108 protein-coding genes, 2 tRNA genes and 3 pseudogenes (2 of these 113 running past the window's edge) are annotated in these 114,070 nt (G+C 64.6%); 42 read left to right on the top strand and 71 right to left on the bottom strand.

Annotated features, from left to right (window positions below; translation table 11 throughout):
* The 4 genes from ACTXG5_RS10945 to ACTXG5_RS10960 all read right to left on the bottom strand — a co-directional run.
* Positions 1–322, bottom strand: partial view of an IS481 family transposase gene (locus ACTXG5_RS10945; RefSeq protein ID WP_445159466.1) — the beginning only. Its footprint begins 863 nt before the window's first position; only the first 322 of its 1,185 coding nucleotides appear in the window; it begins with the start codon at positions 320–322; its stop codon lies off the left edge, out of view.
* Positions 323–435: 113 nt separating this feature from the next.
* A tRNA-Arg gene (locus tag ACTXG5_RS10950) sits at positions 436–508 on the bottom strand.
* A 56-nt stretch (positions 509–564) separates the two neighbouring features.
* The gene (locus ACTXG5_RS10955; protein WP_445163673.1) at positions 565–1,389 is read right to left on the bottom strand and encodes an LLM class F420-dependent oxidoreductase; all 825 of its coding nucleotides are present in this window, start codon (positions 1,387–1,389) and stop codon (positions 565–567) included.
* Between the two features lie 25 nt (positions 1,390–1,414).
* Positions 1,415–2,479, bottom strand: a complete 1,065-nt coding sequence (locus tag ACTXG5_RS10960; protein WP_445163674.1) for a poly-gamma-glutamate hydrolase family protein — start codon at positions 2,477–2,479, stop codon at positions 1,415–1,417.
* A 184-nt stretch (positions 2,480–2,663) separates the two neighbouring features.
* On the opposite strand from ACTXG5_RS10960, the gene ACTXG5_RS10965 reads away from it, so the two are divergent.
* The gene (locus tag ACTXG5_RS10965) at positions 2,664–3,044 is read left to right on the top strand and encodes a hypothetical protein (RefSeq protein WP_445163675.1); all 381 of its coding nucleotides are present in this window, start codon (positions 2,664–2,666) and stop codon (positions 3,042–3,044) included.
* A gap of 15 nt (positions 3,045–3,059) precedes the next feature.
* Here ACTXG5_RS10965 and ACTXG5_RS10970 read toward each other — a convergent pair whose 3' ends face one another.
* A complete protein-coding gene (locus ACTXG5_RS10970) occupies positions 3,060–3,380 on the bottom strand; it encodes a DUF732 domain-containing protein (protein ID WP_445163676.1) in 321 nt (106 codons plus the stop codon).
* Between the two features lie 324 nt (positions 3,381–3,704).
* Here ACTXG5_RS10970 and ACTXG5_RS10975 point away from each other — a divergent pair, with 324 nt between their 5' ends.
* Together ACTXG5_RS10975 and arr are read left to right on the top strand one after the other, a co-directional pair.
* On the top strand, positions 3,705–3,941 hold the full coding sequence (locus ACTXG5_RS10975; RefSeq protein ID WP_445163677.1) for a hypothetical protein: 237 nt from the start codon (positions 3,705–3,707) through the stop codon (positions 3,939–3,941).
* 81 nt (positions 3,942–4,022) lie between these two features.
* Positions 4,023–4,451 (top strand): NAD(+)--rifampin ADP-ribosyltransferase, encoded by a 429-nt coding sequence (gene arr / locus ACTXG5_RS10980; RefSeq protein ID WP_445163678.1) that lies wholly within the window; start codon positions 4,023–4,025, stop codon positions 4,449–4,451.
* Between the two features lie 60 nt (positions 4,452–4,511).
* On the opposite strand, the gene ACTXG5_RS10985 is transcribed toward arr, so the two are convergent.
* The 3 genes from ACTXG5_RS10985 to ACTXG5_RS10995 are packed head-to-tail and all read right to left on the bottom strand — an operon-like array spanning position 4,512 to position 7,158.
* Positions 4,512–5,516, bottom strand: coding sequence for an NAD-dependent epimerase/dehydratase family protein (locus ACTXG5_RS10985; protein WP_445163679.1), 1,005 nt, complete (start codon positions 5,514–5,516; stop codon positions 4,512–4,514).
* A complete protein-coding gene (locus ACTXG5_RS10990; RefSeq protein WP_445163680.1) occupies positions 5,516–6,628 on the bottom strand; it encodes an NAD-dependent epimerase/dehydratase family protein in 1,113 nt (370 codons plus the stop codon). Before ACTXG5_RS10990 ends, ACTXG5_RS10985 begins: the two co-directional genes overlap by 1 nt.
* On the bottom strand, positions 6,625–7,158 hold the full coding sequence (locus tag ACTXG5_RS10995; protein WP_445164361.1) for a nuclear transport factor 2 family protein: 534 nt from the start codon (positions 7,156–7,158) through the stop codon (positions 6,625–6,627). Before ACTXG5_RS10995 ends, ACTXG5_RS10990 begins: the two co-directional genes overlap by 4 nt.
* Before the next feature lie 182 nt (positions 7,159–7,340).
* Between ACTXG5_RS10995 and ACTXG5_RS11000 the strand changes: the two genes are divergently transcribed.
* Positions 7,341–8,210, top strand: a complete 870-nt coding sequence (locus ACTXG5_RS11000) for a helix-turn-helix domain-containing protein (RefSeq protein WP_445163681.1) — start codon at positions 7,341–7,343, stop codon at positions 8,208–8,210.
* 19 nt (positions 8,211–8,229) lie between these two features.
* On the opposite strand, the gene ACTXG5_RS11005 is transcribed toward ACTXG5_RS11000, so the two are convergent.
* The 15 genes from ACTXG5_RS11005 to ACTXG5_RS11075 form a co-directional block, all read right to left on the bottom strand.
* Complete coding sequence (locus tag ACTXG5_RS11005) at positions 8,230–8,682, bottom strand: hypothetical protein (RefSeq protein WP_445163682.1); 453 nt, start codon at positions 8,680–8,682, stop codon at positions 8,230–8,232.
* An 89-nt stretch (positions 8,683–8,771) separates the two neighbouring features.
* Positions 8,772–9,413 (bottom strand): twin-arginine translocation pathway signal, encoded by a 642-nt coding sequence (locus tag ACTXG5_RS11010; protein WP_445163683.1) that lies wholly within the window; start codon positions 9,411–9,413, stop codon positions 8,772–8,774.
* Complete coding sequence (locus ACTXG5_RS11015) at positions 9,410–10,153, bottom strand: hypothetical protein (RefSeq protein WP_445163684.1); 744 nt, start codon at positions 10,151–10,153, stop codon at positions 9,410–9,412. The genes ACTXG5_RS11010 and ACTXG5_RS11015 overlap by 4 nt, the downstream gene beginning before the upstream one ends.
* Positions 10,154–10,165: 12 nt before the next feature.
* A complete protein-coding gene (locus ACTXG5_RS11020) occupies positions 10,166–11,899 on the bottom strand; it encodes an MCE family protein (RefSeq protein WP_445163685.1) in 1,734 nt (577 codons plus the stop codon).
* On the bottom strand, positions 11,899–13,092 hold the full coding sequence (locus tag ACTXG5_RS11025) for an MCE family protein (RefSeq protein WP_445163686.1): 1,194 nt from the start codon (positions 13,090–13,092) through the stop codon (positions 11,899–11,901). Before ACTXG5_RS11025 ends, ACTXG5_RS11020 begins: the two co-directional genes overlap by 1 nt.
* Complete coding sequence (locus tag ACTXG5_RS11030; protein WP_445163687.1) at positions 13,089–14,456, bottom strand: MCE family protein; 1,368 nt, start codon at positions 14,454–14,456, stop codon at positions 13,089–13,091. Before ACTXG5_RS11030 ends, ACTXG5_RS11025 begins: the two co-directional genes overlap by 4 nt.
* On the bottom strand, positions 14,453–15,544 hold the full coding sequence (locus ACTXG5_RS11035) for an MCE family protein (RefSeq protein ID WP_445163688.1): 1,092 nt from the start codon (positions 15,542–15,544) through the stop codon (positions 14,453–14,455). Before ACTXG5_RS11035 ends, ACTXG5_RS11030 begins: the two co-directional genes overlap by 4 nt.
* Positions 15,537–16,571, bottom strand: coding sequence for an MCE family protein (locus tag ACTXG5_RS11040; RefSeq protein ID WP_445163689.1), 1,035 nt, complete (start codon positions 16,569–16,571; stop codon positions 15,537–15,539). Before ACTXG5_RS11040 ends, ACTXG5_RS11035 begins: the two co-directional genes overlap by 8 nt.
* On the bottom strand, positions 16,568–17,791 hold the full coding sequence (locus ACTXG5_RS11045) for an MCE family protein (protein ID WP_445163690.1): 1,224 nt from the start codon (positions 17,789–17,791) through the stop codon (positions 16,568–16,570). The genes ACTXG5_RS11040 and ACTXG5_RS11045 overlap by 4 nt, the downstream gene beginning before the upstream one ends.
* 371 nt (positions 17,792–18,162) lie before the next feature.
* Complete coding sequence (locus ACTXG5_RS11050; RefSeq protein WP_445163691.1) at positions 18,163–19,125, bottom strand: alpha/beta fold hydrolase; 963 nt, start codon at positions 19,123–19,125, stop codon at positions 18,163–18,165.
* A 382-nt stretch (positions 19,126–19,507) separates the two neighbouring features.
* Positions 19,508–19,714, bottom strand: a complete 207-nt coding sequence (locus ACTXG5_RS11055; protein ID WP_445163692.1) for a hypothetical protein — start codon at positions 19,712–19,714, stop codon at positions 19,508–19,510.
* A gap of 2 nt (positions 19,715–19,716) precedes the next feature.
* Complete coding sequence (locus tag ACTXG5_RS11060; RefSeq protein WP_445163693.1) at positions 19,717–20,019, bottom strand: hypothetical protein; 303 nt, start codon at positions 20,017–20,019, stop codon at positions 19,717–19,719.
* Between the two features lie 206 nt (positions 20,020–20,225).
* Positions 20,226–21,113 carry a haloalkane dehalogenase gene (locus tag ACTXG5_RS11065; protein ID WP_445163694.1) on the bottom strand — a complete coding sequence of 296 codons (888 nt, stop codon included), beginning with the start codon at positions 21,111–21,113 and terminating at the stop codon, positions 20,226–20,228.
* Positions 21,114–21,277: 164 nt separating this feature from the next.
* Positions 21,278–22,102, bottom strand: coding sequence for a MerR family transcriptional regulator (locus ACTXG5_RS11070; RefSeq protein ID WP_445163695.1), 825 nt, complete (start codon positions 22,100–22,102; stop codon positions 21,278–21,280).
* Between the two features lie 48 nt (positions 22,103–22,150).
* The gene (locus ACTXG5_RS11075) at positions 22,151–22,516 is read right to left on the bottom strand and encodes a nuclear transport factor 2 family protein (protein WP_445163696.1); all 366 of its coding nucleotides are present in this window, start codon (positions 22,514–22,516) and stop codon (positions 22,151–22,153) included.
* A gap of 664 nt (positions 22,517–23,180) precedes the next feature.
* Here ACTXG5_RS11075 and ACTXG5_RS11080 point away from each other — a divergent pair.
* The 3 genes from ACTXG5_RS11080 (at position 23,181) to ACTXG5_RS11090 (ending at position 25,055) form a co-directional block, all read left to right on the top strand.
* Complete coding sequence (locus ACTXG5_RS11080; protein ID WP_445163697.1) at positions 23,181–23,327, top strand: hypothetical protein; 147 nt, start codon at positions 23,181–23,183, stop codon at positions 23,325–23,327.
* A gap of 236 nt (positions 23,328–23,563) precedes the next feature.
* Positions 23,564–24,688 (top strand): N-acetylmuramoyl-L-alanine amidase, encoded by a 1,125-nt coding sequence (locus ACTXG5_RS11085; protein ID WP_445163698.1) that lies wholly within the window; start codon positions 23,564–23,566, stop codon positions 24,686–24,688.
* A gap of 172 nt (positions 24,689–24,860) precedes the next feature.
* A complete protein-coding gene (locus ACTXG5_RS11090) occupies positions 24,861–25,055 on the top strand; it encodes a hypothetical protein (RefSeq protein ID WP_445163699.1) in 195 nt (64 codons plus the stop codon).
* A gap of 94 nt (positions 25,056–25,149) precedes the next feature.
* On the opposite strand, the gene ACTXG5_RS11095 is transcribed toward ACTXG5_RS11090, so the two are convergent.
* Positions 25,150–25,326 (bottom strand): hypothetical protein, encoded by a 177-nt coding sequence (locus ACTXG5_RS11095; RefSeq protein ID WP_445163700.1) that lies wholly within the window; start codon positions 25,324–25,326, stop codon positions 25,150–25,152.
* Between the two features lie 181 nt (positions 25,327–25,507).
* On the opposite strand from ACTXG5_RS11095, the gene ACTXG5_RS11100 reads away from it, so the two are divergent.
* On the top strand, positions 25,508–26,566 hold the full coding sequence (locus tag ACTXG5_RS11100; RefSeq protein ID WP_445163701.1) for a hypothetical protein: 1,059 nt from the start codon (positions 25,508–25,510) through the stop codon (positions 26,564–26,566).
* Between the two features lie 10 nt (positions 26,567–26,576).
* On the opposite strand, the gene ACTXG5_RS11105 is transcribed toward ACTXG5_RS11100, so the two are convergent.
* The 3 genes from ACTXG5_RS11105 to ACTXG5_RS11115 all read right to left on the bottom strand — a co-directional run bounded on the left by ACTXG5_RS11105 (position 26,577) and on the right by ACTXG5_RS11115 (position 28,859).
* A complete protein-coding gene (locus ACTXG5_RS11105) occupies positions 26,577–27,605 on the bottom strand; it encodes a hypothetical protein (RefSeq protein ID WP_445163702.1) in 1,029 nt (342 codons plus the stop codon).
* A 21-nt stretch (positions 27,606–27,626) separates the two neighbouring features.
* Positions 27,627–28,148 carry an ImmA/IrrE family metallo-endopeptidase gene (locus tag ACTXG5_RS11110; protein WP_445163703.1) on the bottom strand — a complete coding sequence of 174 codons (522 nt, stop codon included), beginning with the start codon at positions 28,146–28,148 and terminating at the stop codon, positions 27,627–27,629.
* A gap of 123 nt (positions 28,149–28,271) precedes the next feature.
* On the bottom strand, positions 28,272–28,859 hold the full coding sequence (locus ACTXG5_RS11115) for a recombinase family protein (RefSeq protein ID WP_445163704.1): 588 nt from the start codon (positions 28,857–28,859) through the stop codon (positions 28,272–28,274).
* A gap of 689 nt (positions 28,860–29,548) precedes the next feature.
* Between ACTXG5_RS11115 and ACTXG5_RS11120 the strand changes: the two genes are divergently transcribed.
* The gene (locus ACTXG5_RS11120) at positions 29,549–29,821 is read left to right on the top strand and encodes a hypothetical protein (RefSeq protein WP_445163705.1); all 273 of its coding nucleotides are present in this window, start codon (positions 29,549–29,551) and stop codon (positions 29,819–29,821) included.
* Positions 29,822–29,937: 116 nt separating this feature from the next.
* On the opposite strand, the gene ACTXG5_RS11125 is transcribed toward ACTXG5_RS11120, so the two are convergent.
* The 7 genes and pseudogenes from ACTXG5_RS11125 to ACTXG5_RS11155 all read right to left on the bottom strand — a co-directional run bounded on the left by ACTXG5_RS11125 (position 29,938) and on the right by ACTXG5_RS11155 (position 37,522).
* Entirely contained in the window at positions 29,938–31,008 is a 1,071-nt protein-coding gene (locus tag ACTXG5_RS11125; protein WP_445163706.1) for a hypothetical protein, read from the bottom strand.
* Between the two features lie 1,543 nt (positions 31,009–32,551).
* The gene (locus ACTXG5_RS11130; protein WP_445163707.1) at positions 32,552–32,806 is read right to left on the bottom strand and encodes a tyrosine-type recombinase/integrase; all 255 of its coding nucleotides are present in this window, start codon (positions 32,804–32,806) and stop codon (positions 32,552–32,554) included.
* A 98-nt stretch (positions 32,807–32,904) separates the two neighbouring features.
* Positions 32,905–33,453: pseudogene (locus tag ACTXG5_RS11135) on the bottom strand (tyrosine-type recombinase/integrase); the annotation flags it as partial.
* 68 nt (positions 33,454–33,521) lie between these two features.
* Positions 33,522–34,751, bottom strand: coding sequence for an Nramp family divalent metal transporter (locus ACTXG5_RS11140; protein WP_445163708.1), 1,230 nt, complete (start codon positions 34,749–34,751; stop codon positions 33,522–33,524).
* 86 nt (positions 34,752–34,837) lie between these two features.
* Positions 34,838–35,551 carry an SDR family oxidoreductase gene (locus ACTXG5_RS11145; protein WP_445163709.1) on the bottom strand — a complete coding sequence of 238 codons (714 nt, stop codon included), beginning with the start codon at positions 35,549–35,551 and terminating at the stop codon, positions 34,838–34,840.
* A 78-nt stretch (positions 35,552–35,629) separates the two neighbouring features.
* Positions 35,630–36,706 (bottom strand): NAD(P)H-dependent amine dehydrogenase family protein, encoded by a 1,077-nt coding sequence (locus ACTXG5_RS11150; RefSeq protein WP_445163710.1) that lies wholly within the window; start codon positions 36,704–36,706, stop codon positions 35,630–35,632.
* Positions 36,707–36,730: 24 nt separating this feature from the next.
* Positions 36,731–37,522, bottom strand: a complete 792-nt coding sequence (locus ACTXG5_RS11155) for an SDR family oxidoreductase (RefSeq protein ID WP_445163711.1) — start codon at positions 37,520–37,522, stop codon at positions 36,731–36,733.
* A gap of 541 nt (positions 37,523–38,063) precedes the next feature.
* Here ACTXG5_RS11155 and pstS point away from each other — a divergent pair.
* The 3 genes from pstS to pstA are packed head-to-tail and all read left to right on the top strand — an operon-like array spanning position 38,064 to position 41,080.
* The gene (gene pstS / locus ACTXG5_RS11160) at positions 38,064–39,179 is read left to right on the top strand and encodes a phosphate ABC transporter substrate-binding protein PstS (RefSeq protein ID WP_445163712.1); all 1,116 of its coding nucleotides are present in this window, start codon (positions 38,064–38,066) and stop codon (positions 39,177–39,179) included.
* Positions 39,180–39,191: 12 nt separating this feature from the next.
* Positions 39,192–40,181: a phosphate ABC transporter permease subunit PstC gene (pstC, locus tag ACTXG5_RS11165; RefSeq protein ID WP_445164362.1), complete on the top strand. Its 990-nt coding sequence runs from the start codon at positions 39,192–39,194 to the stop codon at positions 40,179–40,181.
* On the top strand, positions 40,178–41,080 hold the full coding sequence (pstA, locus tag ACTXG5_RS11170; protein ID WP_445163713.1) for a phosphate ABC transporter permease PstA: 903 nt from the start codon (positions 40,178–40,180) through the stop codon (positions 41,078–41,080). The genes pstC and pstA overlap by 4 nt, the downstream gene beginning before the upstream one ends.
* A gap of 19 nt (positions 41,081–41,099) precedes the next feature.
* On the opposite strand, the gene ku is transcribed toward pstA, so the two are convergent.
* The 6 genes from ku to ACTXG5_RS11200 form a co-directional block, all read right to left on the bottom strand.
* Positions 41,100–42,011 carry a non-homologous end joining protein Ku gene (ku, locus tag ACTXG5_RS11175; protein WP_445164363.1) on the bottom strand — a complete coding sequence of 304 codons (912 nt, stop codon included), beginning with the start codon at positions 42,009–42,011 and terminating at the stop codon, positions 41,100–41,102.
* A 95-nt stretch (positions 42,012–42,106) separates the two neighbouring features.
* Entirely contained in the window at positions 42,107–43,177 is a 1,071-nt protein-coding gene (locus ACTXG5_RS11180) for a GGDEF domain-containing protein (protein ID WP_445163714.1), read from the bottom strand.
* 127 nt (positions 43,178–43,304) lie between these two features.
* Positions 43,305–44,231: a carbohydrate kinase family protein gene (locus ACTXG5_RS11185; protein WP_445163715.1), complete on the bottom strand. Its 927-nt coding sequence runs from the start codon at positions 44,229–44,231 to the stop codon at positions 43,305–43,307.
* The gene (locus tag ACTXG5_RS11190) at positions 44,228–45,640 is read right to left on the bottom strand and encodes a mannitol dehydrogenase family protein (RefSeq protein ID WP_445163716.1); all 1,413 of its coding nucleotides are present in this window, start codon (positions 45,638–45,640) and stop codon (positions 44,228–44,230) included. Before ACTXG5_RS11190 ends, ACTXG5_RS11185 begins: the two co-directional genes overlap by 4 nt.
* A gap of 121 nt (positions 45,641–45,761) precedes the next feature.
* The gene (locus tag ACTXG5_RS11195; protein ID WP_445163717.1) at positions 45,762–46,619 is read right to left on the bottom strand and encodes an HAD family hydrolase; all 858 of its coding nucleotides are present in this window, start codon (positions 46,617–46,619) and stop codon (positions 45,762–45,764) included.
* Positions 46,616–48,139: a mannitol dehydrogenase family protein gene (locus ACTXG5_RS11200; protein ID WP_445163718.1), complete on the bottom strand. Its 1,524-nt coding sequence runs from the start codon at positions 48,137–48,139 to the stop codon at positions 46,616–46,618. Before ACTXG5_RS11200 ends, ACTXG5_RS11195 begins: the two co-directional genes overlap by 4 nt.
* A 129-nt stretch (positions 48,140–48,268) precedes the next feature.
* Between ACTXG5_RS11200 and ACTXG5_RS11205 the strand changes: the two genes are divergently transcribed.
* Together ACTXG5_RS11205 and ACTXG5_RS11210 are read left to right on the top strand one after the other, a co-directional pair.
* On the top strand, positions 48,269–50,521 hold the full coding sequence (locus ACTXG5_RS11205; RefSeq protein ID WP_445163719.1) for an ATP-dependent DNA ligase: 2,253 nt from the start codon (positions 48,269–48,271) through the stop codon (positions 50,519–50,521).
* Positions 50,518–52,467 carry a fumarylacetoacetate hydrolase family protein gene (locus tag ACTXG5_RS11210; RefSeq protein WP_445163720.1) on the top strand — a complete coding sequence of 650 codons (1,950 nt, stop codon included), beginning with the start codon at positions 50,518–50,520 and terminating at the stop codon, positions 52,465–52,467. The genes ACTXG5_RS11205 and ACTXG5_RS11210 overlap by 4 nt, the downstream gene beginning before the upstream one ends.
* 74 nt (positions 52,468–52,541) lie before the next feature.
* Here the strand turns inward: ACTXG5_RS11210 and ACTXG5_RS11215 are convergent, their stop codons facing one another.
* The gene (locus ACTXG5_RS11215) at positions 52,542–53,456 is read right to left on the bottom strand and encodes an SAM-dependent methyltransferase (protein WP_445163721.1); all 915 of its coding nucleotides are present in this window, start codon (positions 53,454–53,456) and stop codon (positions 52,542–52,544) included.
* Positions 53,457–53,539: 83 nt separating this feature from the next.
* On the opposite strand from ACTXG5_RS11215, the gene ACTXG5_RS11220 reads away from it, so the two are divergent.
* Positions 53,540–54,340 carry an enoyl-CoA hydratase/isomerase family protein gene (locus ACTXG5_RS11220; protein WP_445164364.1) on the top strand — a complete coding sequence of 267 codons (801 nt, stop codon included), beginning with the start codon at positions 53,540–53,542 and terminating at the stop codon, positions 54,338–54,340.
* A gap of 26 nt (positions 54,341–54,366) precedes the next feature.
* On the opposite strand, the gene ACTXG5_RS11225 is transcribed toward ACTXG5_RS11220, so the two are convergent.
* The 4 genes from ACTXG5_RS11225 to ACTXG5_RS11240 form a co-directional block, all read right to left on the bottom strand.
* Positions 54,367–55,233 carry an LLM class flavin-dependent oxidoreductase gene (locus ACTXG5_RS11225; RefSeq protein ID WP_445163722.1) on the bottom strand — a complete coding sequence of 289 codons (867 nt, stop codon included), beginning with the start codon at positions 55,231–55,233 and terminating at the stop codon, positions 54,367–54,369.
* Positions 55,234–55,340: 107 nt separating this feature from the next.
* Complete coding sequence (locus ACTXG5_RS11230) at positions 55,341–56,105, bottom strand: STAS domain-containing protein (protein ID WP_445163723.1); 765 nt, start codon at positions 56,103–56,105, stop codon at positions 55,341–55,343.
* Positions 56,106–56,373: 268 nt separating this feature from the next.
* Complete coding sequence (locus ACTXG5_RS11235) at positions 56,374–57,351, bottom strand: DUF4873 domain-containing protein (RefSeq protein WP_445164365.1); 978 nt, start codon at positions 57,349–57,351, stop codon at positions 56,374–56,376.
* A 230-nt stretch (positions 57,352–57,581) separates the two neighbouring features.
* Entirely contained in the window at positions 57,582–58,487 is a 906-nt protein-coding gene (locus ACTXG5_RS11240) for an AurF N-oxygenase family protein (RefSeq protein ID WP_445163724.1), read from the bottom strand.
* Positions 58,488–58,612: 125 nt separating this feature from the next.
* Between ACTXG5_RS11240 and cobF the strand changes: the two genes are divergently transcribed.
* From cobF to ACTXG5_RS11260, 4 genes and pseudogenes are all read left to right on the top strand, one after another.
* Positions 58,613–59,365, top strand: a complete 753-nt coding sequence (cobF, locus tag ACTXG5_RS11245) for a precorrin-6A synthase (deacetylating) (protein ID WP_445163725.1) — start codon at positions 58,613–58,615, stop codon at positions 59,363–59,365.
* A gap of 43 nt (positions 59,366–59,408) precedes the next feature.
* Positions 59,409–59,651 (top strand): annotated as a pseudogene (locus ACTXG5_RS11250) (DNA-formamidopyrimidine glycosylase family protein); the annotation flags it as partial.
* Between the two features lie 153 nt (positions 59,652–59,804).
* Positions 59,805–60,272 (top strand): zinc finger domain-containing protein, encoded by a 468-nt coding sequence (locus tag ACTXG5_RS11255; RefSeq protein WP_445164366.1) that lies wholly within the window; start codon positions 59,805–59,807, stop codon positions 60,270–60,272.
* 41 nt (positions 60,273–60,313) lie between these two features.
* On the top strand, positions 60,314–61,063 hold the full coding sequence (locus ACTXG5_RS11260; protein ID WP_445163726.1) for an SDR family oxidoreductase: 750 nt from the start codon (positions 60,314–60,316) through the stop codon (positions 61,061–61,063).
* Positions 61,064–61,070: 7 nt separating this feature from the next.
* Here the strand turns inward: ACTXG5_RS11260 and ACTXG5_RS11265 are convergent, their stop codons facing one another.
* Positions 61,071–62,390 (bottom strand): oxygenase MpaB family protein, encoded by a 1,320-nt coding sequence (locus tag ACTXG5_RS11265; protein WP_445163727.1) that lies wholly within the window; start codon positions 62,388–62,390, stop codon positions 61,071–61,073.
* 92 nt (positions 62,391–62,482) lie between these two features.
* On the opposite strand from ACTXG5_RS11265, the gene ACTXG5_RS11270 reads away from it, so the two are divergent.
* Complete coding sequence (locus ACTXG5_RS11270; RefSeq protein ID WP_445164367.1) at positions 62,483–63,058, top strand: TetR/AcrR family transcriptional regulator; 576 nt, start codon at positions 62,483–62,485, stop codon at positions 63,056–63,058.
* 7 nt (positions 63,059–63,065) lie between these two features.
* On the opposite strand, the gene pgi is transcribed toward ACTXG5_RS11270, so the two are convergent.
* A complete protein-coding gene (pgi, locus tag ACTXG5_RS11275) occupies positions 63,066–64,730 on the bottom strand; it encodes a glucose-6-phosphate isomerase (RefSeq protein ID WP_445163728.1) in 1,665 nt (554 codons plus the stop codon).
* Between the two features lie 110 nt (positions 64,731–64,840).
* Positions 64,841–65,164, bottom strand: a complete 324-nt coding sequence (locus ACTXG5_RS11280; protein WP_445164368.1) for a chorismate mutase — start codon at positions 65,162–65,164, stop codon at positions 64,841–64,843.
* A 296-nt stretch (positions 65,165–65,460) separates the two neighbouring features.
* Between ACTXG5_RS11280 and pcrA the strand changes: the two genes are divergently transcribed.
* Positions 65,461–67,794, top strand: coding sequence for a DNA helicase PcrA (pcrA, locus tag ACTXG5_RS11285; RefSeq protein ID WP_445163729.1), 2,334 nt, complete (start codon positions 65,461–65,463; stop codon positions 67,792–67,794).
* Between the two features lie 8 nt (positions 67,795–67,802).
* Here pcrA and ACTXG5_RS11290 read toward each other — a convergent pair whose 3' ends face one another.
* Positions 67,803–68,366 carry a hypothetical protein gene (locus ACTXG5_RS11290; RefSeq protein ID WP_445163730.1) on the bottom strand — a complete coding sequence of 188 codons (564 nt, stop codon included), beginning with the start codon at positions 68,364–68,366 and terminating at the stop codon, positions 67,803–67,805.
* A gap of 1 nt (position 68,367) precedes the next feature.
* Positions 68,368–69,459, bottom strand: a complete 1,092-nt coding sequence (locus ACTXG5_RS11295) for a M23 family metallopeptidase (protein ID WP_445163731.1) — start codon at positions 69,457–69,459, stop codon at positions 68,368–68,370.
* Positions 69,460–69,722: 263 nt separating this feature from the next.
* Here ACTXG5_RS11295 and sucC point away from each other — a divergent pair, with 263 nt between their 5' ends.
* Genes sucC through ACTXG5_RS11310 form a run of 3 tightly spaced genes read left to right on the top strand, consistent with a single transcriptional unit; the run spans position 69,723 to position 73,340 of the window.
* Positions 69,723–70,886, top strand: a complete 1,164-nt coding sequence (gene sucC / locus ACTXG5_RS11300; protein ID WP_445163732.1) for an ADP-forming succinate--CoA ligase subunit beta — start codon at positions 69,723–69,725, stop codon at positions 70,884–70,886.
* A 12-nt stretch (positions 70,887–70,898) separates the two neighbouring features.
* Entirely contained in the window at positions 70,899–71,801 is a 903-nt protein-coding gene (gene sucD, locus ACTXG5_RS11305) for a succinate--CoA ligase subunit alpha (RefSeq protein ID WP_445163733.1), read from the top strand.
* Between the two features lie 12 nt (positions 71,802–71,813).
* Entirely contained in the window at positions 71,814–73,340 is a 1,527-nt protein-coding gene (locus ACTXG5_RS11310) for an acetyl-CoA acetyltransferase (RefSeq protein WP_445163734.1), read from the top strand.
* Positions 73,341–73,447: 107 nt separating this feature from the next.
* On the opposite strand, the gene ACTXG5_RS11315 is transcribed toward ACTXG5_RS11310, so the two are convergent.
* Positions 73,448–74,296, bottom strand: coding sequence for an LLM class F420-dependent oxidoreductase (locus tag ACTXG5_RS11315; RefSeq protein WP_445163735.1), 849 nt, complete (start codon positions 74,294–74,296; stop codon positions 73,448–73,450).
* Between the two features lie 283 nt (positions 74,297–74,579).
* On the opposite strand from ACTXG5_RS11315, the gene ACTXG5_RS11320 reads away from it, so the two are divergent.
* The 6 genes from ACTXG5_RS11320 (at position 74,580) to ACTXG5_RS11345 (ending at position 82,649) form a co-directional block, all read left to right on the top strand.
* Positions 74,580–75,461, top strand: coding sequence for a DUF5336 domain-containing protein (locus ACTXG5_RS11320; RefSeq protein WP_445163736.1), 882 nt, complete (start codon positions 74,580–74,582; stop codon positions 75,459–75,461).
* Positions 75,462–75,500: 39 nt separating this feature from the next.
* Positions 75,501–76,934 carry a cell division protein PerM gene (locus ACTXG5_RS11325; protein ID WP_445163737.1) on the top strand — a complete coding sequence of 478 codons (1,434 nt, stop codon included), beginning with the start codon at positions 75,501–75,503 and terminating at the stop codon, positions 76,932–76,934.
* 89 nt (positions 76,935–77,023) lie between these two features.
* Positions 77,024–77,653 (top strand): phosphoribosylglycinamide formyltransferase, encoded by a 630-nt coding sequence (gene purN, locus ACTXG5_RS11330; RefSeq protein WP_445163738.1) that lies wholly within the window; start codon positions 77,024–77,026, stop codon positions 77,651–77,653.
* 7 nt (positions 77,654–77,660) lie between these two features.
* Positions 77,661–79,232, top strand: a complete 1,572-nt coding sequence (gene purH, locus ACTXG5_RS11335; RefSeq protein WP_445163739.1) for a bifunctional phosphoribosylaminoimidazolecarboxamide formyltransferase/IMP cyclohydrolase — start codon at positions 77,661–77,663, stop codon at positions 79,230–79,232.
* A gap of 44 nt (positions 79,233–79,276) precedes the next feature.
* The gene (locus ACTXG5_RS11340) at positions 79,277–80,662 is read left to right on the top strand and encodes a sigma 54-interacting transcriptional regulator (RefSeq protein WP_445163740.1); all 1,386 of its coding nucleotides are present in this window, start codon (positions 79,277–79,279) and stop codon (positions 80,660–80,662) included.
* On the top strand, positions 80,655–82,649 hold the full coding sequence (locus ACTXG5_RS11345; RefSeq protein WP_445163741.1) for a vWA domain-containing protein: 1,995 nt from the start codon (positions 80,655–80,657) through the stop codon (positions 82,647–82,649). Before ACTXG5_RS11340 ends, ACTXG5_RS11345 begins: the two co-directional genes overlap by 8 nt.
* A 182-nt stretch (positions 82,650–82,831) precedes the next feature.
* On the opposite strand, the gene ACTXG5_RS11350 is transcribed toward ACTXG5_RS11345, so the two are convergent.
* The 7 genes from ACTXG5_RS11350 to ACTXG5_RS11380 all read right to left on the bottom strand — a co-directional run bounded on the left by ACTXG5_RS11350 (position 82,832) and on the right by ACTXG5_RS11380 (position 92,035).
* Complete coding sequence (locus tag ACTXG5_RS11350) at positions 82,832–83,434, bottom strand: DUF1707 SHOCT-like domain-containing protein (protein WP_445163742.1); 603 nt, start codon at positions 83,432–83,434, stop codon at positions 82,832–82,834.
* A 75-nt stretch (positions 83,435–83,509) separates the two neighbouring features.
* Positions 83,510–84,307, bottom strand: coding sequence for an enoyl-CoA hydratase family protein (locus ACTXG5_RS11355; protein WP_445163743.1), 798 nt, complete (start codon positions 84,305–84,307; stop codon positions 83,510–83,512).
* Positions 84,307–85,473 (bottom strand): acyl-CoA dehydrogenase family protein, encoded by a 1,167-nt coding sequence (locus ACTXG5_RS11360; RefSeq protein ID WP_445163744.1) that lies wholly within the window; start codon positions 85,471–85,473, stop codon positions 84,307–84,309. The genes ACTXG5_RS11355 and ACTXG5_RS11360 overlap by 1 nt, the downstream gene beginning before the upstream one ends.
* Positions 85,470–87,485, bottom strand: a complete 2,016-nt coding sequence (locus ACTXG5_RS11365) for an acetyl/propionyl/methylcrotonyl-CoA carboxylase subunit alpha (RefSeq protein ID WP_445163745.1) — start codon at positions 87,483–87,485, stop codon at positions 85,470–85,472. Before ACTXG5_RS11365 ends, ACTXG5_RS11360 begins: the two co-directional genes overlap by 4 nt.
* Before the next feature lie 5 nt (positions 87,486–87,490).
* On the bottom strand, positions 87,491–89,080 hold the full coding sequence (locus ACTXG5_RS11370) for an acyl-CoA carboxylase subunit beta (protein ID WP_445164369.1): 1,590 nt from the start codon (positions 89,078–89,080) through the stop codon (positions 87,491–87,493).
* Positions 89,081–89,168: 88 nt separating this feature from the next.
* A complete protein-coding gene (locus ACTXG5_RS11375) occupies positions 89,169–90,317 on the bottom strand; it encodes an acyl-CoA dehydrogenase family protein (RefSeq protein ID WP_445163746.1) in 1,149 nt (382 codons plus the stop codon).
* A complete protein-coding gene (locus ACTXG5_RS11380; protein ID WP_445163747.1) occupies positions 90,314–92,035 on the bottom strand; it encodes an acyclic terpene utilization AtuA family protein in 1,722 nt (573 codons plus the stop codon). The genes ACTXG5_RS11375 and ACTXG5_RS11380 overlap by 4 nt, the downstream gene beginning before the upstream one ends.
* 247 nt (positions 92,036–92,282) lie before the next feature.
* On the opposite strand from ACTXG5_RS11380, the gene rpmF reads away from it, so the two are divergent.
* The 5 genes from rpmF (at position 92,283) to ACTXG5_RS11405 (ending at position 96,947) form a co-directional block, all read left to right on the top strand.
* Positions 92,283–92,456: a 50S ribosomal protein L32 gene (gene rpmF / locus ACTXG5_RS11385; protein ID WP_313865396.1), complete on the top strand. Its 174-nt coding sequence runs from the start codon at positions 92,283–92,285 to the stop codon at positions 92,454–92,456.
* Between the two features lie 63 nt (positions 92,457–92,519).
* Positions 92,520–93,203, top strand: a complete 684-nt coding sequence (gene mprA / locus ACTXG5_RS11390) for a two-component system response regulator MprA (protein WP_445163748.1) — start codon at positions 92,520–92,522, stop codon at positions 93,201–93,203.
* Complete coding sequence (locus ACTXG5_RS11395) at positions 93,203–94,753, top strand: ATP-binding protein (protein WP_445163749.1); 1,551 nt, start codon at positions 93,203–93,205, stop codon at positions 94,751–94,753. The genes mprA and ACTXG5_RS11395 overlap by 1 nt, the downstream gene beginning before the upstream one ends.
* Positions 94,754–94,827: 74 nt before the next feature.
* Positions 94,828–96,399 carry a S1C family serine protease gene (locus ACTXG5_RS11400; RefSeq protein ID WP_445163750.1) on the top strand — a complete coding sequence of 524 codons (1,572 nt, stop codon included), beginning with the start codon at positions 94,828–94,830 and terminating at the stop codon, positions 96,397–96,399.
* Positions 96,399–96,947, top strand: coding sequence for a MogA/MoaB family molybdenum cofactor biosynthesis protein (locus ACTXG5_RS11405; protein ID WP_445163751.1), 549 nt, complete (start codon positions 96,399–96,401; stop codon positions 96,945–96,947). Before ACTXG5_RS11400 ends, ACTXG5_RS11405 begins: the two co-directional genes overlap by 1 nt.
* Positions 96,948–96,989: 42 nt before the next feature.
* On the opposite strand, the gene mscL is transcribed toward ACTXG5_RS11405, so the two are convergent.
* From mscL to ACTXG5_RS11425, 4 genes are all read right to left on the bottom strand, one after another.
* Positions 96,990–97,451 (bottom strand): large-conductance mechanosensitive channel protein MscL, encoded by a 462-nt coding sequence (mscL, locus tag ACTXG5_RS11410; RefSeq protein ID WP_445163752.1) that lies wholly within the window; start codon positions 97,449–97,451, stop codon positions 96,990–96,992.
* A gap of 65 nt (positions 97,452–97,516) precedes the next feature.
* Positions 97,517–98,197, bottom strand: coding sequence for an SAF domain-containing protein (locus ACTXG5_RS11415; RefSeq protein ID WP_445163753.1), 681 nt, complete (start codon positions 98,195–98,197; stop codon positions 97,517–97,519).
* A 66-nt stretch (positions 98,198–98,263) separates the two neighbouring features.
* The gene (locus tag ACTXG5_RS11420; RefSeq protein WP_445163754.1) at positions 98,264–98,620 is read right to left on the bottom strand and encodes an FmdB family zinc ribbon protein; all 357 of its coding nucleotides are present in this window, start codon (positions 98,618–98,620) and stop codon (positions 98,264–98,266) included.
* 73 nt (positions 98,621–98,693) lie between these two features.
* Positions 98,694–99,299 (bottom strand): 5-formyltetrahydrofolate cyclo-ligase, encoded by a 606-nt coding sequence (locus ACTXG5_RS11425; protein WP_445163755.1) that lies wholly within the window; start codon positions 99,297–99,299, stop codon positions 98,694–98,696.
* 76 nt (positions 99,300–99,375) lie between these two features.
* Here ACTXG5_RS11425 and ACTXG5_RS11430 point away from each other — a divergent pair, with 76 nt between their 5' ends.
* The 6 genes from ACTXG5_RS11430 (at position 99,376) to ACTXG5_RS11455 (ending at position 104,802) form a co-directional block, all read left to right on the top strand.
* Positions 99,376–100,290, top strand: a complete 915-nt coding sequence (locus ACTXG5_RS11430) for a UTP--glucose-1-phosphate uridylyltransferase (RefSeq protein WP_445163756.1) — start codon at positions 99,376–99,378, stop codon at positions 100,288–100,290.
* A gap of 91 nt (positions 100,291–100,381) precedes the next feature.
* The gene (gene glp, locus ACTXG5_RS11435; protein ID WP_445163757.1) at positions 100,382–101,677 is read left to right on the top strand and encodes a molybdotransferase-like divisome protein Glp; all 1,296 of its coding nucleotides are present in this window, start codon (positions 100,382–100,384) and stop codon (positions 101,675–101,677) included.
* A gap of 21 nt (positions 101,678–101,698) precedes the next feature.
* Positions 101,699–102,352, top strand: coding sequence for a GNAT family N-acetyltransferase (locus ACTXG5_RS11440; protein ID WP_445163758.1), 654 nt, complete (start codon positions 101,699–101,701; stop codon positions 102,350–102,352).
* Between the two features lie 263 nt (positions 102,353–102,615).
* On the top strand, positions 102,616–103,668 hold the full coding sequence (gene sepX / locus ACTXG5_RS11445) for a divisome protein SepX/GlpR (RefSeq protein ID WP_445163759.1): 1,053 nt from the start codon (positions 102,616–102,618) through the stop codon (positions 103,666–103,668).
* Positions 103,669–103,719: 51 nt separating this feature from the next.
* A tRNA-Ala gene (locus ACTXG5_RS11450) sits at positions 103,720–103,792 on the top strand.
* Between the two features lie 311 nt (positions 103,793–104,103).
* Complete coding sequence (locus tag ACTXG5_RS11455) at positions 104,104–104,802, top strand: GAF and ANTAR domain-containing protein (RefSeq protein WP_445163760.1); 699 nt, start codon at positions 104,104–104,106, stop codon at positions 104,800–104,802.
* A gap of 48 nt (positions 104,803–104,850) precedes the next feature.
* Here ACTXG5_RS11455 and ACTXG5_RS11460 read toward each other — a convergent pair whose 3' ends face one another.
* The gene (locus ACTXG5_RS11460; RefSeq protein WP_445163761.1) at positions 104,851–105,297 is read right to left on the bottom strand and encodes a DUF4345 domain-containing protein; all 447 of its coding nucleotides are present in this window, start codon (positions 105,295–105,297) and stop codon (positions 104,851–104,853) included.
* Positions 105,298–105,395: 98 nt separating this feature from the next.
* Here ACTXG5_RS11460 and ACTXG5_RS11465 point away from each other — a divergent pair, with 98 nt between their 5' ends.
* The gene (locus tag ACTXG5_RS11465) at positions 105,396–105,596 is read left to right on the top strand and encodes a hypothetical protein (protein WP_445163762.1); all 201 of its coding nucleotides are present in this window, start codon (positions 105,396–105,398) and stop codon (positions 105,594–105,596) included.
* 4 nt (positions 105,597–105,600) lie between these two features.
* Here the strand turns inward: ACTXG5_RS11465 and ACTXG5_RS11470 are convergent, their stop codons facing one another.
* From ACTXG5_RS11470 to ACTXG5_RS11505, 8 genes and pseudogenes are all read right to left on the bottom strand, one after another.
* The gene (locus ACTXG5_RS11470) at positions 105,601–107,148 is read right to left on the bottom strand and encodes a molybdopterin-dependent oxidoreductase (protein WP_445163763.1); all 1,548 of its coding nucleotides are present in this window, start codon (positions 107,146–107,148) and stop codon (positions 105,601–105,603) included.
* 10 nt (positions 107,149–107,158) lie between these two features.
* On the bottom strand, positions 107,159–108,397 hold the full coding sequence (locus ACTXG5_RS11475; protein ID WP_445163764.1) for a vWA domain-containing protein: 1,239 nt from the start codon (positions 108,395–108,397) through the stop codon (positions 107,159–107,161).
* The gene (locus ACTXG5_RS11480; protein ID WP_445163765.1) at positions 108,394–109,074 is read right to left on the bottom strand and encodes an SRPBCC family protein; all 681 of its coding nucleotides are present in this window, start codon (positions 109,072–109,074) and stop codon (positions 108,394–108,396) included. The genes ACTXG5_RS11475 and ACTXG5_RS11480 overlap by 4 nt, the downstream gene beginning before the upstream one ends.
* A gap of 13 nt (positions 109,075–109,087) precedes the next feature.
* A complete protein-coding gene (locus ACTXG5_RS11485) occupies positions 109,088–109,978 on the bottom strand; it encodes an AAA family ATPase (RefSeq protein WP_445163766.1) in 891 nt (296 codons plus the stop codon).
* The gene (locus ACTXG5_RS11490) at positions 109,975–110,568 is read right to left on the bottom strand and encodes a nucleotidyltransferase family protein (protein ID WP_445163767.1); all 594 of its coding nucleotides are present in this window, start codon (positions 110,566–110,568) and stop codon (positions 109,975–109,977) included. Before ACTXG5_RS11490 ends, ACTXG5_RS11485 begins: the two co-directional genes overlap by 4 nt.
* A 128-nt stretch (positions 110,569–110,696) precedes the next feature.
* A pseudogene (locus ACTXG5_RS11495) lies at positions 110,697–111,434 on the bottom strand (XdhC family protein); the annotation flags it as partial.
* 23 nt (positions 111,435–111,457) lie between these two features.
* Entirely contained in the window at positions 111,458–113,866 is a 2,409-nt protein-coding gene (locus tag ACTXG5_RS11500; RefSeq protein ID WP_445164370.1) for an aerobic carbon-monoxide dehydrogenase large subunit, read from the bottom strand.
* Positions 113,863–114,070, bottom strand: the final stretch of a protein-coding gene (locus ACTXG5_RS11505) for a (2Fe-2S)-binding protein (protein ID WP_445163768.1). Its footprint extends 272 nt past the window's final position; only the last 208 of its 480 coding nucleotides appear in the window; its start codon lies off the right edge, out of view; it ends in the stop codon at positions 113,863–113,865. The genes ACTXG5_RS11500 and ACTXG5_RS11505 overlap by 4 nt, the downstream gene beginning before the upstream one ends.

A 114,070-nucleotide genomic window follows, 5' to 3' on the forward strand; every position in this document is an offset into this window, starting at 1 on the left:
CCGCCGACTCCGAGGGCACCGGCCCAACACCGCGCCTGGCCAACTCGAACACCAGCCGCCGCGGCCCCCAATACGGGCGCGAGCGCCGCAGCTCCAGCAGCACCGCCTCCACCTCGGCGACCATCTGATGCGGACACGACACCGGCCGATGCGACCGATCCACCAACCCCTCTAGGCCCTCAGCCTCATAGCGGGCTAACCACGAGTGCAGCGTTTGGCGCGACACTCCCACCTTCTCGGCGACCTGCGAAATCGACAGGCCATCACCAATCACCGCCATCACGGCCGCATACCGCTGCTCGGCCACGCTCAACTCCCTCATCTAGGGAGTGTCAAGGATCAACCGAAGTAACTGTCAACCATCAGCCGAAACACTGTCGCGCATCAACCGAAGACGAAACGTCAAGCATCAGCCGACGTCATACATTAGCTGTGTGCCCCCGGCAGGATTCGAACCTGCGACACCGGCTTTAGGAGAGCCGTGCTCTATCCCCTGAGCTACGAGGGCGGCCGCGCTGAGCTTACCGGGAAACGGCCCGTCCTCTGGTCAGAGGCGGCAACCGGTCAGCGCAGCTCGGCGATCACCTTCGAGAAGTTGGCGATGTTGTTGTCCTGCACGGTGAAGGACGACACGCCGTACTTTTCGCGGTATGCGGACAACGTGTCGGCAATCTCAGCGGGTGATCCAGTAAGCACCGAGGGCATCGACAGGATCTCCTCGTCGGATAGCTCCGGCGAGTAGCTGCGGGTCAGCTTCAAGTCGGGCTCGGTCTCGCCGTCCCGCGGCATCGCCGTGATCGCCAGATTCAGCTCGAGTGAGTCGAACCGGTCCCCGGCGGCGTTGCGGACGAAGTCGGCGCGTTCGGCGAACGGGTCCTCGACGTCGCGCACCTTGGATCCGGTCAACCCGATGATGTCGGCGTTGTGGGCCGCGATGGTCAGCACCCGGTCACCGTTGCCGGCGATGATGAGTGGCGTCGACGGGTGGTGTTCCTTCAGATACTTCGTCATGTGTTCGAGGTAGTCGACCCGGGCGCTGGCGCTGGGATACGGAATCTCCGCAGCCTCGAACTCCTCCCGGACGTAGCCGGTGCCTAGCCCGATCTCGAGGCGGCCGTCGCTGAGCAGGTCCAGCGCTTGCATGTCTCGGCTGAGCAGCGCCGGCTTGTAGAACGACGAATTGAGCACATACATACTCAGCCGTAGCGTCGTGGTGACCATCGCCACCGCGGTCAGGGTCGGAAAGGGCGCAGCGGCACCCAAATGGTCGGGCACACACAGAATGTCGAAGCCGGCGTCTTCAGCGCGCTTGGCCTTTTCGAGCAGTTTCTCGCGCGACTTGTAGAAGCGCATGCTCATTCCAAATCGAAAATCCTTGGCCACCAACAACCTCCGTTTAACGAGCTAGGAACAATTACCAGGAGCGAGCCGCGGCCGCCAAGCCGTGCACCAGGGCGGACGTGACCGACGACAAGCCATCAGCGCCGGGCAGCGGGCTGCGCGGACTGATACCCCTGACGCGAACAGACAATTCGAGCTGCGTCCCGCCGTCGCGTACCCGGTTGACCGGATTGTCAGGATGTAACCCCCGCAGTTCGTGCGGAATGTCGTCGAGGTCGGTGACGACCTGATAGCCATTCAACTGAATGTGCCGGGCGAGGTGATCGGCCAGCGCGCGGTTGCGGCCACCGGCCAGCAGTTGCGTGCTGCGCCCGATGCGGCCATATCCGTGCAGCGACACCGCGACATCGACATGGTCGAGGAACGCGGCGAGCCGCGGCGACTGGGCGGGGTCGAACCGCGCCGACGGCACGTGATGCGGGTAGCGATCGGGATGGCGCACGAGGTACACGGACGCTCCGGCGGCCTCGGCCGCGCGTTCGGCGATCACGTCTGTCATCTCTTCCAAGCCGCCGCCGTGGATGGCCATAAAGCCGAAACGGGACCGCAGTTGACTGACCTCGTTCACCCCCGGCTGGCTCAGCAGCTCCGAAAGTGACTGTGGCCCAGGACCGGACGCCGATCTCGCGGACGCCGGGCGAGGCCAGTGCGTGGGATCCCATCGCCGCAAGTAGTCGATCCAGCGTTGCGGAAGCCCGTGCTGGACAGCGCCATCGATGATCTTTGCCAGGTAGCCGGGGCGGGGCGGACCTGGGGTCACCCGGTGGTCGATGTAGACCCAGGCCGGTGACGGCCCGTTGTCGGTGTCCACGGTCAACCGGTCGCGCCGGTAGCGCACCGGAACGCCCTCGGCGCTGTCCAGGGTGGCCAGGTCGTGGTCGGAGAGTTGCCAAACCACCCCGTGCACCTGATTGCCGGCGAATGGCTCGACGGTCGCCACGCCGCGCTGGTTGATCAGCCAATCGTGATCGGACAATACCGCCGGCCGTGGATCAATCGCATCGGGACAGCGCTGCGCCATCTGCCTTACGCACAGGTTCGATCCATATGCGAAGTAGGAATGCCGGCGCGCCTGCATTCAGCGGCTCACCGTCAGGCAAATTGGCACTAGGTGAGACTATGTGCTTCGTATAGCTATGTAAAACGCCGTCCACTCCCTGGCGTTGCGCGTGTCGCGTCGTCATGCCCGGCGTCGCGAAGAATGGTCCGAAATGACCGACCCTGCGCCTAGTCCGACATTGCCTGCCGGGAAGATACTTTTCATGCGGGGAAAGCTCACTGCGATCGCCGGGGTCGTGGTCGTCCTCGCGGGTTGCGGAGGGGCGGACCACACGGCCACCACTGTCACGTCCACCGTGCCGCCGGTAACCCAAACGGTGACGGTGACCGTCACCCCGCCACCGCCGCCCGGGCCGAAAACGACCATGACCACCAACGGCACATTTATGGTCAACAGCGACATCGCGGCGGGCACCTATCGCACCGATGGCGGTGCGGATTGCTATTGGGCCCGACTGAAGAGTCTCAACACCGGTGACGTCATCGACAACAACATCAGTGACGGTCAACAGGTGGTCCGGATCTTGCCGACCGATACCGCGTTCATGACAAGAGGTTGCGGAACCTGGACCAAGATCGGCTGACCGCGCACCCGGCTGCTATGGGCAGTAGGTAGCGACGGCGAGGTTCACCATGGAGGTGGTGTCGCCGAAATTGATGCCGCGCGGGCCCAAGGTGTTGTGGATGTCGTCTGCAATCTGCTGCGACGACCAGCCATTCCACCGATCGGCGCAAATGTGGTGCGCCATCAGGAGGATGTCGCCGTCCTCGTTCGCCGGCCACGTGAATCCAAGGGCGTGCATCTGCGCCAGGAACGCGGGATCGGAGGCGTCGGCCGCCGCGACCGAAGCGGTGGACACCAGGGCGACGCCAACCATCATGGGGGCGGCAAGTCCGGCCAGCCAGTGAGCTGAAGGCATTTGATGCGTTTCCGTTCTTCTGGGCGATGAGCGTCCGGTCAGTGTGCGGGTCCAAAGCGCCGCAAATATGAAGGATAGGGAAAGGCAAGGAAAAAGGTATGAAATGCCGAATTGGCGGTTTGGGGGCGCTAGCACTCGCCAAGAGGGCGACGGCTGATCGAATCGCCCAGAAGTGGGTAGACCACGCAGTAGCGCGGCGTCAGGTTTGGACTCAGGTCACTAGTCGGGAGGGCATCAGATGGTTCGTCATGAGGGGGCCGGTGGGACGTCAGTATCAAGGACAACGCGGTTTACCTTGAACGCATCTCCGAGAGCGACGAGCGGGTGTTCGACGATTCGGTAACCGCCGAGGAGGCCCGTGAGCTGTCTGGGCTCTTGACGAAGTACGCGGACAAGCTCGACGAATCGGGGGACTCCGATGGCTCCGAGGATTCCGACGAGTCCGATGACTCCGACGGTTCCGAGGACTCTGACGAATCCAAGGATTCCGACGAATCCGATGACTCTGACGAATCCAAGGATTCCGAGGATTCCGAGGACTCCGACAAGAAGTCGGATTAGACAGTTCCGCAGTGCTCGAGGTTTGTTTTCTCGGTGACCCTTCAAGGTCAGATAGATCAGCACTAGACGGGGGTTGTTGTTGTGAGGAGCACGCCGAAACCTTTTGAGGTGCACGAGTCGGGTGCGCTTCTTCACGGCACCAAGGCCGACCTTTCGGTGGGTGATCTGCTGGTGCCCGGGCGCCGGTCGAACTACGGCGGAGGGCGCCTGGCGAACCACGTTTATGTGACGCGGACATTAGATGCCGCAGTGTGGGGAGCCGAGCTTGCCAGCGGCGAGGGCCGGTGCCGCATCTACATCGTGGAACCGCAAGGCGCACTCGAGGACGACCCGAACGTGACGGACAAAAAGTTTCCCGGGAATCCGACCCGCTCCTACCGCACCCGGGAGTCCGTGAGAATAGTTGGCGAGATCACGGACTGGGTGGGGCATTCACCCGAACAGCTTCAAGCCATGCGGAACGGCTTGGCTGACCTCGAGCGCCGCGGACTTGCCGTCATCTACGACTAGAATGAATATCGCTGCGGTGGAACATGACTCGCCTACTCGGTGACGCAGCTCGTTTCGGAGCTAATGGCGTTGTGCCTCGAAGAACTTCGCGGCATCGCGGACTGAGTTTTCGACTGGTTGAGGTTCCCAGCCAAGTTCGCGTTGTGCCTTGCTGTGGTCTAGGGGCGACATGAGTTCGGCCATGCGCAAGCCGACGACGGCGAATGGGAGGTCACGTCGAAGCAGTCGGGCGGCGAGGTCGTTGAGGCGCGCAGCCGCATAGAGCAGGCGCATCGGTATTCCGATGCGTGGTGGTCTTCGTCCAACAGCCTTCGCGGCGATGGCATGTATCTCATGGGTGCTCACGTAGCGATCAGAGATGATGTAGCGTTCCCCGACCCCGCCTCGCTCGGCGGCGAGCAGCATGGCGCGTGCGGCGTCCTGGATGCCGACGACTTCTGAGGAGAAGTCGAGGTAGAAGGGGAACCGGCCAGTGGCAACCTGCGCGATCAATGAACCGTGCGGCGTTGGTTGCCAGTCACCGGGACCGTAAGTGGTTGAAATACACAGCGCGACAGCCGGTAGGCCGTTGTCATGGCAATACCGCATCACCAGGTTCTCCGCCTCTATCCGAGAAGCGATGTAGGCGCCACCCTCAGTCCAGTTGTGCGGGTCGTCTTCGACGACTGGCGCGCCGTCGCTGATGGCCAGCGTGCCGGTGGTGCTGGTGAAGACAAATTTGCGCAATCGGGCGTTGACTGCGGCGTCGAGAACGTGTCGCAAACCCTCGACATTGGTGCGAAACAGCGGTGCCGGATCGCGTACCCACATCCGCGCGTCCACCACGCAGTAGTAGACGACGTCGCAGCCAGTCATCGCAGTGGCCAGGGCGGCGTCGTCGAAAACGTCGCCGTAGCAACGTTCAACGTCCAGATCGTCGATGCCTTTGGTGCTGCTGGTGCGTCGAATCATGACGCGGACATCGTCGCCACGCTCAACCAGTTGGCGGGTGACGTGAGAACCCAGGAACCCACTAGCGCCGATAACCAGATTCTTCTGAGCTGGTCCACCGCGGATGTCGTTCATTACCAGGGTGTTTCGTCGCTCGTCGCCAGGATCTCGGGTCCGTACTTGCTGGCGATGAAGGTCCACGGGTCGGCATAGGGTCCACGTCGCTCGACCCGACGCTGGGCAGCCAGAGCGATGCGCATGACCGGCCGAAGCACCGGACCCACCACGTGCAGCAGCATCCGAATGGGTCGGCTTTGGGACTCGGCGACCCACGCGACCGTTTGTGGCCAGTCATGACGGTGGTAATCGAGCAGAGCCTGGGATTCGGTGGTGTCGAACCATCCGGTGAAGCCCCACCCGCGATCGTCCTCGGGGTCACCCGGCAGGCTGGCTCCGGGGCCGAGGCGCCCGATGCCGACCGCTTCGAATATGTCGTCTTCCACGTCGCGGTGCGCGTGCAGGTGTGTCTCGTCGCCGCCGATCAGCAGCGCTTTGCCGTCGATAGCGTCACCGCGGTCGACGGCGTTGGCGAAAGCCAACGCCACATCACGCGCGTCGACGGTGTGCAGCCGGGTATCGCCGGGAGTAGCTCGCATCAACAGCAGGTAGTTGCTGTCGAGGTTGGCCGCGCCGTCCGGGGAGATGATCCCGCCCAACCGAAGCAGCGCATACGGCAGACCGCTGCCCTTAATCACGGCTTCGGCGAGCACCTTGTCTTCACCGTACTGATCGATGGGGTTGACGGGCGTTTGTGCCGTGATGCGTTCGGGATAGCGGTAGGGATTACGTGACCCATACACCGCGGCGCTGGAGGCAAACACCAGTAGCGGCGGCACGGCCAGGGACTTGGCGGCCCGCACCAAATTGGTGGTGCCTTCGACGTTGACGCGCCGGGCCAGTCGCGGATTACGGTACGACGGTGGGGAATACATTCCCGCCAAATGGATGATGGCGGCGGGTTTGTGCTCGGCGATGAGGTTGCCGATGAGTTCCGCATCGAGGAGGTCGGCATATGCGGCCCTCAGCGTGCCTGGGTGCTTACCGCGAGCCAGCCCCTCGACGGTGGCTGCGGCCGTGTCAGTCCGTAGATCCGTGGCGACTACGGTGCGTCCGCGCGACAGCAGTATCTCGGTGCAGCGTTTGCCCACCTGGCCGAACGCGCCAGTGATGAGGACGGGGTTACTCACTTCGCGCGTTTCCGCACCAGGGCCCCGGCGGCATCGCGCAGCCGTTTAGGAACCCGAAATGTAAACACCGGATTGAAGATATCTTCCCGAAGCCGCGTCAGCTTCGAACTCTTGATGTACCAACGCCCGTCGATCTTCTCGTAGGTCTCGTGATAGTGGCCGTAGCCTTGCAGATTCAGCCCCGGCGCCAGGACCACGACGTCATTGAGCGCCCAGACACCGGTCGCCGTAGTGGCTGAGGTCAGCTCGATCTCAGGAGCATGCACCTGGTGCACCGTGGGTTGAGAGGCCTTCCCGATATGCCCGCGCGTGTAGGCAACGAACGAATCAGCTCCGGTGACCACGTCACCGCCGGACTCAGAGGTGTCGCTGTGGAAATCGTCAGCGAAAATGCTGCGCCAAGCATCCCAATCCTTGGTATCCAGGTGTCGGCAATAACGGGCCTTCAACTGCTTGATCGCCTCGACCTCATGGAGGCCCTCGACACCGCGGAAGTTCGACGCGGGCGCGTCACCGGCATTGGAGTTCATGTCTGCCCTTCGGATGCAAAGCGACATCGCTTCCACAAATGTCGACTATTCAATCTCGCTAATTAGATATACGAAACATAGAGAAGAACGCTTTCGGAGTCAACGACGCTGCCGGTGGCAGGGGCTCAGTTGAGCGATAGTAGTCTTCGTATAGTCGACATCCCTCGCCGCAGGAGTTACTCGTGACCGCTTCATCTCCGCCGACTCGGCGGGTGGTCGACATCATCGAGCTGCTCGCCGAACGCCGCGGCAGCACAACACGACTCAGCGATATCGTGCACGCCTTGGGCCTCAACCAGGCGACGGCCTACGTGATCCTCAAAGAACTCGACGAGATGGGCTGGGTCACCCGCAACCCTGCCGATAAGACATTCTCCGTCGGTGCCGCGCTGGTCAGGCTGGCCGGGCGCATAGATCAGGCCCCGTCGATCGCACACGCCGCCCGTGCGGCCGCATCGGCTGCCGCCACAGACACCGGCTACGCAGCGTCGGTGTCCGAGCGCGTCGGCGATTCGCTCGTCATCACCGCCTTCATCGCAGGACGCGATGACCCATGGAGCCTCTCGGCGGGCGACAGAGTGCCGTTTGCCGCACCGTTCGGGCCGGCGTTCGCGGCATGGGACCCGGCTGATGAGCGTCGTGTTTGGATCGAACGCAGCGGAGTCAATAATCCCGCTTTCGAGGAGCGGCTCGAGGAACACCTGGAGGAGACCCGTCGCCAGGGGTTCAGCGTGGAGCGTATGAGCCCGGATATGGTATCGGCAATCCCCGTGATGACCAGACTGCAGATGGATGCGCAGTCCGACTCCGTGCGCGACCACCTCAACGAGGTGCTCCTCGAAATTACTGGTGCCCCAAGGGCTTCAGGAAAGCTTGGCAGCCGCCAAAGGCAGTATGTTGGCGCGATCACGGCACCGATCTTCAACCAACTCGGTCGCGTCACGCACAACATCTGCGTGCACCCCTTCACGGCCCTCTCATTGCGGAACGTCGACCAAATAGGTCGTCACCTCCGCAAGGCCGCCGGTGCGATAGGTACGCAGGCTGGCTGAAGTCGCGAATTGGTTATGCTCAACCGGTTTTGACTAGTTTGAACGGCATTTCGACCACGAGCCATTTGTTGGCGCCGCAGGCGCCGCTCGGACCGACGGTGTAGTCCCAGCCAGACAGCTTCTCGTCCGCGGAGAACTTGAATGTCTGATGCCCGGGGGCCGTCGTACCGTCCTCGCACCGCTCCCAGCCTTCGACATTGCGGGCAACGAACCACATGTTGCCCCCAACCAATCGAACGTTCGCGCTCCATCCTTGGTCGCTGGTAACCCGGCCCGCGCAGTCCATGGGATCGTCGCAAGTGGAGGTGATAGTCCAAATACTCGTGACGGTCGCTTCGTTGCGATACGAGTAATTTGTTTGTGCCAGTGCACCATCAGAGATGGCGCTATATGTCCCATTGAGCGCGATCGAATCCGACGATGCGCGCGCTGAGGAACCGGCACCCCAGCCCGGGATGGCTGCAACTGCCACCAGTGATGCGCTTGCTATCGCGCCAACTGATCGCGTTGGTCGCTCCGGCCTCGTCCCGCCGCGCCGGTTCTCGAGGTTAGATAGCGATATCATTCAGGCTCGAATCTTGATATCAGCCAGGACCCTTCGACCTTTGTCAGCGTCACCCGCACGCTGCTGGCGGTCAAGACCGGTTCCGGTTTGTCTTTGGTGGTTGTGGTCTGATGGATAAACACAAGCACTACAGCCGAATTCGGGTGTAGCTCCGACACTGCGGCGCGCTGTACGCCGGCGGATGCCTTCACGCCCTCTCGCCTGACCGCTGGTGCCACGAAGTAGCGACTGAAATCGTTGAAATACCCTAAAAGCTGTCCGGTCAGATCTGCTTTGGCGACCGCCAAATCGTGGTCGACGGTCTCCGGGGAGTAGGAAAGAAGCGCCACCGTACCTTCGGATGCGGCCTTGACCGCTGCGCGTGCCGCCGCGTCGCCGGTCTGCTGATTCGGCCGGTATTGAAAGAAGAACAATGCGCTGGTAAGTCCCACGGCCGCAACGACCGCCACCGTCAGCGAGATGAGGCGCCATCTCGCCAGCACAGCGCGTATCCAGCGGCGGCTGACATCTGTTAGGTGTTTGAGGGTTGTGACACCCCTGCGCACGGGCCGTTCGTCCCCCGGGGTGGCAGCCCCGTCGTCCTCGTCGACATTCACGTCGTCGGCGTCGTCGAGTTGGGGGTCGTGATCGACTGTCATTGGACGAACTCGACGTCAGACATCTTGGGCTGCCCACCATTATCCCGTTGAAGGGTTAGCACGATCCGCCACGTTTGTGATTGCCGGGGGGCATCGGGCGCCGCCTCCGCTGTCTTGGCCTCCGTGGTCGCCGCGACAAGCACGACCGCCGACTTCTCGGTCATCGACTCGACAGCGACGTCGTTCACCGTGACCGTGGTGACGATCTTTGACCGCTCCAGGCCGTTGGTCAGTTGCTTTTCGAACAACGGGAAGTGTTGCTTGAAATTTCCCGTGGAGTTCTCGGCGATGTGCTGCATGTCCTCGTGGCTTTTGCTGAAATCCAATGACATTAACGCCACGACATCCTGGCGGGCCGCCGCAGCGAACTCCGCGGTGCGTTGCCGTTTCTGCGCGGCGATGCGATCCTGCCAGACGAAATAACCACTTGCCGCGAGCGAGGCGCAGAGCAGCATGATCGCGGCGCCGATAGCGACGGCTTTGGTTCCGGGGCGGCGCACCCACTGGCGCCGTATCGAATCGGCCGTATCGGTGTTCTCGGAGCGGTCGGGGGGCGGCGCTTCGGACTGCCTGCGTAGTCGGATGGCTCGGGCACGCGCCGCCGCCGCGCGTGCTTCGACCGCTTCGGCCTCTGCCTCGGCCGCCTCCGCTAATGCGAGGTCGGTGTCCTCCGGCGGATCGTGCCGGTGGTGAAGGTCGTTGGTATCGAGTGCCGGTTCGGGATGCTCGCGGAGTGTCATGTGAGACCTCCCTTAGGTATCCGTGAGGATCAAGTCTTTCCACGTCTTGGCGTGGTGGTCCGACGATCTGACCAGGTCTGACTGCCGGTAGAGCTTTCCGTCCGGTCCGACATAGACACCGGTGTCAGCGTTGTACTTAGCAATCGCGATAGGAGGACCTTTCCCAGAACCATTGGTGGCGAACGAACTTGGGGCCACTGACGGTGTGCCAGCAGGTGGTGGCGCGGTGTCAGTGGGCGCCGGGGGAGCTACCGGCGCGGGCACGACAGAATCAGGGGTGTCCATCGGCGCCAAAGACCCCAGCGGCGGCGGGCTCACGGCGTTGGTCGGCGATCCCAATCGTGGTGGGCCCGCGAGGTTATCGAGCGGCGGGAGCGCAAAGCCGCTCTGCGGTTGTAACGGCCCCAGCGACGGGGCCGGCGCTAGTTGCGGGGGTGGGAGTCGCGGCGTTCCCTCGACTGGACCAAAGGTTCGCTCGTCGACTTTGATGCGCTGATCGGGCGGCACACGCTGCGACAGTAGATTCGGGTCGAGCGGGTAGGGCCCGGCAAAATGCTGTCGCATCGCCAGCGGTTCAAATGGCTTGTCGCTGTTGCAGATCTCGACGGTCGGTGCGCGCTTGCCGGGATGCCCCATACAGGGGTAGTTGCGTGCGCCGCGAACCGCGATCGGCGAATCCTGAGGCAGTTTGCAGTACAGCCCGTCCGGGGTGTCGACCGTGGTGGTGTCGGCCGGTGATCGCCATTGGTCGGGTGGCAGGAAGCCGACCGTGCACGCCGGCGGATCGCCGATCGTGATGTGGGAACCGCCCATCGGCAGGCCCGTGTAGTTGTTAGTCGGCTGGGCCGACTGAAGGCCCGCGATAGCCGGCGGCAAGAGCACCAGCAGTTGTTCCAGTCCGGGATGATAGGTCACGCCGATTTGGCCGAGAGTGGTCAGATTGGCGAGCAGCACCGGCACTGTGAGTTTGATCTGATCGAGCAGGCGCGCGGCCTCGTCGGCGGCGCCCGGCCCGGTCTGCAACAACGTCCGCACCTGGGTGTCGTCGTTGGCAACCTGCTCGGTCACTCCAGCGAGGCTGCGCGCCCACAGCCTGATCGAATCAACAGTCTGCGCTTGTGAATCCAGCAGCGGCGCGGTGTCCTCGGTCAACGTTCGGGTGCGCTCGGCGACGCCGTTGAAGTCGGCAGCCACCCTGGCGGACGAGTCGAACAGCGACCCCAGGTCGTAGCCGGATCCGTTGAGACCCGTGAACGATTCGTCGACCAACGCGCCGAGCTTGTCCTTGGGAATGCTGTTGATCAGGGCGCTGGCCTGATCCAGCATCGGCCCAACCGCTTGAGGGATCGTGGTCTGCCCGATTGGTATCACCGAGCCGTCACGCAGGTAGGGCGCCGAGTCCGTACGTGGCCGCAAATCGACGTACTGTTCGCCCACCGCGGAGATGCTGCGTACCTCCGCGAGCAGGTTGGCCGGAATCTGCGGCGAGGTGCCAAGGGACAGCGTCGCTTTCGCGCCGTTGCGGGTCGGCTCCACTGCGGTGATCTTGCCAACTTGTACACCGCGGTAGGTGACGTTGGAAAAGCGGTACAGGCCGCCAGAGGCGGGCAGCTCGAGTGTGACGGTGATCCGGCCGATGCCCAACAAGGTGGGCACCTGCAGGTAGGAGTCGATCATCACAAACACACCGATGATCGTGGCGACCGTAAAAATGGTCAGCTGGATTCGGACGAACCGCGTGAGCATTAGCGGCCCCCACCAGGTGCCGGCGAACCGCCGATATTCGGGCCACAGCGGTCCGGGGGCGCTGGGGTGCGGGGTAACCCGGTGACACCCTCACCGTTTGGATTCTTGGCGTAGTACGCGTCATATCCTGGATCCCCCGGCGCTGGCACCATCGACAGGTCCTCTTGCTGCCAGTGGGTGCCCAGGAACGTGTGATTCTTCAGTCGGGCACGGGTCATATCGATAATGACGAAGACGTTAAAGTAGTCGCCCCGGATACCTCGGTCGATGAGATTTTGCCCGTAGGGGAACGCTGATGCCGCAAAAGCCAGATTCTTGTCAAGGTCGGGGCCGACCTGGGCGAGCGAACATATCGTCGGCACAAGGTTTTCCAGGTTTTTCACCAGGTCGGCTTGCGTGTCGTTGACCAGACCCGTCGCGGTGTCGCTGAACACTCGCAGTTTGTCGAGCACGGTGGTGATCCGTGGCCGTTCCCTCAGCAGTACATCGAGCGCGGGCGGAATCTGGCGCAGCGCCGCGGTAATGACATCCCGTTGTCCGCCCAACGTAGCGGCAAAGCGGTCCAACGCCTGGATGGAGGCGATGATGTTGTCACGCTGATCGTCAAAGGTGCCCACGAATGTGTCTAGCCGGGTCAGCAGATCGCGGGCCTCGCGCTCATGCCCGGACAACGCGGCGTTCACATTGTGGATGAAGTCGCCGATCTGCCCTAACCCTCCCGTATTGATAACGACCGACAGGGATGACAGGGTCTGCTCGGTCGACGGATAGGTCGACGACTTGCTCAGCGGGATGGTGGCGCCAGATTTGAGTCGTCCAGTCGGCGGCTGGTCCACGGGGTGATTGAGCTCCAAATGCATCGAGCCCAGCAGGCTGGTCTGTCCGACACTGGCCACCACGTTGGCGGGCACGACGACGTCGGGCCGCACCGCGACTTCGACGTCGGCGTGCCAATCCCGCATCGTCATATTGCTGACGCTGCCAACCACGACGTCATCGATCATGACGGGCGAATTCGCCTCCATCGTCGCCACATCGGCGATCTGGACGTGGAAGATCTGAGCACCCGGTCCGCGCCCCACCGCCCCGGGAAGCGGCAACGAGTTCAGGCCCTTAAATCCGCATCCCGCCGCGGTGAGCAACACACACGACCCGATAACGAGCAGGCGGCGGGCACTGCCACGGACGGTCACGACGACGGCCCTTGCACCCCGGGTGCAGGTAGCAGCGCACCGGGTCCAGGCTGCCCCGGAGGCGGCCCGAGTACCCACGGCGCGTTCGGGGCGGGGTCACCGGGCAGACCGGTATACGCCGACACCGCGGGCGGAGTCTCGGGCGGCGTTGGCGTCGTGCCGTTCAATCCGCCGCTACAGGCGTCCATATGTGGATGGCACGGGATCAGGGCTGGATCGGTATAGATGACGTTTTCCGGATCCGCCGCCTTCCCGAGTATCGGGTCGCTCGGGATGGGGAGGTAGTTGAAATTCAGCAGCCGGAGTCCCGGACCGAGATATTCACTGCACAGCTTTCCGGATTCGATTGCGGTGACGTTTTCAATAGCGCCGAGGGCGGTACAGACCGGAAACGTCGGATTCGAAAACTGATTGACCACGAAGGCCCCGTTGCTCATGCCGTTATCGGGGTTGTAGATGTTGTAGAAGTTGGCGAACGCGTTGGGCGCGACGTGAAGGATGTTCTCGACGTCCATGCGGTGCTCGACAAGGTTTTGGGTGACATCGGCCAACCGGGTTATCTGCTCGGCGGTCTTGTCGCGGGTTTCTGCGACGAAATGCTGCACCTCGCCCACCGCGACCGATAGGTTGCGCAGCGCCGCATCCAGGTCGGACCTGTTTTCGTTGAGCACGCTGGTAAGCGTCGCGAACCGGTCCTGGAACTGCACGATCTGGGTGTTGCTGTCGCGCAGGGCCGTGACAAAAGTCTGCAGGTTCTTGATGATGTCGACGATATTGCCGCTGCCGCTGGCAAGAATCCGTCCCAACCCCGACAGTTGAGCCAGCGTCTGCCGTAGCTTGTCGCCGTTGCCCTCGAGCGCGTTAGCGGCGCTGTCGATAAACCGCGCCACCGACGGTGTAGACACCGAACTGGTTGGCCCCAAATCCGTTGCCAATCGCATCAGTTGGGTTTTCACCTCATCCCACTCGACGGGGATGGCGGTCCGTTCGACCGGTATCACGGCGCCGTCGGGCATCCTCGGACCACTTGACCGAAAGGCCGGTGCGAGTTCGACATACCTTGCGGCGACTAGATTCTGGGCGACGATGACGGCCTTGGCATCAGCTGGAACGGGTACGTCGCGGTCGACGTGCAGGGTCATTTTGGTTTGAGTGCCCACCGGTTGAATGCCGGCGATGGTGCCCACTTTGACACCGGCAACCCGTACATCATCGCCGGGGTAGATCGCGGTGGCGGTGGTGAAGAAGGCGGTAATCGTCTTCGGTCGCAAGAACATATCGTCAACGAGCACCGCAACGCCGGCCAACAAGATCCCCACCAGGACGACGCCGAGTCCGGCCGTAAACCGGCTCCGGGACCTCATCGTGAACCTCCCGGAATGCCGTTGTACGGCCACGGGATCAACGCCCGTGGCATCGGCGAAGGAAAGCCTGGACCGCGCCCGGGCGCGGTATCAAAGGTGCGGAACCCCCAGAGGTAGTCGATGAACGGCTGAAGAAGCTGCAATAGCAGCAGGTTTGGCACGAACGCTTGGTAGTAGAAGCCACTCGAGACGCTCTCGCTCAAGGTGATTTGGTATTTGGCCAAGCGGGGCAGCGCTTTGGCGATGTTGTCGCGGTTCTTCTCCAGGACCGCTGTCACCGAATTCAGCCGGGCCAAGGTCGGCGCCAGCTTCTGCTGGTTGTCGTGCACCAATCCGGTCAGCTGCTTGGCCACCTCGGAGGTATTGGCCAGCAAGTCGACGATTGCGTCGCGTCGGTGCACCAGGACGGCGAGCAGGTCATTGGCGTTGAGGATGAGCGCGTTGACCTGTTGGCTGCGTTCGGACAAAGTCCCCGTGACGCGACTGGCGTTCTTAAGGAGATCGCTCAGAGTCTCGTTGCGGCTGTTGAGGGTTCGTGACAATCGGGTCAGCCCGTCAAACGTCGGTCCCAATTGCGGTGCGATCTGGTCGATTGTTTTCGACAGGGTCTCCAGTGACTCGTTAAGCGATGCGGTGTCGGTTTCCGCGACATTGGTCGTGAGGTCGCCGACCACTTCGGTCAGGGAGTACGGCGAGGATGTGCGAATCGCCGGGATGACATCCAATGGACGGAGCCTGCCGCTGCCTGCCGACTCCATGTCCAGCACGCGTTGACCGAGCAGGCTGCCGGTCTCGATGTGTGCGGTGGTGGCCGAGCCGAGCAGCACGTTTGCGTCGACGCTGAAGGTCACCAAGGCGTCGCCGCCCTGCAGCGACACACCCGACACCGTGCCGACCTTGATCCCCGATACCGTGACGTCGGCACCCGCGTCCAGACCGCCCGCTTGGGAAAACAGTGCCTGGTAGCGGACGGCGGTCGCCAACGACAGCAGCCGCTGCGGCTGTAGACCCACGGCGATGACGAGCGCCATCAGGACAATGCCGATGAAACCCGGTCGTATCAGGTGAGAGCCGCGGTATTTAAGCATCGGGTTCGGCGCACCTCCCGCCTTCTTGTTTGAACCACGGTGCCACCACGGTGCGGTTCTGGAAGTCCGTAACTCGCCAGCTCAGTTCGCAGATGTACCAGTTGAGGACGCCGCCGTAGGCGCCGGTGCGGATCAATTTCCGGTAGTTTTCCGGCGCCTTCTGCAATCCGGCGTCCACGCGCCCCTTGTCCTGATCGAGCAAGGGGGCCAACCGGTTTAGCTGATCCACGGTGCCGCTCAACGGCGGCCGCGCCTGGGTCAGCAGATCCGCAAGTGACGCGGTTCCCTTGTCCAGGGAGTCAATCGCGGCACCGATCGGATCGCGGTCTGCCGCAAGTTCGGTCGCAAGTCGTTGCAGTCGGTCGATCGTCCCGGAGAACTTGCCACCCTCGTTGTCGATGGTGGACAGCACGGCGTTCAGATTGTCGATCAGGTGTTGGACCACTTCCTTGTTGTCCGCCAACGAGCCCGTGAACGACGCCGTCTTCGCCAACAGCGACTCGAGGGTCCCGCCTTGTCCTTGAAAGACCTGAATAAGCGATGACGTGAGGGCATTGACGTCCTGCGCGTTGAGGCCCTGAATGACAGGTTTCAGCCCGCCAAGCAGCAGATCGAGGTCAAGCGCCGGTGAAGTGCGCTCGAGGGGAATCTGAGCGCCGGCCGGCAAAAACTTGACCGATCCCGGAGCGTCGATGAGCGCCAGATATCGATCGCCCACCAGGTTGAGATACCGAATGGCCGCCTTGGTGCCCTCGGTCAGTGCCACGCCGCGGTCGGCGTCAAATCTGACCAGAACTTTCTTGTCCGGCAACAGCGCAACGCTGTTGACGGTGCCGACCCGAATCCCCGCCGCCCGCACGCTGTCTCCGGATTTCAACCGCGACCCGTTGATGAAAACCGCGGAATATCCCGTGGTTGGACCGGTTTGGTACTGCCCGAAAATGAGGAACAAAAAGCCGGTCAGTACCGCCATCACGACCGCGAACGCCGCGAACTTGATGGACGCCGCAACCGGTACGCGCCTCATCCGCCTTGGCCGATCTGTGCGGTGTTGCGTGGCGGCCCGTCGACCGGCCCGAATAGCCACTGTTTGATGAAATCGGAATTCCACAACAGGGACTGGTTTCCGTACTTGAAAGGGTTGGCGCCGACGTCGGCTACGACGAACGGGGCATGCCCCTGGAAAGGCATGTTCGGAAGGTCGGTGCACTGCGGGCCGCCCTTGGCGGCCACCCGCGGTAAATCACCCGGGTACCGATACCGCTCAGCACCGAAATCCAGACCAATCGAGAGGGTGATGCCCGGATCTTTGGCCGCGCCCTGCTTGTCCCAAAATGACAGGCCGCTGATCCCGCACGTCAGAGCCTGGTGGTACTGGCTGAGCAGATCAGTCGTCGGCAATAGCAGTTGCACGACGTCCGTCAGCCGTTTCCTGTTGTCGCCCAACACCTCAGTGCCGATATCGGCCAAACCGATCGTGCTGATCAGCAAAGCGTCAAGGTTGTGTTGCTCGTCGACGATCGTCTGGCTCACCCTAGTCGCACTGGCGGCGGCCTTCACCAGGTCGGGTGCCGCATCGGCATAGGCGTTGAGCACCGTCGGTGCGACCGCAAGGTCATGCTGTAGAGCGGGACGGCTCGCATCAAGCTTGGTGAGAAAAGCATCGAGATCGCTTAGCATCTGGCCGATTTCGTGACCGCGGCCGTTAAACGCCGACGCCATTGCGCCGAGTGTCTCATTGAGTTTGACGGGCTCGATCTTCGACAAGAGCGACGTCAGTTGCTGAAATACCGTGTTGGTCTCGACGGTGACGTGCTTGCCGTCCAGCGTCTGTCCGGCTTGCAGCGCGCGCGCCGACGGGTCGGCCGGCGACACCATTTCGACGAACTTGGCGCCAAACACCGTTGAAGACGTAATGTCGACGAGGACGTTGGCTGGGATGAGATGCAGCCGCGAGGGATCCATCTCCAGGTGCAAAGCGGCTTGCCCGTCGGGCAGAGATTCGATCGAAGCGACCTTGCCTACCACAACACCGTGCAGCTTGACCTTGGCGTCCGTGTTCATCACCAAACCGGCACGAGGCGACAAGACGGTCACCGGCACGGATGTAGTGAAGTCACCCTCGAACAGACCCACCGTCAAAGCCACGATCGCGCCGATCGAAACGACAGTGGCCAACCCCGCAAGCGGGCGGGCGTAGCCGGCAACGCTGCGGTGCCGACCGCCGGCCGCTCTGCTAGCAGGCAAGGTAATCGCCGCCACCTACTCCTTTGACTATTCAATCCCATTCATTTGGATATACGAAACATAGAGAAGATCGTTTTCGGAGTCAACGGCGCTGCCGCGGTGCTGCGTCAGTTGAGCGACAGAAGTCTTCGTATAGTCGACAACCCTTGTCGCCAGAGTTGCTGACCACTTCGTCTCCGCCGATCACCATCTCTCAGTTGACGATTGAGCCGTCAGCCAACGTGCTCGGATACGGTGTCGCGGTGATCAACGGCTCCTACCGGATCAGCGTTGCCAGATATATCAGCACTAGGCCTGCCGATGCCCTGTGCCAGTCACTATCTTGAAGACGGCAAACGCGCCGGCGGTGTCGCGAAAAGTCGCGGTAAGTACTAGTGCCCTCGGCCCGCTTCTGTAGGTGAGTCAGCAAGCACGGCTAAATCATTGGGACTCAGAGAGTTTGGCCCTTGGGGTTGATTGATGAAATCGAGGCCGGCGTTGATGGCGGGGCGATGCCGCAAGATGCGGTAGTGGGCGAGGCGTCCAAGTCCGCGGGTGGTGGCCAAGGTCGCGCCCGGCCACACTTCGGGGATTCGCTCACTCGTCTCATAGGGACTGTCGGGGTCGTCGGGGTCGTGGACCACGAGAAGCGGCGCCGGATCGTTGAGACGGCTGGCCACCCGGCAAATGTCGGTGTCGACGAGCGGGATGCCGAGGCGGCGGTCGAGGCGGTGTTGCAGACCTGCGCGGATTCGAGGTCCGAAGCCGTGCCGATCCGCGAAGACATCTAAGTACCACCCGAAGTCGCCCATCGGCGCTAGGAACACCATGCGTTCGATCGGTGCACCCCGCGCCGCCGCCAGCGCCGCGGCCTTAGCGCCGAGTGAGTGTGCCACGACCGCCCGTGCAGGCCCATGCGCCTGCACGACTGCCCGGACCGCCTCGGCGCACTCGACGATCGTGGTTCGTCCCGCCGCCAATGCGCCCGCATCCGACTCGTTATGGCTCGGGAGATCGAACGCGATGACTCGATGTCCGGTATCGACGAGCGGTTTGACGAAGACTGCCAGGTGCGCGCGGCAGCCGCCCCAGCCGTGCACGAGATACACCGTCGGCCCGTCGCCCCACGCCTCGCCCGCAATCCGATGCCCATCCCAGAACGCCTCCACGGGTTCGCCCGCGGAGACACCGGGCGGCATCCGCAAACTCATCTCAACGGCGGGCGGCGTGCACCAGAGCTCGACGGCCAATCTCGACCCGACAGCGGGCGCAAAGCGTTCCAACAGCCCGAACACCCTGCGCAGCCGCGGCGAGACCGGCGGCTCGACCCCAGAGCTCGTCTCCTCCCCAGGCAACTCCGCCTCCCCTTCTCAGTACGCCGCGGGCCATCACACCGCGCTCACACCGGCCATGAAAGTCGCCAGCTTACTCGCGAGTAATATACCTTCCCCGGCAACGTGCCCACCGGCACCAGGGCGTGGGAGACAGCGCACCCAGGCAACCAGGGGAGCCGCGGCGCCGCCTTGGGACTCGGCGCAAGCTTCTCGACGCCGCAGTCGAGCACTTCTCAGGCCGACGCTTCGATCACGTCGCAACCACCGACATCACAGAGACCGCAGGGTTGCACGGCGCAGCCCGTCTCGATCCCGGTATTGACGTCAGCAACGCCATCGCGAATCGGGTTCAGCCCTGCGGTCGTACCGTTAGATAGATCAGCGCTAGGTCTTTGAAGTCCCCTTATCGCTTTAGATGCTGGGCGAGGCGACGATGCAACTCCTCCGCAGACTCGATGCTCGCGAGCTCAGACGGAACATCGACTTCGTGCAGCGCGTGATCGGGTCCGGCGCCAATGTGAAATACCGGATCATCTTTTCCGGGCTGCTCCGGAGGCTGGTACGTGGCGACCACATTGCCGGACTTGTCGGTGAGGACTTCCATCTTCATGATCACATCTGCCAATCGCTCTGGAACTCAGGAAAGTAGACGGCCATGAGCCTGGCCTTCACCGGCTGCGAACAACTGTTAGAAACGTATCCGTGGTAGTACACGGGTCCCTCGACGCTTCGGGCGTTGGCATACTTGGTGATCCATAATTTGACGTCTTCGGCGCGCTCGGGCTGGTTAGGCGACCACATGCAGAAGACCGGACCCTTGTTCGGGTGGGACCCAGGCGGCCACGAGAACCAGAATTCCAGGGACGGATCTCCCGGCGGAACCGTCCAACCTCCGGAAACAAAATCTGCTGGCATTTCAACCTCCTCAAAATGAATTTTTGAGCACTTAATGCTAGCCCCGGTTGGTCTAATTACGACAGGACGCGTTTAACGGCTGCCGAACAGCGCGCATGTCGCACAACGATGACGTCGTACATGAACTGCGTTATTTCCTTGGCAGTTTGGCCTTGTCGCGGTGTTCGTTCTCGACGGAGCAACGGCCCGTGCCGTGCAGGAAGGCGTCAGTCGATCGTCGCAATCCAGTCGGCGATCGCGTGCCCGATTTCGTCCGGTGAATCTTCCTGGACGAAATGGATTCCCGACACGGTGTTCTCTGTCAATGCCGGCCACCCGCGTACCAGGTTGACCAGCCTGTCGCCTGCCAGAATGGCTCCCGGCTCGGCCTTGAGGAACAGCTTGGGCACATTGCTGCTACCCAGCCAGTCGGCGTAGTCAGCAGCGATCGCACTGACGTCGGCGGGCTCGCCCTCGATCGGAATTTCCCGGGGGAAGGTCAACGTCGGCCTTCGGCTCTCGCCAGGCTCGGTGAAGGGCTTGCGGTACTCAGTCATCTCCTCGTCGGAGAGCTTGCGCAAGATGGCATTCGGCAGAATCTCTTCGATGAAGTAGTTGTCCTTCAGAACCATGTCGTCGCCGGCTTCCGAGCGGATCGCCTCCAACGCTTCACGCATTCCCATTGTGTCCCAGTGGTCTTGACCCTGCGGGGCAACGATTGCCTCCATGAAAGCGATACCTTTAACGGCCTCGCGATGGCGGTTAGCCCAGTCGAAGCCCAAGGCCGATCCCCAGTCGTGGATTACTAACGTGACGCGCTCGCGCACATCGAGGTCCTCGAGCAGAGCATCGAGGTAGCGGCGGTGCTCAACGAATCGGTAGGAGCCGGGGCCGCTGTCGGGCAACTTGTCGGAATCGCCCATGCCAATTAAATCCGGGGCGATGCAGCGGCCAAACGGCTGCAAGTGCGGCCAGACATTGCGCCAGAGATAGGACGAGGTGGGATTGCCGTGCAGAAACACGATCGGATCGCCTTCGCCAACCTCCACGTACGCCATCTCACTGCCGAGGATGTGACGCCGTTGCTTCTGGTCGGAAAACGCCGCAGAACTCATTGGAATCACTTTCAGTTCGCAGCCCTGGCCTCAACCTGGACTGAGGAGCTTGCCGGACTAATTGGGATGTTTGACCCAAAAGATAGCGGAAATCTCCCCGGCGCGCGTTGAAGACGGCAAAACCGCAGAATGCGCCGGGTTGGCCAAGCGGCGTGTTTGACGAGTTACGCCTTGGGAGGGAGGACGTCGATGATGGGCCAGGCCACTTCGGTTCTCCATTGGGTGTGGTCTGCCGTGTGTGAGTGATCGTGCCGGTAGTACTCGCGGATGCGGGGTCCGACGGCGAGTTGGTAGCGAGCTATGTAGGAGCCAAGCTCGGCGTATGCCAGGTCGATATCGGCCATCGAGCCGTGGTGGGTCGCCACGACGACCTCCGCGGCGGGCACATGGATCGGCTCGATGTTTCCCAGTTGCCGTGGTGTGGTGACGGGGATGAAGACTGTGGCGTGGCCCGGTTCTTGCTGAAACAGGCATTCGTCATACAACCCGCCCGCATGCCCGGTTTGGTCGAGCCCACCAATCCGCACCGCCTCGCGGACAGCGTGTAGGGCGTCGCGCCACCAGCTTTCGATGTTGGTTGGATCGACGACCGCGGTGATGGCGACCGCAGGAGTGGTCGACTCGGCGCGACGGTGCACGCGCTGCGGACTGTCCGCGTTGTTCAGAAGGGCGCGAAGCGAATTGACTGCGGCCTTTGTTTGGGCCAGTTCGGCTTCGAGGTGGTCGATGTGGGCTGTGATCAAGGATTCGCGGTCACGGGGGCTCTGGGCGACAAGAACATCTCGGACGTCGGCGACGGGCATGCGCAGGTCGCGTAGTCGTCGGATTAGTTGAGCGGTCGGCAGTTGGTCGAGTGAGTAGTAGCGGTATCCCGTCTCGGAATCGACGTGTACCGGTTCGAGTAACCCGACGTGGTGGTAGTGGTGCAGCGTCTTCACGCTGAGGTGGGTCATCGTGGCGAACCGCCCGACGGAAACGGTGATGCTCATGGTGGCTCCGGGTCAGGACGCCGCTCACCGAGCGCGAGCGGCGTCTGGTCAATACTGCGGTTCGGTGTTTTTGATGACGAACAGGGTGACAATCTTGCCGTCACAGAGGCGGAAGTAGTTAGTCATGATCAGCGGGTCGGGCAGTCCGGTCTTGTCATAGTCACCTTCGTAACGGCACCGAACGCACCACATACCGGCGTTGTCGACGATCGCGACGGGTTCCACGGTGACGTGGTCGCCGACAAACTCCTTGGCCATGAATGCGCGGATGTGGTCACGGCCCAGAAACTCTCGCGAGAAATCATTCACTAGCGCATCGTCTGCGAAGGTGTCCATGATCGCGTCCACGTCGAAGCTGTTGATCGCGGTGATGTGCGCGGTGATCACGGGGTCCAGTGTGAGCTGTGCAGTCATTAGTTCCTCTTTTCGTCGTGACGTCGGGTGACCGTCAGACACCAGCCTCGGCCCTCCTGTTAGGGGAGAGTCAAGTTCGGACAGGTTCAGCTAGAACGGGACTTTCTAGTGCCCCTTCAAGGTCAGATAGATCAGCACTAGGTCGGTCCACGCGCTGTGCATAGCCAGCCAAAACGTGGTCGGGACGGTGCGTTGTGCCCGTCACTATCTTGAAGATGGCAAACCCGCTGTGGAGACCGCCGCGTTGGGAACACTGGCGCGCCCGATCGCAGGGGGAGGAACAAAGTTCAGAAAGTGGGCAACTTGTGCCAGGACCTCGCCAGGCAGCTGAAGGCTCGACAGCTTGGCTTTTCAGGAGGGAGACCCGCTGGGCCGCTCAGGATGTGCAAGCTCGCGCGGCCTCATCGGCGGTGGCGCCGTTCAAGCATGAGTCGGGGCCAGTTAAGGCGGGGCTGAACTTCAGCAAACGCCATTTCCAGCCGACAGGTCAGCGTGACGACAACCAAGTTGTGGCAAGCACATTGGGGCTCGCCGTGCCTGGCTAACGCGGCGCGCGGCGCTTGAGGGACTTGGGGCCAGTGGCGGCCCGCTTGCGTTCGGCTATCTCCTACGAGGCGCCATCAGATCGGCCGCATCGGTGGTGCGACTTATCGACCACAACGTTATGGGCGTCGACGCCAACGACATGAGTCGCTACAGCGAGATGTTCAACCGACACAACGAAATAACTCGCACCGTCGAGGATCTTCGGCGCCGAGTCACCGAAGTGGATCCGCAGACCGATCACCCGACCGATTCGGTGAAGGCGTGAGCTACCGGTTTGGGTCGCGGTTGCGGTCTCCACGGGATGCGCCGGCAGGCTCGTAATCGAAATGGGCACGGGAATAAATCATTTCGGCAACGGCGCGGCGAATCTTTGTTCGACCGGACGCCGGTTACCGTGGCGCGGTGCCACATCGCTGCACCTGCAGGCCGCCGACGCCGCTGGCTTCCCGGCGCGCTGTGCTGAAATACGCTGCGGCCGCACCGGTTGTCCTTGGTTTAGGAATGGCCGCCGAGGTTCTCGTTGGCCCGGCGCGCGCACCCGCGGACCCCAACGTATCGGCAGTGGCGATGGCGCCGGGCCACCCGGTCAACATCATCAGCCGCGCGGGGTGGGGCGCCGATGAGTCAATTCGGCGTGGAATACCGCGCTGTGGTAACGGGATTAGGGCCGGGGTCGTGCACCACTCTGCGACCGGCAACGGCTACGCGCCGACAGATTCGGCGGCCATCGTGCGCTCGATCTACGAGTGCCACACGTTGACACACGGCTGGGGCGACATCGGCTACAACGCGCTGGTTGACAAGTACGGCCAGATGTTCGAGGGCAGGTTCGGCGGCATCACCAAATCGGTCGTGGGCATCCACACCGGCGGATTCAACACCGACACCTGGGCAGTGTGCATGATCGGCGATTTGAGCCAGGCGCCCCCGACACCCGAGCAGTTGCGGGCGGTCGGTCAGCTGCTGGGATGGCGGCTTGCGATGGATGCGGTCAACCCCAACGGCACCGTCGTGCTGACTTCCGCCGGCGGCCCCGACACACGCTTCCCGCAAGGTGCCACCCCAACGTTGCCGAGCATCTTCGCCCATCGTGACGTCGGCGACACCGCGTGTCCGGGCAACGCCGGGTACGCCTTTATGGAGCGGATCCGCGACATCGCCGCCCGGTTCAAGCAAGTGCCCAACGCACAGGATTTGGCGGAGTCGATGCAGGCCGGTGCGATCTACGCCCGCTGGCAGGCGATGGGCGGCATGACAGGCACGCTCGGTGCACCGACATCACCCGAAGCGCCCAGTGGTGATTCGATCCGCTACGTCATCTTCGCCAATGGCGCGATCTATTGGTCACCGGCCACCGGCGCCCAGCCGCTCACCGGCAGGATCTACGACGCCTGGGCCACGCTGGGCTACGAGCGCGGCCCGCTGGGCCTGCCGACCAGCGCCGAGATTCAGGAGCCGGAGTGGATCGTGCAGAACTTCCAGCACGGCACGCTGAACTTCGAACGGCAAAGCTCAACCGTCGTGACTGTGATGGACGGCATAGCCAGTGTGGTGCCACCGCCGCCCGCGGGCGGACCGCCCGTGCAGCTTGAACGGTTCTCGGCAGCACGCAATCCCGTCGTCTAGTGAGACCCCATTCGTGTTCTGGTACAGAGGGTTTGAGGCGGAATGGGCAACGATTCGGGGTGTAGGGCGCCGAGATAGAGCCGCGCGGACATTAGCAGCCAGCTAGAACGGGACTTTCTAGTGCGGTCGCACAGTCAGATAGATCAGCACTAGACATGCGCATGCGCTGTGCTTGACCAGCGAAAGCAAGGTCAGGTACGTGCGCTGTGCCGGTCACTATCTTGAAGGTGGCAAACCCGTTGGCGGCCCGTCGTTGCGCAGCGACATGGTGATGGTGACCGGGCTCGCTGGCGTCGTCGTCACACTCGTTGATTCCAGGACCGCCGCGATTATCGCGGCGCTGGGCGCATTCTCACTGCGGATGTGATGGCGGCGTCACTCGCGCTGAGGTCGGCTACACGCGCGCCACGGTGAGCCGTTTTAGCGGGCCGATGCGACCAAACACCGCCGACGCGCACTAGCTATCGGTATCCGTGAGCGGCGGCCAGAGCCATGAGAGCGGTCAGCGCCGTCGCCCACTTGCCCGGCTGTGTGGTCGGCTTCAGTGTCTGCAGCAGGAGCATGTACCGCAGTGTGAATAGCCAGCCGCGCTCAGCGACCCGTTCCAGCTCGCTTTTCTTGGCGCGTTGCTTGGTCATGAGCGAGATCATCCACGATTGGCGGCGTGCCTGTCGTAGGACTCCAGGGTATTTGGTAGCGGTATATTGGGTGCCCGCTAGCGGGTCGTAACATTTACACCTACGATATATGTCATATATGCCGCTAGCGGAAGCCCCGCTACGCGTTGCCCAACCGACCACGAAGGCGGCGATTCTGACGATGAAAACCGGGTTCGACGCGATGGCCGAAGAACTGGCACAGATGCGCGAACGGCAGCAACATGCCGAGAAAGCCGTTGCCCGTGCTCGCGCCATCCGGGCCGCGCGTCTGAAAGACCTGCACGGACGCGCCTATGCAGTCAGAACTGCTACAGATCTCTATAAGGCTCTAGATGTCGGTGAGCATCCTGAGGTCCGCATCAGGAAAGACTTCATCCGACTGGGCAAATCCCGTCCACTCCGTGCGGCCGGCACCTCGCTGGCGTCCCGAAACGGCGATGCGATGACCAGGCCGCCGCTCACCAAGCTCATCTATCGGCCGAGCAATGCACTGCAGGTATATTCCACCGGGCTATACGTGGCCCACCAGGAGTTCGAGCCGGGAAAGCCGGTGGAGAACCGCCGCCAGAACAACTTCGGGGATGGATGGGTACAGCTGTGTGGCCTTCGGGATTCTGGGGTCTCCACCCGCGAGCTCAACCTCCGGTTGACCCGTGCCTTAAAGAAGCTCGAGAGGCACGGCCTGGTTGCCGTCTCTGTTGCGGGCAACGCCAATCGATTCGACGGTTTTCGGCTCAACCGTGAGGACGCGTCGGGTCACTGGTACAGCGTGCCCAGTGCGGCGTCGATCACGAAGTCGATTTCGCTTCCGTCAGGGTTCTTTCGTGCCGGTTGGCACCTAATTCTCACAAGTGAGGAGCTAGCAACGTTGCTCATCATCGTAGAGCTGACGCATCGCTTGCGGCTTGTGCCTAGGAAAGGCAGTGACGAGGTTGGCGTAGCACTCCCGGACTCGTGGAAGTGGGGTTTCTATGGTTTGGCCCACGAGGCGTACGCATCCCTGCATGAACTGCGCGAGTTCGGATTGATCGACGTGCATGACCCAAATGACCGTAATCGCGGGAAGATCCCCGACAGTAGGCGACGAAGCGAAGACATGCGCGCATTGCGCCTGATTTATCCGCCACCCTCAGAGCCAAACTATGCGATGGATGCAATCGACACAGTTGCGAAATGCTTGACTGACGCACCGATACCTCCGCGTCTGCAGGAGGATTAGTGCATCGCGACTAGTCCCGTGGTTCCGGCACCTTCAGGCTGTCTCTTGAATCCTCCGTAGATGATTCGACAGTGCCAGCGTCGTCGGTGGTGAATTCCGCCAAGGTCTCGCCGGAGTTGTCAGCCATGCCGTCAAGTGTTGCTTGCTGTTCGGCGAGATGATCGCCCAGTTCGGTGAATGCTTCATAGGAAGATTCCTCGAAGTAAACCCGCGATGGCCAACCGCCCGCCTCCAGACATGCCAACGCGAGATGGTCGACTTCCAGTAGAGGGACTTCAGGCTTGTTGTGAACAGCACGCAGACTCGCCACTATTTTGTCTTCGATTTGCCGGTCGAGCGCAAAAACAGGGTATTCGCGTCCATTCCAGACCCCCTTCATCTGCGTCTCTGCAAGCAGTAGGAGTCCCGGCATTGTGTTCTCCCGATCATGGTGGAGACGGTGGTAGGACATTGCCCACGCCACCTCCAGCGACAAGGTGAAATACCGCTGAGTGCAGGTCGCTGTCACTCGAAATCCTGTGTCAATACTTGGACCCAAGTAGTCGATAAGTTGAGGCCCATCTTCACTCCGATCATCGCGCTTCATTGCTTCGTTGCGCACCACGACGTCTCGTTCTGAATCAAGCTCCATCGGAAAGGTGGGGACAACTACGACATAATCTGGATGAGGGAAGGTGGCAATGAACGCACCACCTTTCATCTTCATCTTATTTTTGGCTGAGTTTTCCTCGCTATTCTTCGCTATCAACTCAGCCTCATACTGCGCCATGGCCGCGACCCAGGCAGTGACCACATAAAAGACTTCGGATTCGTGCTTAATGTCGATGGTGAACAATAATTCGTCGCCAATGGCCTTCCAAAAGGCCAGTCGAGCAGCGATCTCGGGCCGGTCAAGATTTTCCCGCACGCGAGCCGGGAAATCATAATAGAAGCGCAAAAAATCCGGTATCCAGATGTCGGTTTTGCCAGCTGACTGCTTATGGCTCGTCGAGCCCACTAAATCACACGAAAGAAACAGTCTTGAGCCGATGTTGCTCACGCAGTTATCCGTGCTTTGTTGTTAAGGGGTTCCCAGGCCCAACACCGAGCAACGGACCTGTGCTGCGGCCGGAGACACATCAAATCGACGAGCTAAGCCCCACAGGTCGCCTCCGAGATCACCATGCGCTTTGACAAAATAGTCTCGAGGCATAATCAACTCTGCAGCAAAATGGTTTGCCTGCGTTTCGGCAACGTTAGAACCTGCCCTAGTGAATAGTCGCCGATTCGTGTCACCATTTAAATGGTGAAGAAGGTAATGACCGATCTCATGTGCGATGGTAAAACGATCTCGCCTTGGAGATGTCCTGCTCGGAACATAGACTGTGAACGTCCCATCTTCATCGATCATGAGCGATTCGATCCCGTCGCGGACTTGGACGTCACCGCCCAGCTTAGATAGAAGGACGTCAAGGTCGGCTCGCCCCTCGTGGTTGTAGATATCGAACGTTGAGCCGACTCGAGCAGCGTAGTCATTGATCTGGGCGGTTGATACTTGCATAGGCTCGACGACAACTGCGCCGCCGTCCACGTCAACAGTCAAGACGTGACCTTCCTTCCAATCCGCAGACCACCATGCTACTGCTTGACTTATTCCATCCGAGCGAAGTATGACCCATCGCACCGACAACGCGCACCGCTTCGCGACTTAGAAAATGACCCGCTGTCAACCGCCGGTTAGCACGCGATACACAGTTGCCCGACTGACACCCAGGGCCGATGCGATAGTCGAGGCGGGCTCGCCCTTGTCGTGCATGCGACGAGCCAACGCCGACTTCGATTCATCAAGAGCCTTCGGACGACCAATCGACTGGCCGCGTGCCCGCCGTGCCTCGCGGGCAGCCGAACGACGCTCACGACCTAACTCAAGCTCAAGCTCGGCAAGGCTCGCCAGCACGCCGGCCACCATTCGACCTGTGGCGTTCGACGTGTCGATACCCTCGCGCAGGGAACGCAGAACGATCCCACGCTCACCAAGTTCGCGGATTGTTGCCATGACCTCAGCAGCGTTGCGGCCCAGGCGGTCGATGCCGACGACCACAATGGCGTCGCCATCGCGTGCGTAGTCCAGCAGTGAGGCAAGGCCAGGACGCAGTTCGCGGGTAGATATGCCGGATAGCTTGTCGGAATAGACGCGCGTGGAATCAACCCCCGCCGCCGTCAGCGCGTCGACCTGTTGGTCGAGCGACTGATGCCCAGTGCTCACGCGCGCGTATCCGAGTTGACTACCTGCGGTGGTCGTTGGAGGGGCCATGCATCTAGTTTGTCTTAAAAGTCTCATAAATGCTAGTATTGAGACGTTACTTTTGAATCGACTTCTGAGACACTCCGAACTGGCACTCTTGCGAGCCAATCCATCTGAACTCCGCTGTCTCAATACTTTAGTTCTGAGAACGCGCGGGGCGGCGGATCGGTTCGCCGGATTTCTAAGACAACACTTGGGGATGGTTTAGCGGACGGCTGTGGTTCCGGGTGCCGTCACGCAGTGAACGCAGCTTTGTATACCTCGGCCGCAGAGGGCTTTAACGTGCCCGTCACTCTTAGCAGCAGATTGCCTCTCACAGTTGTCCACTCCGACATCGTCGGCAAACTCTTTCCGATTGCCTGGATGTAATCAGCCCGCCTCTGAGCAGCTTCCGCGCTAGGCCACTGCTCGATCGTGGCACCGCAGTCAACTCCCGGTCCATCAGACGGGCATTGCGCTCTGGAGTCCATGAGCACCATCGCCGCCGCATACCCATTGGGCCGACCGAGAAGCTTGTTAGCGTCATTATCCTCTGTGAGCGCGACCGTCCCGGTCACCTCCGGGATGGCTGCGCGGATCGACTCTGCGGCACTCTGCGCCGTGGGTGTTAGCGGGTCGGCCCGTGCCGGTTGAGGCGAGTTAGCCGCTGTTCCTGCTCCGGGTGAACTAACCACTGGTGCCGCGTTGGGTGCGGAGGCATGCTGTGGCGATCCACGGAACCCGCGCTGCCCAAGGGCGAAGGCCACCAACGTCACCGCCGCCACCGCGACACAACCGAGAAGGATGCGCAGAGCCAGCGGCAGCGGTTGGCGCTCGGCTGCGTTGGTGACATCAGGCGCGTTATCCGCCATCGACCACGCGAGCTCAGCGGCTTGGGTCGCGCTGCTGTCTGGAACGACGGCGGTGTGGTCAGCGCCGTCACCTATCCCGGCATCAACTTCGGTGTCATCGGCTTCGGACATGGCCACTGAGGTTACGCTCGGCAACCGGGAATAGTTGTGGAGATTCGATCACTCATATCCACTCCCACCGCAAGGAGGGCGTGGCCCCCGATTCTTTCGCTGCGACTTTCGAGAAACCCACACCGTTAGTTCTGAGACTGACCCGGTCCCTGCTCGTCTGGCTGCGAGAACGAAGTGTCGATAGGAACCAGTACGATCCTGCCGTCTGCGATGACACTCGGAAAACGCGGGGTTAGTGCGGCTCGTCCGACGGCGCGCTGCAGCCCGCCGCCCCCAAACTCCCGAAGGTGTTCACGCTCGGGGTCGCTTTCGATCTTGTTGTACAACCACCGACCCGTATCGACAGAGCGCTGTGCGCTGCTTCGATCATCGAATGTCAGTCGTAACGCGCGGTGGACTATTGCATTTCGTATCTTCCGCGTGCGCTCAAATTCATCGAAGCGGACTTGACTAATTTGTGACTCCGCGAGCTTTCGCCACTGCGCGAGTCGGCCTGGAAAATCGTTGTCAGTGTTAGCCGTCTTCCGTTCCGCCTCGGCTTCGTCATGTCTCTTGCGCAGTTCGTTGTTCAGCGCCCATCGAAGAACCGCCTCAATAGCCGTCACGGTGCGGCGTACCGCTCCGTTATAGTCACCTCGCTCCATCAGCGACCGTGCGTCGAGCAGATCAAACTCGCCCGGTGTCGGCGTCACAGTGCAAGACGAGCTGATCGCCTCCGGGGACGTCCAGGCGAACTGGCGACGAGTGCCGTCTCGCTCTACAAAGATGGGTTTATCGTCCCATTCTTTGTACCGCAGAAGGACGGTCGCGTGACCTCCTGAACCCTGCCTGACGTACCAGACTGGAACGTCCCAGGCATCGACCTCATGCGCGAAATAGTCATAAGTGACCAAGCGGTAACGCTGGATCAGCTCATTAATCACTGGAAGATGCGCTTCACACAACGAGGCGCGATATGCTTCTTTTTCTGCGCGAAGGCGAGGTATCGCATTCTCTTCGAGTTCGCGAAACGGATCGGTGTGCGCTTCGGTGACAAGACGAATCACCGTTTTGCAGCGACGCATCAGCCAAGGCGGAGTGTCCTCGCCAAAGACGGCGGCCAGCTCCTCGCTGGGTTGCCATCGCTGGGCAGGTACGGGTCCCTGGTGTATCGCAGTTGTCCGCGAATCCGTGATCTCCCAACCAAATATCTCCATCCAGGGGCTACATATGTCAACTGTGAAGTTGACTCCACGCCATTTAACGGCCACCGGACCGGGCGGAGTCATGAGCCAGAATGGCAGCTCAACGTACAGACGTGTCTCTGCGGGTTCTGATGCCCAGTCAATACCGTCCCCAAAGATGAATGACTCCGGTATGTCGGGAAGTGGAGCCTCTGCGGTCACAAAGCCAGTATTCCTTCCTACGGCAGAGGTGTTGCGCTGGTGTCGACATCATTACGTTGTGCCAGCCAGATCTGCGGCAAGCCCCGGTCGCCACCGCGAGTCATGAAGCTGACGTCTTTGCGATAAATCTAAGCGCCGATGCGGACTGTTTTGCACTGACAGCACTCTCAAAATTTCCCTGTTCAGGGTTCACATTTTGGCGTGCGATGCAGCGGGCGTTCAGCGCGCGGAAGGCGACTAGCGGAGGCCCAGCTGCCTCAACAGCTCCAGCTCCTTGGCGAACGGATCCGTCCTCGCACTATGGACTGGCGTCGCTACTGGTAAGACCTTGCCATCGGCGACCTCGTCGTACCGCACATAGCCCCTGACGGGTGCGTCCATGTCCTGCCCAAAGTGCCAGCGGCGGTAGTGCGTCGTGCACCATCCACGCGAGTGCGCCCGCCGGTTGCAGGCGGTGTGCCTACAGGCCATCGCTATTCCGATCTCATTGGTAACTGGTGTATTTGATTGCCTGGGGGTACCCCCCGACCGCCATGACGCCGGACACGGTCTGCTGTCCGGCCATCTCTCCCCGGCTGTGCATGTTCGAGCACTGCAAATGAAAATAGCTCTCGTGCGGCCGAACCAATTTTACTCCCGGACATTTGGCGCTGGTCCGCCCTCAAGCATCGATGATTGCTTAGCCGCGCAAAGTCTTCTCAAGTCCATGGACGCAGTGTCGCCACCTAATCCGTTGGCTTGCAAGGGTGTTGGCGACAGGAGATATACCCCTCTCATTGGCGAGGTGTCGCGACAGCTCAGCGCCGCACTGACGTCCCGGGATGGTCGAATCGCGTACACCCATACGGCCCAGGGGATATGTGCGGAGGCATCCACTGCCCCTCCGCGACTTGCGAGAGTCGCGGTTTACTACTGTTCTAAGCACCTGCGTGGGCCTACGGCCCAGACAGCCAGCGGTCAAATATGTGTCGCTATACGCAGTCTGCCTTCTATTTACATAGTCCCACGGATCGAAGGGCGTCGACCGGGTATCGCCCTGACAGCGGGGCGCCGACCATCCCGTGGGTCAGGGAAAATATCGATAAACCGTCAACCGGGTGGCGGTCAACTACAAGATATGAACGAACGCTCATTGATCGCCGCCATCGCGAGCCATGAATCTTGGGCGAAAACACCAGACCGCGCCGCCCGTACCGCGCCAGCTCGCGCCGCGATGATGGCGAGATTTGAGCGAGAAGTAGACCCGCACAACGTGTTACCCGTAGGTGAGCGACTCCAGCGGGCGGAGAATGCGAAGAGTGCGTACTACAAACGGCTTGCGCTCAAGTCAGCTAAAGCGCGGCGGCACAACTAGTTACAGGTCACCGAGTCCGAGTCCGCGAGCCTCTTCGGCGGCACGCTCCCCGGCGCTCGCTCCCGTATACCGGTCGATCATTGCGCGGTTAGACCAGCCTGCCACAGCCATCAGCCCGCCCTCGGAGCCACCCGCACGCAGCCAGCGAGTGGCGGCAGTGTGCCGCATTTTATGGATATGGAAATTTGCGATGCCCACCGACTTGGCTCGCGCGACCAGACTGTGCCGCAACCGCCGTAGCTGAACGTCCGCCATCCGTTTGCGCCGAGCCACAGGGTGTCTGTCTCGGCGAGTCGGTGCGTTCGACGGGTGCGGAGGTACCGGTCGATTGCCTGGGCGGTGTGCGGGCCGAACGGAGCCAAGCGTCCCTTGCCGCCCTTGCGCAGCTGAACCGTCACTAAGCCACGCTTTAGGTCCACGTCTGTGATTTGAAGCCCAATCAATTCGTTAGCCCTCATGCCGGTCTCCATGAGCAGCCGCACGATGGCCTCATCGCGGCGATCAGTGAAGCCCTTGCCATGGCATGCCTTGATCAGGTCGCGGAGCTGTTCATCGCTGAGGGCGTCGACCACCTTGCGGGCGATCTTGGGTTGCTTCACCCCGATGAGTGGATCGCGGCCCAGCTCGTCTTCGTCCGTGAGCCACGCGGAGAACCGACGCAGCGCGATCAGCCGGGCACTGGCGGTCTTCGGTGCCGCCCCGCTGTCGAGCAGGTCAGCAATGAACGCTTGCACCGTGGTCTTGATTAGCTCCGGTGGCGAGGCAGTCTTGTCGCACCACCGCAAATACGCAAGCACACCCTCGGAGTAGGACTTGATGGTTGCTGGGGCCTTGCGTTCGGCGCGAAGAGTCAGCGTCCACGACGGCAGCAGCTCGGCCAGATTCAGCAAATCGGTGCTCATCTGTCTATCTTTACATGGAGCGCTGTCCGTAAACCGGGTAAACCTATCTACCCAGTTCAGAGCAACTTTTAATGCGGTTTCAAGGTCAGATAGATCAGCACCACGTTCAGCACGCTCACCAGTATTGCGACCGCCCAACCGATAACCGTCGTGACAGGGTGGTTGGTGTCGACGCCCATCAGCTTGCGGTTGCTGGTCAGTCTGACCAGCGGCAGCACGGCGAATGGAATTCCGAAGGACAGCACGACCTGCGAGAGCACCAGGGACCGGGTCGGGTCGAAACCGATCGCCAGGATCGCGATGGCCGGGCACAGCGTGATCAAGCGGCGAGCCATCATCGGTATCGATCGATGCAGCAGACCCTGCATGATCATGGCGCCGGCGTAGGCGCCCACCGACGACGACGCCAAGCCGGACGCGAGCAGTCCGATCGCGAATAGCACCGCGATCGCCGGGCCCAGCGTGGTGTGGATCGCGGCGTAGGCGCCGTCGATGGTGCCGATGTCATTGTGGCCCTGCAGGTTGATCGCGGCGACGAGCAGCATCGCCGCATTCACCGTTCCGGCGACGGCCATCGCCAGCACCACGTCCACGCGGGTGACGCGCAGCAGCCAGCGTCGCTCCGGGCCGGGTTCGGGATGCCCGTGCCGATCGAGGACCAGGCCCGAGTGCAGGTACACCGCATGCGGCATCACGGTGGCGCCCAGGATGGCGGCGGCCAGCAGCACGCTCTCGGTGCCGTGAAAACGCGGCACCAGTCCGCCAATCACGTCCTCGGGCGGTGGGGTGGCGACGAAGAAACTGGCCGCGAAACCAACCGCGATAATAAGCAGCAAGCCCGTGATGACACGCTCGAAAAGAATTTGTCCGCGACGGTCTTTGATCGACAGCAGCAGCATCGAGATCACCCCGGTGATGACGCCGCCGAGCGGCAGCGGCAGACCGAACAGGATCCGCAAGGCGATCGCCCCACCGATGACTTCGGCCACATCGGTTGCTATCGCGACGATTTCAGCTTGCGCCCAAAAGGTTAGCCGCAGCGGGCGGCTCATGTCCTTGCCGATCGCCGCGGGCAGCGAGCGTCCGGTCACCAGTCCGAGCTTGGCCGAGAGGTACTGCACCAGGCCGGCCATCACGTTGGCTGCGACGATTACCCACAGCAGCAAATAGCCGAATTGCGTGCCGGAGCTGACATTGGCCGCGACGTTTCCCGGATCGACATAGGCGATCGCGGCGACGAATGCCGGCCCGAGCAGATACCAGCTTGTCTTGAGCGAGGTGCGGGTGCCCTGCGCCAACTGACCGACCTTCGTATCCGTATAACCGAATAAAAAAGTGAGGTTAGTCGATACCCGCCAGTCGGCGAACTTCGGGGCCTTCCGCGCTAGGTGGCGCCGATGCTGCCGCCGCCGTCGACCCGAACAATTTGACCCGTCATGTAACCGGCATCCTCGTGCAGCAACATGCAGATCACGTGGGCAATCTCGGTGGGGGTGCCGACGCGCTGTAGTGGAATGTCCGCGAGGACACGTGCTTCGCGCTCCGATCCGACGGGGCTACGTTCCCGGTACATCTCGGTCTCGATCGGTCCGGGCGCGACGGCATTCACGGTGATGCCCGACGACGCGAGCTCGCCGGCCCAGATACGAGTAGCCGTCTCCAATGCGCCCTTCGCGGCGGCATACGGAGTTCGTTCGGCGACGCCGACCGTGGTCAGGCTGCTGATGTTGACGATGCGGCCCCATCCCGCCTCGACCATGCCGGGCAGCACCGCTTGCACCACCTGCACCGCGGTGCGCACGTTCATGTCGTAGGCGAGAAACAGATCATCCAGATCGACCGACCCGATGTGGCCGAACCGGGCCAGGCCGACGTTGTTGACCACCGCATCGACCCGGCCTTCGGCGAGGATCTTGTCCAGTGCTGCCGCGGTCGCTGCCCGATCTCCGAGGTCCACCTCGTGGAACTGGCCGGGAAAGTCTGACGGCGCACTGCGGGCCAGCCCGATCGGCTCGTGGCCGTCGCCCGCCAGGCGGTCTATGACCGCACGGCCGATTCCCTTCGACGCCCCGGTGACCAGGACTCGCCGCTTCGACATCGCCTTCCCCTTCCGCGCTCGCATCTGCGATCGTTTAGGGCAACGCCGAAACAGTGGGATTTCATGCCGTGCGCTCGTTCACCCGGGCAGATAGAGCCCCTTGCCGGTGACCAGCGGCAGGTCGAGGGTCGTCACGATGCCCGGCGCGGCGGCCACCACGGCGGGGATCGCGTTGACTATCCGCATCGCGGTGGCGACCAATCCGGCGTGGTTGTGATCGCCCTTGCGGCTGCCCAGACAGACATCCACGGCGTAGGACGGTTCGCCGGTGATCTCGATGCGATATGAACCACCCTCCTGGGCAGGCTGGGGCCAATCGGGGCACAGGTCCTCGCGCAACCGGGTGACATGCTCCAGGACGACGACCGGGTCGCCGTTGACCATGCCGAACACCTCGAACCGCAGCGCCGCGGCGGTGCCCTTGGCGATATGCCCCGACGCGATCTCGAAGTCCTCGGGCGCCGGCACGCGGATGTAGGTCTGGGTGACCTCGTCCAGCGAAATGCCCAGGCCCGCCGCCATTTGCCGGATCACCGATCCCCACGCCAGGCTCAGCACACCGGGCTGCAGCAGCATCGGGATGTCGTCCATCGGCTTACCGAAGCCCATCACGTCGAACATGACCGCGGCGCTGTCGTAGGTCGCGTAGTCGACGATCTCCATGCACCGAATCTGCTGGATGCTCTGACAGGTGCCGGCCAGGGCCAGCGGCAGCAGGTCGTTGGCGAAGCCGGGATCGATACCATTGACGTACAGGCTCGAATTGCCTTCGCGTGCTGCGTCTTCCAGCGGCTTGATGAGTTCCTCTGGGATCACCTCCCACGGGTACTGCAAAAAGACCGGGCCGCTGCCGACGACGTTGATCCCGGCTGCCAGCACCCGGCGATAATCTTCCAGCGCTTCCGGGAGCCGGTTGTCGGCCAGTGCGTTGTACACCGCGCACTGCGGCCCGGTGGCAAGCACGGCATCCAGGTCGGTGCTGGCCAGCACGCCGGTCGAATCCGGAAGTCCGGCAAGCTCGGCCGCGTCCTTGCCGGCTTTGGCATCCGATGACACCCAGACGCCGGTGAGTTCGAATTCGGGGTTGGTGATTAGTGCTCTCAGTGCATGGATACCGACATTGCCGGTGCCCAATTGGACGACAGGGATGGGCATGACTGGCTCCTCAGTAGTCGGTGGTCACAGGTCGGGGACGGGGATGTCGAGATTGGGATAGGTGAGGCCACCGTCGACCTCCAGTGTCTTGCCGGTCAGAAAACTACCGGCAGGTGACGCCAAATAGACTGCCGCAGCGGCAATGTCGACGGGGTCACCGAGCCGGCGCATGGGTGTCACCTGCTCCATCGGCTTACGCAGATCGTCGTTGGAGGCGACCACGTCCAGCGCCGAGGTCAGGATCGAGCCGGGCGCGATGGCATTGACCCGGATGCGCGGGCACAGGTCCAGCGCGGCCGACCGGGTGTAGTGCGACAGCGCGGCTTTGGCGGTGGCGTAGGCGGCGAAACCACGCCCGGCCAGCCGGCCCATGGTCGAGGTGATGTTGATGATGCTGCCGCCGCCGGAGTGTTCCAGCATCAGCGGCACCGCCGCGATGGTGAGCGCGTGAGCGGTGGCGACGTTGAAGGTGAATGCGTCCTTGAGGTCTTTTGTCGAGGTGGTGAGCAGCGTGTTGGGCATGGTCCCACCGACGTTGTTGACAACGATGTCTAGTTTTCCGAACGCCTCGACGGCCTGATCGGCCAACTTCGCGGTGGCCTCGGGATGGGCCAGGTCCGCAGTCACGATGTGTGCTTTGCGACCCACGGCACGGACCTGTTCGGCAACGGCCTCTAGTTCGGATTCCGTGCGCGAGGCGATCAGGACATCGGCGCCGGCTTCGGCGAACGCCACCGCGATGGCCGCCCCGAGGCCGCGGCCGCCACCAGTGATGACGGCGACTTTGTCGTCGAGACGGAACCTGTCAAGGATCATTACGGCCTCTCTTCGTTGAGTTGTCGGCCGAAACGGAAACAAGACCAGCCGTCTCGGATCGCGGCATTTCTGGAACAGGTTCTAGTTTGGCATACGGCCATTGCGGTGCGGCGCCCACATACCGCGACGGTGTCATTTAAGGCTGGCAGAAGACGGCGGGTTGGCGCACCGCGAATACGCGGGGGCGATCATCTTCTTGTTCGTACCGAAGGATTGAATTGGGAACCAACCGATTTGGTGCCGTCGGACCAGCAGCCCACCATCGATGCAGGCCAGAATGGCTTGGCGGACAACGAATATATCCCTGTGCCGGATACATTCATGGTTGTCAGCGGCCTCCAACGCACTCTTGCAATTCTAGGTGGTGCGCAATCCCGCAGTTGTGCGGGGGTCGCGCGATCTCGTCGAGAGCGACGGCCACGACAAATTTTGCCGAACGTTAACCTGTTCCTACTGTAGCTTCACGTTCGCGAGGAACACGGTTGGTTTTGTAAGCTGCGGCTAGGACCGCGGCACTCAATCGCATAGGTGAGGAACTGAATTGAAACTCAACCGGTTTGGCGGCTTGGTCGGAGCGCTGGCTGCTGGAACGTTCGTCATTTCGGGATGTGGCAGTGACAACAACGCAACCGGGGGGAGTGCGACGACGGGCGCCCCATCGGGGAAGGTGACCTGCGGTGGCACCAAGACGCTGAAGGCAAGCGGGTCGACCGCCCAGGCCAACGCGATGACGCGCTTTGTCAAGGCGTTCGAACAGGCCTGCCCTGGCCAGACGTTGAACTACACGCCCAACGGGTCGGGCGCCGGTATCCACGAATTCACAGGCAACCAAACCGATTTCGGTGGATCGGACTCACCGCTGAGCCACGACGAGTACGCGGCTGCCCAAAAGCGCTGCGGCGATTCGCCGGCGTGGAACCTGCCCACCGTGTTCGGCCCGATCGCGGTCACCTTCAACATCAACGCGGTGAATTCGCTGAATCTCGACGGTCCCACCCTGGCGAAGATCTTCAACGGCGCTATCACCACCTGGAACGATCCCGCGATCCAAGCACTCAATACGGGCACGACTTTGCCAGCCGAACCTATTCACGTCGTCTTCCGCAGCGATGAGTCCGGCACCACCGATAACTTCCAGAAGTATCTCGACGCCGCTTCCAACGGCGGGTGGGGTAAGGGCTCCGGCAAGAAATTCAACGGCGGTGTCGGCGAGGGCGCCAAGGGCAACGACGGCACCAGCGCGGCCGTCAAAAGCACCGAGGGGTCCATCACCTACAACGAATGGTCGTTCGCCCAGGGGCAACACCTGAACATGGCCAAGATCGTCACGTCGGCGAGTCCGGACCCGGTCGCCATCAGCTCCGACTCGGTGGGCAAGACGATTGCCGGGGCCTCGATCGTCGGGCAGGGCAATGACCTAGTCCTCGATACGATCTCGTTCTACCGGCCGAGCCAGGCAGGCGCCTATCCCATCGTGTTGGCGACGTATGAGATTGTGTGCTCGAAGTATCCGGACTCCCAGGTCGGTTCGGCGGTGAAGGCATTCCTGCAGAGCACCATCGGTGCCGGCCAGAATGGCTTGGGGGACAACGGATACATTCCCATTCCCGACGCGTTCGGCTCGAGGTTGTCGGCTGCGGTCAATGCCATCTCGTGACCTGAGTTAGTGGTGGCCGAAGGACTACGTGTCAATCCGCCCGGGACAAAGCCTGTCCTGACTGCGGTGAACCCACGTGCGGTGCAGCGGGGCGATCGACTATTCAAGTCGGTCGCCGCCGCCGCCGGATGGACGATCGTGCTCGCGATCGTGCTGATTGCGACATTCCTGTTGATTCGCGCTATCCCGTCGCTGCGGGTGAACCACGCGAACTTCTTCACCAGCACCGAATTCGATACCAGCGATGCCGAGAAGTTGGCTTTCGGTATCCACGACCTGCTGATGGTCACGGTGCTGAGTTCGATCAGCGCGCTGGTGTTGGCCGTTCCGGTCGCGGTCGGGATCGCGGTGTTCCTCACCCAATATGCGCCGGCGCGACTGGCCCGCCCGTTCGCTGCGATGGTTGACCTCCTGGCCGCGGTGCCGTCGATCATCTTCGGGCTGTGGGGGATCTTCGTGCTGGCGCCGAAACTCGAGCCGTTGGCCGAGTTGCTTAATCGAAACCTGGGCTGGGTCTTTCTGTTCAAGCACGGCAACGTGTCCCTGGCGGGCGGCGGCACCATCTTCACTGCCGGGATCGTGCTGTCGGTGATGATCCTGCCGATCATCACCTCGGTAGCGCGAGAAGCGTTCCGCCAGACCCCGCGTATCCAGATGGAAGCCGCCCAGGCGCTCGGCGCCACGCGCTGGGAGGTGGTGCGAATGACCGTGCTGCCCTACGGCCGTAGCGGTGTCGTCGCGGCATCGATGTTGGGCTTGGGCCGCGCGCTTGGCGAAACCGTTGCGGTGCTGATCATCTTGCGCGCGGCCGCCCGCCCGGGCAATTGGTCGCTGTTCGACGGCGGTTATACGTTTGCCTCGAAGATCGCCTCGGCGGCATCCGAATTCAGCGAGCCGCTGCCGACCGGGGCCTACATTTCGGCGGGATTCGCGCTGTTCGTAGTGACGTTCGTGGTCAACGCGGCGGCCCGCGCGATCGCCGGCGGGAAGGTCAACGCATGAGCATCGAGACACTCCGCCTGCCACTCAAAGCCACGGTATCGCAGCCGCTCAGCATGCGGCGGAGGATCAAAAACCACGTCGCGACAATCCTTTTCATTGCCTCGTTCGGTGTCGCGCTGATACCGCTGGTCTGGCTGCTCTGGGTGGTGATCGCGCGGGGCGGGTATGCCGCCACCCGGTTGGGTTGGTGGACGCACTCGTTGCGCGGGGTGCTGCCCGAGGAGTTCGCCGGCGGCGTCTACCACGCGCTGTACGGGACGATGGTGCAGGCCGGGGTGGCCACCGTGCTGGCCGTGCCGCTGGGCTTGATGACGGCGGTGTTCCTGGTGGAATACGGTTCCGGGCGGCTGGCGCGGGTGACGACCTTCATGGTCGACGTGCTCGCCGGGGTTCCCTCGATCGTGGCGGCGCTGTTCATCTTCAGTCTGTGGATCGCCACCTTGGGATTCCAGCAGAGTGCTTTGGCCGTATCGCTGGCGCTGGTGCTGCTGATGTTGCCGGTGGTGGTGCGGTCCACCGAGGAGATGCTGCGGTTGGTACCCGACGAACTGCGGGAAGCCAGTTACGCGTTGGGCGTTGCCAAATGGAAAACGATTGTGCGGATCGTCTTTCCGATCGCGATGCCGGGCATCATATCCGGCGTGCTGTTGTCCGTCGCGCGCGTGATCGGTGAAACCGCGCCGGTGCTGATCCTGGTCGGGTACAGCCGCTCCATCAACCTCGACATCTTCCACGGCAACATGGCCTCGCTGCCCTTGCTGATCTACACCGAACTCACCAATCCAGAGCATGCCGGATTTCTGCGTGTTTGGGGTGCGGCGCTGACGCTGATCATCATCGTGGCCGCGATCAACCTGATAGCTGCCGCATTTCGTCTCCTGGCAACCCTGCGACGCTGACGGGACGAGCCGCGCGCGATCAGGAGCGTGATGCCGCTTTCGCGGGAGACTTCTTGGCCGGCGCCTTCTTGGCAGCAGTCTTTTTGGCGGGTGCCTTTTTGGCGGTCGTTTTCTTCGCTGGTGTCTTGGCGTTGCCGTCGCCGGAGCGGGCTTTCACGCTGGCCTCCAGCTTGGCCAGCAAATCGGAGACGTCTTCGGTCTCGTCTAGTTCTTTGGGCTTTTCCTCCGTGGTAAAGGCTTCTCCGCCTTCAAGTTTGGCTTGGACCAGCTCATGCAGCTGCTCCTGGTAGCTGTCGTGGTAGCGGTCCGGGTTGAATTCCTCGGCCATTGAGTCCACCACCTGGCCGGCCATCTTCAGTTCCGCTGGCTTGATCTCGACTTTCTTGTCCAGCACCGGAAAGTCGGGATCGCGGATTTCGTCAGGCCACAGCAAGGTGTGTATCACCATCACGTCGCGTTTACCAAAGTCCTTCACGCGCAACGCCGCTAGGCGGGTCTTGTTACGCAGGGTGAAATGAACGATCGCCATCCGGTCGGTCTCTGCGAGCGTTTTAGCGAGCAGCACATACGATTTCGACGACTTGGAATCAGGCTCCAAGAAGTAACTGCGGTCGAACAACATCGGGTCGACCTCACTGGCCGGGACGAACTCCAGCACTTCGATTTCACGGGTGCGTTCTTCGGGCAAGGTGGAGATGTCGTCGTCGGTGATCACCACCGTTTGGCCGTCGTCGGACTCATAGGCGCGGGCGATGTCCCGGTATTCGACGACCTCGCCATCGACTTCACACACGCGCTGGTAGCGGATGCGACCGTTGTCCTTGGCGTGCACTTGATGAAACTTGATGTCGTGGTCCTCGGTGGCGCTGTACACCTTGACCGGCACGTTGACCAGCCCGAACGCGATCGAGCCCTTCCAGATGGAACGCATAGAGCCAGTATGCCCATACCGCTGGTCACAAAACAGCACGGCAGGACCACGACCTGGGATTGTTCGGTCCGCATGCCTTCCGCCGACGCCGATGCTCACACGAGCGGAGGAACCACCCCGGAGTGGCAAACCTGGTTGCCTCCGGCGCGTTTGGCCTGATACATGGCAGCGTCTGAAGTCTCGATCAGATCGTCGATGAGTTGCATAACAGGGGTGACCGGGCGCCCACTGAGCGGGACGCTGGAGGTACCGATACTGGCAGTGATCTCAAAGGGGATCGCCGCTATCGCGTCGCAAAGTCGTTCGGCCATCTCCGCGGGGTTGGGTGTGGTGTCGATATCGGCGACCACGAATTCCTCTCCACCCGACCGGCCGATTACGGCGGTGGGGTGGCAGTTCCCGCGAAGCGCCGCGGCGACAGCGACCAACGCCTGATCGCCCGTGGCATGGCCATACACATCATTGAGTTGCTTGAAGTCGTCGAGATCGATCATCGTGATCACCAGATATGAGCCTGGCGTGCTGCGATGAAGCATGATCAGTTCGTAGGCCGAGTTGTAGAAGGAGCGCCGGTTGTGCAGGCCGGTTAGTGAATCGCGGTCGGAGCTTCGCAGATCGGTTCGCAGCGTATGTACCAGCGATCGCATACCAAGTGGCACACCGACATTGAGTCCCGCGATGACGATCAGTGAACCGGCGGTGAGGGCAACGTGTCCGGTGGTCGCGATAAGTCGCCAGGACAGGATCGCTACGCACACTGTGGCCACGGCGGAGTTGGCAAGCAGGTAGGGGGCACTGTGGAAGTAGGCGATGTAACCGCCGAGAATCGCGAAAGTCGAGCATGCCATCAATCCCACGTAGGGGTCGGACAGCATTATGAGCGCTGCCGCGACGCCTACCATCGCACCGAGTAACGACAGACTCGACTGGCGACGTGTCGGCCAGCGCTTCAACCGCAGGATCGCTCCGGTGACTCCCAGTGCCGACAACACGATTGTCACCGCCCGCGCCGCCGGATGGACTGGTGCGGCCGGGGTCCAGAGCATGATGACTGGTTGAACCGCAAATGCTGCGATGAAGACGAATGTGATCCTGCGCCACGTTGTCAGAAGGCCATGACTGTCCAGGTAGGCAGTGACCCAGTCGAACTGGTCTGACTCTTTCACCACGGAACGCCCTCATCCTCTCGTGGTGTCCGCCGGCCCACCAACGCCATTACTCAGGGCCAATGTAGCGTTCCCGCCGACATTGCCCGCGCCGGTTTCGATTCCGGGGCGTGATGGCGCTGCCAGCCTAGGTGCAACGACCAGTGGGAGTGGTGGATTGGTCGTTCAGGGCGGCGCGGTCGGGCAGATAGGCGCCGGATCGAGCCACGGTCAGCGCCGACGACAGGCTCGCCGCTTCGATCGACGCCGTCAGCGCGTCCACCGCGATCCCACGCAACTCGGTGCGCCGGTCGGCGCCCAACAAGCCCGATCCCCATAGCGCGTCGATCAGACCGGCCATGAAGGAGTCACCGGCGCCAACAGTGTCGACCACGCGTAGTGCGCGTGTTGGCACCCGTGCGACCCCTGCTGCGCAGAAAGCCACCGCGCCCCGGTCCGCCATCGTCACCGCCACGATGGCGGGACCCAACCTCAGCCACGTTTGCGCGATCTGCTCGGGCGGGCGAGCGGGGTCGATCCAGCGCAGGTCTTCCTCGCTGACTTTCACGATGTCGCTGCGTTCGATGAGGTGCTCGATGCGTGCGACGGCCAGTGCCCGGTCGGCGATCAGCGTCGGCCGCACGTTGGGGTCGAAGGTGACCGTAGCCGAGACGCGATAGGTATCGATCAAGGCCGCGACCGCCAGACAGCCTGGATCCTGCACAGCGGCAATCGATCCGGTATGGATGAAAAGCGGCGGCGCGACCGGCGGCGTTCCGGAAAGCCGCCAGTCCAGATCGAACGCGTAGTCGGCCGATCCGTCTGCCGCGATCGTGGTCCGCGCAGTTGCCGTGCGCTCCGCACTCCGGCTCTCTAAAAGTAGTTGCACCCCAGCAGATTCGACGTATTCGGTGATGCGCCGGCCATACGCGTCGTCGGCGATGTAGGTCAAGAAGTCGACGTCGCGGCCCAGCCGGCCGAGTCCGACGGCGACATTGAGTGGACTGCCACCGACATGCTCGTCGCTCTCGACGATATCGATCAGCGACTCGCCGATCACCAGCCCGCGGGTCATTGCGCCAATGCTTCCAAGGTCGCCCGAGCTCCTTTGTGGTGCAACGAATTCAGCGCCCAGCTGTATGCCTGGACGAAGCGTGGCTGATGGGCCAAATCCCCGAACACCGCGGCGAGCTCGATGAACGCGGTGGGATTCTCGTACTGTGAGCGGGCGATCGGGATGAGCGAATCCGCCAGCTGATCCACCACCTCGTGCGGCTCACCCCATTCGTCGGTGCCCTCGGCGTAGCGGGCCCAGCTTGCCACCGTCGCTGCCGCCAGCCGCACCGAGCCATCGCTGGCCAGGTTGTCGTTGATTACCGGCAGCAGCCATTTCGGGATGCGATCCGACGAGTAGGCGCACAGCCGCGCAACGGTGTCGCGTACGCCCGGGTTGGAGAACCGCTCGATCAGCGTGCGGCTGTAGTCATGTAGGTCGATCCCGGGCACGGGTGGCAGCGTCGGGATGGCCTCGGATTCGAAATAGGCGAGCAAGAAGTCGGCGAACACGGGGTCATTCGCGGCTTCGTGGACGAACTCGAAGCCGCACAGAGAGGCGAAGTAGGCCAGGCACTGATGCCCCGCGTTGAGCAGCCGCAGCTTCATCAATTCATACGGGGCGACGTCGTCGACCAGCAGCACACCTGCCTGCTCCAAGGGCGGCCTACCATCGGCGAACTTGTCTTCGAGGACCCAGGCAGTGAATGGCTCGGCCACCACCGGCCATCGGTCGTTGACACCGAAGTCGCGCCGCACCTCCGCGGCCATCTGCAGTGTCGTGGCCGGGGTGATCCGGTCGACCATCGAACTCGGGAACTCGACGTGTGCGCCCACCCACTCGGCGAGTTCGGGGTCTCGGCTTTCGGCATTCGCGAGGACGGCCCGCCCCGCGATCTCACCGTTGTTCTCGATGTTGTCGCACGACACAATCGTCGGTGCGGCGATCCCGCGGCGGCGACGCCTGTCCAGGGCCTCGGTGATCAGCGCGAATGCGGGCCCGTCGGCGTCGCGATAACCGCCCTCGGTGATGGTCAGCGAAATGATGCGGGTGGACGGCGCGGCCAGCACTTCCAACGCCGACTCCGGATCGTCGGGAGCGTAGCGATAGTCGATGATCGAGCCGATCACGTGGGCGTCCCGGCTGCCGTCTGGCTTTTCCAGAATCAGCGTGTAGAGCCCGTCCTGATCGGTCAGGACATCGCGCATTGTCCAGTCGCCGGGCATCACGCCGACGCCGCAAATGCCCCACTCGTGCGCCAAGCCCTGGCGCAGCAACCGGTCGATGTACATCGCCTGATGGGCTCGGTGAAAGTGACCGGTTCCGATATGGGCGATACCGACGCCGATGCTGCGGCGGTCATAGTTCGGTGCCTCGATCGGCAGCTTGGAGAGCGAGGCGTTGTTCAGATCGATTGCGCTAGCCACCATTGGCCAACTCCTCCCCGGACCACAGCCCGGATCGTCACCGGGCTCGCAGCTCCTCTCAACGGTACGACGGTCGTTGGGATGCAAGCCCAACCCAATGACCGGTCCCGGACCAATCGCAGCCCTACGTCAGCGGGGAACCTCCGGCCGGCACGGCCGACGACAGCAGGACATCAGCAAGGGCACGCCACGAATCGGTGATCGCGACTGCGCCGGCATCAATCAATTCTGCACGGCGGCAATCTCGTTCGTCGGGCTGCAGGAACAGCAGGTTACCGACGGTGGCGTAGCCGGCTGCGACAGCAGAGCAAACGCCGGCCACCGAATCTTCCACGGCCAGCCCTTGGTGAGCCTCGACGCCCAACGCCTGGCCGGCGTGCAGATACACCGCCGGGTCCGGTTTGCTGGTCGGCACTGGAAGCGAATCTTCAGCGCTGAAGGTCACTGCCGCCGATATCAGCGAGTCGAGGCCGGTGGCGGCGAAGCAGGCAAGCAGACGCTTGGTGGCGCTGGAGCTGACCGCCGCGAGCGCGTAGTGCGTCGCGAGGTCGCGCAATGGTTCCAGCACCTGCGGATCGGGTGTCAGGGTGACGGCCAGATGCGCGGTGACCCGTTCGCGCTCTTGGAGCACCCATTTCTCGAGTTCGTCGGCTGACAATGCGGTGCCGCTCGCCAGGTCGCCGGAGGAGGCGACACGCGCTCCGGGATGGCCCTGGGCCAACGTCTGATCGAGCGGCACTTCGCACTGCACCGCCAGGTCGAGCGCCGTCGTACGGAAGTTTTTCCCGACGGCCCGCTTGCGCAACTCCTCGGAGCTGAGCGGAGCGCTCACGCCGAACCTGGCCAGGAAGCGGTTCGTCACCTCGGTCGATGCGTCGAACGCCGGCCGCTCCGAGCCAAACAGGTTGTCGTCGGCGTCCAAGAGCAAGGTCGTGATCGGCGCCGGGTCGAATTCGCGGACAAAGGTCAGGCCCTCGGTCATCGCGCCACCAACTCCCGTTCGTCGTTGCGCATCGCGTCCCGCAGCGTGGGCACCACACCGCGCGCGTCGATATCTGCAATCATCTCGCCCAGGCGCTCCGCAAAGCCGGGCACCGCGCGCACCTGGGCGAACATCTCATGCCCCAGCAGCGGGTCGGGGTTACTGCTCGCCATGTTGGCCAACTTAACCACCGGAATTGCCTGCGAGTCCTCGAGGCTGATCTTGCGCCCCTCGAGATCGTGCCCGCGCATGTAACGGGCCCACCCGGCGACAGCCAACATCAGCAGCGTGTGCGGCCTGCCCTGCGCGATCGCCTCCTCCAACGAGGGCAGCACGAACGACGCGATTTTGCTCGTTCCCCGCCGAGCCAGCCGCGACAATTGGTCGCTCATCCGCGGATTGCTGAGCCGATCGAGCAAGGTGCCCCGGTACTCGGGCGTGTTCATCCCGGGGACGGCGGGCAACAGGGGCTGAATCTCGTCGCCCACGAGCTTCTCGACGTAATCGAAAATCACGCGGTCTCGCATCGCCTCGTCGGTGCGCTGGTAACCGGCCAGCGTGGCCAAACATCCGAGCGCGATATGGGATCCGTTGAGCAGACGGGTCTTGATCAGCTTGTGGTCGCCGACGTCGGCAACGAATTCTGCACCGACCAGGTCGAGCGGCGGACGCCAATTGCAGAACGAATCCTCGATCACCCACTGGCTATACGGCTCGGTGACTACCGGAAATTTGTCGGCGACGCCGAATGTCTGCTCGACGAATTTGCGCTCCGACTTCGAGGTTTGCGGGGTGATGCGATCGACCATCGTCGACGGAAATGCGACATACGTGTCGATCCAGCGGGCAAGTCCCGGGTCCTTCAATGCGGCGAACGACACCAGCGCGGTCCGCGCCGGCTGGGTGTCGCCGGGAATGTTGTCGCAGCAGAGCACGGTGAACGGCGCGACGCCCGCGCGGCGACGCCGATCGAGAGCTTCGGCCAGATATCCCCACGCGGTCGCGTAGCCGTCGTAGGCGACCAGGTCGGCGCGCACGTCTGGATGGTCGGCGTCGAACTCGTCGGTGACTGGATTGAGGAAGTATCCGTTGTTGGTGATCGTCAGGCTGACAACGCGGGTTTGAGGGTCTGCCAGGGCGGCGCGGACCGCTGCGCCGTCATTCGGTGCGTAGTGAACGGAGCCGATCGAGCCGACCACGCGGGCGGTTTGGCGGTCGTGGCCGCGCTGCACCACGGTGTACAGCCCATCTTGCGCCGAGAGCAGGTCTTTGGCGTTGGAGGAGTTGAGACTCACGCCGGTCACCCCCCACCGATCTGAAATGCCCGAGCGGGCCAAGTCGTCGAAGTAGACGGCCTGATGTGCGCGGTGGAAGTTGCCCGCGCCGATGTGAACGACACCGCGCTGAAGGGCCGACCTGTCGTAGGTCGGTACGTCTACTCGTTGCGAATGCAGCCGTAATGTCGCGTCGGTCAGGGGGACGCCGCTTTTTGGACGCCAAGGGGGAATGACATCAAACATTGTCTATCTGTGCCCGACGTGATCGCCGGTCTAACGCATCCGTGGGTCATGTCACACATAAAGAGATCGTCAAGGGCGATAGTCGGTGGTCAAAGCAGTTAACAAGGCTGAAACGCGTAGGTTGACACCATGGCACCACGGGTGAGGCTGACCAACCCCGACAAGGTGCTCTACCCTGTGACCGGCACCACTAAGTCCGACATCTTCGACTATTACACCGGTATCGCCGAGGTGATGGTCCCGCACATCGCCGGGCGTGCGGCCACCCGTAAGCGCTGGCCGAATGGCGTTGAACAGTCTTCGTTTTTCGAAAAGCAGCTGGCTTCCTCAGCTCCCGATTGGTTGCCCCGCGCCAGTGTCCCGCACCGGTCCGGGACGACGACGTATCCGATCATCGACAGCTCAGACGGACTGGCCTGGATCGCGCAACAGGCGGCGCTGGAGGTACACGTGCCGCAGTGGCGCTTCGTCGCCGAGTGGACCCGGAAAGGTGAGGAACTCAAACCCGGTCCGGCAACACGATTGGTGTTCGACCTGGATCCTGGCGAAGGCGTGACCATGGCGCAGCTCGCCAAGGTCGCACGCGCCGTTCGGGACCTGATCGCCGATATCGGTCTGACCACGTTTCCGCTCACCAGCGGCAGCAAGGGCCTGCACCTCTATAGCCCGCTGGACAAGCCGGTGAGTAGCCAAGGTGCGGTGGCGTTGGCCAAACGCGTTGCACAGCAACTGGAAACGTCGATGCCCAAGCTGGTCACCGCCACCATGACCAAGAGCCTGCGGGCGGGCAAGGTGTTCGTGGACTGGAGCCAGAACAGCGGGTCGAAGACCACGATCGCGCCGTACTCGCTTCGTGGACGGGAATATCCAACGGTCGCCGCACCGCGCAGCTGGGAGGAGCTCGACGACAAGAAGCTCCGCCAGCTGCGCTACGACGAAGTACTGAAGCGGGTCCAGCGCGACGGAGACCTGCTGGCGCCGTTGGACGCCGACGTGACGACTCCCGATCGGCTGACGAAATATCGCGGCATGCGCGACGCGTCGAAAACACCGGAGCCGGTACCCAGCTCCAAACCGGTTGTTGGCCAGGGCAATACCTTCGTCATTCAGGAGCACCACGCCCGACGGCTGCACTACGACTTTCGGCTGGAAAAAGACGGTGTGCTGGTGTCGTGGGCTGTTCCGAAGAACTTGCCCGAAACCACCGCGGTCAATCACCTGGCGGTGCACACCGAGGACCATCCGCTGGAATACGGCGGCTTCGAGGGCAACATCCCCAAAGGCGAATACGGTGCCGGCAAGGTGGTCATCTGGGATGCCGGCACCTACGAGGCCGAGAAGTTCAATGACGACGAAGTCATCGTCAACCTGCGCGGTACCCGAATCTCGGGGCGCTACGCGCTGATTCAGACCAAGGGCGATCAGTGGCTAGCGCATCGGATGAAGGACCAGAAGATTTTCGAGTTCGACGAGCTCGCCCCGATGCTCTCGTCGGAGGGTTCGGTGGCGGCGCTGAAGGCGAGTCAGTGGGCGTTCGAGGGAAAGTGGGACGGCTACCGGCTGCTGGTCGACGCCGACCACGGTGCGGTGCGGCTGCGGTCGCGCAGCGGGCGTGACGTCACCGGCGAGTATCCTCAATTGCGTTCACTTGCAGCAGAACTCACTGAACATCACGTGGTGCTCGACGGCGAGGTCGTTGCTTTGACTGCTTCCGGGGTACCGAGCTTCAACGAGATGCAGAACCGCAGTCGCGCCACCCGCGTTGAGTTCTGGGCCTTCGATCTGCTCTACCTGGACGGGCGCTCGCTGCTGCGGGCCCGTTATCAAGATCGGCGCAAGCTGCTCGAAACGTTGGCCGCAGCTGGCAATCTCGCCGTTCCCGAACTGCTGACCGGTGACGGCGCGCAAGCGCTGGACGACTCCGGCAAGCACGGCTGGGAGGGTGTGATCGCCAAGCGCCGCGACTCCACCTACCAGCCGGGCCGGCGGTCGGCGTCGTGGCTCAAGGACAAGCATTGGAATACCCAGGAAATCGTGATCGGCGGCTGGAAGGCCGGCGAAGGCGGGCGCACCAGTGGCATCGGCGCACTGCTCATGGGCATCCCGGGCGACGCCGGACTGCATTTCGCCGGACGGGTCGGTACCGGCTTCACCGAACGCGACCTGGCCAACCTCAAGAAGACGCTCGCGCCGCTGCGCACCGACCACAGTCCCTTCGACGCCCCGCTGCCCACCCGCGATGCCAAGGGTGTGACATTCGTCGAGCCGGTTCTGGTCGGGGAGGTGCGCTACAGCGAATGGACCCCGGATAACCGCCTGCGCCAATCGAGTTGGCGTGGGCTGCGGAACGACAAGAAACCAAGTGAGGTGGTGCGCGAATGAAATGGGTGACATACCGAGGCTCGGATTTAGGCGATGGCGAACGTGCCGGAGTGCTCTCCGATGACACCATCTACGCGGCGCCGCGAGGCGTGACGCTGCTGGACCTGATCGGCCGCGGTGCCGACGGGCTGCGGCAAGCCGGCGACGAGGCACTCGCCTCCCCGTCGGCCACCGTCCGTCTGGACGACGCGACGTTGCTGGCGCCCCTTCCGCGACCGCCGTCGATCCGGGATTCGCTGTGCTTCCTGGACCACATGCGTAATTGCCAGGCCGCCGTGGGTGCCGGACGCGTGCTCAGCGATACCTGGTACCGCATCCCGGCCTTCTACTTCGCTTGCCCTGCAACCGTCCTGGGGCCCTATGAGGATGCGCCGATGGCACCCGGAAGCGCTTGGCAGGACTTCGAATTGGAGATCGCCGCGGTCATCGGAACCCGAGGTAAAGACCTGACGATAGAGCAGGCAGAACAGGCGATCATCGGCTACACGATCTTCAACGACTGGTCGGCGCGTGACCTGCGGCAAATGGAGACCCAACTGGCGATCGGGCAGGGCAAGGGCAAAGACAGCGGAGTCACGCTGGGCCCTTACCTGGTGACACCCGATGAGCTCGAGCCGTATCGCCGTGACGGCAAGCTCGACCTGCAGGTCACGGCCCTGGTCAACGACAAGGTGATCGGGTCGGGGTCGACCGCCCAGATGGATTGGAGCTTCGGCGAAGTCATCTCCTACGTCTCGCGCGGTGTGGCGCTCACACCCGGCGACGTCATCGGCTCCGGCACGGTGCCCACCTGCACACTGGTCGAGCACCTCAGCCTTGCGGCGCTGGAGTCGTTTCCCGGGTGGCTGCGCGATGGTGACGTCGTCACGCTGCGGGTGCAGGGTCTGGGGGAGACCCGACAAACCGTCCGCGCGAGCAGCGCGCCGCACCGGCTGGCGCCCCGCCCCAATCCGGAGGCCGCACCGGCGCCGGGCCGGGTCAATCGGGCGCCCGCACGAGTGCCCTACACCCGCGGGCTGCATGAGGTCGGCGACCGGGTGTGGGCGTGGACGTTGCCGGACGGGGGCTATGGCTGGAGCAACGCCGGACTGGTCAGCGGCGACGGGGCCGCACTGCTGGTCGACACCCTGTTCGACCTGGCGTTGACCCGCGAAATGCTGACCGCGATGAAGCCGATCACCGATAGCGCGCCGATTACCGACGCGTTGATCACCCACTCCAATGGCGACCACACCCACGGCAACCAACTGCTCGACGCGTCGGTGCGAATCATCGCCGCGCAGGGCACGGCTGATGAGATCGCGCACGGGATGGCACCCGAGATGCTGGCCATGGTGCAGACCGCCAATCTCGGTCCGGTCGCGACGCCGTACACGCGAGACCGGTTCGGGCACTTCGACTTCAGCGGCATCCAGGTGCGCAACGCCGACCAGACGTTCGACCGCGACCTTACGATCGAGGTCGGCGGCCGGCGGATCGATCTGCTGAACCTGGGTCCCGCGCACACCGCCGCGGACTCCGTGGTGCACGTGCCCGACGCCGGGGTGTTGTTCGGCGGCGATCTCCTCTTCATCGGCTGCACCCCGATCGTGTGGGCGGGCCCGATCGCCAACTGGGTTGCGGCTTGCGATGCGATGATCGCGCTGGACGCGCCGACGGTGGTGCCCGGGCACGGTCCGGTTACCGATCCGGACGGGATCCGCGCGGTCCGTGGCTATCTCGTGCACGTTGCCGAGCAAGCCAAGGCCGCCTTTGACAAGGGGCTGTCGTGGTCGGAGGCCGCGGACACCATCGACCTCGGCGAGTACGCCACCTGGCTGGACGCCGAGCGGGTGGTAGTCAACGTCTACCAGCGCTATCGCGAACTCGACGCGGACACACCGCAATTGGAGACGATGGCCCTGCTGGTCATGCAGGCCGAGTGGTTGGCCAAACGCTCTTCCTAGCCGCGAAACTGTAACTAGCAACGTGTTTCCCGAGAGAAGCCGTCGTTAGCTACAGTTTCGCGGCGTAAAGCGGATTACAGGACGGCGGTGACAAAGCCGATGGTCGCCGACGGGCCCCACTGGTCGGCCTTCTGTAGTTCCGGCAACCCGGCGGCCGTGAAGAGTTCAGCGAGCCGGAACCTGAGCACACTCCACCCGCGGGCCTGCAGGTGTGCGGCGACATCGGTGTGCTCACCGGGGTAAGCCAAATCGGCGATGTCCAACTCCAATCCGTGCCGTCGCCAGCCATCGGTCATCTGCTGCGCTTGTTCCTGCGATTCCGTCGAGGTTCCGGTGACCGATCCGTGGTCGGCGGCCAGGCGGCTGCCGGGGGCGCTCAGCGAAATGATGTTGTCCAGCAGCCGAATCTCGGCCTCCGGCGGCAGGAAGCCAATCAGCACCCCCTCGGCGAGCCAGGCCGTGGGCCGGGCGGGATCGAAGCCGGCGGCTCGCAGCGCGGCCGGCCAATCCTCGCGAAGGTCGATGCCGACGGTGCGGTGCTCGGTGGTGGGTGTCGCGCCGATCTTCGACAACGTCGAGGTCTTGAACTCGATCACCTCCGGCTGGTCGATCTCGTACACCGTCGTCCCCGCTGGCCAGGAAAGCCGATAGGCGCGGCTGTCCAGCCCAGCCGCAACGATCACGACCTGCCGGATGCCGCCGTCGGTGACTTGCGCGAAGTAGTCGTCGTAAAAGCGGGCGCGGGCGGCGAAAGTGTCGGTAATCCGGGGAAATGCGACCCCGGCGTCGTCAGCGTCGAGATCGAGTTCGCCGGACGCCAACCGGTTGAATGCTTCGATCCCGACGGCCCGTACCAGCGGCTCGGCGAACGGGTCGTCGATGACCGGCTGCGGACGTTTGGTCGCGGCTGCCCGGGCGGCAGCGACCATCGTGGCGGTCGCCCCGACGCTATTGGCCAGGTCCCAGGTGTCGCCTTCGCTTCGTGCCATGTTTCTCCTTCGATGTTGCGTCGAAACCACGGTATGCCTCGTCGGTAAAAACCCACGTCCCCTACGGTTTCGGTATGCCTGCAGTGGAATTGGAAACTCTCGAGGACAACATCGCCTGTATCACCCTGAACCGGCCGGAGCGCTTGAACGCGATCGACGGGGCGCTGATCGACGGCGTGGACGCGGCCCTGGACGTGCTAGGCGGCGGCCAATACCGGGTTGCGATCATCACCGGCGCGGGACGCGGATTCTGCGCCGGCGCCGATCTGAGTGGGACCGGCCAGGCCTGGACCCGGCCGGCCAGCCCGGCCACCCCGCCGTTCAAGATCAACTACGACGCTCAGGTTCGGCTGGCCAACCTCTACACCCGGATCTACGAACTGGACATTCCGGTGATCGCGGCGGTGAACGGCGTCGCTGTCGGAGGCGGCCTGGCGTTCACGCTGGTGAGCGACATCCGGGTGGCGTCCGAGCAGGCCCGGTTCGGTTCGGTGTTCATCAAGGCCGGCTTCTCGTCCATGGACATGGGCACCAGCTACCTGCTGCCGAAAATCGTCGGCGCCGGGGTAGCGCGCGAGCTGATGCTGACCGGACGCATCATCGACGCGGCCGAGGCCTATCGCATCAAGCTGGTGCACGAAGTGGTCGCGGCGGATGACCTGATGCCGGCGGCGCTCAAGCTGGCCCGCTCGATCGCCGCGAACAACGCTTACGGCGTGTGGCAGACCAAGATTGGCCTCAACGCGGCGCTGGACGCGCCGAGTTTGCGCCATGCCATCGAGATCGAGAACCGCACCCAGATCCTTAGCGGTTTCACCAATAACCCGGTCGAGGCGGCCACGGCGCACATGGAGAAGCGGGCTCCGAAGTGGGATCCGCTGTGAGGCCCGGCTAATGGCGGCGGCCGCCGCTAGACCTTCGCGATCACGTTCTCGGCAAACATCTCGAGGTTGCGGATCTTGCTCTCCAGCGGCTCGGTGTCGGTGCCCGCGATGTAGGGAATGCGGAAGCCGACGATGGCGTCGGTGACGCCCTTGTCCTCGAGTCGTTTGATGCCGTCAACCGTGTAGGCGTCGACCGAGATGACGTGAATCTGGAACGGGCCGGTCTTGCCGGCTTCTTCGCGAAACCGCTTGAGCTTGGCGATAAGCCCGTCGAGTTCTTCCGGGTCACCGCCGCCGTGCATCCAACCGTCCAGCCGGGCCGCACGCCGCAGTGCCACATCGGCATGGCCGCCGATCAGGACCGGGATCGGCTGGGTGGGCGCCGGCGTCATCTTCGTCTTGGGGATGTCGTAGAACTCGCCGTGGAATTCGAAGTAGTCGCCGCTGGTGAGCCCCTGGATGATTTCGATGCATTCGTCCATGCGCTTGCCGCGCCTGGCGAACGGGACGCCCAGCAGCTCATAGTCTTCCGGCCACGGACTGGTGCCGACCCCGAAGCCCACCCGGTTGTTGGTCAACACGGCCAACGAGCCGATTTGCTTGGCCACCAACGCCGGCGGCCGGATCGGCAGCTTGAGGACGAAGAAGTTGAAGTGCAGCTTCGTCGTCACCGCACCCAGCGCAGCGGTCAGCACGAAGGTCTCGATGAACTCCTTGCCGTCCAAAAACTCGCGATTGCCGTCAGGGGTGTACGGGTACTTCGAGTCGGATTCGAAGGGGTAGGCGATGCTGTCGGCGATCGTCATCGCGTGGTACCCAGCCGCCTCGGCCGCTTGGGCCAGCGGGATGTAGTACCGGTGGTCGGTCATCGCCTCTGCGTAGGTGAACCGCACGTGATCCGCCTTCCTTGTGGGGGCCGTCACACGACACTAGAACGTGTTCTAGTTTGGCTTACCGGCGGGTCCCCGCACAGCGAGGCGCAACGGGTGAAGCGGCCCGATTAAAGCTGGTTCTCGGGGCCGATGACGGCCCAGACCGTCTTCCCCGACGACGTCGGCGTGCTGCCCCACGCGCGTGACAATGCGTCGACAATCGCCAACCCGGACACGTCGATGCCCTTGTCCGGCGACGGCAGCCGCACGGCGGGAGATGTGCTCTCGTCGGACACCGCGATGGTCGCCGTGACGCCGTCGGTCTCGATCCGCATCTTCGGGACGCTTCCGGTGTGTTCGAGTACGTTTTCCACGAACACATTGACGACCACGAGCGCCACCGGGATGAGCCCGGGTTGCTTCCATTCGGTTAGCCACTCGCGGACCAGTCGGCGTGATTCGCGCAGGCTGGATAGGTTCGCGGGCAGCTCGGAATCGGCACGCTGGATGGTCTGACGGGTGAGCCGGCCGAGCGCTTTCAGCGCCCCTTTTTCGGTCGAGTACACCGGCATGAAACGGGTGACCTCGCTGCGCGTGATCGCCTCGCGGGTCGTGCGATGCGCGCTGACCAGCACAATCGGAACTTTCGCCTGGGTGCCGAGCTGCAAATGGGCGCTGATGAAAGCCGACCATGCCGACTCCGCGGGCACTTTGAGTTCGCTGATGTTGACGATGACGGCCGTGGGCTTTTGGAGGGTGGCCTTGGAGATGCTCTCGCGCAGCGCCCCGGAGTTGCTGGCATCAAGCACACCGCCGACGGTCAGAACGGCGATCGAGTCATCCGTCCGCGTCGCAACGGCCAGCGAGCTAGGCGACTCAGCTACCGCACTCACGCTAGGCACTCCTTCCGTCTAGGACAGTATCCCTGTTTAACGGGTCCCACGATGCAGCGGTTTGTGGGCGCGTGTCCTAATTGCGGTTAAGGCACACGAATCCTAGCGCGGTCGAAAAGCAATTGGACGTCACGATCCGGCTTTCCATCTTCTGCTCCTCGAATTCCCACTCGGCAAACCAAATGAGGAACCGCCCCCCCGGGCGGCAGAGACTTCTCACGTTAGTTCAGTGGCGTCGATGTCACCACATCAACGGACTCCGAGTCGCTCAGAATTCGGTCATCGCGTAGGGGGGAGCGCCCACGCCGGCGACCGAGTGGGTGCCCCACGGCGTTTGTTCGACGATGCGCGCCGCTGCGCTGTGTTCGCCGACCGTGAGCGTCGCCGTTCGGATCTGCCGGAGCACGTCGTCCGGCAGTGGCTGGGCCGGGGAGCTAAAAAGCGTTCCCTGCCAGTGGTACCGGCCGTCGATCGGGTCGAGGCGGCCAGAGAGTCGCACCCGCACCGGGTGGGACGTACCGGCGATCGTCAGCGTCGCCAGACCGTCGTAGGTCTGATCGTCGCAGCGGGCGCCGGACGACAGGTCGAACGCCGATGCAACCGGGAATGGCTGAGCGGGTCCGAAATGGGCGCGCTCGTTGAACACCTGCTGGCTGCTGCGCAGTACCTCGATGCGGGTGCTGGCGTTACGGTTCATCAGCGCAAGGCATTCGGCGACATAGCGAGTTTGCGCGGCGGCATCGGGCCCCGTGATCAAGAAGTAGTTGGGGAACCCGTGAATCGCGACGCCCAGGAAGGGCTCCATGCCGTCGTGCCAGGCCTGTTCGATGGACACTCCATCGGCGCCGACGAGCTCCGGGGTCTGATCGCGGATCGCGAACCCGGTGCCGTAGATGATCGCGTCGGCTCGGTGGTCGACACCATCGCCGGTGCGGATGCCCGACGGGGTGATGGCGCTGATCGGCGATGCGACGAGCGCGGGCCGAGACTCCTGTCTGCCCAGCGCCGCTCGGCGCCGTAGCCAGCGCTTGGCCCGGGTCCACGGCAACGGCAACTCAGCGACGATCCGGTGCGGCGCGTGCGCGAAAACGGTAACCGAGGCCGCTGCCGCAGTGAGCTGCCCGAGGTAGTGGCCGGCGGTGGAATCGGTGCCGACGACCGCGATGCGCTTGCCGGCCGGATCGAAATCGGGGTCCCACTGGGCCGCATGAAACGACGTTCCGCGAAACTCGTTGCGCCCGGCCAGCTTTGGCGTCCACGCGGCGAGCACCGGCTGTTGTACCGCAATGACCGTCCGACCCTGCAACGTCTCGCCCGCGGCGGTGCGCAACTCCCAGGTATGGGTGTCGTCATCGAAGCGCGAGCTGATCACTTCGCCGCGCGGCTGCACGACGTCGGTGATTCCGGCGGCCCGCAGCCCGGCCAATGTGGTCTGGGTAGCGCTACTCGCGCCGACGACGATGGCCTGCGTCGGGCTCACAGAAACCGAGCGTGCTTCCAGGCGCGACGCGCGATCGGGCCCAGCAGGCCTACCTCGGTCAAAAACGCCGCAAGCGGGGCAAAGCCGGCCGTCTGCGTCTCGTGACGGTACGGGCTGCTGCGCGCAGTCGCCCGCGCCCGTTTCGGATCAATTCCCGTCCGCGCGTAGGGGATCGGATTGCTGAACAGGTAACGGAAGAAATACCCGCCGAGTCCATTGATGTTGGCCATGAACCATTTGTTGAACCGCGGCATCGTCTCGGCTCGCTTGCGGGCGCCGTCGCGCGCGAACTGGATATGGCGAGCCTCTTCGGTGACGTGAATCCGCATGAGCCGCTGAATAATTGGCTGCAATTCCGGATCGTCCATCATCTGCCGTTGCAGCGAATCGAAAATCTCTTCACCGATCAGGGCGGCCATCCACAGCATCGAGCCGCGCTGGAACGCCAGCGGCAGGGTGTTGATGATCATCCGGTGCAGCAGGCGGGGGCGTACCGGCTTGGCGCCGATGCGCTCAATGGCCTTGCCGAACATCACCATGTGCCGGGTTTCATCGCCCAGCTCGGTCAGCTTGTAATGCGTCGCGGAGCTCGTCGGGTCCTCGTGCAGGATCGTGCGCAACAACGATTGATTGAGCATGTTCTCGAACCAGATTCCGGCCGACAACGTGTTGACCAGTTCCTGACGGGACAGCTCGATTTGTTGCTCACGGGTCATCTCGTCCCACATCGGGGTGCCGTACAGGGAGACCAGCCCGGGCGGCAGATAGAACTTGTCCGGGTCCAGCGGGGCATCCCAGTCGATGTCGACGATCGGTTCGTAGGACTTTCTCACCGAGCCCTTGAGCAGGCGCTCCGAGAACTCTTCACGACTCGGCCCACCTGGCTTCACCGCACTCGTCATCGCTGGCGTCCCTTCATTGGGTGCTTCAGCACGGTACCCATGGTACCGGGTACTTGCGGTCCCGACTAGGTGTTCGAGGTCGCGATTCGGCAATGTGACGGGGAACGGACGTCAGGAGGCAGAACGTGAGTCGGCATATTCACGTGATCGGCATCGGCGCCGGGGATCCCGACTACGTGACGATTCAGGCGATCGAGGCGTTCAACGACACCCAGGTGTTCTTCGCGATGGACAAGGGCGAGGCGAAAAGCGACCTGGTGGCGCTGCGCCGGGAGATCTGCACGCGGTTCATCCGTGAGCCGGGTTATCGATTCGTGGAGTTGCCGGATCCGAAGCGGTCGAACCCGGGCGACCAGCAAGGCGATTACCGGGAAGCGGTCTCCGACTGGCACGCCGCGCGGACGCGGATCTGGGCGAAGGCCATCGCCACCGAGCTGGGCCCCGACGGTGTCGGCGCCTTCCTGGCGTGGGGCGACCCGTCGCTGTACGACAGCACGCTGCGGATTCTCGATGCGGTCGCGGCAGAGGTCGACTTCACTTTTGACGTCATCCCGGGAATCACGGCCATCCAGGCGCTGACGGCTCGGCACCGCATCCCGCTCAACGACGTCGGCGAACCCGTACTGATCACCACCGGCAGGCAGCTACGCGCGCACGGGTTGTCCGGCTCGGCGGTGGTCATGCTCGACGCCGACTGCTCATTTGTGGCCTGCCCCGCCGACACCCGGATCTGGTGGGGCGCCTACCTCGGTACCGACGACGAACTACTGGTGGCAGGCGCTGTCGGCGAGGTGGGGGCGCGGATCGTGGCGCTGCGCTCCGAGGCCCGCGCGCGGCACGGCTGGATCATGGATACCTACTTATTGCGGTCGCCGTGAGCTTCGATGGACACTTCATAGCCGCGATCGGCAAACTGAATGGGTGCCCGAACTTCCCGAGATCGAAGCGCTGGTCGACCACCTGCGGCGCCATGCCGTGGGTTCGACCATCGGTCGCGTCGATGTCGGGGCGCTGTCCGTCCTCAAAACTTTCGATCCGCCGATCAGTGCCCTACACGGCCTGACCGTTACCGCAGCCAACCGGTGGGGGAAGTACCTGGGGCTGCAGGCCGGCAATCTGCTGTTGATCGCGCACCTGTCGCGCGCGGGCTGGTTGCGCTGGTCGGACAAGCTGGCCGAGGCGCCGCTGCGACCAGGAAAGGGACCAATCGCGCTGCGCGTCCATCTGGGTGTTCCCGGTAGCGCGCCGGGCTTCGACCTCACCGAGGCCGGCACCCAGAAGCGGCTGGCGGTGTGGTTGGTCGACGATCCGGAGCAGGTGCCGGGGATCGCCACCCTGGGCCCGGACGCGCTGGATCTGAGCGCCGAGGACCTGGCCGGGCTGCTGGCCGGCAACAGCGGTCGGATAAAGACCGTCATCACCGACCAGAAGGTGATCGCCGGTATCGGCAATGCCTACAGCGACGAAATCCTGCACGTCGCCAAGATCTCGCCGTTCGCCACGGCCGGGAAGTTGACGAGCGAACAGCTCGCCACCCTGCACGACGCGATGATTTCGGTGCTGACCGACGCGGTGAACCGCTCCGTCGGCCAAGGCGCCGCGATGCTCAAAGGGGAGAAGCGCTCCGGGCTGCGGGTGCACGCACGTACCGGGCTGCCCTGCCCGGTGTGCGGGGACACCGTCCGGGAAGTGTCGTTCGCGGACAAGTCTTTTCAGTACTGTCCGACGTGCCAAACCGGCGGCAAGGTGCTGGCCGACCGGCGCATGTCACGGCTGCTCAAGTAGCCGATCGGCCGGGACTTGACACCTGTCGATATGCTGCCCGGATGACTCGCCAGAAGATCCTCATCACCGGCGCCAGCTCCGGCCTGGGCGCCGGGATGGCGCGTGCCTTTGCCGCGAAGGGTCGTGACCTGGCGCTGTGCGCCCGTCGAACCGACCTGCTGGATGAGCTGAAAGCGGAACTGTCACAACAGTATCCCGCGATCAAAGTCGCGGTCGCCGCGCTGGACGTCAGGGACCACGAGCAGGTGCCGAAGGTCTTCGCCGAACTCAGCGATGAGCTCGGCGGCATCGACCGCATCATCGTCAACGCCGGCATCGGCCACGGAGCGCGGCTGGGCTCCGGCAAGCTGTGGGCGAACAAGAAGACCATCGAGACCAATCTGGTGGCCGCGCTGGTGCAGATCGAGACGGCCCTGGAGATGTTCACCAAGAGCGGCTCGGGACATCTGGTGCTGATCTCATCGGTGCTGAGCAACACCGGCGTGCCAGGCGTCAAGGCCGCTTACTGCGCAAGCAAAGCGGGGTTGAGGTCGCTGGGCGAGTCGCTGCGCGCCGAGTACGCCAAAGGCCCGATCAAGGTCTCGGTGATCGAGCCGGGCTACATCGAGTCGGAGATGACCGCCAAATCGGCGAACACAATGCTGCTGGTGGACAACGAAACTGGCGTCAAAGCGCTGGTCGGCGCGATCGAACGGGAGCCCGGCCGGGCCGTGGTGCCGCGGTGGCCGTGGGCCCCACTGGTGCAGCTGATGCGGGTGCTACCGCCGACCCTGACCAAGCCGTTCGCCTAGCCGTCGATCAGTGCGGCACGGGTGTGTAATGCGCTGCGTCGCTGGTGAATTCGGGTTTACCGTAAGTCGCTAACCGGAGCTTGAGCAGCCCGACGACGTACACGTCGGTGATGTCCCGAAGCACCGGGATGCGGCTGGCGTGGCTCACGGCAGTGAAACGTCCGATGATGAAGGGCGTGGTCAGGGCGACACGCAGGAGATCGGTCGGTTCGAGTGAGACGCCCATGGCACCCGCGATTTCGCGATCACCACCGCAGAACGTGCGGACGAACGTGAGCTTGCTGAAGCTCTTCTCGACTGCCTCGGCGCAGCGGTCGAACAAGGAGGTGCCGGGGCGCAGATAGGCCTCCATCGTGCCCTGGACGAGGTCGTGGCAGATGCTGTCGAATCCGTGGCGCAGCAGTGCCGAGCGCGCGTGCATGATGTGGACGATGTCGGCGGGTTCCGACGGCAGCAGTTCCTCCGGCAGGCCGAGCAGAAAACAGCGATACCTGGCGAATTCGATGGCGGCGCGTTCTCCGGCGGTGAACTCCGTGCGCCCCTGCCGGCGGACCTTCTGGGCCAGCAGGTATTGGCCGATCATTCCGGCGGGCATCTGGTCGACCTGCGGCACCGGCATGCCGTAGGTCGCGACGTCCCATTTGTCGGATTTCTTCAGGGCGTTGTAGCGAACCATCGAGTGCATCAATCGGACCATGGCGGCGGCCTCGAATCCGGGACCGAAGCGGTCCAGCGCACCGGGCAGAGTGGTGACGGCGAAAAAACTGGCTGTCTCGTTGACCCGCCGCGCGGCACGCTTACCCGACAGTGCACCGGTCAGGGCCATCGGCAGCGCGGCGTAGGTGTTGGTGAAGGTCGCGATAAACGCTCCCCGGGTAATGAAGGGGGCCAGCAGCGCCGCGGGGATGCGCTCTTGCCGGGCGCCTTCGCGTACCAGGTCGAAGTCGATCCACTCCGGGGTGGCCTCCATGGCGGCGATGAACGCGACGAGCTCGGGGGGTGCGGCGGGCACCGCGTCGATTCCCTCTCGGCAGGCCGTCTTGAGCATGTCGATCAACTGCGTGACGCTGTACGTGTTCATCAGCGCCGCATAGGGATCGGCGACGATGTCGCCGAGTAGCGTTGCCGTGCTGATCAATTCGAGGACACGGTCGTCTTCCAGGATCGGTGCGCGGTCGGCAACCCAGGTGGGCAGGGCGGAGTCGACGTCAGGCTCGGTGGCCAGGCGATCCGGCTGCTGGTCGAAGTCGAAGTCCCCGTAGAGGTCGGGCTGTAAATCGCGCTGGCTTCGGACTCGCTGCGCGAGTTCGGGGTAGTACGTGACCATCACAACCTCCGGTTAACTAACACTTCGTGAGTAATACTCACAATCTGTTAGTTATGCTGTCAAGCGTGAAGGCGGACAACCCGAAGCGGCGCATGACCGCCGAGGGGCGGCGCGAGCAGATCCTCGACGTCACGCACACGATCGTTGATGCCGAAGGGTTTCACGCGGCAACGCCGAACCGCATCGCAGCGCAGGCCGGCATCAATCGGTCGTTGATCTATCAGAAGTTCGGCGACCTGGCGGGGCTGTTCGTCGAACTGATCGACCGAGAGACGGCGCGGGCCGGCGCCCAGTTCGCCGAGGCGATCTCCGGGTTGGATGCTGCGGCCGAAGATCAGTCGTTTGTGCTGGCGTTCGACGGTGTCCTGGCGGCCGTCGACGCCCATCCGGCGACGTGGCGGTTGTTCATGTTCCCGCCGCAGGGCGCCCCGCCGGAGTTGTATGCCCGGCTGGCTCAATCCGAAGCCGTCGTGCTCGACTTCTTTGTCCGTGAACTGCTGCGCACCAATCCTGGAGTGCACGACCCCGAATACACCGCCCGGATTCTGCATGCCGCCGGTCGCGAACTGCTGCGGCTACACCTGAGCGACCCGCAGTCCGCGACCGTGGAACGGTTGCGCACCTTTGTGCGGCGACTCGGCTCCGACGTGATGAGCCGAGCCCACTGAGAGCGGGCTAGCTCACCCGCCCGCGTTCGGTCCGATAGCGACGGACCAGGGCATCGGTCGAGCTGTCCGACTGCGGCGTGGGGGAGGTGTCGCTGGTGAGCACCGGAAGCAGCGCCTTGGCCTGGGTCTTGCCCAGCTCCACACCCCACTGATCGAACGAGTCGATTCCCCAGATCACGCCCTCGGTGAAAACCTGATGCTCGTAGAGCGCGATCAACTGCCCGACCACCGAAGGCGTAAGCCGGTCGGCCAGAATCGAAGTGGACGGGCGGTTGCCGGGCATCACCTTGTGCGGCACGACCCCGGCGGGCGTGCCCTCGGCGGCGATTTCCTCCGCGGTCTTGCCGAACGCCAGCACCTGGGTCTGGGCGAAGAAATTGCTCATCAACAAGTCGTGCATGCTGCCGGTGCCGTCGGCGGTGGGCAGATCGTCGGTGGGCTGGCTGAACCCGATGAAATCGGCCGGCACCAGCCGGGTGCCCTGATGAATCAGTTGGTAGAAAGCGTGCTGGCCGTTGGTTCCCGGCTCGCCCCAAAAGATTTCACCGGTCTCGGTGGTGACCGGCGTGCCGTCGGCGCGGGTCGACTTGCCGTTGGATTCCATGGTCAGCTGTTGCAGATAGGCGGCAAAGCGGGCCAAGTCGTTGGAATACGGGAGTACGACCCGGGATTGAGCACCCATGAAGTTGGAGTACCAAAGACCGATCAGGCCCAGCAGCGCCGGTGCGTTGGACTCCAGCGGGGCGGTTTTGAAGTGTTCGTCGACGATGTGGAATCCGGACAGGAAGTCGGCGAACGCCTGCCGGCCGATCACCGCCATCACCGACAGCCCGATCGCCGAATCGACCGAATAGCGTCCACCGACCCAGTCCCAGAACCCGAACATGTTGTCGGTGTTGATGCCGAATTCGTCGACCAGGCGCTTGTTGGTCGAGACCGCCACGAAATGCTTGGACACCGCCGAGTCGCCGAGTGATTCGGTCAGCCAGCGGCGCGCCGCCGTCGCGTTGGTCAGCGTCTCCAATGTGGAGAATGTCTTCGAAGCAACGATGAAAAGCGTTGTGGCCGGCTCTAAATCGGCAAGCGCAGCGACCAGATCGGCGGGATCGACGTTGGAGACGAAGCGTGCCGAGATCCCCGCATCGGCATAGTGGCGCAGGGCTTCGTAGACCATCACCGGGCCCAGGTCTGACCCACCGATGCCGATGTTGACCACAGTCCTGATCCGTTGCCCGGTGGCCCCGGTCCATTCGCCGCTGCGTAATCGATCGGTGAAATCCCCCATCGCATCCAGCACGCTGTGCACGTCCTCGACGACGTTCTGGCCGTCGACGGTCAGCTCGGCATCCCGGGGCAGCCGAAGCGCGGTATGCAGGACCGCCCGATCCTCCGAGGTGTTGATATGCACACCGGAGAACATTTGATCCCGGCGCTTTTCGAGGTTGGCCGCGCGGGCCAGCCCGATCAGCAGCTGCAGTGTCTCGCGAGTGATGCGGTGTTTGCTGTAGTCGATGTACAGGTCGCCGACCGTCACGGTGAGATCGCGGCCACGATCGGGGTCGTCGTCGAAGAACTGGCGGAGGTGAGTTTCGCCGATTTGTTCGTGATTCCTACGCAGGGCGTCCCACGCCGGAGTGGCGGTGATGTCGGGGATGGTGATCACGGAGGTCATGGTTCGACCCTAGTGCTGCTTCACGGGGCGGAGCCACCGCTAGCGGGCAGCGGAATTCGCCGCGACCATACAGAAATTGGTGAAACGCAATCCCCCCGGATTGAGGGTGCTCAGTGGCCGAGCCGGCCCCTGCCCAATCGCAGCAGCAGCATTGCCAGATCCTTACCTTCGGGACCGAGCACGCTGTACCGCTCGATGACCTTCATCTCGCGGCTGTGCACCAGGCGGGTGCCGCCAGATGCCATCCGGGCTCTGCCGATTTCCCGAGAAACTTCGGCGCGTCTCCTGACAGCGTCGAGAATCTCGGCGTCCAGCCGGTCGATCTCGAGGCGCAACTCTTCAATGTTGGCCAACTGTTCAATGTCGATCATCTCGACGCTCATCCCTACACCCCCGTGTTGTTTTTCTGTTCTTCTTTTGGTCTTGTTCGTTATTTGGCTTCGAAACGTTAACCGCCTTGAAAAAGTTCGAGCCCTGAATCCGAAGGCGGACCACAGGGCTCTAGCAATCACAGCTAGACCATGGGGACCGTTGGCCGGTTCCCACAGTAAAATCGGCGTCGCCACTCATGGGTTGAGAGGCGGCGATGTGGCCGTGGATTGTGCATAAGAAGAGTGTGCCACAGCGGGGGACACGCCGGAGCAAAACGACGAGTTCAGCGGCTGCACCCTGCTATGGGGCCATGGCCTGGGCATTTGTCGTCGGCGGGTAGCGGTAAATTTAGCTAGACATGACTCTGCATGCAACCGATGCCAAGCTCGCCGCCGAGGTAGATCAGCTGCTCGACGGACTAAATCCTCAACAACGCCAAGCGGTAGTACACGAGGGTTCGCCACTGCTGATCGTGGCTGGCGCGGGCTCGGGGAAGACCGCGGTGTTGACCCGTCGCGTCGGGTATCTGATCGCCGCACGCGGTGTCGGGGTCGGGCAGATTTTGGCCATCACCTTCACCAATAAGGCCGCCGCTGAGATGCGCGAACGGGTGGTGCGGCTGGTCGGAAACCGCGGTCGCGCGATGTGGGTGTCCACGTTTCACTCGACCTGCGTGCGCATCCTGCGCAACCAGGCCTCCCTGATCAAGGGCCTTAATTCCAACTTCTCGATCTATGACGCCGACGACTCGCGGCGCCTGCTGCAGATGATCGGGCGCGACATGGGCCTGGACATCAAGCGGTACTCGCCGCGACTGTTGTCGGTTGCCATCTCCAACTTGAAGAACGAGCTGATCGACCCGGACCAAGCTGTGTCCAATCTCACGGACGATTCCGATGACTTGGCCCGCACGGTTGCCTCCGTGTACGGCGAATACCAACGACGGCTGCGGGCGGCCAACGCACTGGACTTCGACGACCTGATCGGCGAGACCGTCGCGGTGCTGCAGACCTTCCCGCAGATCGCCGAGTACTACCGGCGCCGGTTCCGGCACGTCTTGGTCGACGAATATCAGGACACCAACCATGCGCAGTACGTGTTGGTGCGGGAATTGGTCGGACGCGCCGACGGGGATTCTCCCGATGACGTGCCGCCGGCGGAGTTGTGCGTAGTCGGCGATGCGGATCAATCGATCTACGCATTCCGTGGCGCCACGATTCGCAATATCGAGGAGTTTGAACGCGACTATCCCGACGCGACCACTATTTTACTTGAGCAGAATTACCGCTCGACGCAGAACATTTTGTCGGCGGCCAATTCGGTGATCGCCCGTAACTCAGGGCGCCGGGAGAAGCGGCTCTGGACGGACGCCGGGGTAGGGGAGTTGATCGTCGGTTATGTCGCCGACAATGAACACGACGAGGCCAGATTTGTGGCCCAAGAAATTGACGCGCTCGCTCAGCGTGGCGACATTACCTATAACGATGTAGCCGTCTTTTATCGCACCAACAACTCATCGCGGTCGTTGGAAGAGGTGTTCATCCGCGCCGGCATTCCGTACAAGGTCGTCGGGGGAGTGCGGTTTTACGAGCGCAAGGAAATCCGCGACATCGTCGCCTACCTGCGCGTGCTGGACAACCCTGGCGACGCGGTGAGCATGCGGCGCATCCTCAACACGCCGCGGCGGGGCATCGGCGATCGTGCCGAGGCGTGTGTGGCGGTCTACGCCGAGAACACCGGCGCCAGCTTCGCTGACGCGCTGGTTGCCGCGGCCGAAGGCAAAGTCCCGATGCTGAATTCCCGTGCGGAGAAGGCGATCACCGGTTTCGTCGAGCTGCTCGACGAGCTGAGGGGCCGCCTCGATGACGACCTCGGCGATCTGGTCGAGTCGGTGCTGGAACGCACCGGATACCGCCGCGAGCTGGAGTCCTCGACCGATCCGCAGGAATTGGCCCGGCTGGACAACCTGAACGAACTCGTCAGCGTCGCACACGAATTCAGCATCGATCGGGCAAACACCGCCGCACTCGACGAGTCCGGGGAGGCCCTCGAAGACGAAGACGTGCCCGACACTGGTGTGCTGGCGGCCTTTCTGGAACGGGTCTCGCTCGTCGCCGACACCGACGAGATTCCCGAGCACGGTGCCGGCGTGGTGACGCTGATGACGTTGCACACCGCGAAGGGTCTGGAGTTCCCGGTGGTCTTCGTCACCGGCTGGGAGGACGGGATGTTCCCGCACATGCGGGCGCTCGACGACCCGGGCGAACTCTCAGAGGAGCGGCGGCTGGCCTACGTGGGCATCACCCGCGCGCGGCAGCGGCTGTATCTGAGCAGGGCCATCGTCCGGTCTTCCTGGGGACAGCCAATGCTCAACCCGGAATCGCGGTTCCTGCAAGAGATCCCGCAGGAACTGATGGAATGGCGGCGCACCGCACCGGCCCCCTCGTACAGCGCGCCGGTGAGCGGCGCCGGGCGGTTCGGGACGCCGCGCGCCGCGCCCACCCGCTCCGGAGCAGGCAAACGTCCGCTACTGGCGTTGCAGGCCGGCGATCGCGTGACTCACGACAAGTACGGGCTGGGCCGGGTCGAGGAAGTCTCGGGCGTCGGCGAATCGGCGATGTCGCTGATCGACTTCGGTAGCGCGGGCAGGGTCAAGCTGATGCATAACCACGCCCCGGTCAGCAAGCTCTGAATTGCGGGTTAGCCCTGCAGCCAGCGTTTGGTCTGCGGGTGCATCGCTAACACCACACTGGCGATTGGGAGCAGCGGAAAGGCGTGCACGATCCAGGCCACGCGTGCGCCCGCGATGAAGACGCCGCCGTAGGTCAGCACCGCGACCACCGCGCCCGTCGTGATCAGGACACGGCCCAGCGCGCGACGCTGCAACAGCATGATGACGCCGGAGACGGTGGCCGTCGCGAAGGCCAGAGCGAGGAACGCGATCGCGATGCAGAACAGGCGGTCGGTCCGCCACCAGCCGGCGATCAAGTCGGTGGCCACCACCGATGTGGCCCACCCACTGACGATGCTGACCGCAGCGGCGGCGACCGCCGTCCGGGAACTCGGTTCATCGACCGAGCGGCCCGGCAGGCCGCTACGCGCGGCCGCGCGAGTGGCGCCCTGATCGGGTACCGACTGCCGCGGCATGTGGGTGGTCGGAGATTCCGGGATCGAGGGTATCGGTCCGGTCGGGGCACGCCGAATGATCCGTGTTCGTGATTCGGGCGGCGTTTCGGGAGGTGGAGGGTCGTTCGGCGCGGTCACCTCAACCAGCGTAATTGCCGACGAAAAGTCCTCGCTTGGCCAGCCACGGCACCGGGTCGATTCGCTCGGAGCCGCCTTGCAGCACCTCGAAGTGCAGATGTGGGCCGGTGGAGTTGCCCCGGTTGCCCATCGTGGCGATCTGGTCGCCGGCCATCACGCGTTCGCCGACACTGACCAGCGCGGTGTTGATGTGGCCATACAGCGTGACCGTGCCATCGGCGTGGCGCAGCTTGACCCACATTCCGTAGCCGGCGGTCGGGCCGGCGTCGACGACGACACCGTCGGACACCGCGACGATCGGCGTTCCGATCGAGTTGGCGAGGTCGATGCCGGCATGCAGCACGCCCCAGCGGTACCCGAAGTTCGACGTGAAGATCCCGTGGGTGGGCATGACGTACAGCGGCTGCTGCAGTCGCGCCTCGCGCTGGGCGCGGTCGTTGGCGAAGGCCTCGCCCTTGGCGAGTTCCTCGTTGTGCACCGCGGCGAGCGCCGTGGGGTGGACCGCGATCACCTGGGCGCCGCGCGTGGTGTTGCCGCTCACCCCGCCGGTCAGCGCCGACGCATTGGCGGTCAGCACCGTCTCGGTCCTGGTGATCTCGGCGTGGGTGGTCGCCGTGTGCGCCGCCGCGGCCGCCGCACCGGCGGCCATCGCCGAGATCAGCATGCGGCCCTTGGCCGCGCTGGTCGGCTCCTTGCGGTGCTGCCCGCCGCTGCGTCCCACACCGATGACGTCGGTGTCCGGGCCGGCCCCATGCGGGTCGACGCCGAGCTTGAGAGTCAGCTGGGCCGGGGCTTCGTTGGCGGTGGCGGGAGCGGGGACCGCCAGCCGCAGGGAGGTCAGATCGTCGATCTCGTCCAGATCGTCGAGCTCGGGCGCGAGCAGCACCTGTGCTTCGTAATCGAACGTGGAGTCATTGCTCAGGTCGAGGTCGTCCAGGTCGCCGGAGTCCACGAAGTCCAGGTCGTCGAGGTCAAAGCCGTCGAGCGGCAGGATTTCGGTGACTTCGTTGCGGTGGGGTTGCGACCACTGGCCGCGGTGATGGCGACCTGCTCCTGACAGCGCAGGAGAGCGGGCAAGACTGTGTTGGGACAAGCTGAAATGTCCTCGTATCGTGACCATACCGTTATCTGGACGTTAGGACGTTATCCGTTTACCGATCCGACTGGCAACCTCGGTGCCAGATTGTGAACTGGATCACGTTTAGCCCTGCACGGCGTGTCGTGAGCTGTGCCACATCGGTGGATGCGGCGGTAGACGCCGTTTGGTGGGTGGATACAGTTCCACCGTGCGAGTTGCCGGATCCGGCACCGCCTACCTGTAGGCCTGTAGTCAAGTCGAGCGAAGACAGTGAGTTCATGGACCTTTTCGAGTATCAAGCGAAAGAACTGTTCGTTAAGCACAACGTACCTACTACGCCCGGTCGTGTAACCGACACCGCCGAGGGCGCGAAGGAAATCGCGACCGAGGTCGGCGCTCCGGTGATGGTGAAGGCGCAGGTGAAGGTCGGCGGTCGCGGCAAGGCCGGTGGCGTCAAGTACGCCGCCACGCCGGAGGACGCCTTTGAGCACGCCAACAACATCCTGGGCCTGGACATCAAGGGCCACGTCGTCAAGAAATTGCTGGTCGCCGAGGCCAGCGACATTGCCCAGGAGTACTACATCTCCTTCCTGCTCGATCGCGCCAACCGGACCTACCTGGCGATGTGCTCGGTCGAGGGCGGCATGGAGATCGAAGAGGTGGCCGCCACCAAGCCCGACCGGCTGGCCAAAGTGCCGGTGGACGCCGTCAAGGGTGTCGACCTGGCGACCGCGCGTTCCATCGCCGAGCAGGGGCACTTGCCGGCCGAGGTGCTCGACGCCGCCGCGGTGACCATCTCCAAGTTGTGGGACGTGTTCGTCGGCGAAGACGCCACCCTGGTCGAGGTCAACCCGTTGGTGCGCACACCTGACGACAAGATTCTTGCGCTGGACGGCAAGGTCACCCTGGACGCCAACGCCGACTTCCGCCAGCCGGGCCACGTGGAGTTCGAGGACCGTGACGCCACCGACCCGCTGGAGCTCAAGGCCAAGGAACACGACCTGAACTACGTCAAGCTCGACGGCCAGGTCGGCATCATCGGAAACGGTGCAGGCCTGGTGATGTCGACGCTCGACGTCGTCGCGTACGCGGGCGAGAAGCACGGTGGAGTCAAGCCGGCCAACTTCCTGGACATCGGCGGTGGCGCGTCGGCCGAGGTGATGGCTGCGGGCCTGGATGTGATCCTGAACGACAAGCAGGTCAAGAGCGTGTTCGTCAACGTGTTCGGTGGCATCACCTCGTGCGACGCCGTCGCCAACGGAATCGTGACCGCGCTCAACATGCTCGGGGCTGAGGCCAACAAGCCGCTCGTGGTCCGGCTCGACGGCAACAACGTCGACGAGGGTCGCCGCATCCTGGCCCAAGCCAACCACCCGCTGGTGATCCAGGCCGAGACCATGGACGCCGGGGCCGACAAAGCCGCCGAGCTGGCGAACAAGTAAGGGAGCCAACAAATGTCGATCTTCCTGAATAAGGACTCCAAGGTCATCGTCCAGGGCATCACCGGTGGCGAAGGCACTAAGCACACCGCGCTCATGCTCAAGGCGGGAACGAACGTGGTGGGCGGGGTGAATGCCCGCAAGGCGGGTACCACCGTGTCGCACGTGGACCCTGTCGGCAAGGACGTCGAACTTCCGGTCTTTGGCACCGTTGCGGAGGCGATGAAAGAGACCGGCGCCGACGTGTCGGTCGTCTTCGTGCCGCCGAAGTTCGCCAAGGACGCGATCATCGAGGCCATCGACGCCGAGATCCCGCTGCTGGTGGTCATCACCGAGGGAATTCCGGTGCAGGACAGCGCATATGCGTGGGCCTACAACGTGGACAAGGGCAAGAAGACGCGCATGATCGGCCCGAACTGTCCCGGCATCATCACGCCGGGTGAGGCGCTGGCCGGCATCACTCCCTCGAACATCAGTGGACCCGGCCCCGTCGGGTTGGTGTCCAAGTCGGGCACCCTGACCTACCAAATGATGTACGAGCTGCGCGATTTCGGCTTCTCGACGTCGATCGGCATCGGCGGTGACCCGGTGATCGGCACCACCCACATCGACGCCATCGAAGCTTTCGAGAAGGACCCCGACACCAAGGTCATCGTGATGATCGGTGAGATCGGCGGTGACGCCGAGGAGCGCGCGGCCGACTACATCAAGGCGAACGTGTCCAAGCCGGTCGTCGGTTACGTCGCGGGATTCACAGCGCCGGAAGGCAAGACGATGGGCCACGCCGGCGCAATCGTGTCCGGCTCGTCGGGCACCGCGGCCGCGAAGAAAGAGGCCTTGGAAGCTGCCGGGGTCAAGGTGGGCAAGACGCCGTCGGAGACCGCGGAGCTCGCCCGGGAGATCCTGAAGAGCCTGTAGGGGTTTGAGCACGTGACTCTTGACCCACGCACCCCCGTCATCGTCGGGGTTGGGCAGGCAGCCGAACGCATCGACGACGCCTACTACCGCGCGATGTCAAGCGTCGAACTGGCCGCGGCCGCTGCCCGCGCCGCACTCGACGACTGCGGCGCCGACATGGCCAAGGTCGCGGCAATGATCGACACCGTCGCCGGCGTAAGGCAATTCGAGATCTCCGGCGTGATCAACGCCCCGCTCGGAAGGTCGGACAACTACCCACGGTCGGTGGCCAACCGGGTCGGCGCGGACCCCGCCCGCGCCATCTTGGAGGTCGTCGGCGGTCAGGGCCCGCAACACCTGATCACCGAGTTGGCGGGCCAGATCGCGGCGGGCCGGTCCGAAGTCGCGTTGATCTTCGGCTCCGACGCCACGTCGACCCTGCGCTACTTCGCCGAGACGGAGAACCGGCCGGATTTCTCCGAAACCGTTGACGGCCCACTCGAAGACCGTGGACAGGGGCTGGAGAGACTGGTCTCGGACTACACCGTCAGCCACGGCCTGACCAGTGCGCCGATCCAGTACGCGCTGCTGGAAAACGCCCGCAGAGCCGGAACCGGTTTGGGCCCAACGGAATACCTGCGGCGAATGGCCGAGCTGTTCGCACCGTTCAGCAAAGTGGCTGTCGACAACCCGTTCGCGGCCGCCCCGGTGGAACGCGACGTCGACGAGCTGATCACCGTGACCGAGAGCAACCGGATGATCGCGGAGCCCTATCCGCGATTGCTGGTCGCCCGCGACCAGGTGAACCAGGGCGCCGCTGCGCTGGTGATGTCGGTGGAGGCGGCGCGGCGTCTGGGGGTGCCCGAGGAGAATTGGGTGTACCTGCACGGCCACGCCGACATGGAGGAACAGCAGCTGCTGGTGCGCCCGGACCTGGGACACTCGCCGGCGGCCGTCGTCGCGGTGTGCGAGGCGCTCGCCGTGGCCGGCATCGGAATCGACGACGTCGCCACCTTCGACTTGTACAGCTGCTTTCCGGTGCCCGTATTCAACATTTGCGACGGCATGGGCATCGCTCCCGACGATCCGCGCGGCCTGACCATGACCGGCGGGCTGCCCTTCTTCGGTGGCGCCGGCAACAACTACTCGATGCACGCGGTCGCGGAGACGGTGGCCCGAATGCGAAGCACACCAGGTCAATTCGGCTTAGTCGGCGCCAACGGCGGCATCCTGAGCAAGTATTCGGTCGGGGTGTACTCCACCACCCCGACGCCGTGGAAGCCGGATTCCAGCGCGCAGCTGCAGGCGCAGGTCGCCGATTGGCCCACCCAGTCGGTCACCGAGAACGCCGACGGCCCCGGGACGGTCGAGACTTACACCGTTCGCCGTGACTCCGGACGGCTCACCGGGATCATCATCGGCCGGCTGGCCGACAACAGCCGATTCCTGTCGACCACCGAAGACGAGGAATTGATCGCGCTGCTGACCGACGGTGATCCCATCGGGCGCACGGTGGCAGTGCGCTCCTTCGACTACGGCAACCGCTGCTTTCCCGGCTGACAGGCCGGGATTTGCGCGACACTTAAACCACGCACACGACACGCCGCAAACTGTCGCAATGGATTAAGTTTCGGGATGCCTCGGGATGCCTCGGGATGCAAGGGGTCTCAGACCATCGACGAGAGCTTGCCGGCCAGCCGCTCCACGTAGGCGGCGATTTCCTCTTCGGGACGGTCCGGCAGGCCGAACAGCACCTCGGTCACCCCGAGTTCGGACCAGTGCGCCAGCTTCTCGGGCACCGGCTTGAAGTCCAGGGCCACGATTTGCGGGGCGCCGTCGCGGCCGGCGGCCGCCCAGGTGTCCTGCAACAACTTCACCGGTTCGTCGATGTCGAAGTCGCGCGGAGTGGTGATCCAACCGTCGGCGCTGCGGGCGATCCATTTGAAGTTCTTCTCGTTGCCGGCGGCGCCCACCAGCACCGGAATATGAGACTGCACCGGCTTGGGCCACGCCCAGCTGGGGCCGAATTTGACGAACTCGCCGTCGTAGGCGGCTTCTTCTTCGGTCCACAACGCGCGCATCGCTTCGATGTATTCGCGCAGCATGGTGCGGCGGCGCCCCGGCGGCACATGGTGGTCGGCGAGTTCGTCGGTGTTCCAACCGAACCCGACGCCCAGGCTGACCCGGCCACCGGACAGGTGGTCCAGGGTCGCGATGCTTTTCGCCAGCGTGATCGGGTCATGTTCGACGGGCAGCGCCACCGCGGTGGACAGCCGCACCCGCGACGTGACCGCGCACGCCGCGCCCAGACTTACCCATGGGTCTAGCGTGCGCATATAGCGGTCGTCCGGCAGTGATTCGTCACCTGTGGTCGGATGCGCCGCCTCCCGCTTGATCGGGATATGGGTGTGTTCTGGCACGTAGAACGTCTGAAAGCCGTGGTCGTCGGCAAGTTTGGCGGCGGCGGCCGGAGAGATGCCACGGTCACTGGTGAAAAGCACTAGCCCGTAATCCATGGACAGAATTAGAACGTGTTCTACCTGTGCTGAGCAAGCGGCCCCCCGCAAACCACTTCGCGGACCGGGTCCGGTGGCGATCGGCCCTGGTCGCGCGCGGGAGCCGGTCGCTCCGGCACGGCCGCCCGAACGTGCGCTAGCGTGGTTGATCGATCGCGCGTAACGCAAGCGCGGGCACGTCTTGGCGTTTGAGAACGGCGGGCCTGAGAGCACAGCGCCGCACTGCAACAGTGGCGTGGCGCCCGCTGACGGCTTGAAGGCACTGGAAGCAACAGGAGGACTCATGACCTACTCGCCCGGTAGTCCCGGATATCCGCAAGCGCAGCCCGGCGGCTCCTATCCAGGCGCCACACCGTCGTTCGCGAAAACTGAGGACGGTGAGAGCAAGCTTCCGCTGTACGTCAACATCGCGGTGGTGGCACTCGGCCTGGCGGTATACCTGCTGAATTTCGGGCCAACCTTCATACTCAGCGCCGACCTCGGTCCGGCCTCCGGTGGACGCGCCGGTGACGCCGGCACCGCGGTGCTCGTCGCCGTGCTGGCCTCGCTGCTCGCCGGGCTGAGCCTGCTGCCCAAGGCAAAGAATTACGCGGGCGTGGTGGCGGCCGTCGCCGTCTTGGGAGCGCTGCTGTCGATCGCGGAGGTCATCAACACACCGACCGGGTTCGCCGTCGGCTGGGCCATGTGGCCGCTGGTGGCGTCCAGCGTGCTGCAGGCGGTTGCCGCCGTCGTCCTGATTCTGTTGGACGCCGGCGTCATCACCGCGCCCCCGCCGCGGCCCAAGTACGACCCTTACGCGCAGCAGTACGGGCAATACGGCCAGTACGGGCAGCAGCAATACGGAGGCCAGCAGCACGGCGGGTACTACGGTCAGCAAAATCCGCAGCAGCACAACCCGCAGGGCTCCGGGTATGGGTCGCAGTACGGCGGTGGCTACCCCTCGAGCCAGGCCCCAACTCAGAGCGCGATGCCGACCACTGGCGGATTCGGTGCCCAGTCCCCGCAATCCGGACCTCAGTCGGCGGCGCAGCAGGGTCCGTCCACCCCACCGACCGGCTTCCCGAGCTTCAGCCCGCCACCCTCGGTCGGCGGTGCGGGCTTATCCGAGCAACCCGGGGACCAGCACCAGTCGCCTTCGTCGCCCTCCGGGCCGGCCCCGGCCTAACCGCGGGCTCTCGCGCCTCGTCGGGCACGTGCGCCAACGGTGAAAAGGGTGTCAGAAAGCGGGGACAACCGGACAGCGGGCGCTCGTCAGGCGCGCGACCTCGTCCGGGTCGCGTTCGGCCCGGCTGTGCTGGCGCTGGTGATCATCGCCGCCGTCACGCTGCTTCAGCTGCTGATCGCCAACAGCGACATGACCGGCGCGCTGGGGGCGATCGCCAGTATCTGGCTCGGTGTGCACCGAGTACCGATTTCGATCGGCGGTCGCGAGCTGGGCGTGCTGCCGCTGCTGCCAATCCTGTTGATGGTGTGGGGGACCGCGCGGACCACGGCGCGGGCCACCACCAGATATTCGTCATGGCTCGTGGTCCGCTGGGTCGTCGCCGCGGCACTGGGTGGACCGTTGCTGATCGCGGCGATTGCGCTGGCGGTCATCCACGACGCCTCCACCGTGCTCACCGAGCTGCAGACTCCCAATGCCCTGCGCGCGTTTACCAGCGTTCTGGTGGTGCATGCCATCGGTGCCGCGATCGGCGTGTGGTCCCGGGTGGGCCGACGGGCGCTGATGGCGGCGTCACTGCCCTCCTGGCTGGGTGATTCGCTGCGTGCCGCGGCCGCCGGTGTGCTGGCGCTGGTCGGGCTCTCCGGGTTGGTGACGGCGGGATCGCTGGTTGTGCACTGGGCGACGATGCAAGATCTCTTCGGGATCACCGATTCCATCTTCGGCGAGTTCAGCCTCACCGTGCTCTGTCTGCTCTACGCGCCCAACGTCATCGTCGGCACGTCGGCGGTCGCGGTGGGGTCCAGTGCCCATCTTGGTTTTGCGACGTTCAGTTCGTTCACCGTGTTTGGCGGCGATATTCCGGCGCTGCCCATCCTGGCCGCGGCACCGACGCCGCCGCTGGGGCCGGTGTGGGTGGCGCTGCTCATCGTCGGGGCGGCGTCGGGTGTGGCGGTTGGCCAGCAATGCGCCCGGCGTCCGCTCCCGCTGGTTCCGGCGCTGGGCAAGCTGTTGCTCGCCGCGGCGGCCGGGGCCCTGACGATGTCGCTGCTGGCCTACGGCAGCAGCGGCCGGCTGGGCAACTTCGGCGACGTCGGGGTGGACCAGGGCGCCATGCTGATCGGCAGCTTCTTCTGGTTCGCGGTCGTCGGCTGGGTCACGGTGGTGATGACCGGCGGGATCAGGCGCCGGCCCAGGCGTCTCAAACAACGACGCGCGCCCGCGCCGCCGGCCGACGAACCGAAGGACTTCGCGGACGTTTTCTCCGAGCCCGTCCACTCCGCGGACCACGACCTGCTGCTCGACGGCGACGACGACGAGGAAGCGTTCCCGGCCATGTTTGCCGAGCCCACACCGGGCGAACCCGTGCCAGACGAGCCCACACCGGGCGAACCCGCGCCTGACGAGCCCGCGCCCGACGAGCCCACGCCGGACGGACCGGAGCACAGCGCGACCGAGCGCGATTCCGGAGATTAGCCGCGCTGCCGGCTCAGAGCGGCACGTCGGGGTTCGCTGCGCGGCCCGTCGTATCGTCAGCCGGGCAGCGTCGTTAGTAGGCTCGCGATGTGGTCGAACCGCTCCGCGTGCCCCCGAGTGCGCCGGCGCGACTCGTGGTGCTGGCGTCGGGCACCGGATCGCTCCTGAGTTCGATGCTGGCCGGCGCGGTCGGTGACTACCCGGCGCGCGTGGTCGCCGTCGGCGTGGATCGCGACTGCCGGGCCACCGAGATCGCCGCAGCCGCGTCCATCCCGACCTTCACCGTCCGACTTGGCGACTATCCCGACCGCGATGCCTGGGACGCTGCGATCACCGAGGCCACCGCCGCGCACTCGCCCGATCTGATCGTGGCCGCCGGATTCATGAAAATCCTTGGTCCGCAATTCCTTTCACGGTTCTGCGGACGCACCCTCAATACGCATCCGGCACTACTGCCGGCATTCGCGGGCGCACATGCTGTCCCCGAAGCTTTGGCTTACGGTGTGAAGGTCACCGGCTGTACGGTGCACCTGGTAGATGCCGGCATGGACACCGGGCCGATATTGGCGCAGGAACCCGTTCCGGTGCTCGACGGGGACAACGAAGAGACACTGCATGAACGCATCAAAGTCATCGAACGGCGGCTGTTGGTGGACGTGGTGGCCGCGATGGCGACCCGCGGCGTGACCTGGATTGGACGAAAGGCGACCCTGGGATGAGCACCCTATGAGCACCGACGAGTCAAGAAGAGCGATTCGCCGCGCGTTGATCAGCGTCTACGACAAGACCGGGCTGATAGAACTCGCCCAGGGCCTGAGTGCGGCGGGCGTCGAGATCGTCTCGACCGGATCGACCGCGAAGACCATTGCGGACAAAGGGATTTCGGTGACCCCGGTAGAGGAGCTGACCGGCTTCCCCGAGGTGCTCGATGGCCGGGTCAAGACACTGCACCCGCGGGTGCATGCCGGACTGCTGGCCGATCTGCGCAAGCCCGAGCACGCCGCGGCGCTTGAACAGCTCGGGATCGCGGCCTTCGAACTGGTGGTCGTCAACCTGTATCCGTTCAGCGAGACCGTCGACTCCGGCGCCGGCATCGACGAATGCGTCGAGCAGATCGACATCGGCGGGCCGTCGATGGTTCGGGCGGCCGCGAAGAACCATCCGAGTGTGGCGGTCGTCGTCGACCCGCTCGGCTACGACGGGGTGCTCGCCGCGACGCGCGATGGTGGCTTCACGCTCGCCGAGCGCAAGAAGCTGGCGTCGCTGGCCTTTCAGCACACCGCGGAGTACGACATCGCCGTGGCGAGCTGGATGGAGTCGACCCTGGCCCCCGAACATCCGGCGACGACCTTTCCGCAGTGGCTCGGCCACAACTGGCGCCGCTCGGCGATGCTGCGCTACGGCGAGAACCCGCACCAACAAGCGGCGCTCTACGTCGACCCGGGCGCGTGGCCGGGGCTGGCGCAGGCCGAGCAGCTGCACGGAAAAGAGATGTCCTACAACAACTTCACCGACGCGGACGCGGCCTGGCGCGCGGCCTTCGACCATGAGCAGACATGTGTGGCAATCATCAAGCACGCCAACCCGTGTGGGATCGCCATCTCGTCGGTTTCGGTCGCCGACGCACATCGCAAGGCCCACGAATGCGACCCGCTGAGCGCGTTCGGGGGAGTCATCGCCGCCAATACCGAGGTCAGCGTTGAGATGGCCGAGTACGTCAGCACCATCTTCACCGAGGTGATCATCGCCCCCGCCTACGCGCCGGATGCCCTTGACGTGCTGACCCGCAAGAAGAACATCCGGGTACTCGTGGCTTCCGAACCGCTGGCCGGCGGCTCCGAGGTGAGACCCGTCAGCGGGGGACTGCTGGTGCAGCAGCGTGATCAGCTCGACGCGCACGGCGACAACCCGGTCAACTGGACACTGGCCACCGGATCACCGGCCGACCCGGCGACGTTGGGCGACCTGGTCTTTGCGTGGCGTACCTGCCGCGCGGTCAAGTCGAACGCCATCGTGATCGCCTCCGGCGGCGCCACCATCGGTGTGGGCATGGGTCAGGTCAACCGGGTCGACGCGGCCCGGCTGGCTGTCGAACGCGGCGGCGACCGAGTCGGTGGTGCGGTGGCCGCGTCCGACGCGTTCTTCCCTTTCCCCGACGGGTTGGAAACGCTGGCTCACGCCGGAGTCAAGGCGATCGTGCACCCCGGGGGCTCGGTGCGCGATGACGAAGTGACCGCGGCGGCGGCCGAGGCCGGCGTCACGTTGTACCTCACCGGTGCTCGCCACTTCGCGCACTAAACCCGGTGCGCATGACGCACATCTGGATCGCGACGTAGCGTGGAGTGGTGACCTCACCGAGCAATCTGCCCCGAACTGTGGGCGAGCTACGTGCCGCCGGCCATCGTGAACGCGGAGTCAAGCAGGAAATCCGAGAGAATCTGCTGACCGCGTTGGCCGAGGGGGACGACATTTGGCCGGGCATCCTGGGATTCGACGACACCGTGCTGCCTCAGCTAGAGCGGGCGCTGATCGCCGGTCACGACTTCGTTCTGCTCGGCGAACGCGGCCAGGGCAAAACCCGGCTACTGCGCGCATTGACCGGCCTGCTTGACGAGTGGACGCCGGTGATCGCCGGGTCCGAGCTCAGCGAGCATCCGTACACCCCGATCACGCCGGAGTGGATCCGGCGGGCCGCGCAGCTCGGCGACGACCTGCCGGTGGAGTGGAAGCATCGCAGCGAGCGCTACACCGAGAAGCTGGCGACTCCTGATACCAGCGTCGCCGACCTGGTCGGTGACATCGACCCGATCAAGGTGGCCGAGGGACGCAGCCTCGGCGACCCGGAGACCATCGCCTACGGATTGATTCCCCGCGCGCACCGCGGCATCGTGGCGGTCAACGAGCTGCCCGACCTCGCCGAGCGCATTCAGGTGTCGATGCTCAACGTCATGGAGGAGCGCGACATTCAGGTCCGCGGCTACACGCTGCGCCTGCCACTGGACGTGTTGGTGGTCGCCAGCGCCAACCCCGAGGACTACACCAACCGCGGCCGCATCATCACCCCGCTCAAAGACCGGTTCGGCGCCGAGATCCGCACCCACTACCCGCTGGAACTGGAGGCGGAGGTGGGCGTCATCGTCCAGGAAGCGCACCTGAGCGCGCAGGTACCCGAGTACCTGACGCAGGTGATCGCGCGGTTTGCCCGCTACCTGCGGGAGTCCAACTCGGTCGATCAGCGATCCGGGGTATCGGCGCGGTTCGCCATCGCTGCCGCCGAGACCGTCGCCGCCTCCGCGCGGCACCGCGGCGCGATGCTCGGCGAGAGCGACCCGGTGGCCCGAGTTGTCGACCTGGGCACCGTGATCGACGTGCTGCGCGGCAAGCTGGAATTCGAATCCGGTGAGGAAGGCCGCGAGCAGGCGGTGCTCGAGCACCTGCTGCGCCGGGCGACCGCCGACACCGCGTCCAGAGCGCTCGGCGGTATCGATGTCGCCCCATTGGTCACCGCCGTGGAAGGCGGTTCGGCGGTGACGACGGGCGAGCGCATCTCGGCCAAGGATGTGCTGGCCGCCGTTCCGGGGTTGCCCGTCGTGGAGGAAATCGCCGACCGGCTGCACGCGGAATCCGAGGGCGAACGCGCCGCGGCGCTGGAGCTGGCGCTGGAGGCGCTGTATCTGGCCAAGCGAATCGACAAGGTATCCGGGGAGGGCCAAACCGTCTATGGCTAAGCCTTTTTCGAAGGGGCACGCCTCACGTTACTCGGCGTACACCGGCGGGCCTGACCCGCTGGCTCCGCCGGTGGATCTGCGCGAGGCGCTCGAGCAGATCGGGCAGGACGTCATGGGCGGCACCTCGCCGCGCCGGGCGCTGTCCGAGCTGCTGCGCCGCGGTACCAAGAGTATGCCCGGCGCCGACCGGCTGGCGGCAGAAGCGAACCGCCGCCGCCGGGATCTATTGCGCCGCAACAACTTAGACGGGACACTGCAGGAGATCAAGAAGCTACTCGACGAGGCGGTGCTGGCCGAACGCAAGGAACTGGCCCGCGCGCTCGACGACGACGCCCGCTTCGGCGAACTGCAGCTCGATGCGCTGCCGGCGTCGCCGGCCAAGGCGGTCCAAGAGCTTTCCGAGTACAACTGGCGCAGCGACCAGGCCCGCGAAAAGTACGAGCAGATCAAGGATTTGCTCGGCCGCGAGATGCTCGATCAACGCTTCGCCGGCATGAAAGAAGCGCTGGAGGGCGCCACCGACGAGGATCGCCAGCGCGTCACCGATATGGTCAACGACCTCAACGAGCTGCTGGACAAGCACGGCCGGGGTGAGGACACCCAACAGGACTTCGATGACTTCATGGACAAGCACGGCGAGTTCTTCCCGGAGAACCCGCGCAATGTCGACGAGCTGCTGGACTCGCTGGCCCAGCGCGCTGCCGCCGCGCAGCGTTTCCGCAACAGCCTGAGCCCGGATCAGCGCGCCGAACTTGATGCCTTGGCGCAGCAGGCATTTGGTTCGCCGTCGCTGGTGCAGGCGTTGAATCGTCTCGATTCGCATCTGCAGGCCGCGCGGCCGGGCGAAGACTGGATGGGCTCCGAACAGTTCTCCGGCGACAACCCGTTGGGAATGGGTGAGGGCGCCCAGGCCATGGCGGACGTCGCCGAGCTGGAGCAGCTGGCCGACCAGCTTTCGCAGAGCTATCCCGGCGCCGCCATGGACGACGTCGATCTCGACGCGCTGGCACGCCAGCTCGGCGACGAGGCCGCCGTCGATGCACGAACACTGGCCGAACTGGAACGGGCACTGGTTAATCAGGGCTTCCTGGATCGTGGTTCCGACGGCCAGTGGCGACTGTCGCCGATGGCCATGCGCAGACTCGGTGAGACGGCGCTACGCGATGTGGCACAACAGCTTTCCGGCCGGCGTGGCGAGCGCGACCTGCGGCGCGCCGGGGCGGCGGGCGAGCTGACCGGTGCGACTCGGCCCTGGCAGTTCGGTGACACCGAACCGTGGAACATCCCCCGCACGCTGACCAACGCGGTACTGCGGCAGGCCGGAACCGCGACCCTCGACGGCCCGGCCGGCCCGATCCGGATAACCGTCGACGACGTCGAGGTGTCCGAGACTGAGACGCGCACGCAATCCGCGGTGGCGTTGCTGGTGGATACCTCGTTTTCGATGGTGATGGAGAATCGCTGGCTGCCGATGAAGCAGACGGCGCTCGCGCTCAACCACCTGATCGGTACACGGTTCCGGTCGGATGCCTTGCAGATCATCGCCTTTGGCCGATACGCCCGGACGGTGACGGCCGCCGAGCTGACCGGTCTCGAGGGGGTCTACGAGCAGGGCACCAACCTGCATCACGCACTGGCGCTGGCGGGCCGCCATCTGCGTCGCCACCCCAACGCGCAGCCCGTGGTGCTGGTGGTGACCGACGGTGAGCCGACCGCACACTTGGAGGATCTCGACGGTGACGGTTCGTCGGTGTTTTTTGATTACCCACCCCATCCGCGGACCATCGCCCACACCGTGCGCGGGTTCGACGATATGGCGCGGCTGGGCGCGCAGGTCACGATCTTCCGGCTGGGCAGCGATCCCGGCCTGGCGCGGTTCATCGACCAGGTCGCGCGGCGGGTCGAGGGGCGCGTCGTGGTGCCTGATCTCGACGGGCTGGGAGCAGCGGTGGTCGGCGACTATCTGCGGTCCCGGCGCCGTCGTTAGCGGACATCGCGGCTGACTGGGCGCCGCCAGTGGGCGCTCGAAATTTACTGTCGCAAATCGTCATTCGAGTTGTGATCGCCCAGAGGTATTGGGCCTGTCGATAACTCGGCGCCAGACCACTTTGCGGCGCCATGTGGGACGCGTCATGCGCCGTAGGTAGGGCCGTGCGAGCGTGCTGCGGTTTACGGGTGGAGTCTGCGCGCTTTGCGCTTAATGCCCACACCGCCCCATAGCGAGAAGCCGTGAATATTCACCCTCGGTGCGCCGGGCGTACCTTGGCCCACGACATCGCGGTCGAAACCGCCCATCACACCGCGGCCGCGAATTTCGACGTTGACTTCGGGTGGCAGCACGATGTTCTGCGCACCCATGATCGAGACCACGTGGATATCGACTTCGGTCGACGTGAAATCGGCGTAGCGCAGATCAACCACCCCGCTGCCCCAGAGCGTGAACGTGGTCAGCTTCTTGGGCACGTTCCACCGGCCGCGCCGTTCGAATCCGCTCAGCAGGGCGAGCAGCAGCGTGGAGGGCGCCGGATTGGTTTTGCCACCCCGGCGGGTGTTTATCGGCGCGCCCGGTAAATCCGCCCGGAGCCGATCCAGTTCCTCGTATGTCGTCGCCGCATATGCCCTGGTCAGGCGATCTTCATAGTCTTTGAGCTGCAGCCGGCCCTGCTCAGCGGCATATGCCAGCAGCTGCGCAATTTGTATGCGATCGGTGTCGGCCGCACGCGACTCACGGTCGCGCGCGTCCTTCGCATCATTCGGCGCCGAATCGCTCATCACCCACGAGCGTACGACGTACAACTTTTGCTGCAAGAGAGTTGGCTAAATCGCAATGATCTTCCTACGGGCGGGTCAATTGTCGCCGGCGTCCTCGGCTGCGGGCGGCGCCCAACTGGGTGGACGTTTCTGCAGGAAAGACAGCATGCCTTCGCGAGCTTCGTCGGAGACAAAAAGACCGGCGGACTCCTCAGTAAGGCGTTCGGCGTCGCGGTCGAATCCTTCGAGCACGGCCGTTGTCGTCAGTGCCTTCGACGCCGCCAGACCCTGCGGCGATCCACGGCCCAGATCGGCGACCAGCTTCGCCACCGCGGCATCCACATCGTCGGCCGCCATCGTGACCAACCCGATCTCCGCGGCTTGGCCGGCGTCGAACGTCTCGCCGGTCAGGTAGTACCGGGCGGCCGCCCGCGGCGACAGCTTCGGCAGCAGCGTCAGCGAGATGATCGCCGGGGCGACACCGATTCGGGCCTCGGTCAGCGCGAAGGTGCTGCGCGGCCCGGCCACCGCGATATCGCAGGCACCGACGAGGCCGAATCCGCCCGCCCGGACATGTCCGTTGATCGCGGCGATCACCGGCAGCGGCGCCTCGACGATGGCGCGCAACAGCGTGGTCAGTTCCCGGGCCCGGGTCGCGGCCATCTCGAAGGGATCACCACCGCTGGCCTCGCTCAGGTCCGCGCCGGCGCAGAACGTGCCGCCGGTGTGGCCGAGCACCACCACCCGCACCGCCGGATCGGCCACCGCGTCGCGCAGGCCCTGGTGCAATTGGCTGACCAGAGTGGCCGAGAGCGCGTTGCGGTTGTGCGGTGAGTTCAGCGTCAGCCGGGCGAACGGTGCCGTGACGACGTATTCGACAAAACGATCTTCCATCAGTAGGACCGGGGCAGGCCCAGGGATGTCTGCGCGACGAAGTTCAGCACCATCTCACGGCTGATCGGCGCGATCCGTCCCAGCCGGGCCGACGTCAGCATCGCGGCGACACCGTACTCCTTCGTCAGGCCGTTGCCGCCCATCGACTGCACGGCCTGATCCACCGAACGGGTAGCTGCCTCGGCCGCAGCGTATTTGGCCATATTGGCGGCTTCGGCAGCGCCGACGTCGTCGCCGCTGTCATAGAGCGAGGCCGCCTTCTGCATCATCAGCTTGGCGAGCTCTACCTCAATGTGGCACTGCGCCAACGGATGTGACAGGCCCTGGTGCGCGCCGATCGGCGTTCCCCACACCTGGCGGGTCTTCACGTAGTCGACGGCCTTTTCCAGCGCGAACCGGCCCATCCCCACCGAGCTGGCCGCGCCCATGATCCGCTCGGGATTCAGGCCCGCGAAAAGCTGTGCGATCGCGGCGTCCTCGGCTCCGACGAGCGCATCGGCGGGCAGCCGGACATCGTCGAGGAATACCTGGAACTGGCGCTCGGGGCTGATCAGTTCCATCTCGATCGGGGTGTAGCTGAACCCCGGGGAATCGGTGGGCACCACGAACAGCGCCGGGCGCAGCTTGCCGGTCTTGGCCTCCTCGGTGCGGGCCACCGTCAGCACGGCCTGCGCCTGGTCGATCCCGGAGATAAAGACCTTCTGGCCCTTGAGAATCCAGTCACTGCCATCGCGACGCGCCGTCGTGGTGATCTTGTGCGAGTTGGACCCTGCGTCGGGCTCGGTGATCGCGAACGCCATCGTCAAAGAGCCGTCGGCGATGGACGGGATCCAGCGCTTCTTCTGTTCTTCCGTGCCGAACTTGCTGATGATCGTGCCGTTGATCGCCGGTGACACCACCATCAGCAGCAGTGCGCTGCCCGCGGCGGCCATTTCCTCCATGACCAGCGACAGCTCGTACATCCCGGCGCCACCGCCGCCATATTCCTCCGGCAGGTTCACGCCGAGGAAACCGAGCTTGCCTGCCTCGGACCACAATTCATCGGTGTGCTCGTGTGCGCGCGCCTTTTCCAGGTAGTACTCGCTGCCGTAGTTGGATGCCCACGCGGACACCGACTTGCGCAGCGCCCGGCGCTCCTCGCTTTCGATGAAGCTGGTATCGGTCATTCGGTATCTCCTTTTGCTTGGTCTTCTGAATGGGCGCCGTCGGGCGCTTCGACGATTGCCAGGACGGCCCCGACTTCGACTTGCTGACCGGTCGTGACGTTGAGTGAACTGAGCACACCGTCGGCAGGGGCGGTGATGGTGTGCTCCATCTTCATCGCCTCCAGCCAGATCAGCGGCTGACCGGCCGTGACGGTGTCACCCACCTGCGCGCCGAGCCGGATGACATTGCCGGGCATCGGCGCCACCAGCGACCCCTCGGCGACGGAGGAACCCGGCTCGGGGAACCGTGGGACCGCGTCGAAATGGACCGGACCGCGCGCCGAGTCGACATAGACATCCCGGCCATACCGCGCCACCGCGAAGCTGCACGCCACCCCGCTGGCATCGGCCAGCACGACCTCTTCGGGTGCTGACGAAACCAGCTGCACCGGCTCGTCGCCGGCGAGCACCAATCCGGTTCTGGTGAACCGGTATTCGACCCGGTGCTCGTTGTCCTCGTCGTCCCGGTAGGTCTTGACCTGGTAGCCCGTGGTCAGGTTCCGCCAGCCACTGGGCATCGGGCCGAACACGGCGGCGGTGACGCGATTGTGTGCGGCCTCGGCGAGCGCGGCGGCAATCGCCGACAAACGGACGACGCCTTCGTCGCCCAGCGGCGCCGACAACTGCGCCAGGCCGTGGGTGTCGAAAAACGCGGTGTCGGTCGCACCGTCGAGGAATGCCGGATGCCGCAGCACGTTCACCAACAGCTCGCGGTTGGTGCGCAGCCCGTGCAACCGCGTTCGGGCCAGCGCGTCGGCAAGCACCAGCGCGGATTGCCGGCGGGTCGGGGCGTACGAGATGACCTTGGCCAGCATGGGGTCGTAGTGAATCGAGACGGTCGATCCATCGACAATGCCGGAGTCCAGCCGGATTCCGGTGCGCTGGCCCAGCGAGCTGAACTGTGCCCGAGTGCCCGGCACGTCGAAGGTGTGCACCAGTCCGGCTTGCGGCTGCCAGCCGCGCGCGGGATCTTCGGCATACAGCCGGGCTTCAATCGAATGACCCTGGGCGGCAGGAGGTTCGGCATCCAGACGGCCGCCCTCGGCAACCGCGAGCTGTAGTTCGACGAGGTCGAGCCCGGTGGTCTCTTCGGTGACCGGGTGCTCGACCTGCAGCCTGGTGTTCATCTCCAGGAAGAAGAACTCACCGTCTTGAGAGTTTGGGTCGGCGAGGAACTCCACCGTGCCGGCGCCGGTGTAGCCGATGGCGGCGGCGGCCAGTCGGGCCGCGTCGAACAGCTTGGTCCGCATACCCGGAGTGCGCTCCACCAAGGGGGACGGGGCCTCTTCGATGACCTTCTGGTGGCGGCGCTGAATCGAGCATTCCCGTTCCCCGACGGCCCACACGGTGCCGTGAGTGTCGGCAAGGACCTGAACCTCGACATGGTGGCCGGTCGGCAGGTAGCGCTCGCAGAACACGGTCGGATCGCCGAAGGCGGACTGTGCCTCGCGCTGGGCTGCGGCGACTTCGCCTGGCAGAGCTGACAACTCGCGTACCACGCGCATTCCGCGGCCACCCCCGCCCGCGGAAGCCTTGACCAGCACCGGCAGCTGCGCTTCGGTGACCGAGTCGGGGTCGAGTTCGTCGAGCACCGGTACCCCGGCCGAGGACATCAGCTTCTTGGACTCGATCTTGGAGCCCATCGCGCGCACCGCGTCCACCGGCGGACCGACCCAGGTCAGGCCCGCGTCTTGAACGGCGGCCGCGAAGTCGGCGTTCTCCGAGAGGAATCCGTAGCCCGGATGCACCGCGTCGGCGCCCGCGGCACGGGCGGCGGCGATGATGGCCTCGGCGTTCAGGTAATCGTTGGTCTTCGCCAGGCGCACGTGCAAGTCGGCCTCGGCGACGTGCGGGGCCGTGGCGTCCGGCTCGGTGTAGACCGCGACGGTGCCCAGGCCCAGCCGCCGGCAGGTGGCGAAGACCCGCCGGGCGATCTCGCCGCGGTTGGCAACCAGTACTCGAGTGATTCCCATGGGGCTCACATCCGGAAGACGCCGAAGTTCGACGTTCCCTTGATCGGGCCATTGGCGATGGCGGACAGACACATTCCCAGAACCGTGCGGGTGTCGCGGGGATCGATCACACCGTCGTCGTAGAGCATCCCGGACAACACCATGGGCAGCGACTCGGCCTCGATCTGGCCCTCGACGGCGGCGCGCATCGCGGCATCGGCATCCTCGTCGACCTGCTGGCCGCGGGCTTCGGCGGCCGCGCGGCTCACGATCGATAGCACGCCGGCCAGCTGGGCGCCGCCCATCACCGCGGATTTGGCGCTGGGCCAGGAGAACAGGAATCGCGGGTCGTAGGCACGCCCGCACATGCCGTAATGGCCCGCGCCGTACGACGCGCCGATCAGCAGCGAGATGTGTGGGACCGTCGAGTTGGAGACGGCGTTGATCATCATCGACCCGTGCTTGATCATGCCGCCCTCTTCGTAGTCCTTGCCGACCATGTATCCGGTCGTGTTGTGCAAGAACAACAGCGGCGTGTCGAAGCGGTTGGCCAGCTGAATGAATTGGGTGGCCTTCTGCGACTCCTCGCTGAACAGCACACCGCGGTGGTTGGCGAGAATACCGATCGGATATCCGCACAGGGTTGCCCAGCCGGTCACCAGCGACGAGCCGTACAGCGGCTTGAATTCGTCGAATTCGGAGCCGTCGACAATTCGCGCGATCACGTCCCGCGGATCGAACGGGATACGCAGATCCGAAGACACAATGCCGATCAGCTCCTCGGCGTCGAACAACGGGTCCGCCACCGGCCGCGGCGGCGGGCCGAGCTTTCGCCAGTTCAGCCGGGTAACGATGCGACGCCCGATGCGGATCGCGTCGAGCTCGTCGACGGCGAAATAGTCAGCCAGACCCGAAGTGCGGGAATGCATTTCGGCGCCGCCCAACGATTCGTCGTCGGACTCCTCACCGGTGGCCATCTTCACCAGTGGGGGACCGGCCAGGAAAACCTTCGACCGTTCCTTGATCATCACCACGTGATCGGACATGCCGGGAATGTAGGCACCGCCGGCCGTGGAGTTGCCGAAGACGAGCGCGATGGTCGGAATGCCCGCCGCCGACAGCCGGGTCAGGTCACGGAACATCTGCCCGCCAGGGACGAAGATCTCCTTCTGGGTGGGCAGGTCAGCGCCACCGGACTCCACCAGCGACACCACGGGTAGCCGGTTCTGCAGGGCGATCTGATTGGCCCGCAGGATCTTCTTCAGCGTCCACGGGTTGCTGGTGCCGCCCTTGACGGTCGGGTCGTTCGCGACGATCAGGCACTCCACGCCTTCGACCGCGCCGATGCCCACCACGGTGCTCGCGCCCAGGGTGAAGGAACTGCCATAGGCGGCCAGCGGACTCAGCTCGAGAAACGGCGAATCCGGATCCACCAGCAGCTCGATGCGCTCGCGCGCGGTGAGCTTGCCGCGGGAGTGGTGGCGTTCCACGTATTTCGGTCCGCCGCCGGCAAGGGCCTTGCCATGCTCGAGGTCGATCTCGGCAAGCTTGGCGATCATGGTCTCGGCCGCGGCGGCGTAGGCCCCGGCGTTCGAGTCGAGTGTGGACTGCAGCACGGTCATGACCACCGCCGACGATGCAGAGCGGAGCGATGTGGGGGTACCCCCAGCCGCGAAGCGGCGAGGGGGCGAGGAGGCGGTGCAATCATGATTGGAATCCCAAAAGTTTGGCGGACAGTGCGGTGAGGATTTCGGTGGTTCCGCCGCCAATGCCCAGGATCCGCATATCCCGGTACTGACGTTCGACTTCGGATTCGGCCATGTAGCCCATGCCGCCGAAGAGCTGAACGGCTTGGTTGGCAACCCATTCGCCGGCCTCGACGGCCGTGTTCTTGGCGAAGCAGACCTGGGCGATCAGATTCGTCTCGCCCGCCAGCTGGCGTTCGACCACATGGCGCGAATAGACCCGGGCAACGTCGATGCGCCGGGCCATCTCAGCCAAAGTGTTCTGCACGGACTGGCGCGAGATCAGCGGCCGGCCGAACGTTTCGCGGTCGCGACACCACTGCACAGTGATGTCCAGACACCGCTGTGCGCTCGAATATGCTTGCGCGGCAAGGCCGATCCGCTCGGAGACGAAGGCCGCAGCGATCTGGGCGAATCCGCTGTTCTCGGCGCCGACCAGATTGGCCGCCGGCACGCGGGCGTCGGTGTAGGACAGCTCGGCGGTGTCGGAGGACCGCCAGCCCATCTTGTCCAGCTTGCGGCTGACCTCGAAGCCGGGTGTGTCCTTTTCGACCGCCAGTAGCGAAACCCCCGCCGCGCCAGGGCCGCCGGTGCGCACCGCGGTGACGACATAGTCGGCACGCACCCCGGAGGTGATGTAGGTCTTGGCGCCGTTGACCAGGTAATGATCGCCGTCGCGGACCGCGCTGGTCCGCAAATGCCCGACATCCGAACCGCCGCCGGGCTCGGTGATGGCCAGCGATCCGATCTTCTCGCCGGCCAACGTCGGCCGGACAAACGTGTCGATCAGCCGCTGATCGCCGGAGGCGATCATGTGTGGCACCGCGATGCCGCAGGTGAACAGCGACGCGAAGACGCCACCCGGGCCACCGGCCTGATGGAACTCTTCGCAGATGATCACCGCGTCGGCGCCGTCTCCGCCACCGCCACCGACCGGTTCGGGCAATCCCGCGCCCAACAGCCCGGCCGCCCCGGCACGCCGGTGCAAGTCGCGCGGCAAATCACCGGTGCGTTCCCACTCGTCGACGTGGGGCAGGATCTCGCGTTCGGTGAACGAGCGCACCGTCTTTCGTAGCTGCTCGCGTTCCGGGGTGGTCCAGATGTTCACAGTAGATTCTCCGGGATGTCGACGTGGCGGCTGCGCAGCCATTCGCCCAGCCCCTTGGCCTGGGGATCGAACCGCGCTTGGTAGGCGACGCCCTGACCGAGGATGCCCTCGATCACGAAGTTCACCGCGCGCAGGTTGGGCAGCACGTGACGGGTGACATCGAAGTCCGCCGCTTCGGGCAGTAACTCCTTGAGCAGTTCGACGGTCAACGTGTTGGCCAGCCAGCGCCATTGGTCCTCGGTGCGCACCCACACCCCGATGTTGGCCGAGCCGCCCTTGTCGCCGCTGCGAGCGCCGGCGATGCGGCCTAACGGCGCGCGCCGGGTCGGCCCATCCGGCAGCGGCTCGGGCAGTGGCGGTGCAGCGGCGGGGGAGAGTTCTAAAGTATCGGTGGCGCAGGGGATATCGATGCGGGCGCCGTCGGCGTGTACGGCGATGTGCGGCACGTCGGTGGCCTCGACGTAACCCGCGGTGAACACGCCGTACACCTGGCCTTCGGCCGGCGGGGCGGTCACGTGGAAGCCCGGATAGCTGGCAAGCGCCAATTCGACTGCCGCCGAGGAGAATTGGCGTCCGACGTTAGCCGGGTCGGGGTCGCGGACCACGCAGCGCAGCAGCGCGCTGGCGGCTTCCTCGGTGTCGGCGTCGGGGTGATCGGTGCGCGCCAGCGTCCATTCCAGCTCGGCGGGCTTGACGGTGAGCCCGGCTTCGAGTTGGCGGCGCACCAGCTCGGCCTTGGCCTCGATATCCAAACCGGTCAGCACGAAGGTCATCGCGTTGCGGAATCCACCGATGCTGTTCAGCGACACCTTCAATGTGGGCGGCGGTGCTTCGCCGACCACGCCACTGATGCGCACCCGGTCCGGGCCTTCCGAAGACAGCTCGACGCTGTCCATCCGGGCCGTGACATCCGGGTTGGCGTAGCGCGCGCCGGTGATCTCGTAGAGCAGCTGCGCGGTGACGGTGTCGACGCTGACCAGTCCGCCGGTGCCGGGGTGCTTGGTGATCACCGACGATCCGTCCGCGCTGACTTCGGCCAGCGGGAAACCGGGATGGATGAGGCCGGGCACTGCTGGGATCTCTCGGAAGAACGGGTAGTTGCCGCCGGTGGCCTGGACCCCGCATTCGATGACGTGGCCGGCGACCACCGCACCCGCGAGCTCGTTGTAGTCGGTGCGGCCCCAGCCGAAGTGCGCGGCCGCCGCCCCGACGATCACCGACGCGTCGGTGACCCGGCCGGTGACGACGACGTCGGCGCCGTCGTTGAGGCAGTCGACGATGCCCCACGCGCCCAGGTAGGCGTTGGCCGTCAGCGGCGCGCCCAGCCCGAGGTCGGCGGCGCGGGGCGCCAGGTCATCGCCTTCGACGTGGGCGACCCGGGCGCCGATGCCCAGGCGCTCGGTCAGGGCGCGTATCGCCTCGGCCAGTCCGGCGGGGTTGAGACCGCCGGCGTTGGCGACGATGCGCACCCCGCGGTCACGGGCCTCGCCCAGGCAGCCCTCGAGCTGGGTCAGGAAGGTCTTGGCGTAGCCGCGTTCGGGGTGTTTCATCCGGTCGCGGCCCAGGATGAGCATGGTGAGCTCGGCGAGGTAATCGCCGGTGAGGTAGTCCACGTCGCCGCCGGTGAGCATTTCGTGCATCGCCGCGAGCCGATCGCCGTAAAACCCCGAGCAGTTCGCGATCCGGACAGCGCCGGAACGGCCAGGAGCAGAGGCCATTGGCGTCCTCCATTCAGGAATTACCGGTGCTCAACCAACCAACCACCCGGTAGGTTAGCGGGTACCGCCGGTGTCACGTCAAGGATGCCCGCCTCGGCGCTGGTGTCATAGCCGCGCAGGCCGGACGCCCCATTTTGGCGACCAGCAGGTCACCGACTATTCTTTAGGACAATCGTCGCCCGTCGGCCACCCAGGTCATGCCGCGCGACGCACGACCCGAAAACCAAATCGAGGAGAAGGCCCGACCATGGCCGTACCCAAGCGCAGGATGTCGCGCTCGAACACCCGAAGCCGCCGCTCGCAGTGGAAGGCCGAAAAGCCGGAGCTCGTCGGCGTGACAGTGGCCGGCCAGAAGCACAAGGTGCCGCGTCGACTGCTCAAGGCGGCTCGCCTGGGCCTCATCGATCTCGACCGACGCTAATCTCGGGAAATACCCGGCGCGCCTCTCAGGCCGCTCTCAGGCCCTAGGACGAAACTAGTGGCCGTGCGCATTCTTGTCGTCGACGACGATCGCGCGGTCCGCGAGTCGCTGCGCAGATCGCTTTCCTTCAACGGCTACTCCGTCGACCTGGCCCATGACGGGGTTGAAGCCCTGGAGATGATTGCCAGCGACCGGCCCGACGGGCTGGTCCTGGACGTGATGATGCCGCGTCTGGACGGTCTCGAGGTCTGCCGCCACCTCCGCAGCACCGGCGACGACCTGCCGATCCTGGTGCTTACCGCCCGCGACTCGGTGTCCGAGCGGGTCGCCGGCCTCGACGCCGGTGCCGACGATTACCTGCCCAAGCCGTTCGCCCTCGAAGAGCTGTTGGCCCGGATGCGCGCGCTGTTGCGTCGCACCAAGCCCGAGGACGCCGAGTCGGTGGCCATGAAGTTCTCCGATCTGGCCCTGGACCCGGTGACCCGCGAAGTCACCCGCGGAGTCCGCCGGATCAGCCTGACCCGCACCGAATTCGCGCTGCTGGAGATGCTGATCGCCAATCCGCGCCGGGTGCTCACCCGCAGCCGCATCCTCGAGGAGGTGTGGGGATTCGACTTTCCCACCTCGGGCAATGCGCTGGAGGTCTACGTCGGGTATCTGCGCCGTAAGACCGAAGCCGACGGTGAGCTGCGGCTGATCCACACCGTGCGCGGCGTGGGCTACGTCCTTCGGGAGACGCCGCCCTGATGATTCGGTCCCAACGACGTCGGCGCGCACCGCTGCAAGCGCCCAGTTCGTTGTCGCTGCGGTGGCGGGTGATGTTGCTGGCGATGTCGATGGTGGCCATGGTCGTCGTGCTGATGGCATTCGCCGTCTACGCGGTGATCGCGGCGGCCCTGTACAGCGACATCGACAACCAGCTGGACAGCCGAGCGCAGCTGCTGATCGCCAGCGGTTCGCTGGCCGCCGACCCGGCCAAAGCCATCGAGGGCACGGCGTATTCGGACGTCAACGCGATGCTGGTGAATCCGGGCCACTCGATCTACACCGCGCAACAGCCGGGCCAGACCCTGCCGGTCGACGCGCCGGAGAAAGCCGTCATCCGTGGCGACTTGTTCATGTCCCGGCGCACCGCTTCCGACCAGCGGATCCTGGCCATCCACCTGCCCAACGGCAGTTCGCTGCTGATCTCCAAGAGTCTGCGGCCGACCGAGGCGGTGATGACCAAACTGCGCTGGGTGCTGCTGATCGTCGGCGGTATCGGTGTCGCGGTTGCCGCGGTGGCCGGCGGGATGGTCACCCGGGCGGGGCTGCGGCCGGTCGCTCGCCTGACCCAAGCGGCCGAGCGGGTGGCCCGGACCGACGATCTGCGGCCCATCCCCGTCTTCGGCAGCGACGAATTGGCCAGGCTCACCGAGGCATTCAACTTGATGCTGCGGGCACTGGCCGAGTCCCGGGAGCGGCAGGCACGGCTGGTCACCGACGCCGGACACGAGTTGCGCACCCCGCTGACGTCGCTACGGACCAACGTCGAACTGCTGATGGCGTCGATGGAGCCGGGCGCGCCACGGCTCCCCGAACAGGAGATGGTCGACCTGCGTAGCGATGTGCTCGCGCAGATCGAGGAACTGTCCACTCTGGTAGGCGATTTGGTGGACCTCACCCGAGACGACGCCGGCCAGGTGGTGCACGAGCCGGTCGACATGTCCGAGGTCATCGATCGGAGTCTGGAGCGAGTCAGGCGGCGGCGCAACGACATTCACTTCGACGTCGACGTGTTGCCATGGCAGGTCTACGGCGACGCCGCCGGGCTGTCGCGCGCGACGCTGAACCTGATGGACAACGCCGCCAAGTGGAGTCCGCCGGGCAGCCGTGTCGGTGTCCGGATGCGCCAGCTCGACCCGTCGCATGCCGAGCTGGTGGTCTCCGACTTCGGCCCGGGCATCCCGCCGCACGAGCGGCGGCTGGTGTTCGAGCGGTTCTACCGGTCGACGACGGCACGGGCCCTGCCGGGTTCGGGACTGGGGCTGGCCATCGTCAAGCAGGTGGTGCTCAACCACGGCGGACTGCTCCGCGTCGAAGACACCGTTTCGGGCGCCCATCCGCCGGGAACATCGATTTACGTGTTGCTTCCCGGCCGGCCGCTGCCGGGTTCGACGTATTCGACGGGCGGGGCCCAGAGTGGGGCTGACGCCAACAGCGAAGCCAAGACCAACCCTGCCGTTCCCACCGAAGCGAACTCTCGGGATACGACGAGCGTTATCTCAGTGGACTCTCAGTCCGCGCGCGCAAGGTAGTTGCAGTTAGTGTTGGAAATCGAGACAAGTCGAGCTCGATAGCACCCCAATTAGAGGAAGAGCGACTTAGCGACATGACGAATGACCCAAGGTATTCGCCACCGCCGCAGCAGCCGGGATACCGTAGCGCGCCTAACCAGCCCGTAGCCCCCGCGTATGCCCAGGGGCACCAGCAACCGTACAACCAGCCTTTCGACTGGCGGTATCAACAAGGGCAGCAACCGTCGCAGACCACGCAATACCGTCGGCCCTACGAGCCGTTCGGCGACACCGGATCGGGTTCGATACCCGGAGGGACCGGGCCAGGCCGGATACCCGGCGGCACCGGCGCCGGTCCGATACCTGGCGGCACCGGAGTGGGTCCGATTCCCGGGGGCACCGGGACAGGGCCGATGCCGGGCATGATGCCGCCGATGATGCCCCCGCGCAGGCCCGAGCGGCGCTCCCGCGGCGGCGTGATGCTGGTGGGCGCGCTGGCGATCGCGGTGGTGTCGGCCGGTATCGGCGGTGCCGCGGCAACGGTCGTCGAACTAGGTACGCACTCCACGGCCGCCCTCGGCGGTGGCGGCACCTCGGGGGCCACGCCCGGTGTTCCGGCGGCCAATATGGCACCCGGCACCGTCGAGCAGGTCGCCGCCAAGGTGGTGCCCAGCGTTGTCATGCTGGAAACCGATCTCGGCCGCGCCTCGGAAGAGGGCTCCGGCATCATCTTGTCGGCCGACGGGCTGATTCTGACCAACAACCACGTCATCGCCGCTGCCGCCAGCCCGCCGAAAGCACCTAGTGGACCCAGCGGGCCCGTTGGTCCTAGTGGGCCTGTCGGCCCGAGTGGCCCGAGTGGACCTGGCGGTCCCGGTGGACCTGGCGGCCCGGGAGCCCCGGCGCCGAAAACGACCGTGACCTTCTCCGACGGCCGCACCGCACCGTTCACGGTGGTGGGCGCCGATCCCACGAGTGACATCGCCGTCGTCCGCGTCCAAGGTATTTCCGGATTGACTCCCATCGCGATGGGCTCCTCGTCGGATGTGCGGGTCGGGCAGCCGGTGATGGCGATCGGTTCCCCGCTGGGTTTGTCGGGAACGGTGACGACCGGGATCATCAGCGCCCTGAACCGGCCGGTGTCGACGACAGGTGAGTCCGGCAACCAGAACACGGTGCTGGACGCGATTCAGACCGATGCCGCAATCAACCCGGGTAACTCCGGAGGTGCGCTGGTCAACCTGAACGGCCAACTGGTGGGCGTCAACTCCGCGATCGCGACCTTGGGGTCCGATTCGCCGGACGCCCAGAGCGGTTCGATCGGGCTGGGCTTCGCCATTCCGGTCGACCAGGCCAAGCGCATTGCCGACGAGTTGATCAGCACCGGCAAGGCGTCGCATGCGTCACTCGGCGTCCAGGTGACCAGTGACAAGGGCACACCGGGCGCCAAGGTCGTCGACGTCGTGCAGGGCGGTGCGGCCGCGAACGCGGGGCTTCCTAAGAACGTGGTGGTGACCAAAGTTGACGACCGTCCGATCAGCAGCGCCGACGCCTTGGTTGCCGCGGTGCGGTCCAAGGCGCCCGGCGACAAGGTGACGCTGACCTTCCAGGATCCCGGCGGCGGCAACCGGACCGTGCAGGTCACCCTCGGCAAGGCGGATTCCTGATGAGAGTCGATGAGCCGATCGCGGAGCTCGGATATACGGTTGCACCCATGGAAACGGGTGCGGAGTTAGTGGTCGGCCGGGCTCTGGTCGTGGTGGTCGACGATCGCACCGCTCACGGAGATGAAGAAGACCACAGTGGGCCGCTGGTCACCGAGCTGCTGACCGAGGCGGGATTCGTCGTCGACGGTGTGGTGGCGATCGAGGCCGACGAGGTGGAGATCCGCAACGCGCTGAACACCGCCGTTATCGGTGGGGTGGATCTGGTGGTCTCCGTCGGCGGGACCGGAGTCACGCCGCGCGACGTCACTCCCGAGGCCACCCGCGAGATCCTGGACCGGGAAATCCTCGGCATCGCCGAAGCCGTCCGCGCTTCCGGGCTGTCCGCGGGAATCATCGACGCGGGACTGTCACGCGGTCTGGCCGGCATCTCCGGCAGCACATTGGTGGTCAACCTCGCCGGTTCGCGCTACGCGGTGCGCGACGGTATGGCCACGCTGAATCCACTCGCCGCGCAGATCATCGGGCAGTTATCGAGCCTCGAGATCTAAAGTCGGCCGGCGCAGTTTCTGGCTCGCTTTAGCCGCGGAAATTCACTGCGACTCGGCGTCCGCGCGCGGCCCGTGTTCTGGCGGCGGTGTCGTCGCGGTCCCGCCGTGTTTGCCCGACGAGGTCTCGCCATTGGTCTCCGCGAGAAGGTCGCGAATCTCGGTCAGCAGCACGATCTGTGCGTCATCGGCCTGTTCGACCTCACCCTGCTTGCGCAGCCTGTTGTAGGGCATTACGACCAGGAAGTACACCACCGCGGCGACCAGGATGAAGTTGATCGCGGCCGACAGCACGACGTTCAAGTCGATGGTGTTGCCGCCGCCGATGTCGATCCGCAGGACCCCGACATCTGTCTTCTGGTTGACGCCGATCCGACTGATCAACGGCGTGATGATGCTGTCGGTGAACTTGGTGACCAACGCGGTAAAAGCCGTACCGATGACCACCGCGACGGACAGGTCGACGATATTGCCCCGCGAGAGAAACTCTTTGAACCCCTTGAGCATTCCGACGTCCTTTCTGGTCTGGACACAGATTGCTGCGGCTTGTGTGGCGAGCGGCAGCAAGGCAGTCAGTGCAGGGTGAGGGTGACCGCCTGCCCTAGTACCGAGCCTGCCACCGTGTTCGCCACGCGGGCCGGCAGCGCAACTAAGACTACGCGGTCACCGTCCCCGGCCTGCGGTTTCTGCTTGGGCGACACGAGCACTACGACGGCATCGGTTGCCACCACCTTGCTGACGGCTTGAGTGCCGGGCTGCGAATCGGTGGGCGGTGCGGCCAGCACGTCGACGACGTCGCCGGCGCGAACGAGGTCGATCAGGGCGTTGTCGGCCAGATGCAGCGGCACGATGCGGGCGCCGGGCCCGGCCTTCGATCCGATTGCGGCCTCGGCCAGTCGACTGCCCAGGAGGCGGACGTCGGTGAGCACCTCGCCGCGGCGCGTCGGACCGGCCAGCGTCGAACCCACCACCGCGCCAAGATCCGCCTGCGATCCGTCGGGAAGTGTTGTCGCCAAACGCTTTTCGACTCGAACATCGTCGGACGTCAAGGCCGCGCCGGGAGTGAGGTCGCGCGTGGCGACCACCACCTCGACCCGGTCACCGTCCGGATTGGAACGCAGCGCGGCGATCCCGGCCAATACGACGAGGCCGCCCGCGGCGACCCGGCGGGCCAGCACCGTCCGGGTCCAGTCCGGGCGCAGCGACGCCGATATCCGGCGCAACAGCGTTGGATTCAGCGACGCTTCCCCCACCCCGCCACGGTAAGCGCAGTGCGCCTGCGACAGTGCCGGTCAGAAGTACGTGCTGTGGATAACCCGCTAGCTCGAAGCGGCCGCGGTGGACGACGCGGAACTCGTCGACTTCTCGCTTGACGCGGACTTGTCGCTCGAGCTGGATTTTTCGCTGGCGCCCGATTTCTCGGTGGAGCTGGACTTCTCGCTGGACTCCGAGCCATTGGTCGACGAGCCGTTGCTCGGAACCGCCGCCTTCTTACCCGACTCGCGGCTATCGGTGCGGTAGAAGCCACTGCCCTTGAACACCACACCCACGGAGTTGAAAAGCTTGCGCAACCGACCCGAGCACTTCTCGCAGGTGGTCAGCGTGTCGTCGGTGAAAGCCTGCACCACGTCAAAGCGGTCATCGCATTCGGTGCACGCGTAACTGTAGGTCGGCACTCAAAACCTCCGTCAAATAAGTCTTTTTAGCACTCTACCGTGCATGAGTGCTAAAACAGCCGTGAAACCGGTCTCATTCCCCGCCCCCACCGTCGGTAATTAGCGCCATTACCCCGCGCTCCGGGGTGATCACGTGGGTCATCGGTACGTCGTGCGGATCGGCCGGTAATTCGTCGACGAACTCTACGTCGCGCACCATCGCGATCAGGCGCGATTGCGGGTTCCTAACGTCCAGCGAGCGGTCGTAGAAACCACGGCCGCGGCCCAGCCGCGCGCCCCGATGGTCGACGGCCAGCGCCGGGACCACCACCATTTCGGCCTCGGCCAAGGCCGACTCCGGCAGCCACGGCTCGGGCGGCTCGAGCAGGCCCCAGTGGCCGCGGACAAGTTTGCCCGGCCGGTATTCGCCCCACCGCAGCGACAGGGGAGTGCCGTCGTCGCTGGTGCGCGCAACCGGCAACAGCACCCGCCGCGCCCGTCGCAGCAACATGTCCAGCATCGCGACCGACCCCGGCTCGACGCCCACCGGAACATACGCGCAGACGGTGCTGCCGCTGCTCACCGCGAGCTCCAGCTGCTCGTTGAGCATTCGCGCCTCAGCGGCCCGAACGTCGTCGGCAACGCCACTTCGGGCGGCCAGCACTTGCTCGCGCAGTGCGGCCTTGCTCGAAGTCGTCATGCGTCAACGATGACAGCTTGGCTATTCGGCCTGCCATGCAGCGGCGGCAAACCCGATGAGCGCTATGGTGTGAACGATGTCACGGCCAGATCAAGTCCCGATCCCGTACACGGCGATCGTTCCCGCAGCCGGTCTGGGCACCCGTTTTCTGCCGGCGACTAAGACGGTGCCCAAGGAGTTGCTGCCCGTCGTCGACACGCCCGGCATTGAGCTGGTCGCCGAAGAAGCGGCCGCGGCCGGCGCCGAGCGGTTGGTGATCATCACCTCGGAGGGCAAGGACGGCGTCGTCGCGCACTTCGTCGAGGACCTGGTGCTGGAGGGCACGCTGGAAGCCCGCGGCAAGAAAGCCATGCTAGCCAAGGTGCGTCGCGCCCCGGCGCTGATCAAGGTCGAGTCGGTGGTGCAGCTCGAGCCGCTCGGCTTGGGACATGCGATCAGTTGCGTGGAACCCGTATTGGCGCCGGACGAGGACGCCGTGATGGTGCTCTTGCCCGATGACTTGGTGCTGCCGACCGGCGTGCTGGAGACGATGGCGAAGGTGCGCGCCCAGTACGGCGGCACGGTGTTGTGCGCGATCGAGACTTCGCCCGACGAGATCAGCGCCTACGGCGTTTTCGACGTCGAGCCGATTGCCGGTGCCGACGATCCGGACGTGCTCAAAGTCAAGGGCATGGTCGAAAAGCCCAAGGCCGAGGACGCCCCGTCGATGTATGCGGCGGCGGGCCGCTATGTGCTCGACCGTGCCGTGTTCGGCGCACTGCACCGCATCGAATGCGGCGCCGGAGGCGAAGTACAGCTCACCGACGCGATCGCGCTGCTGATCAAAGAGGGCCACCCGGTTCATGTCGTCGTGCATCACGGATCTCGACACGACTTGGGAAATCCCGGCGGCTACCTCAAGGCTGCGGTTGACTTTGCATTGGATCGTGACGACTACGGCCCGGAATTGCGGCGGTGGTTGGTGGCGCGATTGGGCCTGACCGAGCAGTAGCCGGCCGACATGCCGTCCCGGCGACGGCCGGGCGATCGGGCTCAGGACCGACACGTCGCCCGTCAGGGTTGACGGCAGAGAGGCGCGGCGAGTGCGTTCTGTGGAGGAACAGCAGGCCCGGATAACGGCGGCCGCGGTAGCCCCGCGCCCGATACGTGTCGCCATCGCGGAGGCGCAAGGGATGATGTGCGCCGAAGAAGTGGTGACCGAACGGCCGCTGCCCGGATTCGACCAGGCCGCGATCGACGGCTACGCGGTGCGCAGCGTCGACGTGCTGGGTGTCGGCGATGTGGGCACCGACGACATTTCCTTCGACGAAACCGGCGAGCCGATGGCCGACGAGGACACCCCCGGCGGGCTGGTCCTGCCGGTGATGGGAACCATCGAGGCCGGTGCGCGCACGCCGAGCCGGCTGCAGCCGCGGCAGGCCGCCCGGGTGCAGACCGGGGCGCCGCTGCCCACGCTGGCCGACGCGGTGCTGCCGCTGCGCTGGACCGACGGCGGGACGTCGAAGGTGCGGATTCTGCGCGGAGCGCCCTCGGGTGCCTATGTGCGGCGCGCCGGCGACGACGTCCAGCCCGGGGATGTCGCCGTGCGGGCCGGGACGATCATCGGCGCGGCCCAGGTGGGGCTGCTCGCGGCGGTCGGCCGGGAGCGAGTCCTGGTGCACCCGCGCCCGCGGGTGTCGATCATGGCCGTCGGGGGCGAGCTGGTGGACATCTCGCGCACCCCGGGCAACGGGCAGGTCTACGACGTCAACTCCTATGCGCTGGCGGCGGCGGCCCGGGATGCCGGCGCGGAGGTCAACCGCATCGGCATCGTCTCCAACAACCCGCACGAACTCGGCGAAATCGTGCAGGGCCAGATCAATAGGGCTGAGGTCCTGGTGATCGCCGGCGGGGTCGGGGGTGGAGCTGCCGAGGCGGTCCGCGCGGTGCTGTCCGGGCTCGGCGAGATGGAAGTCGTCCGGGTCGCGATGCACCCCGGATCGGTGCAGGGCTTCGGGCAGCTGGGCCGCGAGGGCGTTCCGGTATTCCTGTTGCCGTCCAACCCGGTCAGCGCTTTGGTGGTCTTCGAGGTGATGGTCCGGCCGCTGATCCGGCTGTCGCTGGGCAAGCGCCAGCCGATGCGCCGGATCGTGCGGGCTCGCACGCTGTCGCCGATCACGTCGGTCGCCGGGCGCAAGGGCTATCTGCGTGGCCAGCTGATGCGTGACCAGGACAGCGGCGAGTATCTGGTGCAGGCGCTGGGCGGAGCCCCCGGGGCGTCATCGCATTTGCTCGCGACGCTGGCTGAGGCAAACTGTCTCGTTGTGGTTCCCAGTGGGGCAGAGCAGATTCGTACCGGTGAGATCGTCGACGTCGCGTTCCTGGCCCAGCGCGGCTGACCACATCGACGGCGCACGCTCGTGAACCTCTTGCGCTCCAACTCCCGTCATCCGGGTTGGCCCTTGGACGTCGGGCCGCTGCGGGTCGCGGCCGGGGTGATCCGGCTGCGGGCGGTGCGGATGCGCGATGGTGCCCAATGGAGTCGGCACCGGCTGGCCGATCGGACACATCTCGAGCCCTGGGAGCCCACGGCCGACGGCGACTGGACGGTCCGGCACACCGTCGCGGCGTGGCCGGTGTTGTGTTCTGGCCTGCGGTCCGAGGCCCGCAATGGCCGGATGCTGCCGTATGTGATCGAGCTGGACGGGCGGTTCTGCGGCCAGCTGACCATCGGCAACGTCACCCACGGGGCATTGCGGTCGGCGTGGATCGGTTACTGGGTGCCGAGCTCGGCGACCGGTGGCGGGGTCGCGACCGGAGCATTGGCGTTGGGTCTCGACCACTGCTTCGGGCCGGTCATGCTGCATCGCGTGGAGGCCACGGTGCGTCCGGAGAACGTCGCGAGTCGCGCCGTGCTGGCGAAGGTCGGCTTCCGCGAAGAGGGCCTGCTGCGCCGTTACCTCGAGGTTGACCGGGCCTGGCGGGACCATCTCTTGATGGCGATCACGGCCGAAGAGGTCTACGGGTCGGTGACATCGACGCTGGTCCGCGCCGGATACGCGCGCTGGGCGTAACCGGACGTCTCGCTCGCCACTAGTCCTCGAGATTGCCGTCGCGGCGGTGCTCCCTGCCCGGAGCGCGGCCGAAGCGGCGATCTCGACGCGCCACGGCCCGCCGCCGGGGAGAAATCGCAACAATTCTGTGGCCAACGTGACATATGTGGCGTGTGATGCTTGAAAGAGGCGAATTACAGGTGTGTAATTGCGCTGGTCAGGTCCCAGCCGCGCAGGTCGACGATCGGCCCCCGCGGGATCGGAACCAGAAGGAGCAGGTCATCATGCCAAGCATCCCGCAGTCATTGTTATGGATATCGCTCGTGGTGCTCTGGCTATTCGTGCTGGTGCCCATGCTGATCAGCAAGCGCGACGCCGTACGACGCACCAGCGACGTGGCGCTGGCCACCCGGGTGCTCAACGGTGGGGCGGCATCCCGGCTGCTCAGGCGCACCGGTCCGGCCGCAGGTCACCGCAGCGACCCGGACTGGAAGCCCGAGGAAAACTCGGCCGACGAGGAGTTCGACGACGCTGAACAGGACCGCCGCGACGACCTCGGCGAGCGCGACGACGATCACGACGCCGAGACCGAAGAGCTGCGCCGCGCCCGCCCGGTCGTCATGAAGATGACGGTCGCCGAGCCGGCCGAGCCCGACTACCTGGACGTCGACGTGATCGAAGACTCTGGTGCCCTGCCGGTCGGCGCCAGCGCCGCGGCCACCGAACCCGAACTTGTACCGGTGGACGAAGACGACTCCGAGGTCGAGGCCGAGGCTGACCACGATCACGCCGACGACGAGTACGAATACGTCGAGGACTCGTCCGGTTTGGAGCCCGAGGCGGACCAGGACTACCAGGACGCGGGTTCGCGGGAGAGCGTGCTCCCGGCGAGCGCTCGGCGCCGGCGCCGCTTCGACTCCAAGACCGCGGCGGCCGTCACCGCCCGCAAGTACGCCTTCCGCCGGAAGGTGCTGATGGTGATGGCGGTCATCCTGGTTGGTTCTGCGACGGCCGCATTCGAAATGACGCCGACCGCGTGGTGGGTATGCGGAACCGCCACCGCGATAACCCTGATCTACCTGGGCTATCTGCGCCGGCAGACCAAGATCGAGGAGAAAGTCCGTCGCCGCCGGATGCAGCGGATGGCACGCGCCCAGTTTGGCGTGGAGAACGCCCACGACCGCGACTACGACGTCGTCCCGTCGCGGCTGCGTCGCCCCGGCGCGGTGGTCCTGGAGATCGACGACGAGGACCCCATCTTCGAGCACCTGGATTACGCGATGCCGCAGCAGCACTACGGCTGGCACCGGGAGATGCCCCGCGCCGTCGGCCTGTAGTGCCGCACAGTGCTGTCGCCCTGCCGGAACTGGTAGCCTGCTAGCGGTCAAGGGGCTATAGCGCAGTTGGTAGCGCGTCTCGTTCGCATCGAGAAGGTCAGGGGTTCGATTCCCCTTAGCTCCACAACACAAAATCCGATATCCACGGTCTAATTTGTCGGAGTGGGCGTGGCCAGTACGAGCCCCCAGATCGCGCCCATGAAAGTCGCTGCCGCAGCGGCGATTAGGACGTTCTCTCGAGGTCCGGGAGTGCCGTCAGCAGGCCCGGCCGGCCTGTATCGATGCACAGCCGAGTAGTGTGGAAAACGCGTATGGACGGCTATGGCCGTCACTCGCGCGGTTCACCTAGTCGCTCAGGGTCCCGACGGGCCTTCTGATCATTCTTCTCTTTGGCCCGCTTCGCCTTTACCACTGTCGCGACAGGGGGCTGCCGTTATGGATGACCGCGGGTACGCCGAGGTCCTTCGGCAAACGATGTCGGAATTGACCGAACGATTCGCTCACCCGACCGAACTCGAAGTCACCTTGCAGACCGTAACGACGAGTGCCGTTGACCTGATTGACGGTGTGGAATGCGCGGACGTACTACTGATCTCGGGTGCTGACCTTTTCCGGTCAGTGGCGGCGACCTCACAGCTGGCCGTCGACATCGATGATCTCCAGGAGCGGTTCCGCGAGGGCCCCTGCGTGGATGCCGCTATCGGTCATTCGATGGTCCTGTGCAATGACCTCCGCGAAGACCCGCGATGGCCGCAATTCGGCGAGGCGGCAGTGGCGGCCGGTGTCCACAGCTTGATGTCGTTTCAGCTTTACACTCACGACGCCCGCATGGGGGCACTAAACCTTTTCGGGCTCAAACCTGACGTCTTCACTGCCGAATTTGAAGCAGTCGGTGCGATGCTCGCCACCCACGCCGCCATCGCGCTCATTGCCGACGATGTACGACTTCAGTTTCAGTCCGCGTTGGCGAGCAGGGACATCATTGGCCAAGCCAAAGGCATGATCATGGAACGGTTCAATGTCGACGCGGTCCGCGCCTTCGAACTACTCACCAAGCTGTCGCAGACCTCCAACACGCGGGTAGCCGAAATTGCGGAGGAGATCGTTTCGCGGGGATCAGAACCGAAACGGTGAAGTAGCCCGTCGCCTCCCCAAATTCTCAAACCCGAACGGCTGCTGCTGTTATCCGGGGTGTGCCCCGGCAGTCTCGCCGTTGATGCGAGCCATCTCGCAGACGTGACGTTGCCAGGCCAGCAGGGCAGGCATGCCGATCAGCTCGAGTCCGATCGCCGCCACGAAGGTCGGGTGCGGACGACTCGTTTTGCGCCACGAAATCAGCCGGGCCAAGCCGCCGACGAATGTGGTGGCGCCGACCAGTCGGAACGCGGTCGATTCTCGCTCGATCCGCGGCAGCAGGGACCAGAGCACTGGTCCGGCGGCGAACCAGAATGCGTTGGCGAAGCGATACTCACTATCGAGGGACGCTTCTACCCTGCTGTCGTCGCGGGGAAGTGCCGCCGGTCCGACCAGCATCCCGGCCAGCCCCGAAGCGATCGGAATGGCGCCGAGTGCTCCCAGAGTCACCTGTAACTGTCGGCGACCGCCATCTTTGCGGGTTGCATGATTCATCTCGTCACGCTCGCACAGCGATCAATGCGGAACGCGCTGGCCCCCCGTGGCAATTCGCGAGACTCCTGACGTTCCCCATCAGCGCCTAGGCTTCTCATATGAACAGGACTTTCGTCGTCACGCTCGCACTCGGGGTGCTCCTTGCAGTGTTCGGCCTGATCTGGGCGCTGCAGGGATTCGGAGTGCTTCTTGGTAGTCCGATGAGTAACACCACCACCTGGTCCATCATCGGTCCGATCACGGTGGTGGTCGGCATCGTGATCGCGGTATTCAGTTGGCGGAAAATCTCGTCGAGATAGTGCTTCAGGTCTGGGCCACGGTGAACTCCACCGTGTGCCAGCCGGTGGCGCCGTCGGGGACGCTGCCAACCTGGTCCGCAGTTTGAACGGCGCCGGTATTATCGGTGGCGCGCACGGTAATGGTCTGTCTCCCAGGGTTTTTCGCTTGCCAAGGGAAGCTCCATAACCGCCACGTCTGGTTCGAGTAGCTCGCGCCCAGTTCGGCGGGCTGCCACCCGCCATCACCGATGCGGACCTCGACGGCCCGCACGCCACGATTCTGAGCCCACGCGACACCGCCGAATACCACCGGACCCACCGCCACCGGCTGACCGCCTTTCGGCACGTCGACGCGCGACTCGGTCTTGATCGGTGCGCGCGGCGCCCAGCCCATCCGCGTCCAGTAGGCCTTTGCTTTGTCGAAGCGGGTCAGCTCCAGATCGACGACCCACTTGGTGGCCGACACATAGCCGTAGAGCCCGGGTACTACCAGCCGGGCGGGGTAGCCGTGCTCGATCGGCAGCGGCTGCCCGTTGAGGCCGACCGCCAGCAGTGCGTCGCGGCCATCGATGAGCGCCTCCACCGGTGTGCCGGCGGTGAACCCGTCGATCGATGTGGACAGCACCATATCGGCATCCGGGTGCACATGGGCGGCCGCCAGCAGATCAGCCAACCGGTAGCCGGTCCAGGTACCCGTCGAAATCAGATTGCCCCCAACGGGATTCGAGACGCAGGTCAACGTCGTCACCATTTCGACGACGTCGAAACCAGTGAGGTCCTCGAAGCTGTAGGTGACTTCGCGGTCCACCATGCCGTGGATGCGCAGCCGCCAGTCGCCGTGGCTGAGTTGGGGAACCGTAAGCGCGGTGTCCACCCGGTAGAAGTCGCCACTCGGGGTGATAAAGCTGGGTAGCGCAATGCCTTTCGGTTGTACGTCGGCAGGTATCGGCGGCGCCGAGATGCGTGGCCGGGGAAGTGTGAAGGTGTTGCGATCACCGGCCACCGAATGCGCCAACCGCGTGATGACCGCACCCGCCACGCCACTCACTGCGCCGAATCCGAGTAGCCCGAACACCACCAACCTGCGCCTGCCGGCATCCGGCTCGTCGTGATCGTCTGCGTCTTCCGGGTCGCTGAGGCCGGGCCAGTACCGACGGGCGAGCACGCGCAGCACCGCCACTCCGCAGACGGTGCCCGCGACGGTGGGGATGGTATCCAGTGCTGTCGCCCCTGCCCGCGACAGCACCGCGGTGCATCCGAGGACGCCCGCCGCGACGATCACGGCGCTACCGACCGGGCGGCGCCGAGTTTCGAGGCTCCCGGCGATGGCCGCGATCGTGGCGATCGCTACGAGAACGACGACAGCCAGGAAAAGCTTGTCCAGCGAGCCCAGGGTCTGAATCGCCCACTCTTTGACGGGCCCCGGTGTCACGTCGACGGCCACGGAGCCGATCGCCGCACGCGCATCGGCCCGCGCTCCGAACGCGATGCCCACCAGCTGGGCTACCCCGAGCGAGACTGACGCCGCGGCGACCCCGGCGATCATCCGCTCATTCGACGGAGCGTCACTCATCGGAGTCACTTTAATGAACGCGCGCGGTTGATCGCGTCGATTCCCAAGCGGCCAGTGCCAACAACAACTCTCGGAGACCGGTCAGTGAGTTTGCCGGCAGGAACAGATCGCAATGAGGCAGCGCCGCCGCCATCGAGCCGGCCAGCGGCTGGTATTCACTGTGCGCCGCGCGCGGATTGAGCCAGACCAACAACTTGGCGCGCCGACGCACCCTGGCGAGCGCGTGCCCGAGCACCTCGGGGGGATCGCTGTCCCACCCGTCAGACGCAACGATCACCACCGCACCGCGCAGCGCATTGCCGTGCGGTGGGTCCAGCAGGGCAGCGATACTGCGTCCGATGAACGTGCCGCTGTACCGGTCGGTGACTTTCTCGTTGGCGCGTTCCAGCGCTACCTCGGCCGAGCGGTGGGACAGCACCGAGGTGAGCCGGGTTAGTGACGTCGAAAACGCGAAGACTTCTGGGCGGATTCCTGCCTGCCGCAGCACCGCCGCGCGCATCAAATGCAGATAAATCGCGGCGTAGGGCTGCATCGAGCGGCTCACGTCGCAGACCAGGACGACCCGCCGAGGTCTTCGGCGAGGTCGCGTTCGCGCCAGCGTCACCGATTCCCAGCCGGTCCTGCGCGACGCGTTCATCGTCGCCCGCAGGTCGATCCTCTTACCGTGTGGGTTGGATTCGAATCGCATGCTGCGTCGCCACGGCCAACGCTGCACTGACGCCTCCAGCCACGAACCGAGAAGGCGGAGGTCTTTGGGGTCGAATTGGTCGAACGACTCGTCGGCCAATGCGGCGATGCGGCTGGGTAGCACGTCAGGCAACAGGACACCCGCGTCTGCTGCGCCGTCCCCGTGGGGCACCGTCCGGGTGACCCACGGGAGCTTTTCGGCGCCCGCATCGGATGGGCTGCTCGCGGGCTGCACGATGCGCGCTGCGGGTGGCGCGGGCGTCTTGGGGCCGGCGATCGGCAGGACTGACTCTGGGCTTCGCGTGTCGCCGGGTTGGATACTCCCGAAAACCTGGCGCATCACCGCGTCGAAGACAGTGAGGTCTTCCATTCGGTTGACCAAAGTGAGCCTGGCGGCCCAGTAAAGCGCCGGCGTGGTTTGCGGCGCCAGCTGTCGGATTGCCTGCACGAAACTGCCCTGGCCGCTTGCGGATACCGAGACTCCCGCGCTGCGCAAGCGCGCCGCCAGGGCTGACGCGAACGCCGCCAGATCGACGCCGCGCAACAGCAACGGGGTGTTCACGAGCGTCTGCGCAGCACCCAGATCAGCACCAGCACGGCGACCAGCCCCCCCGCCGCGGCACCGAATTTCTTGATTAGGCCACCGCCGGCGAGCTCCAGCAGATCGATGGGCTTGGGGTCGGCCAACGGCCCTTGGTTGGTGCCCGGGACGGGATTGACCGGCCAGGCCGGAGTCTGCTCGTTGCCGTTGGCCACCTCTGCGGAATCGGCCGGACTTGCTGTGCTGCCGGCATTTTCGGCGGCGAGCTTGGCTTCCAGGGATTCCACGAACTGACCCAGCAGCTTCTCCGATACTTGCTGCAGCATGCCGCTGCCGAACTGCGCCAGCTTGCCGACGATCTTCAGATCGGTGTCAACGGTGACGCTGGTGCGGTCCCCGGCCTCCTGCAACCGGGCGGTGACCGTAGCGGCCGCGTTGCCGGTACCGCGAGACTCCTTACCTTTGCCGTCGATGACCGCGCGATGCTGCTCGCGGTCTTGTTCGACGAAGCGCACCTTGCCGCTGAACTCGCTGGTAACGGGCCCGACCTTGACCTTGACCTTGCCGAGGTAGTCGTCGCCCTCGTGACCGACCAGCTGCGCCCCCGGCATCAGCGGGATCACCTGTTCCAGGTCGCACAGCACATCCCAGGCCCGATCGATTGGCGCGCTGACGGTGAACTGGTTGGCGATCTTCATACTGTGGGTCCTCTCATGTGGGGCTGTACTCAATAAACGCGTCGCGAATCAGGGTGCGGTCGTCGGGGGTCTTGGCCAGCGCCCCCAGGCTGGCCAGCGCCGACTCGGCCGCATCGGCCGGTGCAAGGTCTGCTACGCCGAGCGACACCAGTGCGGCGACCCAGTCGATGGTCTCGGCCACTCCGGGCGGCTTGTCCAGATCGAGATCGCGTGCACTACCGACGAATTGGGTGGCATGTTCGATCAAGGGCGTCGTCGCTCCGGGTACCGTCCGGCGCACGATTGCGGCCGCCCGAGCCGGTTCGGGGTAGTCAATCCAGTGATACAGGCAACGCCGTCGCAGCGCGTCATGCAGATCGCGACTGCGGTTGGAGGTCAGTATCGCGATCGGCGGACGCTCGGCGACGAAGGTGCCCAGCTCGGGCACGGTCACCGCGGACTCACCGAGGAATTCCAGCAGCAATGCCTCGAATTCATCGTCGGCCCGGTCGATTTCGTCAATCAGCAACACCGGCGAAGTCGGGCCGCGATGCCGCACACACTGCAGAATGGGTCGATTCACGAGGTAGGTTTCGGTATAGAGATCGGCTTCGGAGATCGTGGAGGTGCCGGTGCCGCGCGCTTCGGCCAGCCGGATGGCCAGCAGCTGACGTTGGTAGTTCCAGTCGTAGAGTGCTTCGTTGGCGGTCAGGCCCTCGTAACACTGCAGCCTAAGCAAATCTGTATCCAACACTGCCGCCAGGGTTTTCGCTGCTGTCGTCTTCCCGACACCAGGCTCCCCTTCCAGCAGTAACGGCCTGCCGAGCGTGACCGCCAGATAGATCGCGGACGCGGTCCCGGTGTCGAGGAGGTGGTCCCTTGTGTCGAACCGACGGATCACATCGTCGGGGTCTGCAAAAATCATGATGAGATCGACTCCAGCAGTCGCTGGTAGTCGTCCCAGGTGTCGACGTCGAGTGGCACTGGGCCGGCCACCGCGATCTCGCGTACCGGATACCGGCCCGACTGCACCAGCTTCCAAACTCCCTTGTCGCCGTGCAGTTGCGAAAGTTCATCGAACACATCGCGACTGAACCAGAACGGATGCCCGATGCCATCGGCGTAACGGCACACGATCACCTCGGCGTCGGCCGCACTAGCGACTATCCGTCGCACCGTTGCCGGAGCCAGATCCGGTTGATCGCCGAGCATGAGCACGATGCCGGCAGCTTGTGGGTCAACCCGTTCCAACGCGACCCGCAGCGACGCCGAGCATCCGCTCCCGTACTCGTCGACGGTCACCACGTCGGCCCCGTCCATGCGCACCACGGCACGCACCGCTTCCGCGGCCCCGCCGAGGGTGACAATCAGCTGATCAAAACCGGCGTCCCGGGCAACGTCCAGGGTGGCCCCGAGCACCGTGGTATCCCGGTATGGCAGAACCTGTTTAGGCGTCCCCAGCCGGCGAGAGCTTCCGGCGGCCAGCACGACGCCGGTGATCCGCGGGGCGGTCATACGCCGGCCTTCCCGGCCGCGAACGCGGTCCGGCATCCCGGGCAGCAGAACCAGTAGTCGACACCGCCCAGTTCCAGATATTCGGTGGTCGGTCCGATCGGCACCGTCATGCCGCAGACCGGATCGACCGCCTGGGCTGAGGCGGCGCTCACGGCGGGACGTGCCAGGCTGCCGTCGCGGACGGCGGCAATGAGTTCGGCGGCGATGGACACCGCGATCTCGGCCGGCGTCTTGGCCCCGATGGGCAGTCCGACTGGGGTGTGTATTCGGGCCCGCTCGGCATCGGAGAACTCGAGTTCGTTCAGGATCGAGGCGCCGCGAACCTTGCTCGCTACCAAGCCGATATACCCCACCCCGTTATCCAAGGCCGCGCGGATGATTTCGGCTTCTGAGCCGCCATGGCTGGCGAGCACCACCGCCGAGGTGTCGGTCAGATCGGTGTCGCGTCGGGCGTCATAGCCCAGCACGCCGCACAGGTCGATCAACGCGTCGGCAATAGGCGTGGCCCCGTAAATCCGGATCAGCGGAGCCGGCAGCTGCGGTGTCAGGAAGATTTCCAGCGATCCACCGGACAGGCAAGGGTTGACCACCACACAGGCACCGGGGGCGTCGGGGAAGTGAACGTCCCCGTCGGGAAGCACGCGCAGCAGCACACTTTCACCGGCCTGCAGCACACCCAGCGCCGCCTTGCGGACAGAGTTCTGCGCGCATTCGCCGCCGACGAAACCCTCGATAGTGCCGTCCGCCAACAGGATTGCCTCGTCGCCGGCGCGTGCCGAGGTAGGTTGCTGGGCCCGCACCACCGTCGCGTGCACGAACGGTGTCCGCGCGGCCAACAGTTGCTGAGCTCGTTCGCTGATCGTCATCGTCATCTCTAGAACCGTTGAGGCTAGATCGGCGGTCTGGCGCGGCCCTGCATGGCCTCCCAGACCCGCGACGGTGTCAACGGCATATCGGCGTGCCGAACGCCGAACGGCGCCAACGCATCCACTACCGCGTTGACCACTGCCGGCGGCGATCCGACGGTGGCCGATTCGCCGACGCCCTTCGCGCCGATCGGGTGATGCGGAGACGGTGTGACGGTATGCCCGGTTTCCAAGTGCGGCACCTCGACCGCCGTCGGGATCAGGTAGTCCATCAATGACCCACCCAGGCAGTTGCCATCCTCGTCGAAGGCGATCATCTCCATCAACGCCATCCCGATACCGTCGACGATGCCACCGTGCACCTGGCCCTCGATGATCATCGGGTTGATACGGGTGCCGCAGTCATCGACGGCCAGGAAGCGCCGCACCTTGACCACCGCGGTGCCCGGATCGATGTCCACCACGCAGAAGTACGCGCCGTAGGGGTAGGTGAGATTCTCCGGGTTGTAACAGATCTGGGCGTCCAGGCCGCCCTCGAGCCCTTCTGGCAGGTCGCCTGCGCCGTGTGCGCGCATCGCGATGTCCTGAATGGTCACCGACGCCGACGGGTCACCCTTGACGTGGAAGGAGCCCTTCTGCCACTCCAAGTCAGCCACCGAGACCTCGAGCATTCCCGACGCGATGATCTTGGCTTTGTCACGGACCTTGCGCGCCACCAGGGCCGCGGCCGCACCTGATACCGGCGTGGACCGGCTGCCGTAGGTACCCAACCCGAAGGGCGTCTGGTCGGTGTCGCCGTGCACCACGTCGATGTCGTCAGGCGGGATGCCCAGCTCCTCGGCGACGATTTGGGCGAACGTCGTCTCGTGACCTTGGCCCTGCGTCTGAACCGAAAGCCGCACAACAGCTTTACCCGTCGGGTGCACGCGCAACTCGCACCCGTCAGCCATGCCCAGGCCGAGGATGTCCATGTCCTTGCGGGGCCCGGCGCCGACGGCCTCGGTGAAGAAGGACATCCCGATGCCCATCAGTTCACCGCGCTCGCGCTTCTCCTTTTGCTCGGCCCGCAGCGCGTCGTAGCCGATCATGTCCATCGCCAGCCGCATGGTGGTCTCGTAGTCACCCGAGTCGTAAAGCCAGCCGGTCTTACTCTTGTAGGGAAATTGCTCGGGCCGCAGCAGGTTTCGCAGCCGCAACTCGGCGGGGTCCATCTTCAGATCGAAGGCCAGGCAGTCCACCAGCCGTTCGACGAAGTACACGGCCTCGGTGATCCGGAACGAGCACGCGTAGGCCACGCCGCCGGGCGCCTTGTTGGTGTACACAGCGGTCATGTGACAGTAGGCGGCCTCGATGTCATAGCTCCCGGTGAACACTCCGAAGAAGCCGGCCGGGTACTTCACCGGGGCCGCCGTGCCGTTGAACGCGCCGTGGTCGGCCAACACGTTGGACCGGATCGCCAGAATCTTGCCCTCTTTGGTGGCGGCGATCTCGCCGACCATGATGTAGTCGCGCGCGAAGCCCGTCGAGGTCAGGTTCTCGCTGCGGTCCTCCATCCACTTCACCGGCTTGCCCAGCACCAGCGAGCCGACGATCGCGCAGACATAACCGGGATAGATCGGCACCTTATTGCCGAAGCCACCGCCGATGTCGGGGGAGATCACCTGGATCTTGTGTTCGGGCAGGCCGGCGACCAATGCGTACAGCGTGCGGTGCGCGTGCGGTGCCTGGCTGGTGGACCACAGTGTCAGCTTTCCGCTGATCGGGTCCAGATCGGCTACCGCGCCACAGGTTTCCATCGGCGCGGGGTGCACCCGCGGGTAGACGATCTCCTGCGTGACGATCACGTCGGCTTTCGCGAACGTGGCTTCGGTAGCCGCCGCGTCGCCGGTTTCCCAATCGAAACAGTGGTTGTCGGTCTTGCCTTCGAGATCGGTGCGGATCACCGCGGCCGAGGGGTCGAGCGCGGTGCGGACATCCACGACGGGGTCCAGCGGGTCGTACTCGACGTCGATCAACTCCAGCGCGTCGCGGGCCGAGTACCGGTCTTCGGCAACGACAAACGCGACTTCCTGCCCCTGGAAGCGCACCTTGTCGGTGGCCAGCACGGCCTGCACGTCATTGGACAGCGTCGGCATCCAGGCCAGGCCCTTCTCGGCCAGGTCGGCGCCGGTCACCACTGCTTTGACTTTCGGATGCGCAAGGGCCGCAGTCACATCGACGCTGATAATGCGGGCGTGCGCGTAGGGCGAGCGCAAGATCGCCAGGTGCAGCATGCCCGGCAGCACGACGTCGTCGACGTATTTGCCGCGGCCCCGGATGAATCGGGGGTCCTCTTTGCGCAGCATTCGGCCGTGCCCGCACGGTTTTTGATCGTTGTCGGCGGTGTCTTCGGGTGAGGGCGGACGGTTTGCCCCCTCCTTGATGGTGGTCATGAGGTTGTCGCCGGTGTTGCGTTGCGTGCGGCCCACTGGATGGAGCGCACGATGGTGGTGTATCCGGTGCACCGGCAGATCTGGCCGGAGATCGCCTCCCGGATCGTGTCCTCGTCGGGGTCCGGGTTGCGGTCGAGCAGGGCCCGGGCGGTGATCAGCATTCCCGGTGTGCAGAACCCGCATTGCAGCCCGTGACACTGCATG

The organism is Mycobacterium sp. Dal123C01 (assembly GCF_052566995.1).

What these genes read in the sequence shown, in the direction of transcription:
- ACTXG5_RS10960 (WP_445163674.1), bottom strand. Translation starts at nt 2,479, where the DNA reads ATGCAGGCGCGCCGGCATTCCTACTTCGCATATGGATCGAACCTGTGC.
- ACTXG5_RS10965 (WP_445163675.1), top strand. Translation starts at nt 2,664, where the DNA reads ATGCGGGGAAAGCTCACTGCGATCGCCGGGGTCGTGGTCGTCCTCGCG.
- ACTXG5_RS10970 (WP_445163676.1), bottom strand. Translation starts at nt 3,380, where the DNA reads ATGCCTTCAGCTCACTGGCTGGCCGGACTTGCCGCCCCCATGATGGTT.
- ACTXG5_RS10985 (WP_445163679.1), bottom strand. Translation starts at nt 5,516, where the DNA reads ATGAACGACATCCGCGGTGGACCAGCTCAGAAGAATCTGGTTATCGGC.
- ACTXG5_RS10995 (WP_445164361.1), bottom strand. Translation starts at nt 7,158, where the DNA reads ATGAACTCCAATGCCGGTGACGCGCCCGCGTCGAACTTCCGCGGTGTC.
- ACTXG5_RS11010 (WP_445163683.1), bottom strand. Translation starts at nt 9,413, where the DNA reads ATGACAGTCGATCACGACCCCCAACTCGACGACGCCGACGACGTGAAT.
- ACTXG5_RS11015 (WP_445163684.1), bottom strand. Translation starts at nt 10,153, where the DNA reads ATGACACTCCGCGAGCATCCCGAACCGGCACTCGATACCAACGACCTT.
- ACTXG5_RS11020 (WP_445163685.1), bottom strand. Translation starts at nt 11,899, where the DNA reads ATGCTCACGCGGTTCGTCCGAATCCAGCTGACCATTTTTACGGTCGCC.
- ACTXG5_RS11030 (WP_445163687.1), bottom strand. Translation starts at nt 14,456, where the DNA reads ATGAGGTCCCGGAGCCGGTTTACGGCCGGACTCGGCGTCGTCCTGGTG.
- ACTXG5_RS11035 (WP_445163688.1), bottom strand. Translation starts at nt 15,544, where the DNA reads ATGCTTAAATACCGCGGCTCTCACCTGATACGACCGGGTTTCATCGGC.
- ACTXG5_RS11040 (WP_445163689.1), bottom strand. Translation starts at nt 16,571, where the DNA reads ATGAGGCGCGTACCGGTTGCGGCGTCCATCAAGTTCGCGGCGTTCGCG.
- ACTXG5_RS11055 (WP_445163692.1), bottom strand. Translation starts at nt 19,714, where the DNA reads ATGAAGATGGAAGTCCTCACCGACAAGTCCGGCAATGTGGTCGCCACG.
- ACTXG5_RS11060 (WP_445163693.1), bottom strand. Translation starts at nt 20,019, where the DNA reads ATGCCAGCAGATTTTGTTTCCGGAGGTTGGACGGTTCCGCCGGGAGAT.
- ACTXG5_RS11065 (WP_445163694.1), bottom strand. Translation starts at nt 21,113, where the DNA reads ATGAGTTCTGCGGCGTTTTCCGACCAGAAGCAACGGCGTCACATCCTC.
- ACTXG5_RS11070 (WP_445163695.1), bottom strand. Translation starts at nt 22,102, where the DNA reads ATGAGCATCACCGTTTCCGTCGGGCGGTTCGCCACGATGACCCACCTC.
- ACTXG5_RS11075 (WP_445163696.1), bottom strand. Translation starts at nt 22,516, where the DNA reads ATGACTGCACAGCTCACACTGGACCCCGTGATCACCGCGCACATCACC.
- ACTXG5_RS11080 (WP_445163697.1), top strand. Translation starts at nt 23,181, where the DNA reads ATGGGCGTCGACGCCAACGACATGAGTCGCTACAGCGAGATGTTCAAC.
- ACTXG5_RS11085 (WP_445163698.1), top strand. Translation starts at nt 23,564, where the DNA reads ATGGCCGCCGAGGTTCTCGTTGGCCCGGCGCGCGCACCCGCGGACCCC.
- ACTXG5_RS11095 (WP_445163700.1), bottom strand. Translation starts at nt 25,326, where the DNA reads ATGACCAAGCAACGCGCCAAGAAAAGCGAGCTGGAACGGGTCGCTGAG.
- ACTXG5_RS11100 (WP_445163701.1), top strand. Translation starts at nt 25,508, where the DNA reads ATGAAAACCGGGTTCGACGCGATGGCCGAAGAACTGGCACAGATGCGC.
- ACTXG5_RS11115 (WP_445163704.1), bottom strand. Translation starts at nt 28,859, where the DNA reads ATGGCCCCTCCAACGACCACCGCAGGTAGTCAACTCGGATACGCGCGC.
- ACTXG5_RS11120 (WP_445163705.1), top strand. Translation starts at nt 29,549, where the DNA reads ATGCTGTGGCGATCCACGGAACCCGCGCTGCCCAAGGGCGAAGGCCAC.
- ACTXG5_RS11125 (WP_445163706.1), bottom strand. Translation starts at nt 31,008, where the DNA reads ATGGAGATATTTGGTTGGGAGATCACGGATTCGCGGACAACTGCGATA.
- ACTXG5_RS11130 (WP_445163707.1), bottom strand. Translation starts at nt 32,806, where the DNA reads ATGGCGGACGTTCAGCTACGGCGGTTGCGGCACAGTCTGGTCGCGCGA.
- ACTXG5_RS11145 (WP_445163709.1), bottom strand. Translation starts at nt 35,551, where the DNA reads ATGTCGAAGCGGCGAGTCCTGGTCACCGGGGCGTCGAAGGGAATCGGC.
- ACTXG5_RS11150 (WP_445163710.1), bottom strand. Translation starts at nt 36,706, where the DNA reads ATGCCCATCCCTGTCGTCCAATTGGGCACCGGCAATGTCGGTATCCAT.
- ACTXG5_RS11155 (WP_445163711.1), bottom strand. Translation starts at nt 37,522, where the DNA reads ATGATCCTTGACAGGTTCCGTCTCGACGACAAAGTCGCCGTCATCACT.
- pstA (WP_445163713.1), top strand. Translation starts at nt 40,178, where the DNA reads ATGAGCATCGAGACACTCCGCCTGCCACTCAAAGCCACGGTATCGCAG.
- ku (WP_445164363.1), bottom strand. Translation starts at nt 42,011, where the DNA reads ATGCGTTCCATCTGGAAGGGCTCGATCGCGTTCGGGCTGGTCAACGTG.
- ACTXG5_RS11185 (WP_445163715.1), bottom strand. Translation starts at nt 44,231, where the DNA reads ATGACCCGCGGGCTGGTGATCGGCGAGTCGCTGATCGATATCGTCGAG.
- ACTXG5_RS11190 (WP_445163716.1), bottom strand. Translation starts at nt 45,640, where the DNA reads ATGGTGGCTAGCGCAATCGATCTGAACAACGCCTCGCTCTCCAAGCTG.
- ACTXG5_RS11195 (WP_445163717.1), bottom strand. Translation starts at nt 46,619, where the DNA reads ATGACCGAGGGCCTGACCTTTGTCCGCGAATTCGACCCGGCGCCGATC.
- ACTXG5_RS11200 (WP_445163718.1), bottom strand. Translation starts at nt 48,139, where the DNA reads ATGTTTGATGTCATTCCCCCTTGGCGTCCAAAAAGCGGCGTCCCCCTG.
- ACTXG5_RS11205 (WP_445163719.1), top strand. Translation starts at nt 48,269, where the DNA reads ATGGCACCACGGGTGAGGCTGACCAACCCCGACAAGGTGCTCTACCCT.
- ACTXG5_RS11210 (WP_445163720.1), top strand. Translation starts at nt 50,518, where the DNA reads ATGAAATGGGTGACATACCGAGGCTCGGATTTAGGCGATGGCGAACGT.
- ACTXG5_RS11215 (WP_445163721.1), bottom strand. Translation starts at nt 53,456, where the DNA reads ATGGCACGAAGCGAAGGCGACACCTGGGACCTGGCCAATAGCGTCGGG.
- ACTXG5_RS11240 (WP_445163724.1), bottom strand. Translation starts at nt 58,487, where the DNA reads ATGACGAGTGCGGTGAAGCCAGGTGGGCCGAGTCGTGAAGAGTTCTCG.
- ACTXG5_RS11260 (WP_445163726.1), top strand. Translation starts at nt 60,314, where the DNA reads ATGACTCGCCAGAAGATCCTCATCACCGGCGCCAGCTCCGGCCTGGGC.
- ACTXG5_RS11265 (WP_445163727.1), bottom strand. Translation starts at nt 62,390, where the DNA reads ATGGTCACGTACTACCCCGAACTCGCGCAGCGAGTCCGAAGCCAGCGC.
- ACTXG5_RS11270 (WP_445164367.1), top strand. Translation starts at nt 62,483, where the DNA reads ATGACCGCCGAGGGGCGGCGCGAGCAGATCCTCGACGTCACGCACACG.
- pgi (WP_445163728.1), bottom strand. Translation starts at nt 64,730, where the DNA reads ATGACCTCCGTGATCACCATCCCCGACATCACCGCCACTCCGGCGTGG.
- pcrA (WP_445163729.1), top strand. Translation starts at nt 65,461, where the DNA reads ATGACTCTGCATGCAACCGATGCCAAGCTCGCCGCCGAGGTAGATCAG.
- sucC (WP_445163732.1), top strand. Translation starts at nt 69,723, where the DNA reads ATGGACCTTTTCGAGTATCAAGCGAAAGAACTGTTCGTTAAGCACAAC.
- sucD (WP_445163733.1), top strand. Translation starts at nt 70,899, where the DNA reads ATGTCGATCTTCCTGAATAAGGACTCCAAGGTCATCGTCCAGGGCATC.
- ACTXG5_RS11315 (WP_445163735.1), bottom strand. Translation starts at nt 74,296, where the DNA reads ATGGATTACGGGCTAGTGCTTTTCACCAGTGACCGTGGCATCTCTCCG.
- ACTXG5_RS11320 (WP_445163736.1), top strand. Translation starts at nt 74,580, where the DNA reads ATGACCTACTCGCCCGGTAGTCCCGGATATCCGCAAGCGCAGCCCGGC.
- purH (WP_445163739.1), top strand. Translation starts at nt 77,661, where the DNA reads ATGAGCACCGACGAGTCAAGAAGAGCGATTCGCCGCGCGTTGATCAGC.
- ACTXG5_RS11345 (WP_445163741.1), top strand. Translation starts at nt 80,655, where the DNA reads ATGGCTAAGCCTTTTTCGAAGGGGCACGCCTCACGTTACTCGGCGTAC.
- ACTXG5_RS11350 (WP_445163742.1), bottom strand. Translation starts at nt 83,434, where the DNA reads ATGAGCGATTCGGCGCCGAATGATGCGAAGGACGCGCGCGACCGTGAG.
- ACTXG5_RS11355 (WP_445163743.1), bottom strand. Translation starts at nt 84,307, where the DNA reads ATGGAAGATCGTTTTGTCGAATACGTCGTCACGGCACCGTTCGCCCGG.
- ACTXG5_RS11360 (WP_445163744.1), bottom strand. Translation starts at nt 85,473, where the DNA reads ATGACCGATACCAGCTTCATCGAAAGCGAGGAGCGCCGGGCGCTGCGC.
- ACTXG5_RS11365 (WP_445163745.1), bottom strand. Translation starts at nt 87,485, where the DNA reads ATGGGAATCACTCGAGTACTGGTTGCCAACCGCGGCGAGATCGCCCGG.
- ACTXG5_RS11380 (WP_445163747.1), bottom strand. Translation starts at nt 92,035, where the DNA reads ATGGCCTCTGCTCCTGGCCGTTCCGGCGCTGTCCGGATCGCGAACTGC.
- rpmF (WP_313865396.1), top strand. Translation starts at nt 92,283, where the DNA reads ATGGCCGTACCCAAGCGCAGGATGTCGCGCTCGAACACCCGAAGCCGC.
- ACTXG5_RS11395 (WP_445163749.1), top strand. Translation starts at nt 93,203, where the DNA reads ATGATTCGGTCCCAACGACGTCGGCGCGCACCGCTGCAAGCGCCCAGT.
- ACTXG5_RS11400 (WP_445163750.1), top strand. Translation starts at nt 94,828, where the DNA reads ATGACGAATGACCCAAGGTATTCGCCACCGCCGCAGCAGCCGGGATAC.
- ACTXG5_RS11405 (WP_445163751.1), top strand. Translation starts at nt 96,399, where the DNA reads ATGAGAGTCGATGAGCCGATCGCGGAGCTCGGATATACGGTTGCACCC.
- mscL (WP_445163752.1), bottom strand. Translation starts at nt 97,451, where the DNA reads ATGCTCAAGGGGTTCAAAGAGTTTCTCTCGCGGGGCAATATCGTCGAC.
- ACTXG5_RS11425 (WP_445163755.1), bottom strand. Translation starts at nt 99,299, where the DNA reads ATGACGACTTCGAGCAAGGCCGCACTGCGCGAGCAAGTGCTGGCCGCC.
- ACTXG5_RS11430 (WP_445163756.1), top strand. Translation starts at nt 99,376, where the DNA reads ATGTCACGGCCAGATCAAGTCCCGATCCCGTACACGGCGATCGTTCCC.
- sepX (WP_445163759.1), top strand. Translation starts at nt 102,616, where the DNA reads ATGCCAAGCATCCCGCAGTCATTGTTATGGATATCGCTCGTGGTGCTC.
- ACTXG5_RS11455 (WP_445163760.1), top strand. Translation starts at nt 104,104, where the DNA reads ATGGATGACCGCGGGTACGCCGAGGTCCTTCGGCAAACGATGTCGGAA.
- ACTXG5_RS11460 (WP_445163761.1), bottom strand. Translation starts at nt 105,297, where the DNA reads ATGAATCATGCAACCCGCAAAGATGGCGGTCGCCGACAGTTACAGGTG.
- ACTXG5_RS11465 (WP_445163762.1), top strand. Translation starts at nt 105,396, where the DNA reads ATGAACAGGACTTTCGTCGTCACGCTCGCACTCGGGGTGCTCCTTGCA.
- ACTXG5_RS11470 (WP_445163763.1), bottom strand. Translation starts at nt 107,148, where the DNA reads ATGAGTGACGCTCCGTCGAATGAGCGGATGATCGCCGGGGTCGCCGCG.
- ACTXG5_RS11480 (WP_445163765.1), bottom strand. Translation starts at nt 109,074, where the DNA reads ATGAAGATCGCCAACCAGTTCACCGTCAGCGCGCCAATCGATCGGGCC.
- ACTXG5_RS11485 (WP_445163766.1), bottom strand. Translation starts at nt 109,978, where the DNA reads ATGATTTTTGCAGACCCCGACGATGTGATCCGTCGGTTCGACACAAGG.
- ACTXG5_RS11490 (WP_445163767.1), bottom strand. Translation starts at nt 110,568, where the DNA reads ATGACCGCCCCGCGGATCACCGGCGTCGTGCTGGCCGCCGGAAGCTCT.
- ACTXG5_RS11500 (WP_445164370.1), bottom strand. Translation starts at nt 113,866, where the DNA reads ATGACCACCATCAAGGAGGGGGCAAACCGTCCGCCCTCACCCGAAGAC.